This window comes from Muricoccus harenae, from assembly GCF_009848505.1.
Lineage (GTDB): Bacteria > Pseudomonadota > Alphaproteobacteria > Acetobacterales > Acetobacteraceae > Roseomonas > Roseomonas harenae.
This window is the reverse complement of the sequence record NZ_WWDL01000004.1, coordinates 1-113902: the sequence shown is the minus strand read 5'-3', so window position 1 is coordinate 113902 and position 113902 is coordinate 1. Positions and strand designations below refer to the sequence as shown.

Here is a 113902-nt window from a genome sequence, read left to right as displayed (position 1 = left end):
TGGCAACAAGAGCCAGGGCCAGCGCGAGCGGGCGCTGGATGCCTTCAAGCGCGGCAGCGCGCCGATCCTGGTGGCGACCGACATCGCTGCCCGCGGCATCGACGTGGATGGCGTGACGCATGTCATCCAGTACGACCTGCCGGAGGTGCCGGAGACCTATGTGCACCGAATCGGCCGCACGGCCCGTGCCGGCGCCTCGGGCGAGGCGGTGGCCCTGGTGGCCCCTGACGAGATCGCGCTGCTCCGCGCCGTGGAGAAGCTGACCCGCCAGCAGGTTCCGGCCGAGGGTGACATCCCGACCGGCCCGGTGCCCCGCGCGCCGAACCGCCAGCAGAATCGTGGTCCGCGCCGCGATGGCGGCGGCCAGCAGCGCGGTGGCCCGCAACGCGAGGGGCAGCGCCATGTCCAGGGCCGCCCTGGTGGCGGCCAGGGCCAGGGGCGTCCCGGCGGGCATGGCCAGCGCCGGCCTGAAACGGTTGGCGGCGAGCGCAAGGACCGCAGCTGGCGCGAAGGCGACTTCCGCGACAGCGGCCGCTGAAAACGGCCGGCGAAACGGTGAAGGGCGCCCCTCGGGGCGCCCTTTGCATTTGTGGGCCGGGAGCGTCGCTCCTTCGCCCTGGGCGCCTCGGCCCATTGCCGAAGGAGTGGCATTCCCGCCCGCGGCTGATTCCAGCCTTCGCGATCCGTGGGCCCGGGGTGCCCCTACCCGCCGAAAACCTCCGCCCAGGCCGCCATCAGAGCGGAATCCGCCTCCTCCATTGTCGCGGGGATCCCCAGCGCGTGCAGGCTGGTCACGCCATGGCCCGAGATGCCGCAGGGCACGATTCCGCCGAAATGCGACAGGTCCGGCTCCACGTTCAGCGCAATGCCGTGCCAGGTTACCCAGCGGGACACGCGGACACCGATGGCGCCGATCTTCGACTCGGTGCCATTCACCCGGTCCGCCACCCAGATGCCGACACGGCCCTCGCGGCGTTCGCCCCGGATGTTGAAGCGGTCCAGCGCCCGGATCACCCATTCCTCAAGCCCGTGGACAAAGGCGCGCACGTCACGGGCCGGGATGCTGCCATGCGCCCGGGTGAGGTCCAGCATCACATAGGCCGTGCGCTGCCCGGGCCCGTGATAGGTCCATTGCCCGCCGCGGCCTGCTGAATACGTAGGAAAGCGAGCATCCAGCAGCCCTTCGGGCCTGGAAGATGTGCCGGCGGTGTAGCTGGGCGGGTGCTCGACCAGCCAGACCGCCTCCCCCGCCGTGGCGGCCCGGATTCCGGCCACGCGGGCCTCCATGGCAGCCAGCGCATCGGGCACCGGGATGCGATCATCGGAAATCAGCCATTCAGGCGTGGCTTGCCCCGTTGCTGCCGCCGCACTCATCGGTTATACGCCGCCGCCTGCCTGCGGTCATGGCGGAATGGTAGACGCGCCAGCTTGAGGTGCTGGTGGGGGCAACCCCGTGGAAGTTCGAATCTTCTTGACCGCACCATCTTCTCTCTGGGTGCCCCTCGGGGCACCTCTCTCGGTTCCTGCCGGCGCGATGTAGCGCGCTCGGCGGCTGAGTCCCAGATCCGCCGGGGTCAGGGCAGCCCAGCAGTTTCAGCCCTGGATCAACTCCCCGGCTTCAGCCCAATGGTTCCGGCGCCTCGCGCTTCGGGTCCCGGGTCACCACGCCCGTGCCGTTGCAGGCCAGGCAGGGCTTTCCCATCAGCTCCCCTTTTCCCTGGCATTCCGGGCAGAGCACTTCCGCCGTACCCGGCGTGCCGGGCGGCGCCTTGTCCCCGGGCCGCGACTCGCCGCCCGGATCGTCCGCCAGATCGCCCGATGGTCCCGCCAACACCGCCTCCGTCGCTTCCTGTCATGCGGCGAACGCCGCGCGAAGGACCCGGTTCCCCGCTGGCGCCGCCGCGCCGGCAGGGCCATAACGGCGGCATGGACGAGGATTTCCGCAAGGCTGCTCTGGACTACCACCGGCTTCCGAGGCCGGGGAAGCTCAGCATCGAGCCGACCAAGCGCATGGCGACGCAGCGCGACCTGGGGCTGGCCTATTCCCCCGGCGTCGCCGCGGCCTGCATGGAGATCGCGGCCGATCCCCGCACCGCCTATGACTACACGGCGCGCGGCAACATGGTCGCGGTCATCACCAATGGCACGGCCGTGCTCGGCCTCGGCGCCATCGGGGCGCTCGCCTCCAAGCCGGTGATGGAGGGCAAGGCGGTCCTCTTCAAGAAGTTCGCCAATATCGACTCCATCGACATCGAGGTGGAGGAGCGCGACCCGGAGAAGTTCGTCGAGGCGGTGGCGGTGCTGGAGCCGAGCTTTGGCGCCATCAATCTCGAGGACATCAAGGCGCCGGAATGCTTCGAGATCGAGCGTGCCCTGCGCGCCCGCATGAAGATCCCGGTCTTCCATGACGACCAGCACGGCACGGCGATCATCGTGGCGGCCGCCGTGCGCAACGGGCTGCTGCTGCAGGGCAAGCCGATCAGCCAGGCGAAGATCGTCACCTCCGGCGCGGGCGCCGCGGCGTTGGCCTGCCTCGACCTGCTGGTCGCGATGGGCGCGCAGCGCGAGAACATCACCGTCTGCGACATCGAGGGCGTGGTCTTTGAGGGGCGGGAGGTCCTGATGGACCCGTACAAGTCCCGCTACGCCCGCGCGACCAACGCCCGCACGCTGGAGCAGGCGCTGCCGGATGCGGATGTGTTCCTGGGACTTTCCGCGCCGCGCGTGCTGAAGGCGGAATGGCTGCCCTCCATGGCGCCGAGCCCGTTGATCCTGGCGCTGGCGAATCCGGAGCCGGAGATCCTGCCCGAGGCGGTGCGCGCCGCGCGCCCGGATGCGATCGTGGCGACCGGGCGCTCGGACTATCCGAACCAGGTCAACAACGTCCTTTGCTTCCCCTTCATCTTCCGCGGCGCGCTGGATGCCGGCGCGACCACGATCAACGAGGAGATGAAGGTCGCCGCGGTGGAGGCCATCGCGCGGCTGGCGCGGGCCGAGGCCAGCGAGGTGGTGGTCGCGGCCTATGGCGGCCATGCGCCGATCTTCGGGGCCGAGTACATCATCCCCAAGCCCTTCGATCCGCGGCTGATTCTGGAGATCGCGCCCGCCGTCGCGCGCGCCGCGATGGACTCCGGCGTGGCCTCGCGCCCGATCGAGGATTTCGATGCCTACCGGCGCGAGCTGGAGCGCTTCGTCTTCCGCTCGGGCGACCTGATGCGCCCGGTCTTCGCCGCTGCCCGCGGGGCCGGACGCCGCATCGCCTATTCCGAGGGCGAGGACGAGCGGACACTGCGCGCGGTGCAGACCGTGCTGGACGAGGGCATCGCCGAGCCGGTGCTCATCGGCCGCCGCGAGGCGATCGCGGAAAAGGTGCGCAGCATGGGCCTGCGCATGGACCTCGAGGGCAGCGTCACGGTGCTGGATCCGACGGAGGATACCGAGCTCTTTGCGCCGCTTCTCTCCCTCTACCAGGGCAAGGTCGGGCGCCGCGGCATCCCGCCCGACGCCGCCGCCCGTGCGCTGCGCACGCGCCCGACCGTGGCCGCCACGCTGCTGCTCGAGACGGGCCGGGTGGATGCCGCCATCGTCGGGGGCACGGGCGAATGGATGACGCATTGGCACCAGGCCTTCGACATCGTGGGCAAGCGCCCCGACGCCGGACGTGTCTATGCGATGACGGGCGTGATCCTGCCGGCGGGCACGCTGTTCTTCGTCGACACCCACCTGCTGGTGGACCCGACGGTGGAGCAGGTGGCGGAGATGACCTGCCTGGCGGCTGAGCAGGTGCGCGCCTTCGGCGTCACGCCGCGCGTGGCCCTGCTGTCCCATTCCTCATTCGGGGCGTCGGATGCCCCTTCGGCGCGCAAAATGCGGCGTGCGCTGTCGCTGATCCGCGAAAGCGATCCGTCGCTGGAGGTGGATGGCGAGATGCATGGCGATGCCGCGCTGGAGCCCGCCATCCGCGACCGCGCGGTGCATGACGGCAAGCTGACCGGCTCAGCCAACCTGCTGGTCTTCCCGAATCTCGATTCGGCCAATATCGCCTATAACCTGCTGAAGGCGGCCGCCGACGGGCTGCAGCTGGGCCCGATGCTGCTCGGCATGAACAAGCCGGTCCATGTCATGGTGCCCTCCACCACCGCCCGAGGCATCGTGAATCTCTCCGCCATCGCCGCCTCCCAGCCGAGCTGAGCCGGCTTCAGCGCGGCGGCCTGGCCGTGGCGGTGATGTTCAGCTCCCGCACGGTCCGATCCGCCGGCATCCCGGCCATGGCGGCGAAGCCGAGCACCGGCACAGGCGCGGGTGGGCGCATGGCGATCTCGATGGTCCCCAGTTCCCGCGCGAAGGAGGCCAGCGCCTCGCGAATCTGCCGTATGGCCGGCGGTTCGTTGCCCAGCTTCACGCCAGGAACGGGGGTGCGGAGCACCATTTGGGCGTAGCGGTCACGCAGCTGCCGTTCCGGCACCCGTTCCTGCACCGCCTGCCGCGCCAGCAGCGCCCGCAGCAAGCCCTCATCCGTGTAGCGGATGGTGAAGCCCGCGACCGACCATTTGCCCACCAGGGCGAATGGATCGTCCTTGGCGACGGCGGGTTGTCCGGGCGGGGGCACCTCGACGCCGCGCATGTCCATGGCGAAACCGAGCGTGCCCATGCCCGCAGCCTCAATGGTGAAGGGATCGGCGACGAGCCGGCCGCCCTCCGTCGTCATCCGCGTCCCGATGTCCATCCGGGCGAGGATGCGTTTGAAGCCCATGCCGTCGAGCCAGTTGCCGCCGTAATCAGCCGGCAGGTCCACCGCCAGCCCATCCATCGAGACGCTTCCGAGCTGCGTGCCCGGCGTGGAGAGATCCCAGCTGTTGCGGGCGCGGATGCTGCCGATGCGGAGCAGCGGCGCGCCTTCCATCGTGATGGAGAGGCCTTCCAGCGTCCCATCCTGGTCCTGGCCCGGGCTTGCCAGCGGCGGGTTGATGTCATTGGCATAGGCATAGGCCATGTCGCGCCCCGCAACGCCGGAAAGGGCGAGGCGGCCGAGCTCGACAGCGAAGCCGCCGGTCTTCGGCGTGGCGCCCGTCACCCCCGCGCCTTCGAGGGCAAGGCTGGTGAGCCGCCCCTCTCCCCAGCCATCGACCTGCAGGCGGCCGAGGCGGATGGTCGCGTCCTGCCGCTCGACCGACAGCTCCAGCCCTTCCAGCAGCGCGGCGTCGGCGGCCAGTGCCCAGGGATCGAAGCGCTGGCCCGGGCGCGGCAGGACGGCCCCGGCCAAGCGGGCGCGGCCGAGCTGGATGCGCGTCTCGCCATCGCTGCGGTCGTTGAAGCGCAGGCCTTCCAGCACGGCCTCCCGCACCGCGCCGGGCGCATAGCCCGCGAGCGTCACGCGCCCGATCTCCGCCTCGCCACGTCCCGTCACCTCCGCGCGGAAGCCTTCGGCCACCGCCTGCTCCACGGAGGCGGCGGACCAGTCCACGGCGCTGCCCTGGCCGGGCGGCAGGAGCAGCGCGTTCAGCGTGACCTGCCCGGCGGTCAGCACCGTAGGGCCGGGCTTGCCCGGGCCGGGCGTTCCCTCCATCCGAAGGCCGGCGAAGCGGGCGCGGCCGATGCGGCCCTCCCGCAGCTCCGCCAGCTCAGCCTCCTCGATCGTCAGGCGGTCCGCACCGCGGCGGATGGTCACGCCTTCCAGCCTGGCAGCGCCGGTCACCGGATCGATTCGGCGGCTGCGCCATTCCACCGTGCCCTCCGGCCCCAGGCCGGCGCGCAGCCGGGCGATGGCCACGTCGAACTGCCGCTCCGCCGCCGCCTGGGCATAGGCGCCGAGTGCCACCGGAAGGGCGATGCAGCTGGCGAGAAGGAGGTGGCGGCGTCGCATGGTTCGGCGTCCCTGGTTTCGGCGGAGGCTAGGGCAGGCGCCGGGGCCGCGCCACTTCATCCGGCGCCATGCGTTCCCGCAGAAGCGAGGACACCCCATAATCCATCCATGGCACAGCCGCCGGTTCCCGCCCCGCCCCGCAACGCCGTCGCCGCCTTCCTGCAGAAGGCCGCTTCGGTGCCGGCGCTGCGCGTGGCGCCCTCCCCCGCCCGGCTGATCTTCGCCGTGGATGCGACGGCGAGCCGGCAGCCGACCTGGGACCGCGCCTGCCATGTGCAGGCGGAGATGTTCGCCGCCACGCCCGGGCGGCTGGCGGTGAGCCTCGCCTTCTACCGCGGCCATGGGGAGTTCATGGCCACGCCCTTCGTCACCGATGCTTCCGCACTGGCTGCGCGCATGAGCGGCGTGGAGTGCCGGGGCGGGCATACGCAGATCCTGCGCCTGCTGCGCCATACCGAGGCGGAGGCGGCGCGGGAGAGGCTGCACGCCCTCGTCTTCGTCGGGGATGCGGTGGAGGAGGAGCGGGACCCGATCTGGCGTGCCGCCGCCCGGCTCGGCGCGCGCGGCGTGCCGGCCTTCGTGTTCCAGGAGGGAGACGACCCGGGTGCGTCCGAAGTGCTGCGCGGGATCGCCCGCCATTCGGGCGGCGCCTGGGCGCCCTTCGACCATCGCAGCCCCCGCGCGCTGGCGGACCTGCTGCGGGGCGCCGCCGCCTATGCCACCGGCGGGCGCGAGGCCCTGGCGCGGCTGCCGGGCGCGGCCGCGCTGCTGGCGCAGCTTCAGGGGCCGGGGCGATGATCTGGCTCGCCGCGGGGGCGGTGCTGCTGGCGCTGATGGTGGGCGGGCTGCGCGCCTTCGGCTCGGCCGGCGTCGCGCAGGTGAAATGGGCGCTGGCGGTGATCGCGGCGGCCCTCGGGATCGTCCTGCTCGCCGTACTGCTGCTCTCGGGCCGGGCCGGGCAGCTTTTCTGGGTCCTGGCGCTGTTCGGGCCACTGGTCTGGCGCTGGTGGAAGGCGCGGCAGCCGCCCGGCACCTTCGGCGGCGCGCCGGCCGACATGGTGGAGACGGCGATGCTCTCCATGCGACTCGATCCCGGCACCGGCACGCTGTCGGGCCGGGTGCTGCGGGGGCGCTGGGCCGGGCGGGACCTGTCGGAACTCGGGCCCGACGAGCTGCGGGCCCTGCTCGCGGAGGCAGCGGCCGATGATCCGGAGAGCGTTCCGCTGGTCGAGGCCTGGCTGGACCGCATGCATGCCGGATGGCGGAACATGGGCTCCGCCAGGGCATCGGCCTCGCCGGACCGGGCGGAAGCGCTGTCGATCCTGGGGCTGGCGGAGGGGGCGAGCGAGGCGGAGGTCCGCGCTGCCCATGCGCGGCTGATGCGGACGGCCCATCCGGATGCGGGCGGGTCCGACTGGCTCGCCGCGCGGCTGAATGCGGCGCGGGACGTGCTGCTCGGCTAGGCTCCGGCGCCGCCCTACGTCCCGCCGGCCTGGCCCGGCTGGGCGGTGGGAACGCCGCCACGAGCGGAATGCTGCAGGGAACGCCGAGGGATATTGACGCCAAATTGAGCCGGTAATGGGCCTTTTGGCCCCGCGCGCCGGCATTCCCAACCCTGGCTCGGCATGGCACATCTTGCAGCCACCAAACCCCATGGGGAATACCCGCCCGTGCCGAAGCCGTTGAAGAAGGCCGTCCTGCCCGTCGCCGGGCTCGGGACACGCTTCCTGCCCGCCACAAAGGCGCTGGCCAAGGAAATGCTGCCTATCGTGGACAAGCCTCTCATCCAGTATGCGGTGGAGGAAGCGCGCGACGCCGGCATCGAACAGTTCTGCTTCATCACCGGCCGCGGCAAGACCGCCATCGTCGAGCATTTCGACGTTGCCTATGAATTGGAGCGCACGCTGCGCGAGCGCGGCAAGGATGCCATCCTGGCGGAGATGCATGCCGGCGCGGTGGAGCCGGGCAGCATCACCACCGTGCGCCAGCAGGTGCCGATGGGGCTGGGCCACGCCATCTGGTGCGCCCGCACCTTCATCGGCGACGACCCCTTCGCCATCCTGCTGCCGGACGACCTGATGCAATGCGAGGTGTCCTGCACGAAGCAACTCGCGGACGCCTATATGGAGACAGGCGGCAACGTCGTCGCCATCGAGGAAGTGCCGATGGAGCGCGTCAACAAATATGGCGTGCTCGACGTGCTGGAGGACAAGGGCAGGCTGGTCTCCGTGAAGGGGCTGGTCGAGAAGCCGCCGATCGAGGAGGCGCCCTCCAACCTCACCATCATCGGGCGCTACGTGCTGATGCCGGAGGTGGTCCACTACCTGGCCGCCATGGAGAAGGGCGCAGGCGGCGAGGTGCAGCTGACTGACGGCATGGCGAAGCTGATCGGCCAGCAGCCCTTCCATGGCCTGCGCTACGAGGGGCGGCGTTTCGATTGCGGCGACAAGGCCGGCTTCCTGGAGGCGCAGATCGCCTTCGCACTGAAACGGCCCGACTTGGCTCAGGCGGTGCGGGCCTTCCTTCCGAAATACATGGGCTGAAGCCAGGCTTCAGTCATGATGCCTCCAGGTCGGGCCTTGCGCCCGGCAGGAGGCGCATTGTGTCTCGCCCCGCGGGGGCGTTTGAGGAGTTACCATGCGCGTCGCGATAATTGGGGCGGGCTATGTGGGTCTCGTCTCCGGGGCCTGCTTTGCAGAATTTGGCGTGGATGTTCGCGTGGTGGACACGGAGGTCTCCAAGGTCGAGGCGCTCCGGGAAGGGCGCATTCCGATCTACGAGCCGGGGCTGGACAAGCTGGTCGCCGACAATGTGCGGGACGGGCGCCTGTCCTTCACCACGGACCTTGCCGAGGCGATGGAGGGGGCGGATGCCGTCTTCCTGGCCGTCGGCACGCCCTCGCGCCGCGGCGACGGCCATGCGGACCTGTCCTATGTCTTTGCCGCCGCCGAGCAGGTGGCGCGGGCGGCCAAGAAGCCGCTGGTGCTGGTGACCAAGTCCACCGTGCCGGTGGGCACGGGGCGCAAGATCAAGACGCTGCTGCAGGAGACGCGGCCGGATATCGAGATTGACGTCGCCTCCAACCCTGAGTTCCTGCGCGAGGGGAATGCGATCGGCGACTTCATGCGGCCCGACCGCGTCGTGATCGGTGCTGAATCCGAGCGCGCCTTTGAGACGCTGCGCCGCCTGTACCGCCCGCTCTACCTCATCGAGACGCCGATCGTGCAGACCGGGCTCGAGACGGCCGAGCTGATCAAGTACTCGGCCAATGCCTTCCTCGCCGTGAAGATCACCTTCATCAACCAGATGGCCGATCTTTGCGAAAAGGCAGGCGCCGACGTGCATGACGTGGCGCGCGGCATGGGGCTGGACGGGCGCATCGGGCGCAAGTTCCTCCATGCCGGGCCGGGCTATGGCGGCTCCTGCTTCCCGAAGGACACGCTGGCTCTGGCGCGCACCGCGCAGGAGCTGGGCGCACCCGCGACCATCGTGGAGCAGACCATCGTCGCCAACGAGGCGCGCAAGGAGGCCATGGCCGACCGTGTGATCACGGCGCTGGGCGGCTCGGTTGCCGGCCGGACGATCGCGGTGCTCGGGCTCACCTTCAAGCCTGAGACGGATGACATGCGTGACGCGCCCTCCCTTGTGGTGGTGCCGAAGCTGGCAGCGGCCGGGGCCACCATTCGCGCCTACGACCCCCAGCCCTCCCATGCGCGGCAGTTGATGCCGGCCGCGACGCACTTCGCCGGCTCCGCCATGGATGCCGTGGAGGAGGCGGATGCGGTGGTCCTGCTGACAGAGTGGAACGAGTTCCGCGCGCTGTCGCCTGATCGCCTCAAGGCCGCCATGAAGGGCGACATCATCCTGGACCTCAGGAATGCCTGGGATCCCGCCGCCTTCCGCGAAGCTGGCTTCCAGTACCAGTCCATCGGACGACCGTGAGAGGCAACGCGCGCAGATGACCAGCTTCAACCACCGCTTCGACCCGACCAGCCTCCGCGAATACGACATTCGCGGCGTGGTGGGGAAAACCCTGTCGGGCGAGGACGCCTTCGCCATCGGCCGGGTCTTCGGCTCCATCGTGAAGCGCGCCGGCGGGACGAAGGTGGCGGTGGGCTATGACGGCCGCCTCTCCTCCCCAATGCTCGAGGAGCGGCTGGTCGCGGGGCTGGTCGCCTGCGGGATGGAAGTGATCCGCATCGGCTGCGGGCCCACCCCGATGCTCTATTTCGCCTCCTATCACTTCGCCGCGGATGGCGCCGTGATGGTGACGGGAAGCCACAACCCGCCGGACTACAACGGCTTCAAGTCGATGATCGGCAAGAAGCCCTTTTTCGGGGCGGATATCCAGAAGCTCGGCCAGATGGCTGCGGCCGGCGACGTGGTGGAGGAGGCGCAGGGCTCCTCGCGCTCTGTCGACATCTCGGAGGAGTATGTCGCCCGGGTGCTGAAGGATTACGACGGTGGCGACCGCAAGCTGAAGGTGGTCTGGGATCCGGGCAATGGCTCGGGCGCCGAGATCACCAAGATGCTCGCCGCCCGCCTGCCGGGAACGCATGTCGTCATCAACGGCGAGATCGACGGGAACTTCCCCGCCCATCACCCGGACCCGACGGTCGCGAAGAACCTTGAGCAGATCATCGCCGAGGTGGCCCGCCAGGGCGCCGACCTGGGCATCGCCTTCGACGGGGACGCCGACCGCATCGGCGTGGTGGACAACGAGGGCCATATCCTGTTCGGCGACCAGCTTCTGGTCGTGCTGGCGCGGGACGTACTGAAGTCCAGGCCCGGCGGGACGATCATCGCCGATGTGAAGGCCTCCCAGGTGCTGTTCGACGAGGTGGCGAAGGCCGGTGGCCAGCCGCTGATGTGGAAGACCGGCCACTCCCTCATCAAGTCGAAGATGGCCGAGACCGGCGCGCCACTGGCGGGCGAGATGTCCGGCCACATCTTCTTCGCCGACAAGTGGTACGGCTTCGACGACGCCCCCTATTCCGCCGTGCGCCTGCTCGGCATCGTGGCGCGCATGAGCGAGACGCTCTCGCAGGTGCGCGATGCCATGCCGAAGGTGATCAACACGCCAGAGCTGCGCTTCGACTGCGCCGAGGACCGCAAGTTCGTCGTCGTCCAGGAGGTGAAGGACCGTCTGGCCGCCGATGGCGCCAAGGTGCAGGACGTGGACGGCGTGCGCGTGCTGACCGATGACGGCTGGTGGCTGCTGCGTGCCTCCAACACCCAGGCAGTGCTGGTCGCCCGCGCCGAGGCGAAGAGCGCAGAGGGGCTGGAGCGGCTGAAGGCCGGCATTGCGAAGCAGCTGGAGGCCAGCGGCCTCGCGGCACCGGACTTCTCGGGGGAGAATGCGGGGCACTGAGCACGCCCCTCTTCCTATACGGAACGCTGCTGGACCCGCGCGTGCTGGCGCGCGAGTCCGGCGATTCCCGACTGCCCCGCGCAATGGTGCCGGCCGTGCTGCCTGGCTTCGCGCGGGTCCGCTTCCGCGGCACTCTCTATCCCACGCTGATCCCGCGCCGCGGCCGATGGGTGCCAGGGGCCCTGATCCGGCCAAACCCTGCTGCGATGGCAGCGCTGCGCCGCTACGAAGGCCCCTGCTACCGCCTGATGCCGCTGCGCGTTCTGTCCCCACGTGGGCCAGTTGCCGCACGGGCCTGGGTAACGCCTCGCCAGATGGCATTGGCCGAGCCGTGGAAGCCCAGCCATGCAAGCCACGCCTGAAGGGCGTGTGATCGCCTGGATCCTGCTGATCCTTATGGGGCTGGTGAATGCTGCAGGCTATGCCTTCGGCCTCTACCAGACCTATTGGTGGTTCGATCGGGCCCTGCATGGCTACACGATCCTTGCAATCACGCTTTGGCTGGCACTTTTTCTCTGCGCTCCGGTGCTGGACCGGCGAGCCGGGCGCGACGTGTTGATCGTTCTGCTTGTTGCCAGCATGGGGATTGCCATTGGCGCGCTGTGGGAAGTGGCCGAATGGGGCTTCGACCGCATCGCCTCCGGCAACGCCATCAAGGGCAAGCACGACACGATCCTGGATATCGTGATGGATACCGCCGGCGCGGTGCTGGCGGCTTTCCTGACCCTGCGACTGACCCGGGTTCCTGTGCGCGCCGGCATCGACGCGCGTTGAGGCAGCGGCGAGCGCCGGTGGCGAGCAGGCGTGTCCGCCCAAGCCTTTCGGGCGAGGACCTTCCATCCGCTGACTTGACCCGGCCTCTGCCGCAAGCGCCCCGCGCACGATAGGCTGCCGGCACAGAACGGAGCCTCGACCAGAATGCTGCAAGCCCCTCCCGCCGAACCCGGAATGCGGGAGGAGGAGGTGGATACCCCCGCCCTCCTCCTCGATCTCGACGCATTCGAGGCCAATCTGGACGCAATGGCCGCCCGGCTGGCTGGCACCGGCGCGAAGCTGCGCGCCCATGCGAAGACGCATAAGTCCGCGTCGGTGGCGCATCAGCAGATGCGGCGCGGGGCGGTCGGGCAATGCGTGCAGAAGGTCGCGGAGGCCGAGGCGCTGGCCTGGGGCGGCGTGCCGGACATCCTCGTCTCCAACCAGGTGGTGGATTCACGCAAGCTGCGGCGCCTGGCGGCCCTCTCCAACCTGGCCAAGGTGGCGGTCTGCGCCGACGACCCGACGGGAATCGACACCATCGCGGCGGTGGCCGAGGCGGCCGGGCGGCGGATGGAGGTGCTGGTCGAAATCGACGTCGGCGCCGGCCGCTGCGGCGTGGCGCCCGGGCCGGTGGCGGTGGCGCTGGCCGAGCGAATTGCCGCCTCGCCGCACCTGATCTTCGGCGGATTGCAAGCCTATCACGGCAATGCCCAGCATAGGCGGAGCATCGAGGAGCGACGCGCCGCCATCACCGGCGCGGCGGAGGGCGTGCGGCGCACGGTGGAGCAGTTGCGGCAACGCGGCCTCCCCTGCCCGATCATCGGCGGCGCCGGCACCGGCACCTTCGAACTGGAGCTGGAAACCGGGCTTTGGACCGAGATCCAGGCCGGCTCCTACGCCTTCATGGATGCGGATTACGCCGCCAATGGCAACCCGCCGGCCTTCCGCCAAAGCCTCTTCGTCCTGGCCCAGGTGATGTCGGCGCCGCGCGACGGGGTGGCGGTGCTGGATGCCGGCCACAAGGCGGTGGCGGTGGATTCCGGCCTGCCGCTGGTCTGGGAACGGCCGGGGGTCCGCTACACCGGCGCCTCGGACGAGCACGGCACGCTGGCGGTGGAGGGCGGCGCCCAGCCGAAGCTAGGGGAGCGGCTGCGGCTGGTGCCGGGCCATTGCGACCCGACAGTCGACCGCTACGACTGGTATGTCGGCGTGCGTCGTGGCCGTGTGGAGTGCCTCTGGCCCGTCTCGGCCCGCGGCGGCATGGCCTGACCCAAGAAAAAAGGGGCCGGCAAGCCGGCCCCTTTTCGACATACTTTCGGGTGGGATGCCTCAGCGGCGCGAGGCGGTCCGGACCGGCTTCGCGCGCGCCGCCGGGCGGCGGGGCGGCGTCGAGACGCGGACGAGGCGGCCGCCATCCCCCTGCTCAATCACCTGCCGCGTGCGGGCGGCGCGTGCAGAGCTGCGGGTGCCGGCGCGGATAACGGGCTTTGCGGCCTGCCGCGCAGGGCGGGCTTCGGACGCGGCAGCCGGGCGCACGGCGGCGACGGCGCGCCGACCCCGGGCCTGAGCAGTCTGGCGCGGCGCCGGGCGGACCGTGCGCAGCGTGACCTGGCGGATGTTGGACCGCGGCGTGGCGGCCTCGACCGTCGCGGCACGGGCGCGGCCCGCGAAGGACGGGACGCGAGCCATGGCCATCGCCGCCTCTGGCGCGCGGGACGGGCCGACACCGAGACGGGCGAAGCCGTCATCCAGCAGCATGGCCGCGTGCCGGTCCCGCTCCACCCAGGAGGAGCCGCCGAAGACCGAGACGAAGACGCGCTGGCCACCGCGCTGGGCGGAGACGACGTTGTTGAAGCCGGAGGCGTTGATGTAGCCGGTCTTCACCCCGTCCACGCCCTCATACTCGCCGATCATGCGGTTGTGGCTGCGGAAGGCATAGTTGCCGGTGCGGATGGTGGAATTGCCAAAGAAATGCCAGCGCTCCGGGAAATCCAGAAAGAGGCGGCGGCCGAGGATGGCCATGTCCCGCGCCGTGGTGGTCTGGTTGTAATCCGGCAGGCCGGAGGCGTTGCGGAAAGTGGTGCTCGTCATGCCCAGCTGGCGCGCCCGCTGGGTCATCATCTGGGCGAAGCGCTCCTCGGTCCCGCCGAGGGCTTCGCCGACCGCCGTCGCCACATCATTGGCCGACTTCATGGTCAGCGCGTAGATCGCGACCTCGACCGGAATGGTCATGCCCGGCGGGACGCCGAGCTTGGAGGGCATGCGGCTGTTCGCTTCCTCGCTGATGTAGATGCGGCTGTTCATCGTCAGCCGCCCTTCGCGCATCGCGTCGAACAGCATGTAGAGGGTCATCATCTTGGTCAGCGAGGCTGGGTAGCGCGGCTCATCGGCATTGGCGCCCCCCAGGGGATTGCCGGTGCGGCCATCCATGACGAAGGAGGCGTAGCGGTCGCTGCCGATCTGGGCGGCGGCGGGCTGGGCCATCAGGGCCGGGAGCAGCGCGGCGAGGCCCAATGCCGCCAGCGAACGCGCCCGCTTGGCCAACGGCCGGACCGCCCGCAAATGGAGCGAACGAGGCCGCCAACCGCGCCAGGCGGCCAGACCGTGAACCATGAAGCATCCCCCTGTTTGCTCCCGCCCCCGCGGGATCAAATGCACCTGGGCCCCGGAGGGCACAGTGGCGCAGCCCCCCAGCCGCACCGTGTTGCAGACGATACGGGCGGCCTGGGCCACCTGTCCACTGGCAGTTGCAGCTTTTCCCGCTATCGGACGGAAATCGCAGCGCTTTTGTGGGGGACCGCAAGGTTGCGCGGCGATGATTGGATTTTATTGTGCGGTGCAAAATAATCTTTGACGGCAGTTCGTTTCACTTGGTAGAGAACTCATGTTGCAGCGCAGCAAAGCCCTGACGACGATCATGGCCTGCCGCAACGGACTCCAGGAGATGTCACATGGCTGACCAGCCCCCGAAGATCGCCCGCCTTGCGTCTGACGCCGTGAACGCCACCACGAACGCCACCGCCGAGGCCGCCCAGACCACCACCGCCAAGACCGCGTCCTTCGCCGGCGCCGGCGCGAGCCAGATGCGCAGCGTGATGGAGCGCAGCATGGAACAAGCCAGCAAGGCTGCCGAGGGCAGCATGAAGGCGGCGCAGGAGTTCGCCGAGTTCTCGCGCGGCAATGCCGAGACCTTCGCCCAGGTTGCGCAGACCTGGATGGCGGGCACGCAGGACATCAGCCGCCAGGCCTTCGCCTTCGCCCAGAGCCTGACGGACCACGCGCTCGAGGGGACCCGCGCCCTGTCCGGCGTGAAGAGCCTCAAGGAGGCCGCCGAGATCCAGACGACCTACGCCCGTGGGACGCTGGAGCGCGTGATGTCCGAGACGGTGAAGCTCCAGGAGGCCTCCTTCCGCCTCGCCGAGCAGGTTACCGCCCCGGTGGCCCAGCGCGTCACCCTGGCCGTCGAGCGCGCGAGCAAGCCGCTCGCCGCCTGAGCCGATACGCTGGCGGGGGCAACCCCGCCGGCCAGTGTGGATCGCGGGGCCCCGCCCGCCTGCCCCCCGGGGCAGGTGGCGGGGCCCTTCGCGTTCCGCTTCCCAGCCCCGCCCTTCAAGCGTGGCTTTCAAGCCCTGGCGCCAGCGTGACTGCCGTCCCATATCCCTTGCAAGCCGCAGGGCAAGGCGAGCGATGCGCGGAAGGCTTCACCCCGCGCGACGTGATCCGATATCCTGATCTCCAGATAATTTCAGCGCGGCGGATACGGCTTCCCCTTGGCAAGCCGGCGATCCGTGAGACCATGGCGGGGCGATGAGCAAGCAGGACAGGCGCCCGAGAGGCAATCCGGGCAAGACCCCTGAGGATCCCGGCAAGGCTGGCCCGGGGACGGGTGGCCCGGACAAGGGCGGTCCGGACAAGGGTGGCAACGAGCCGGCGCGGCCGAACGGGCCGCCGGGAGACGGTGGCGGCGCCGGGGATGGCGGGCCCGCGACCGGCGTGGTGGTCAAGGCGCGTCCCCGGACGCGCAAGCCCACCATGTACAAGGTGCTGATGCTCAACGACGACTACACGCCGATGGAGTTCGTCGTTCATGTGCTGGAACGCTTCTTCCAGAAGAACCGGGACGAGGCGACCCGGATCATGCTGCATGTCCACCGCCGGGGGGTCGGGGTGTGCGGGGTGTTCACCTACGAGGTCGCGGAGACAAAGGTGACGCAGGTGATGGACTTGGCACGCCAGAACCAGCACCCTCTGCAATGTACGATTGAGAAAGAATGACGCGCGTACTCAAGATGGCGCCGCTTGGCACTGATACATCGCGTAACCGACCGGTCCCCTCGGCGTTCGAGGGTAGGATCACAATATTGATGACTTGCGTACGGCCGCCCCAAGCTCGACGTCCAGGTGGACGTCCTGACGGGAGATCCCGGCGGCCGATGAGACAGGGGAGCGTCGACAATGCTGTCCCGTAACTTAGAACAGACGCTCCACCGCGCCCTGGGCCTGGCCAGCGAGCGCCGGCATGAATATGCCACGCTCGAACACCTGCTGCTCAGCCTCGCGGAAGACACGGATGCGACCACCGTTCTCCGCGCCTGCGGCGTGGATGTGGACAAGTTGAAGCGCGACCTGGCCGAGTTCCTGGACAAGGACCTGGCCGGGCTGGTGACCGACCGCGGGGGAGACCCGAAGCCGACCGCCGGCTTCCAGCGTGTGGTCCAGCGCGCGGCGATCCATGTCCAGTCCTCCGGACGCGACGAGGTGACCGGCGCCAATGTGCTGGTGGCCCTCTTCAGCGAGCGCGAGAGCCATGCCGTCTACTTCCTGCAGCTGCAGGACATGACGCGGCTGGACGCGGTGAACTTCATCTCCCACGGCATCGCCAAGGCGCCCGGCCGTAGCCAGACCCGCCCCGTTCAGGGCAATGCGGGCAAGGACGGCGAGGGCCAGGACGAGGGCCGGGGCGGCGAGGAGCGCCGCGAGGGCGGCCAGAAGCGGGGCGGCGACGCGCTGTCCAACTACTGCGTCAACCTCAACAAGAAGGCTGGCCAGGGCAAGATCGACCCGCTGATCGGGCGGGCCGACGAGATCGAGCGCACGATCCAGATCCTCTGCCGCCGGACCAAGAACAACCCGCTCTATGTGGGTGACCCGGGCGTGGGCAAGACCGCCATCGCCGAGGGCCTGGCCAAGCGGATCATCGAGGAGGACGTGCCCGAGGTCCTGCTCAAGTGCACCATCTTTGCGCTGGACATGGGTAGCCTGCTGGCCGGCACCCGGTATCGCGGCGATTTCGAGGAGCGGCTGAAGGCCGTGGTGAACGAGCTGGAACAGCAGCCCGGCGCCATCCTCTTCATCGACGAGATCCACACGGTGATCGGCGCCGGCGCGACCAGCGGCGGCGCGATGGACGCCTCCAACCTGCTGAAGCCGGCCCTGGCCCAGGGAACGCTGCGCTGCATCGGCTCCACCACCTACAAGGAGTACCGGCAGCACTTTGAGAAGGACCGCGCCCTGGTCCGCCGCTTCCAGAAGATCGACGTCAATGAGCCGTCGGTCGAGGATGCTGTGAAGATCCTGACCGGTCTCAAGACGAACTACGAGAAGCACCACAAGGTCCGCTACACGCCCGAGGCGATCCGTGCCGCGGTGGAGCTCTCGGCCAAGTACATCCATGACCGCAAGCTGCCCGACAAGGCGATCGACGTGATCGACGAGGTGGGCGCGAGCCGGATGCTGCTGCCCGAGAACAAGCGCCGCAAGACGGTTACGCTGAAGGACGTGGAGGATATCGTCGCGAAGATCGCGCGCATCCCACCCAAGTCCGTCTCCACCGACGACAAGGAGACGCTGCGGAACCTGGAGCGCGACCTGAAGGCGATGGTCTTCGGCCAGGACCAGGCGATCGACGCCCTGTCGGCGGCGATCAAGCTGTCCCGCGCCGGGCTGCGCGACCCGGAGAAGCCGATCGGCAATTACCTCTTCTCGGGGCCCACGGGCGTCGGCAAGACGGAGGTGGCCAAGCAGCTCTCCAAGACGCTCGGAATCGAGCTGATCCGCTTCGACATGTCCGAGTACATGGAGCGGCACAGCATCAGCCGGCTGATCGGCGCCCCCCCGGGCTATGTGGGCTTCGACCAGGGTGGCCTGCTGACCGACAGCATCGACCAGCACCCGCATGCCGTGCTCCTGCTCGACGAGATCGAGAAGGCGCACCAGGACCTCTACAACATCCTGTTGCAGGTGATGGACCACGGGAAGCTGACGGACCACAATGGCAAGACGGTCGATTTCCGCAATGTCATCCTCATCATGACCACCAATGCCGGTGCGTCCGACATGGCGAAGCCCGCCATCGGCTTCGGCCGGCCGGCCCGGGTGGGCGAGGATGAGGAGGCGGTGAAGCGGCTGTTCACCCCGGAGTTCCGCAACCGCCTGGATGCGATCGTGCCCTTCGCCGGGCTGACGCCGGAGATCGTGGGCAACGTCGTCGAGAAGTTCGTGATGCAGCTGGAAGCCCAGCTCGCGGATCGGAACGTGACGATCGAGCTGTCCTCGGCCGCCAAGGAGTGGCTGGCGGAGAAGGGCTACGACCCGCTCTACGGCGCCCGGCCGCTGGCCCGGGTGATCCAGGAGTACATCAAGAAGCCGCTGGCCGAGGAACTGCTCTTCGGCAAGCTGGTGAAGGGTGGCGCGGTGAAGGTGGGGCTGAAGGATGCGGCCCTGGCCTTCGACATCGCCGAGGCGCCGCCGCCGGCACTGCCCAAGCCCGAGGAGGGCCAGGGCGGGCAGGATGGCGACGGCGAGGCGGAGCGCGAGCCGGAGGCGGCTGGATGAGCCACCGCCCCGGCGGGCGGCTCTCGACATACAATCAACTGAGGTGCTGAGAGACTCCGATGGGAAGAATCGAAGTCATCCTCAGTTGGTTGGGTGTCCTCATCCTGGCGATGTTCCTGATCAAGACCGTGATGGGCATCTCCGGGAAACGGCTGCAGTCGGGTGGCCTGGCGCGCGGCATGGACCCCCTCGGCTTCGACGCTGAAACGGAGGATGGTGGCGACGCGGACCTGCGGCCCGGCATACTGCCGGGCTTCAGGGCCTTCCTGGACCACGTCGCGCTGCCCCGGCAGCGCGCGCATCCGGATTGGGAACGGCTGGACGGCGCCATGGGCGTCAAGGGTAAGACCATCGCCATGTTCGACCGGAATGGCGTGGCCTATGCGGTGAACGGGGAGACGAGCTTCGCCGCACTTAATGCCCTGGATACCTGGATGCGGGCTAACCCGGGCGAGGATCCCTTCGTCACCGTCCCTGGCCGGGGCGCTGCGGGCCGGTTGGCGGCGCGCCCGGAAGTCGGCTGGACCGACCGCAAGGAACTTCGGATAGAGACAGGCTGATTCGCGCCTGCCACATGAGGCGATGACAATATCGAAGGGCGCCCCGGCTGTGGGCGCCCTTCGGCTTTCTGGAGCGTGGCTTTCGGCGCTGCCACGCGCCGATCAGGGGCGATCGCGCAGCAGGCCACGCATGCGGGCAGCATCCGCCGAGGCAACGGCCGGCGCGGCATTGCCCCAGGCGTTGCGGATATAGGTGGTGACCGCCGCGGCCTGGTCGTCGTTCAGCCGCCAGCCGAAGGCGGGCATAGCAGGGGAGGTTGGGGCGTGCGGCGTATAGGCGGCGCGCACGCCCTGCAGCACCACGCGCAACACCGTCTCGCTGCCCTCCTGCTGCACCACCTGGCTGCCGGCGAGGCGCGGGAACATGTTCGGCACCCCTTCCCCGCTCCGCGTGTGGCAGGCCATGCAGCGGTCGAGATAGATGGCCTCGCCCATCTTCATCCGCGCATCCTCGGCGGCAAGCGGCGCGCGGCCCGGCGGCGCGGCCACCTGCGAGGCCGGTTCCCCCATCTCGGTGGCAATGGCGCGCAGGTCCGGCTCCGTCATCAGCGCCGTCGAGTATTCGACGACCTCCGCCATGGGGCCGGAGGCGGCGCTGCGGGCGTTGCGGCCAGTGCGGAGGTATTCGACGATTTCGTCTTTGCTCCAGGCGCCGAGGCCGGTGCGTTCGTCACTGGTCAGGCTGGCCGCGAATCAGCCCTGCAACGGGCCGCCGGCGAGGTGCTGGCTGTCGCGGTTGCCGCCATAGATCGGGTCGCCGAAGAAGCCTTCCATCGTGTTGCTGAAGATGAGGTCGAAGATCTTGTTGCCGTTGAACGCGGGCGAATTCACCTCGCGCTTCTCGATGTAGGTCAGCAGGCCGTCCAGTTCCTCGCCCGAGAGCTACGGGATGGAGCGGCCGCCGAAGCGCTGCGCCACATGGGCGGGAGGCCCTGCAGGCCTTTCCGATAGGGCTGGGCCGGGGTGAGCGGGGATTGGAAGCCCTGGGTCTGCAGCCGGTTCTCGGGATGCGGGCCCTGCATGTAGACGCCTTCCGCGCGGCCATAAGGACCGGCAAGCTGCCGGTCGATGAAGACGGCGCAACCGGCCTCCTTGCCGCCGGGGCCCAGCTCATCGGCAGGGATGAGGCGATCGACGATCGCGGCGGCTTCCTCCGGGATGAAGAAGAGCCAGGGGCCGGGGCGGATCTCCGATGGTGGATAGACCTCGTTCCCGGTCCAGGGCAGGCCGTGGATGGTGCGGGCGGAGCCTGTGCGGGCGAAACCGATCAGAACACTCGTGGCAAGGAGAAAGCGACATCGGGAGCTGCGCGCATGGGCATCAGAAATTCCTCGGCGTGGCCGTGGGCCGCACGCCAGTTCAGAACTTCGGTCAGGGGCGAAGTTGCTGTTCCGACGCCAACGCGTGCATTGGGTTACGTTAACTCCCGCCGGCAGCGCATCGTTCCCGCCTGAAAACCCCGATTTCCGGGCCTTTCAGGCGGATCCACGAATGCATTCCGATTATGCGAGCGCGTCGCGTGCGCGAAGAAGCGATGATCTGGCCGATGGATCGAGCGAGGGGAATTGCAGGTCGAGGGACTCCATCGCGCCAGCGACCGCCTCTGCCACCAATAGCCGGGCGAGCCATTTGCGGTCGGCCGGGACGACGAACCAGGGCGCGTGCGGGGCGGCCGTGGCGCGGATGGCCTCGTCATAGGCGGCCATATAGTCGGACCAGCGATCGCGGTCCGCGAGGTCGCCGGCCTGGAACTTCCAGTTCTTCGCCGGCTCGTCGATGCGCGCCACCAGGCGCTCGCGCTGCTCCTGCTCGCCGAGATGGAGGAAGAACTTCAGGATCAGCACGCCCTGCCGCGCAAGGTAGCGCTCATGCGCGGCGATGTCCTCCAAGCGCTCCGCCCAGATCTGCGGGCCGACCAGCGCCGGGGGCAATGGCGCGGCCCGCAGGATGGAGGGCTGCACCCGCGCTACCAGCACTTCCTCGTACCAGGAGCGATTGTGCACGCCGATATGGCCGCGCCGCGGCATGGCGATGGCGTGGCGCCAGAGGAAGTCATGCGCGCGCTCCCGCGTGCTGGGAGCGGAGAAGGGTTCGACCTGCACCCCCTGCGGGTTCACACCGGAAAACACGTGCTTGATGGCACCGTCCTTCCCAGCCGCATCCATCGCCTGGAAGATGCAGAGCACGGACCAGCGCGCATCGGCGTAAAGCCGTTCCTGCTGGTCCGAGATGCGGGAAACCGCATCCTTCAGCGCCTCGCCTCCCGCCTGCTTGTCCATGCCCAGCCCGCCGTCGTCATCGGTGCGGTGACCTGCGAGGGAGAAGGCGGTGCCGTCCGTCACGCGACAGGCGGCGACGAACTGACGAAGGGGCTTCGGTTGGGTCATGGCGCATTCTCGTCCGGGGCTTCAGCTCCCGAACGCAGCAGGGACCTAAGGGATGTCCAGCATGACGCTGATGGGGCAGTGGTCGGACAGGCGGTTGCGCCATTCCGGCTGGCGCTCGGCATAGACGAGCACGCGCAGGCTGTCCGGCACCATCCAGTCGCGGGCGCGGCCGCCGAGCAGGATATGGTCGATGAAGGGCCGCCCGCCCCAGCACGGGTTGGAACGGCCGGCCGTGGCGCGGGTGAGCGGGGCGGCGCGCTCCAGGGCCGGCAGGATGGCGGGGTCGCGATCGAAGCGGCGGTTGAAGTCGCCAGCGATGGCAAAGGCCTCTCCCGCCTCGCGCCGAGCCTCGATCCATCCGGCGATGATCTCCGCCTGCCGGCCAATGCTCTCGCATTCCCGGCCGCGATCATCGGGTTCGCGGCAGCCGGCATTCAGATGAAGGGAGAGGAGGCGGAGAGCGGATGGCCCCTCCCCCACCGTCACGTCCACGCCGCGCCGAAGGGAGAATCGGGCGCCCGCTCGCAGGTCCAGCGCCGCGAGGTCCGGGTTCTGCCGCGCCGGGAGGCTACGACGCACGGCGATGCCGCTGCGCTGCACGTCCTGCTCGTCGGGGAAGAAGAAGCGCCATTGGGCGGGGTCGAGGATGAGGGCGGCGGCCTCGGGCCCGTCCACCTCCTGCAGGGCGATGACATCGGCGGCGAGGCGGGTGGCGTAGCCGCGCAGGCGATCGAGGTCGTCGCTGCTGCGGGTCCGCAGGTCGCGCGGCAGGTCCCGGTCACCGGCTGGGCGGGTGGTGAGCCAGGCCAGGTTCCAGGTAGCGAGCTTCAGCTCGGCCGCGGCCGCCGGCGTGGCGAGGAGGAGGAGGGCGAGGAGCAGGCGGGTCATGGCCCCGCTTCTACAGCAGCGCCGGCGCGGGGTCTGCCGCAGGGACCGCCGCCAGCGGGCGGGCCCCGCAGGCGAGGAGATGGGCAGCCACCGCGTCCAGCTCGGCGGCATCGCGTGTTGGGTCGTGCCAGGAACCGTCGGTGGCCGGGCTGCCGGGCGGAACCCAGATCACCGTCTCGTAGCGGGCGCGGGTCAGCAGCACGCGATAGGTGTTGAGGATGAAGGCGCGCTCGGTCTCATCGCGGATCGTGTTCCAACGGGCACCGGAGAGTGCTCGCATGCGCCAGCCCCCAGCACCGCGCAGCATGTCGCCGCCCCAGGCCAGGCCGACCTGGTCCAGCTCCAGTCCTTGGCAGTCATATTCGGTGGCATAGGTCTCGAGCGCATCCGAGGCGCGGATGTCGGGCCAGCGATCGAGGAACCAATGCGGGATGTCGGCGGCTTGCACGCCCAGCCCCTCGGCGCGCAGCCGACGGGCGCCGGAGGAGGCGACCAGCCCAGCCCGGCGCAGGCCACGTGAAAGCTGACGCAAGGCGGCGCGCATCGCTTCCAGGTCGCGGGTGACGAAATACGGGACACCGGATTCGCGGGCGATGCGGGCTGCGGCATCGGTGTCGCCGCTCAGCACGGCATCGACCCAAGGGGCGCCCTGTGGATCCCGGACGGACCGCATCGGCACGGTGAGGTCCAACTCGGGGTCCAGGGTCAGCCAGGGCTGGGGCCCGTCCGCGAGGCGCTGCGCGGCAAAGGGCGCCGAAAGGGCGCGAGGCGGCGCGAGGGCCCGCCATCCGTCGGCAGCGGCGATGACGCGGCCCCATTCGGCCAGCCCCGCCTCCCCCGTGTTGATCTCCTGGCCATTGCCGATGAGTGCAACGACGACGGACCAATCATTGTGCCGCGCCATGATTTCCAGCGCATGCGCGGGCTCGCTGTCGGTCAGCTTGCTGGCGCCGCGGCGCTGGGAGGGCTTGGTGGCCTGGGCACGGTCCCAGGCGCGCTGCGCTTCGTCGAAGACGATCACCCGCGCCTCCGGCACTTCCATGGGGCGCTCGACATAATGCTCCAGGAAGCGATGGACGTTCTGCAGCGCCGTGACGGCCTGTCCACGTGCCTGCCCGCGGCGCCGCCCGCCATCGGGCGCGGCCTGTCGGACCAGGCTTTCGCGCAGCACCTCGACCAGGGGCGAGTTGCCGGTGAGGAAGGCGGCTCCATCGTCCCGCAAGGCACCGAAGACGATGTTGAGGCCGCAAAGGGTTTTCCCCGCGCCGGGAATGCCGGTGACGAAAACCGCCAGATGCTCGCCTGCCTCGCGCGCCGCCGCGATGGCGCGCCGCACCGCCTCGGTCGTGCGCGTCAGATTGGCGGCGTCCGCGCGGGCGGAGACCATCTCGGCGCTGCGGTGCCGGTCGAAGAGCATGGTGGCCGCTTCCAGCACGTTCGGCACTGGGCGGTAGGGCGCGGTAAGCCAAGCCGCGTGGTCGAGCGGAGACGCGGGCGCGCCGATGGCGGCATGGATGGAGAGCAGGATTCCGCGCAGTGATCCCGCCGTCGCTGTGAAGGGCTGCGGCACACCGTGCCAGATCAGCGGCGGGTTGAAGGCCGACTCCGGAGCGCGGGTGGCCACCAGCACGGGCACGACCGGGATGGCGCGGCAACCCGCGTGGAAGTCGCGCAGGTCCAACGCGTAATCCTCCGCCTGGCGAAGATCGGCCAGGCTGTGCGCCGACGCCCCGTCCTTGATCTCCAGCACGAGCACGGCGCGATCGGTGAGGATCACGCAATCCGCGCGCTTCTCAAGGCGCAGGAGGTCGTATTCGAGCATCACCGACCAACCCGCGGCCTCCGAACTGGCGAGGGCGGATTGCAGCAGGCGCGCCGTGGAAACCCAGGCAGCGCGCTGGGTCAGCTCCAGCGTCGCGTGGCGCGCCGCCTGGGCATAGGCGAGGCGTGCGGCGACATCCTCGGGCTGAAGCTGCAGCAGCTCAGGGACGGTCAGCGTCAGCCAGGGTCTCAGGCGCGGTTCCTCGGCGGCCAGGTCGCCAGCATCATGCTGCCGAAGAGCAACGCAAAGCCTAACGCATGGGTCGCGGTCGGCGCCTCGCCAAGGAAGAGGATGGCCGTGACGGCCGCGGTGGCGGGCAGGAAGGCGGAGAAGATGCCGGCTACACCCGCCGGCGCGCGGCGCAGCCCACCATACCAGAGCAGCAGCGAGAGAACGCTTGCGGTCAGCGCGTGGAAGACGAGCAGGGTCAGCAGCCAGGGATCGGCAAGGCGCACCGCGGCACCAGCCTCCGGCAGCCAGGCGGGCAGCAGCAACGCGGCGGAGAAGGCTTGCATCCAGAGGCTGGCGGTCAGCAGCGGCAGCGCGCCCGAAGCCCGCTTGGCGAAAAGCACATAGGCCGCCTCCCCGCAGACGCCGAGCAGGACGAGTCCGTTGCCCAGAAGGCTGCCGCCCTCCCCCTCCCCACCACGCGCGAGCACGATTGCCGCCATGCCCACTGCCGCCAGCACAACCGCCGCCCAGCCGCGTGGCGCGATGTGTTCGCGCAGGAACCAAGCGCTTCCGAGCGCGACGACGGCCGGCATGGTAGCGAGGACCAGCCCCGCCTCGATCGCCGAGGTGAAGCGTAGCCCTCCAAGGAGTGCCACGTTGTACAGGACCGTGCCCGCCGCGGCCTGCAGAAGCAGGTTCCACAGCAACTTACGGCCTGGTCGCACTGCGCGGTCCCGCCACAGGGCCAGGGGCAGCAGCACGGCGCAGGCGATGAGGCAGCGCAGGCCGAGGATCATGGGAATGGGCAGCGCGCCCGCCAGTGTCTTCGCCACCGCGACATTCATGCCGGTGAGGATCATGGAGCCGGCGAGCTGGGCGTAGGCGCTCAGCATGGAGCGCCGCGCATCCTGGCCCGGCTCACCCCTCCTCGCCGTCGCGGCGATACGGGGACATGGCGTCCAGCTCCACCATTTCCGCCTCAATCGCCGCGCGTTCATGCACCAGTGAATCGGCGACCGCGCGGCGCAGTCCGGAATGGGCGATGAGATGCGCGGAATAGGTCGGCACCGGGCGGTAGCCGCGCTGGATCTTGTGCTCGCCCTGAGCACCCGCCTCCACGCGCTTCAGCCCATGGGCGATCGCAAAATCGAGTGCCTGGTAATAGCAGAGCTCGAAATGCAGGAAGGGCGCCTCCACTAGGCTGCCCCAGTTGCGGCCATAAAGGGCGTCATGCCCCATCAGGTTCAGCGCGCCGGCCACGGGCGTGCCGTCCCGCTCCGCCACCATGAGCACCACGCGGTCACCCATGCGCTCGCCCATCAGGGGCCAGAAGCGGGCGGAGAGATAGGCGCTGCCCCATTTCCGGTCCGTGGTGCTGCGGTAGAACTTGTGGAACAGGCGCCAGATCTCCGGCGTGATCTCGGCGCCGCGGAGAGTGCGGATGGTGAGCCCGGCGGATTGCGCGTCCCGCCTTTCACGGCGGATCGCCTTGCGCTTGCGGGAGGATAAGGCGGCGAGGAAGTCGTCGAAGCTGGAATAGCCCTCATTTGTCCAGTGGAACTGCGTCCCCAGGCGCTGCAGCCAGCCGGCCTCGCCCAGCGCATCCCATTCCTCGCGCGTGCAGAAGGTGACGTGACAGGAGGAAAGCTTCAGCGCCTCCGTCGCCTGCGCCAGCCCCTGTGCCAGCGCGCCATGGGGCACGCCGGTTCCGGGGCGGACCATCAGGCGAGGGCCGGGCACGGGGCTGAAGGGCACGGCCACCTGGAACTTGGGATAATACTCGCCGCCGGCATTCTCGAAGGCACGCGCCCATGCGTGGTCGAAAACATACTCGCCGTAGGAATGGCCCTTGGCATAGGCGGGCGCCACCGCGACCAGCGCGCCGGCCTCGTCGCGCAGCGCCAGGTGCTGTGGCAGCCAACCGGTACGTGGACCGGTGCAGCCAGATTCCTCCAGCGACAGGAGGAAGGCATGGGAGGTGAAGGGATTTCCGGTGTCATTGCAGGCATCCCATTCCTCGGCCGGGATGTCGGCGATTCGGGGATGCAGCGAGAGGGTCAGCTCAGAGGGCATGGAAGCGCATGTGCGGCGCGCGGCGCCCGGTGCAAGCGGGGATCAGCCCCGCGTGCCCGGCACAGCGTCACCGCCTTTCGTTCCCGGCGCAGCAGTGCCGGAGGCGTGCAGCGGGGCGAAGGCGGCGAAATCGGCCACCGCCTCCACGCCAACAATCGTCCCGTCGCCCAGTGTCCAGACATGCAGGAAGGGAATGCGGCCCGTGCGGCCGGCCGAGTCCCGCGCGTCATAGGCGCCGATGGCAAGCAGCCGGCCATCCGCGAGGGGCGTGAAGCTGTCCACGGCGATTCGCCATTGCGGGAAGTGGCAGCGCAGGGCGGGGAAGAAGGCGCCTTCCACCTCGGCGCGGCCGCGCCATTCCGTGCGCGGCACGGGATAACCGGGGGAAACGCGCCAGGCGATGTCCTCGGCGAGGAGAGAGTGGTCGCCGCTTTCCATCCACCGGCGAATCAGGGCCTCGCCCCGTTCCGCGGCGGTGGTCACGCGATCTCGAACACGGCCTCCACCTCCACCGCGGCGTCGCCGGGCAGGGAGGAGACGCCGATGGTGGTGCGGGCGTGGCGTCCGGCCTCGTCGAAGACGGCGACGGCCATGTCGGAGGCGCCGTTCATCACCTGGGCATGCTGGGTGAAGTCCGGCACGGCGGCGATGAACCCGCCCAGCCGCACCACCCGCACCACCCGGTCCAGGCTGCCGAGCGCCGCATGGGCCTGGGCCAGCACGTTTATGAAGCAAAGCTGCGCCGCCTGCTGGCCGCCATCGACCCCCACCCCGTCACCGAGCTTGCCGGTATAGGCAATCTTGCCGCTCCGCATCGGCACCTGGCCGGAAACGAAGAGCAGGCCGCCGGAGATGACGGCGGGGACGTAATTGGCGATGGGCAGCGCCGGCTGCGGCAGGGTCACGCCCAGTTCGGCAAGCCGGGCCTCGATACGCCCGCGATCAGCCTGCGCCATGCCTCAGCCCACCAGCCGAAGGGCTCGGCGGCGCGTGGCCGGCGCGGGGGTGGAGGGAAGGTCGGGCAGGAGCGGAAGCTGCTGCGCAGCGGTGCCGAGATGATCCGCGCCGCATTCCTCCTCGGTCGGGTCAGGCAGGAAACGGCCCTCGAGATGGTCCAGCGCCAGGCGGCGGAAGGCCCAGTCGAGCACGGAGGAGGCGCGATGGATAGCCGGATCGCCCTCCACCACGCCGGCGGGGCCGAAGCGGGTATAGGCGAAGGTCTGGACGTATTCGTCGAGTCGCACCCCGGCGTTCAGCCCGACCGTCACGGAATGGCAGAGCGCATCGACCATGGCGCGGAAGGCGGCGCCATCCTTGGCGAGGGTGAGGGAAATCTCCTCCAGCCCCTTGCTGCCTTCCATGGTGCGCAGGGTCACGCGATGGCCGCCGATCGACACCTTCCACACAGCACCGCGGCCATGGGCGGGCTGCCCATGGGCCGGCTGGGCACGGGGCTTCGGCGCCGGGCGCGGTGCCTGTGCCGACACCGGGGCGCCGGGGGCCGCGACATGCAGCCAGGGCCGCAGCGCCGCTTCCATCGCGGCACGCGCCTCGGGGCCGCGTGGGGCGAGAAGGCGCGCGGCATCCTCGCCGGCGAGCAGGGCAGCCCGGGTGGGAACTTCGGCCACGGCGCCATCGGGGGTGGAGACAAGCCGGGTGGCGGCGGCGGCGGGGGCGAGGCCGCCCGTCTCGGCGCCAAGCAGCGCCTCCACCGCATCCGGCGGCGAGAGGGCGAAGATCGCGGCGTGGCGCAGGCCGGGGGCGGCCGCGGCGGCGTCCAGCGCGGCGCGGGCAGCCTCGGCGAGGCCTGGCACAGGAAGCGACTCGGGCGGCGCCGGGCAGAGCAGGGAGACCGGTTCGCGAGCGCCGAAGGTTTCGGCCAGGTCGCCGGAAACGGCTTCGGCGGTGCCGCGGGTCAGGGCGGCGATGGCGATGGCGACCGCCCGGGCCTCGGGCGACTCGTAGTCCAGGCGCAGCGCCGCAAGCAGGCCGGCAAGATCGGCGAAGCCGAGGCGCAGGCGCGTCGCGCGGCCATTGCCCAGGATTTCCAGCACGGTCACGCCAAGGCGCGTGGCGGCGACATAACCGGCAGAGTCGAAGCCGCCCTCGGCATCAAGGAAAGCGGGCAGGTTCAGCACGAATCGGGGATCGGCCTTCACGTCATTCGCCCAGACCCCCGCGCCGGGAGCGCCCCGGCGGCCGAGGACGAGGCTCCGCAGCCCGGCCGCGAAGCCCTCGGCCGCTTCGGCGCTGCCCAGGATACCGAGCTTGCGGCCGCGCGCGGCGACGCGCCTGATCCAGCCCTCGGCGAGGCGAGGCAGGGCAACCGGCCCGTCTCCGGGAGCCAGAGCGGCCAGGGCCTCCGCCGCGCCGTCGTCCCAGGCGGCGGGCAGCGCGACAAGGCGCGGATCGGCATCAGGATCGGCGCAGGCACGGGCGCGGCGCATCGCCACCCCTTCCCAAACGGTGTCCCGGATCGTGCCGTCTCTACGCGTCATGAGGCGACCATAGGCCCGCCGCGAGCGGTGGTGAAGCCGCCATGTCGTGGCTGGGGCGCGACTCGGACACAAGATCAGGTGTGCGCCCGCCCTGCCTTTTCCCTCGGGCCTCGCCGTGCCATATGCAGCGCCGTCCTTCACCCGCCCGCATCGGCAGGAGACCTTCCATGTCCGCCATGCAGCGCTGGCTCTCTGGTCTTACCGGCCGCAGGATCGGCGCCGATTCCGTCGGCAATGTCTATTTCGAGAGCCGCCGCGACTACATGAACTACGGCCGCAAGCGCCGCTGGGTTGTCTATGCCGGCGCCCCTGAGGCGACGACCGTGCCGCCCGAGTGGCATGGCTGGCTGCACCACACCGTGAACTCGCCCATGGACACCGCCCGGCGGCTGCCCTGGATGAAGCCGCACAAGCCGAACGTGACGGGTACACCCGATGCCTACCGGCCCAGCGGGCATGACTATGCCGGCGGCAAGCGCAACCCCACGGCGGGGGATTACGAGGCCTGGACGCCCGGATCCTGATGCGCGGGATGCCGATGAGAACGCCAGGGCAGGCGGCGTGAAAGGTCGCGGAGTCGCGGAGATCGCGGCCGGCGCGGTGGTGTTGCTCGCCGCCGTGCTGTTTCTTGTATTCGCCGTGACCAATTCGGGCCGCTCCAGCGCGGGCGGGGGGCTGATCCTCACTGCACGCTTCGACCGGATCGACGGCCTCGCGCCAGGCGCCGATGTGCGGATCGCAGGGGTGAAGGTGGGCAGCGTGACGGCCCAGCGAATCGACCCGGCGACCTATCTGGCCGTGCTGACCCTGAACGTCGATTCGGCCATCAAGGTGCCGGAAGACAGCTCCGCCGAGATCACCTCGGAAGGGCTGCTGGGCGGGAAATACGTGGCGCTGGTGCCAGGGGGCAGCGAGCGGGGCCTTGCCTCAGGGGGCGAGGTGAAGATCACGCAATCCTCGGTGAGCCTCGAAAGCTTGTTGGGCCGCTTCATCTTCTCCGTGACCCAGATGAATACGAACCAGCAGGGGGAAGGCGCGCAGAACACGCCGACCCCGGCCCCTGCCGGGGGCAGTGCGCGGTGACGGCCGATCCCCTCGCCCCGCCCGAACGCTGGCCGGGTGCCGACGGACAGCCCATCTCCTGCCGGGAGAAGCTGAAGATGCTGACCGAGAACCACGCCGAGGCGGCGCAGGTGTTGCGGGACACCTTCGAGGATGCGGTGCTGATGGGGGTGGACGAGGCGGCGATGCGGCAGGTGCTGACCGATCTCGTCGCCGCGCTGCCCAGCCCAAAGCGCCAGGCATGAGGGGCGTATTCGTTCTTCTCGCCGCGCTTGCCTTCGCGGCCCCGGTGGCCGGCCAAGCTCAGCCCGCGGGCACGGTGCCGAACTCGGCCCAGAATTCCGACCAGGGTCCGCCGGCAGAGGCGGGATGGGTGCAGAGGCGCACCGCCGAACTCCAGGCGCTGGACAAGGTGACGGCGCGGATCACGGTGCTGAAGGCCTCGGTGGGCCAGCCCACGCGCTTCGGCTCGCTGACCATCACCGTGCGCGCCTGCAATGCCAGGCCGCCGGACGAGGTGCCGGACGCCGCCGCCTTCATTGAGGTGCGGGACGACCTGCTCGGCGCTAACGCGCCGCTCGCCTTCCGTGGTTGGATGCTGGCCAATGCGCCGGCGGCGCATATGCTGGAGCATCCGGTCTACGATCTCCGGATCCTCGACTGCCGGTGATGGACCGATTTCCCGCCGAGCGCGCCGCCGGCCTTGGATGAGAGGCGCGATGAACGAGTCCTCCAATCCTGGTCCCGCGCTGGCTGGGCCCGCAATGCCGGGCCCCGACACAGCCCTCTTCCTCGACATGGACGGCACGCTGCTGGAGATCGCTGCCCGGCCCGATGCCGTGGTGGTGCCGAAGGAGTTGCCTGATCTGCTCTCCCGCCTGCAGGTGGCGCTGGGCGGCGCGGTCGCGGTGGTGACCGGGCGCGGGCTGGCGGTGGCCCGCGGCTATACGGGCGTTCCCAGCCTGCCGATCGGCGCGGAGCACGGGGCGGTGCTCGACCCGGCCCTGCCCGGCGCCCCTCCCCTGCCCGTGCCGCTGCCCGAATGGCGGCGCGCGGCCGATGAATTCGCCGCCGCCCATCCCGGCACGCTGGCCGAGCACAAGACGCACGGCCTGGTCCTGCATTTCCGCCAAAGGCCCGAGGCGGAGGCGGAGGCGCTCGCCCTCCTACATGGGTTGTTGCGCGACGATTCCCGGGGCTTCCATGTGGTGCCATCCCATGCGGCGGCCGATCTGCGGCCTGTGGGAGCGGACAAGGGGGGCGCGGTACGCAGGCTGATGGCGATCGCGCCTTTCCGTGGGCGCCGCCCGATTTTCATCGGCGATGACATCACCGATGAAGATGGCATGGCCGCCTGCGCGGAATATGGTGGCTACGGGCTCCGCGTGCCCGATGACTTCGCGGGCCGGCCGGCCCTGGTGCGGGCATGGCTCTCCCGGCTCGCCGCTTCGGTGACGGCCGGCACGTCGTTGGATTGATGGAGGATTGAGGTTGGCGACCCGCCGGATGGGGAAACCCCCCCTGACCTGGGCGGTTTTTCCAAATGTGGCGGAACAGGGGAGGGTGAGGCGATGTGCGGGCGTTCCGCTCGCCGGAGTTGCACGGAGGGTTCTTCCGCCGTGTGGCATGGCGTGAGGGGTAACGTTCCGCGTCCGGGGCCCCATCTGAAATCAGAATTGCCGGTAGGGGCGCCGCTCGCGGTGTCCCAGGTCGGCAGATAGGAGGGATCGTGGGACGCCTCGTCATCGTCTCGAATCGCGTAGCCGTACCGAAGCGTGGGGACGCGCCCGCGGCCGGCGGTCTGGCCGTCGCGCTCAAGGATGCGTTCAGCAACCGCGGCGGGCTGTGGTTCGGGTGGAGCGGAACGGCATTGGCCGACCCGCCGGACGTGGTGAAGCACGCGCGGCGCGGCGGCGTGGACTACGCCGTGATCGACCTGCCCCAGGAAGCCTATGACGGCTTCTACGCCGGCTACGCGAACTCCGCGCTCTGGCCGATGTTCCATTTCCGCCTGGGGCTGCTGAGCTACGACCGCGACCAGGCGGAGTGCTACCGCCGCGTGAACCGGCGCTATGCCAAGAAGCTGCTCACCCTGCTGCGGCCCGACGACACGATCTGGGTGCATGACTATCAGCTGATTCCGCTCGGGGCGGAGCTGCGCGCCTTGGGATCGCGGCATCGCATCGGCTACTTCCATCACATCCCATTCCCGCCCTGGGCGGTCTTCTCGGCCATGCCAGGGGGCGAGGACCTGATCCGCGACCTGCTGGCCTATGACCTGGTAGGGGTACAGACGCATCGAGATCTGACGGGGCTGATGGACTGCATGTCCCAGGGCACCGGGATGAAGATGCGTGCGGGGGGCGAGGTGCGCTTCCGCGGCCGCCGCACCCGATTCCGCGCCTTCCCGATCGCCATTGCGACCGACGAGTTCGCCGAGCTTTCGGCGCATAGCATCACGCAGCCGGACGCCCGGCGATTCGAGGCGAGCCTGGTTGGCCGGTCCCTCATCATCGGAGCGGAGCGGCTGGACTACACCAAGGGCTTGCCCGAGCGGCTGCGGGCCTTCGGCGCGCTGCTCGAGCGCTTCCCAGAGCACCGGGGCCGCGTGACCTACCTCCAGGTCGCCGCGCGCTCACGCGAGGATGTGGAGACCTACAAGGATCTCAAGCGTGAGATCGAGCATCTCGCCGGCCGTATCAACGGCGACTACTCGGACGCGGACTGGACGCCGGTCCGTTATGTCGGGCGGGCCGTGCAGCGGGACACGCTGGCGGGCTACTACCGCATGGCGCAGGTCGGGCTGGTGACGCCGCTGCGGGACGGGATGAACCTCGTGGCCAAGGAATATGTGGCGGCGCAGGACCCGGAGAATCCCGGCGTCCTGGTGCTGTCGCGCTTCGCCGGCGCGGCGGAGGGGATGCCGGAGGCACTGCTGGTGAACCCGCTGGATGCTGTGGGCGTCGCCGAGGCCATGAATGCCGCACTGACCATGCCGCTGGACGAGAGGCGGGAACGTCACGCCGCCATGTTCCGCCGGCTGCAGGCGCATAGCGTGACCGGCTGGGCCAAGTCCTTCCTGGACGCGCTGGAGCGGCCGGACACGACCGAGACCACGCATTCCCGCGCGGCCGCGCTGTCGGTGTTTCAGCCGAGGGTGCTGGCGCGCAGCGCGTCCACTTCCTCGGACAGCTCTTCGGAGGACAGCTTCGTCAGCCAAGTGGCGGACCTGTCCACGGCGAGGGCCAAGCGGCTCCTGTAATCGGCCTGGGGGATTTCCATCGCCCCGAAGCGGGCGAGGTGCTCGTTCAGGAACTGGGTGTCGAGCAGGGTGAAGCCGCCGCGCCGGAGGCGGGCGACGAGATGCACCAGCGCGACCTTCGAGGCATCGCTGACACGGGAGAACATGCTCTCCCCGAAGAAGGCGGCGCCGAGCCGGATGCCATAGAGGCCGCCGACCAGTTCCCCCTCCTGCCGCACCTCGATCGAATGAGCGTTGCCCATGCGGTGCAGCGCGTTGAACAGGTCTTCGATCTCGGTATTGATCCAGCTGTCCTCCCGCCCCGGGGCGGGGGCGGCGCAGCCGGCGAGAATGGCGGGGAAGTCGGTATCCGCCGTCACCTCGAAGCGCCCGGACAGCACCGTGCGGCGCAGCCGGCGCGGCAGGTGGAAGCCGTCCAGCGGCAGGATGCCGCGCATCTTCGGGTCGAGCCAGTAGAGGCGGCCGGAGCGGCGGCTCTCGGCCATGGGAAACAGGCCGGCGCGATAGGCGCGGAGAACGAGTTCAGGCGTGATCGGAAGCGCGCGCCGGCTCATCCGGTGGTCCGGGTGGCGGACGGGCTTCGATCCTGGCGATGCCGCATGGACAGAAGATAGGCGCATCCCCGGCGCGGCGCCAACGGGCCCACGCCGGAAGATACATCCGAAAACGCGTTCAGCCGCCCGGCGTATGGCGCGCCACGAAGCGCTCCAGCCAGTGGATGGTGTAGTCGCCATCCTGGAACTCCGGATCATCCATGATGATCTGGTGTAGCGGGATGGTGGTGCGGATGCCGTCCACCACCATCTCGGTCAGGGCACGCCGGGCACGGGCGATGGCCTCGGCGCGGGTGGCGCCGCGGACGATCAGCTTGGCGACCAGGCTGTCGTAATGCGGCGGTACGGAATAGCCCGCATAGAGCGCGCTATCGACGCGCACGCCCAGCCCGCCCGGGGCGTGATAGGCGGTGACGCGGCCGGGGCTCGGGGCAAAGGTGACCGGGTCCTCGGCGGTGATGCGGCATTCGATGGCATGGCCGCTGAAGCGGATGTCCTTCTGCTCGTAGCCGAGGGGCTCCCCGGCGGCGACGCGGATCTGCTCGCGCACCAGGTCCACGTCGCAGACCATTTCCGTCACCGGATGCTCCACCTGCAGGCGGGTGTTCATCTCGATGAAGGCGAATTGCTCGTCCTGATAGAGGAATTCGAGCGTGCCCGCGCCACGGTAGCCAAGCTGCTTCAGCGCATTGGTCACCGTCACGCCCAGCGCGTCGCGGGTCGCAGCGGTAAGGACGGGGCTGCCGGCCTCCTCCACCAGCTTCTGGTGGCGGCGCTGCAGGGAGCAGTCGCGCTCGCCGAAATGCACCACATTGCCGTGGGTGTCGGCCAGGATCTGCATCTCGATATGCCGCGGGCGGTCGAGATACTTCTCCATATAGACGCTGTCATCGCCGAAGGCGGCCTTGGACTCGGTCCGGGCAATGCGCCAGGCATCCTCCAGCTCATCGGCCGTATGCGCGACCTTCATGCCGCGCCCGCCTCCGCCGGCGGCTGCCTTGATCAGCACCGGGTACTTGATCTGCTCGGCGACCTCCCGCGCCTCCTCCAGCGAGGCGAGGGCGCCGGGCGAGCCAGGGACGAGCGGCACGCCCAGGCGGCGCATCGCGTCCTTGGCGGCAATCTTGTCGCCCATGATGCGGATATGTTCGGCCGTCGGCCCGATGAAGGCGAGGCCATGGGCCTCCACCATCTCGGCGAAGCGCGCGTTTTCCGAGAGGAAGCCGTAGCCGGGATGGATCGCCTCCGCGCCGGTGATGGTGGCGGCGGAGAGAATTGCGGCGGCGTTCAGATAGCTGTCGCGCGCCGAGGGCGGGCCGATGCAGACGCTTTCATCGGCCAGGCGCACATGCATGGCCGTATCGTCGGCGGTGGAATGCACCGCCACCGTGCGGATGCCCATTTCCTGGCAGGCGCGGTGGATGCGGAGCGCGATCTCGCCCCGGTTGGCGATCAGGATCTTGTTGAAGGCGGGCACGCGATTACTCGATGACCAGGAGGGGCTCGCCGAACTCGACCGGCATGCCGCTCTCGATGAGGATGCGGGTCACCGTGCCAGCCTTGGGGGCCTTGATCTGGTTGAAGGTCTTCATCGCCTCGATCAGCAGCACCGTCTGGCCCTGCGCGACCTTGCCGCCGACAGTGATGAAGGGCGCGGCGCCAGGCTCGGGCGAGAGATAGGCGACGCCCACCATGGGCGAGGTGACGGCGCCTGGGGTGGCTGCGGTGACCTCGTCGCTGGCGGCGGCCGGCGCGGCCGCAGCGGGCATGGCGGCGGGCGCCATGGCGGCCGGCGCGGGCGCGGCGACGGCTTGTACCACCTGCTGGGCGGGCAGGTTGCGCGCCACGCGGACGCGACTCTCGTTCTCAACCAGCTCGATCTCGGTGAGATCTGTTTCACGAAGGATTTTGGCCAGGGCGCGGATCGCGTCCGGGTCAAAGGAGAGGCCGCTCATGGCGTGTCGTCCTGACCGATGATGCCGGCGATTGCGCGGAGCGCGAGGGCATAGCCCCCGACCCCCAGCCCGCAGATCACGCCCACCGCCGCGCGGGAGACGTAGGAGAGATGCCGGAAGGCCTCCCGCCGGTGAATGTTGGTGATATGGACCTCGACCACCGGCAGGTCCACCGCCAGCAACGCATCCATCAGCGCGATGGATGTGTGGGAATAGCCTGCCGGGTTGATGATGATGCCGGCGGCATTGCCGCGGCATTCCTGGATCCAGGAGATCAGCTCGCCTTCCAGGTTGGTCTGGCGGAAGTCGATCGCCAGACCAAGCTCCTCCGCCGCCTCGGCGCAAAGCGCCTCGACGTCGTCGAGCGTCGCAGTGCCGTATTTCTCCGGCTCCCGCATGCCCAGGAGGTTGAGGTTCGGGCCGTTGAAGACGGCGATCAGCGGGGGTTCCACGGTCTTGGTTCCGGTCCGCCCGGGGTTTCGCCCGGGTCTATGCGCGGCCGGGCTAGCATGCGCGCGCGGCCGCACGCAAACGGCGCGCCCCCTTCAACCCGGCGCCCGGCCGTGCCACATCCGCCAGGCCATGCCCGGATCCGCTCCCCTGGCGGCGCCAAGCGCGCTGCATATCACCGTGAACGGCGAGGCCCGCGCCCTCCCCGCCCCCCTCCCCCTCTCCGCTTTCCTGGCCGAGGCGGGGCTGGACCTGCGGAAGGTGGCTGTGGAGCGGAACGAGGAAATCGTTCCGCGCTCCGCCTATGGGACGACCCTGCTCGAGGCCGGGGACCAGCTCGAGATCGTGCATTTCATCGGGGGAGGCTGAGGCCATGGACGGGATGACGACCCAGGACGACGCCTGGGAGGTGGCCGGCCGCCGCTTCCGCTCCCGCCTCGTGGTCGGGACCGGGCGGTACAAGAGCCTGGAGGAGACCGCTGCCGCCATCGAGGCCTCGGGGGCCGAGATGGTGACGGTGGCGGTGCGGCGGGTGAACCTTTCGGACCCCGGCGCGCCCATGCTGCAGGACTTCGTGCCGCCGGACCGCTACACCTACCTGCCCAACACCGCCGGCTGCCACACGGCGAAGGATGCGGTGCGGACGCTGCGCCTGGCGCGGGAGGCCGGGGGCTGGAACCTGGTGAAGCTGGAGGTCCTCGGCCCTCCGCCCTTCCTCTACCCCGACATGCCCGCGACCTTCGAGGCGGCGGAGGCCCTCATCAAGGATGGCTTCCAGGTGATGGTCTATTGCGCCGACGACCCGCTGGCGGCGAAGCGTCTGGAGGAGATGGGCTGCGTGGCGGTGATGCCGCTGGGTGCCCCGATCGGCTCCGGCCTCGGCCTGTCCAACCCGTTCATGCTGCGCTCGATCATCGAGAACGCAAAAGTGCCGGTGCTGGTGGATGCCGGGATCGGCACGGCCAGCGAGGCGGCCCAGGCGATGGAGATGGGCTGCGACGCCGTGCTGCTGAATTCCGCCATCGCCCATGCCCGGGATCCGGTGCGGATGGCACGGGCGATGAAGGCGGGGGTGGAGGCCGGGCGGCACGCCTTCCTGGCCGGGCGGATGCCGCGGAATTATGCGGCGGATGCTTCCAGCCCGATGAGCGGGCTGATCCGCTAGGAGCGGATCACCCAGGGCACGCCTTCGCCTGCCCCGCCCGGATCAGGGGGCTCGGTTCGGCGTCCCAGGGGGTGTTTCCGGTGATGCAGCCGGACCGGCCCCAGGTGCCGTCCCGCCCGCGACGTTCATGAGCAACATGCCAGCCGCGAGCCGGGTAAGGCAGCGGGCCGCACGGAGACGCACGGCCGCCTGGCCTTCAACGCCTTCGGGCAATGTACAACCCGCGAGCGTGATGGCCGTGCCAAGAATCCGGGCCTCCAGTGCTTCGATGATGGTCTCGCACTGCGCGTCCCTCCCGAATTCCTGATCGATGGCCTCCCCTGCCCTGTCGATCTCGGCCTCGACCCTTTGGCCATCGGCGACGATCCCGAGAATTTCAGCGGGAGGATCGGGCTCCTCATCCGCAAGCATCGCCATGAGTCCCATGGCGGCCGTCAGGGTATGGATCGGCCCGCCATCGCCACCGCGGGAGGCGAAGGCGCCGTAGGCCACCGCCAGCGCGGCTTCGCCCAGTACCTCTTGTGTTTCCGGGTTGAGCGCTTCTATGGCCGGGGATGGATCGGCATTCGGCTCGGCTGGACTCCCGTCGAGGCTCGGCACCCCGCCATCGGCGAAGGCCCGGGTGATCGTGGCGAGCGCCTCGAAGAGACGATGCTCGGATACGGAAGCCACGGCGTCATCTCCATTTCCAAGGACAACGAGTCTGAGCAAAGGTCGTTGAAGCCCACCGCAGCATGTTTTCTCCGGCCAAGTTGCCGGCGGGACCGATCCAGCTTTTGAGCGACACGGCCTGGGGCCGGCACCGAGGGCGTTCATCCCCGCATGAAGGGCGATGCCCTTCTCCCGGAGGAATGCCTCCGGCGCTCGGGGCGGATCAGTCCCAGTAGGGCGGGATGCCGCGCAGTTTCTCGTCGCTCCGCGTGCTGAGGCGCGTGGCGCAGAGGATGTCGAGCAGCGTCACGCCCACCACCGCGGCAACCGCCAGCTTCACATTCGCCCGCTCGCGGGGGCCGAAGACCGGGGTGCCGCCCAGGACCGCGAGGTCCAGCGCATCGCCCCCGACCCGGGCCCAAAGCAAGGGAGCGCAGGTCGGGTTGGCCAGGATGGCCATGCCATTCGCCATCTCCCGCACGCCGAAGGCGCGGATCAGCCGCGTGTGGCGCCGCATACCAAGCTTCCGCGCGAGGGTTCGCCCACCGAGCATCTCCATCAGCCCCAGGCCGATGCTGAACCATCCCAGGAAACGGGCCAGACGGACGACTTGCATGGGGCGCTCTCCTCACTCCGACCGTGGCGGAACTCCATGCGACAACGCCCGAGGAGCGAAATGGCTGTTGCGCCATAAGGATCGCTCGGCGCGGCGGGCGGGGCAGCCAGCCCGGGTCAGCGGTTCCGGGCCGGCCAGGCCGCCATGGCGGCGCGCGCCACGCCTTCGAGTTGCCCGGAGGTGGCGCCGTCCCGGGCCTGGACCGACATCCCCTGCTGCACGCCGAGGAAGAATCGCGCCAGGGCCGGCACATCGGTAGCGGCGGGCAACTCTCCCGTGTCGGCGGCCTGCGCGAGCCGCGCCTCGACGCGTGCAAGGCCCTCCGCACGGGACTGGAGGATGCGCTTCCCCAAGGCCTCGCAGCCCTCCTGCCCCGCGGAGGCAAGGGTGACCATGCAGCCGCCCGGCTTGCCGGATTCCGGGAGAACGGCAGCAGAGGCGAGGAGGAATCCTTCGATCGCGGCGCGCGCAGGACCAGGCTGGGCGAGTGACGACCAGATCCGCGGCTCATAGCCCTCCGCATAGCGGTCGAGCGCCTCGGCATAGAGCGCCTCCTTGCTGCCGAAGGCGGCGTAGAGGCTGGGCGAGGCAATCCCCATGGCCCGGCAGAGATCGGCGATGGAGGTGGCGGTGAAGCCCTTGCGCCAGAACAAGGTGGTCGCTGCATCGAGGGCGGCGTCACGGTCGAAGCTGCGGGGGCGTCCGCGAACAGTCATGGGCAAGCCTTTTTTATCGATCAACATATAAATGGTTGACGGCCGGCGGCAAGGCACGCATGAATTCTGTATTGAACCACACAAAAAGGTATGCACATGGCTGACAGCACCGACAGGCGCGCCCTGGTCACCGGTGGGAGCCGGGGAATCGGGGCCGCGATCGCGCTGGCTCTCGCCCAGGACGGCGTCGATGTCGCGATCACCTATGAGCGCTCGGCCGATCGCGCCGCGGAGGTGGTGCGCGGGATTGAGGCGCTGGGCCGCCGCGGCCTTGCCATCGCAGCGGACAGTGCGGACCCGGTCGCCATTCGGGCCTCGGTGGAACAGGCCGTGCGCGGGCTCGGCGGGCTCGACATCCTCGTCAATAATGCGGGCATCGCACGGGGCGGGCCGCTGGAGACGATGAGCCTCGAGGATATTGATGCGGTGCTCGACGTGAACATCCGCTCCGTCGTCCTCGCCTCCCAGGCGGCGATCCCGCATCTCGGCAAGGGCGGGCGCATCGTGAACATGGGAAGCTGCCTGGCCGACCGGGTGACGCAGCCTGGGCTAAGCGTCTATTCGATGAGCAAGTCGGCCCTGATCGCCTTCACCAAGGGGCTTGCGCGAGACCTGGGGCCGCGCGGCATCACTGTGAACATCGTCCATCCCGGCCCCACCGACACGGATATGAACCCCGCCGACGGTCCCCAGGCGGCCGCGCAGCGCCAGCTGATCGCGCTCGGCCACTACGGGAGCGCCGATGATATTGCGCGCATGGTGGCCTTCCTGGCCGGGCCGGGTGGCCGGCACATTACCGGGGCGGGCTTCACGGTTGATGGTGGGCTGAACGCCTGAGAGGGCGCGGGGCTGGCTGGGCCTAGGCCCGCCTCAGTGCGCCCCGCCGCCTGCCCCGGCCTTCGGTGGCTTGACGAAGAACACCAGCGGCACCGCCAAGGCAAAAAGCGTGGCGATCACCACCAGCACGTCATTATAGGCAAGGACCAGCGCCTCCCGCGCGACCATGGCGGAGACGCGGGCCAGCGCCGCATGGTCCGCCGCCTCGCCCAACCGGCTTGAGAGGGCGGAGGCGATGCCCTCCACCGACTGCGAAACGCCCGGCCGCGCCCAGTTCACCGATTCCATGAGGTGGAGGCGGTGCGCGGCGGAGCGTTCGATCACCAGCGTGTTGATCATCGCCAGCCCAACGGCGCCGCCGAGATTGCGCATCAGATTGTAGAGGCCCGAGGCGTTCTTGATCATGGCAGGCGCCAGCGTGCCCAGCGCCACCTGGTTCACCGGCACCATCGCGAACATCGTGCCTATGCCGCGCAGCGAGAGCGGCAGCCACAGCTCCACGAAGCCGGATTGCGCCGTCAGCCGGGAGGTGAGCCACATGGACAGGGCGGTGGTGGCCATGCCGAAGGCGAGGAGGAAGCGCAGGTCCATGACCCGCGACAGGCGCCCGACCACCGGGGCCGCCAGGAACATGGCGAGGCCGGTGACGAACATCGTCTCGCCGATCTGCAGCGAATTGAAGCCGCGGATGCGCCCGAGGAAGAGCGGGATCAGGTAGACCGCGCCATAGAGGCCGATGCCGACGAGGAAAGCGAAGACGCTGCCGAAGGCGAAGTTCGCATCGGCATAGGCGCGCAGCTCCACGATCGGGTCCTTCCGCGTGAAGGCGCGCCAGAAGAAGATGAAGCCGGAGACGACACAGGCGAAGGCGAAGGCGGCGATGGTGGGATCGTCCAGCCAATCCCAGCGCGGGCCCTCCTCCATCACATATTCCAGGCTGCCCAGGAACACGGCCATGGCGCCGAGGCCCAGCCAGTCGAATCGGCCGAGCAGGCGGGTGTCGCCGCGGTCGATATCCATCGTGCTCCAGACCACGACGGCGATGAACACGCCCACCGGCACGTTGATCAGGAAGAGCCAGTGCCAGGAGAAGCTCTCGGTCAGCAGCCCACCGAGCGTGGGACCGATGGTGGGGGCGAGGGTGGCGGTAAGGCCGATCAGCACACTGACCGAGGCGCGCTTCGGGCCGCGGAAAAGGAGGAAGGCGGTGGCGAAGACCGTCGGGATCATCGCGCCGCCGAGGAAGCCCTGCATGGCGCGGGCGGCGATCATCACCGGCAGCGAGCTGGCGGTGGCGCAGGCGAGGGAGAACACGGTGAAGCCCGCGGCGGAGATGGTGAAGAGCACGCGGGTGGAGAGCAGGCGCGAGAGGAATCCCGAGAGCGGGATCATGACGATCTCCGCGATCAGGTAGGAGGTCTGCACCCAGGAGGCCTCGTCCGGGCTGGCGGCCAGGCCGGCCTGGATCTCGCCGATGCTGGCCGAGACGATCTGGATGTCCAGGATCGCCATGAACATGCCCAGCACCATCGTCATGAAGCCGATGAAGTGCCGGGTGGAGACGCCCGCGATCCCGTTTGCAGGCGCGGCCGGGATGGCAGAGCTGGCGGTGGCAGACATGGCGGGAGGTCTCAGCGGCCGCCGAGCATCGCGGCGGCAGTACCGAAGAGGGAACGCGGCGCCTCGGGGTCTTCGCGCGTGTCGACCTCGGCCTCTACCGACAGGCCAGGGCGGAGATTGGCGACCTGCTGGCCCGGATCGATGGCGATGCGGACCGGCACGCGCTGCACGATCTTGGTGAAGTTGCCCGTCGCATTCTCCGGCGGCAGCAGGGAGAACTGCGCCCCGGTGGCCGGGGCGAGGCTTTCCACCCTGCCATGCAAGGTGCCGCCGGCATCGACGGCAAGCTCCACTGGCTGGCCCTCATGCAGGCGACGGAGCTGCGTCTCCTTGAAATTCGCCGTGACGTAGAGGCGGTCCGGCGCCGGGGAGACGGCGATCAGGTTCTGGCCGGCGCGGACATGCTGGCCGAGCTGCGCCGCGCGGTTGCCGGCGACGCCGGCGAAGGGCGCGCGGATGATGGTGTAGTCGAGATTTGACTCAGCCAGGGCGAGCGCCGCGCGGGCGGAGTCCCGGCGGGCAACGGCGGAGAGCGCCTGGGCGTCGAGCACCGGAATGGCGCCGCGGGCGGATTCGAGCCCGGCCTGGGCCGCGGTCAGCGCCGCCTCGGCCTTGCGGCGGGTGGCCACGGTGCGGTCCACGGCCTCGCGCGTGCCATAGCCGCCGGAGGCCAGGGTGCCGGCGCGCCCAGCATCGGCAACAGCGCGCACTCGCTCAGCCTCGGCTTCGGCGATCTGGGCCTCGGCGGAGGCCACCTGGGCCTCGGCCTGGGCGCGCTGGGCGGTCAGGGTGCCGATATTGGCTTCGGCTTCGGCCAGGGCGGCGGTGGCCTGGTCGCGCCGGGCCAGCCAGTCGCGCCGGTCCAGCTCGATCAGCGGCTGTCCGGCTTCCACCGGCTGGTTGTCGCCCACCAGGATGCGGGCGATGTCGCCCTCGATGCGGGAGGAGAGGACGGCGATATCCCCGCCTACATAGGCGTTGTCGGTGGACTGCAGGAAACGGCCAACCTGCCAGTACCAGCTGCTGCCGAGCAGGCCGCCGGCGAGGACCAGCAGGGCGATCACGGGCAATGCGCGGCGGAAGCGGGAACGGCGCGGCTTCGGCGCTGCGGCCGGCGCCGTGGAGCGCGTGTCGAGATCAGGAATGGGCGTCGTCCGGGCGTTCATCTCAACTGAACCGTTCAGTTCAGTCGATAGATGGTCCCGGCCTTGCGTCCTGTCCATGGAAAACTGAACGGTTCAGTATCAAATATGACGACAGCCAGACCGGAGTTCCCCCGCCTTTGTCCGCCGCCCTGCACCCTGCCGAGACTTCCCCCAAGCGGGCGGCCATCCTGTCCGCCGCTGCCCGGCTCTTCATGGCCGCAGGCTATGCGAATGTGTCGATGGATGCGCTGGCGAAGGAGGCGGGCGTCTCCAAGGCCACGCTCTACGCGCATTTCACCGGCAAGGAGGCGCTGTTCAGCGCGATCGTACAGGACCGTTGCAACGCCATCGCCGCCCAGGGCGAGGAGATGGCCTCCCACGCGCCATCGGCCGATGGCGCGCTGCGGGAGATCGGGCGGCTTTGGATGAGCTTCCTGCTGCATCCGGACAGCATGGCCATCCATCGGATCGTGATTGCCGAATCGGCGCGCTTCCCGGATCTGGCCCGTGCCTTCTATGCCGCCGGCCCCGCCACCGGCCGCGCCTGGCTGTCGCGCCGCATGGCGGAGGAGCAGCGCCGGGGGCGCCTGCGGGCCGATGCCGACCCCGCGGTGGCCGCGGATCACCTGATGGGGATGCTCCGGGGGGAATTGTACCTGCGCACGGTGCTGGGCGGCCCACCGCCCGAGGCTTCGGCCATCCAGGCCACCGTGGACCAGGCGGTGGAGGTTTTCCGGCGTGCTTACGGGGTGCCGGAGACGATGTCCGCGCCGTAATCCGGCCGGTCGGGACCTGCTTCGGCCCCGAATTCGCCGGGCCGGACAGGGTTTCGTCCGGGAGCTTTCCGGCTCTTTGTACGTGTCACAAAAAAAATCGGGCCTCGCCACGAGATAGGCCTTGCACCCCCGGGTCGCGGGGGCTATCTGCCGCCTCAGACGCAGTACGCACGTGCCTCTGGCCCGCAAGGTTACGCAACGACGTCAAGCGTTCTGGCAACCCCCGGAGGCGAAAGCCGACGGGCTCTCACTTTGGTCGCTGGTTCGTTCGACCGTTCGTCAACCTGAGCAGGGCCGTTCCGCCGATGGCGGACGCCTGCCGCCTTGCATGGGGAGGGTGGTGCGATGACCCCGAAGATCGCGCAGTTTCTGGCCAATGTTCAGCCGGCCACGCCGTGCCTGGTTCTCGACGTGGATCGCGTCGAGTCCAACTACCGGCGCCTGCAGGCGGCCCTGCCGCATGCCCGCATCTATTATGCCGTGAAGGCCAACCCGGCGCACCAGATTCTGGAGCGGCTGGTGAACCTCGGCTCCTGCTTCGACGCGGCCTCCTGGGAGGAGGTTTCGGCGGCGCTGGATGCCGGCGCGGAGGCGGGCTCCATCTCCTACGGCAACACCGTGAAGAAGGAGAGCGCCATCAAGGCCGCCTATGCGCGCGGGGTGCGCATGTTCGCCTTCGACTCCGAGGGTGAGCTGGAGAAGCTGGCGCGCTCCGCGCCGGGCTCCCGCGTTTATTGCCGCATCCTGGTGGGCAATGATGGTGCCGAGTGGCCGCTGTCGCGCAAGTTCGGCTGCGAGGTCGAGATGGCGCGCGAGCTGATGGTGAAGGCGGGCGAGATGGGGCTGGACCCCTTCGGCCTCTCCTTCCATGTCGGCAGCCAACAGACCAACACGGCAGCCTATGAGGCGGCGATCGCTAAGGTCGCCATGCTCTTCACCGACCTCAAGGAGGCCGGGGTGAAGGTACGCATGGTGAACCTGGGCGGCGGCTACCCCGTGCGCTACCGCTCGGAGGTGCCGGAGATCGACGCCTTCGGCGACGCGATCATGGGCGCCATGGCGAAGCATTTCGGCAATGCCCTGCCGGACATCGTGGTGGAGCCCGGGCGCTTCATCGCGGCGGATGCGGCGGTGGTGTCGGCCGAGGTGGTGCTGGTCTCCCGCAAGGCGAAGGACGATCCGGTCCGCTGGGTCTACCTGGACATCGGGCGCTTCGGCGGCCTGGCGGAGACGGAGGGCGAGGCGATCAAGTATGCCTTCCGCACTCCGCATGACGGCTCGGAGGAAGGGCCGGTGACGATCGCGGGCCCGACCTGCGACAGCACCGACACTCTCTACGAGAAGTCGAACTACCGGCTGCCGGCGAAGCTCCAGCCCGGCGACCGGATCGAGATCCTGGCGACGGGGGCTTATGTGACCACCTATGCCAGCCAGGGCTTCAACGGCTTCGCGCCGCTGGCCGAACACTACATCTGAGCCTGGAAGGGCTGCCACCCGGCGCCTGTTCCATGCTACCGAACCGAAGGGGCGCCGCGAGGCGCCCCTTTGCTTTTTTGCGTTCCTGGCGATCCGCACAAAAGAATCGGTCTCGTATTGTGCGACGCGGTGATGATTCTGCTTCCGTGCGCATGACGTGTCGGTAAGATACGGCAAAAGACCGGGGGCTGGCGTGGCGGAGTTATGGGCTGATTGGGGCGCGGCTGCCTATCTGCTGGCCGCCCTCTGGGCGTTCTTCGAAGGTGAGACCTTTGTCCTGGCCGCAGCGGCCATCGGAGCGATGACGGGCGTGGTCGACCCATGGCTCCTCATGGGGTCGGTCTGGCTGGGTTCCTTCCTGGGGGACCAGACCTGGTTCACCCTGGGCCGGCGCTATGGCCCGCGCCTCGTGAAGCGCTATCCCAAAGCCGAGGCGAAGATGGCGAGCGCAACCGCCATGCTGCTGCAATACGGCACGCTGTTCGTGCTCACCTTCCGGTTCCTCTACGGCATCCGCAATGTCGCCGCCGCCGCCTGCGGGCTGGCAGGGATGGGGCGGCTGCGCTTCGCCCTGCTGAACTTCATCGCAGCCGGGGTCTGGGCGAGCAGCTTCGTCGCGGCGGGCTGGTATCTGGGCGCGCTCATCGGGCCGGAGCGGCTGTTCCACTTCATCGCCGGCGCCGCGCTCGTGATCCTGGGCGTGTTCCTGTTCCGCCGCTTCTACCGCAAACGTCGGCTGGCCCGGACGGCCATGGTTCTCTGAGGCAGTCCGGGCCCCGCGGGCCGCATGGCCCGCTCATCGGGGTCGCCGGGAGCCACCCCAGCGACCCCTCTCCCCGGAATGGTTGCATCCCGGTGATTTCCCAAGAGCCCTTCAGGCCCTACTCTGCATCCCATGGACGAGATTGATCGCAATATCCTGATCGCTGTGCAGCAGGACGGCGCCGCAGGGCTGGCGGAGCTGTCCAAAGTGGCCGGCCTATCCGTATCGGCGACGGCCGAGCGCGTGAAGCGGCTGGAGGAACGCGGCACCATTCGCGGCTGGCACGCCGCGCTGGACCCTTCGGCCGTGGGCTGCGCCCTTTTGGCCTTCGTGATGGTCGGAATGAAGCCGGGCCGGGACGAGGGCACCTTCCGCAAGGCAATGCGCCGGGCCGAGGTGGTGCTGGAGTGCCACGCGGTCAGCGGTCCCTGGGACTACATGCTGAAGCTGCGCCTGCCGGACCTGGCGGCGCTGGAGCGGTTTGTCGCCGATGAGGTGCGGAGCCAGTCCGGCGTGGAGAGGACGGATATCGTCGTGGCGCTGTCCTCCACGAAGGAGACAATGATCCTTCCGGTGGCCGAGGCGGACGAGGAATAAGGCAGACCGAAAAACGAGGCTCGCCGTCCTGCTTTCAATCGTCTTGTGAACGATGGGTGGCGCCCCGGGCGGAAGGCCCGGGGCGCCGGCCCGTTCAGGCCGCCGGGCTGGCGGCCATGGCGATGGTGCGCTCGTCGGCGCGGGCCTCGTAGTTCAGGTCGCGCTTTAGGGCCCAGACATTCACCAGCTGGTGGAGCGGGATGAAGGCCAGGTCGTCCATGGCCATCTTCACAGCCTGCTGGAGGAGCTTCTCACGCTCGCTGTCGTCCAGCGTGGAGACCGCGCGGGCGGTCAAAGCGTCCAGTTCCGGGTTGCTGTAGCGGGCGTTGTTGCTGGCACCCATGCGCTTCGCCGCATCGTAGGTACCGACGATGTTGACCAGCGTGTAGGAGGCCTCGCCGGTCGTGCTGCCCCAGCCGAGCAGGCGGATTGCGTATTCCTGCCTGCTGTTGCGGACAGAGAAGCTGGCCCAGGGCAGCGCCTCCACCTGGGTCTGGATGCCGATCCGCTGCCACATCTGCGCGACAGCCTGGATGGTGCGGGAATCATTCGGGTAGCGGTCGTTCGGGCCGTGCAGGGTGAGCTTGAAGCCATTCGGGTAACCGGCCTCGGCCAGCAGGGCCTTGGCGCGCTCGGCATTGAACGGCGTCGGCTTCACCTCCGGATTATAGCCGAAGGCGCCCGGAGGCAGCCACTGGCCGGTCGGGGCGGCAGTGCCTTCCATGATCTGGCGGCAGATCGCCTCGCGGTTGATCGCCATGGACAGTGCCTGACGGACCCGGATGTCCTTGAACGGGTTCGTCGGCAGGGGCTTGCCGTCGTTATCCGTGACGAAGGGCAGATTGCCGTCGCGCGAGTAGTCCGGGAACAGGTAGATCACGCGAACGCCCTGCACCTCGGCCAGCTTGACGCGGTTGTCGCGGCGCAGCTTCGCGATGTCGCTGGTCGGCACTTGGTCGATCATGTCCACGTCGCCGGCGAGCAAGGCGGCCGTGCGGCCGCTGTCATTGCCGATGAAGCGGTAGGAAACGGCGGGCCAGGGCTGCTTCGGGCCGAACCAGGCGTCGTTGCGAACCAGTTCCGTGCGATCGCCGGCGGAGTAGGAGGCCAGCTTGTAGGGACCGGTGCCGATGGCAGCCTTGCCGGAGTTGTAGTCCTCCGGGTTCGCGCCCGTGCCCGCATGGCGGGAAATCACGGCGACGCCCGCCAGCTCGTTCGGGAGCAGCGGATGCGGCGCTGCGGTATGGAAGCGGATCGTCAGCGGATCGACCACCTCGACCCGCTGGATGGCGCGGATGAAGCCGCCGAAGCCGCCGGGGGAGCCGAGGACGTTCGGCACGCGCTCGATGGTGAAGGCCACGTCGTCGGCGGTGAAGTCCTTGCCGTCGTGCCACTTCACGCCGGGGCGGAGCTTGAACTCCCAAACCGTGTTCGAAACCGGGGTCCAGCTGAGAGCAAGGCCGGGATACAGGCGGGCGGCCGCATCTCGCTCCACAAGGCGATCAAAGAGATGCATTGCAAGGCCGTTGTTCGGGGCCGCATTGTAGAAGTGCGGGTCGAGAGAGGTGACGGCGCCGCCGATCCCGATGACGAGCGGGCGGTTCGCCGAGGCCGGCGTGGCCTGGGCATCGGCCACGGCCGGGGCAAGGCCCCCCGTGATGGCCGCCATGGCGGCGGGGGCCGTCACGAAAAGGCGGCGGGTGATCGGAGCGGGCATGCTTAAGCTCTCCTGGTTTTAATCTTGGCTGACGCAAACTAGCGGCACGGCGGGCAGACTGCTAGAAGCGGCCAGGGAAGGCGCCATCGGGATACCCGGGGGGACTGAATGAAAAATTTTGTATCGGTGGCCATCGCGGCCGCCTTTTCGGCATTCGTGGTGCCTGGTTCTGTCGCTGGGGCGGCAGCGCAGACGCTGAATCTCGCGGTCGGCGCGCCCGTCACCTCGCTCGATCCACATTACCATGCGCTGTCGCCGAACTATGCGGTGGCAGACATGCTGTTCGACAGCCTGACCGCCTTTGACGCGCAGGCCCGCGTGCAGGCCCGGCTGGCGGAAAGCTGGAAGCCGGTGGCGGAGAACGTGTGGGAGTTTAAGCTCCGCCCGAACGTCACCTTCCATAACGGCAACGCCTTCACGGCCGAGGACGTGGCCTTCACCATCGCCCGCGTGCCGACGGTGCCGAACAGCCCGTCCTCCTATGGCATCTACACCCGCGCCATCCAGCGCGTGGAGGTGGTGGACCCGCTGACGGTGCGCTTCCACACCAATGGCCCCTACCCGCTCCTGCCCGTCGATCTCGGGCAGATTCAGATGCTGGACAGCGAGACCCATGCCAATCCGCTGACCGAGGATTTCAACTCGGGCAAGCTCGCGATCGGCACCGGCCCCTTCCGCGTGCTGAGCCACCGCATCGGCAACCGGATCGAGTACGGCCGCAACGACGCCTATTTTGGCCCCCGCCCGCATTGGGAGCGGGTGAACTACCAGATGATCACCAATGATGCGGCGCGCACCGCCGCGCTGCTCTCCGGCGATGTGGACTTCATCGATCAAGTGCCCACCAGCGACATCGCCAAGCTGCGCGGCGACAACCGCGTGCAGCTGAGCGAGGCGAACGGGCTCCGGCTGATCTTCCTGGCGCTGGACCATTCCCGGGACACCGCCTCGCCCTTCACCTTCGACAATGACGGCAAGCCGCTGCCGCGCAACCCGCTGCGCGACGTGCGGGTACGCCGGGCGCTGTCCATGTCGATCGACCGCCAGGCAATCACGGATCGGGTGATGGAGGGGGCCTCCCTGCCCTCGACGCAGCTGCTTCCGCCCACCGCCTTCGGCGCCCTGCCCGACCGGACGGCCGGCCGTGCCGATGCGGATACCGCCAAGCGCCTGTTGGCCGAGGCCGGCTACCCGAACGGCTTCCGCATCACCCTGCACGGCCCGAACGACCGTTACATGAACGATTCGCGGATCATCCAGGCTGTCGGCCAAATGTGGACGCGGATTGGCATCCGCACGAGCATTGAGGCGCAGCCCTGGGCCACCTTCGTGGCGCGGGCCGGGCGGCAGGAGCTTTCGGCGATGCTGGTGGGCTGGGGCACCTCCTCCGGCGAGCCGACCAGCCCGCTGCGGTCGCTGCTGGCCACCTATAACGCCCAGCGCGGCTTCGGCGGCTCCAACCGCGGGCGCTACAGCAACCCCGCCATGGACGCGAAAATGGAAGAGGCGCTGCGGACGCTTGACGACACGAAGCGCGAGGCATTGCTGCGCGAAGCGACCACCCTGGCCATGGATGATGTCGGCATCATCCCCATCCATATCCAGAAGAACATCTGGGCCATGCGCCGCGGGCTGCGGCACGAGGCCCGCGCGGATGAGCTGACCCGCGCACAGGATATCCAACCCGCTCCGTGAGGGCCCGATAGGGCAGAATTCGAAGTCACCGCCATCATCGTCAACGTCACAGGAGAGTGCCTATGAGGAAGCTGCTATTGGCTGCCACCGTGGCCGTTTCTGCCCTGTCCGGGGCAGAGCTGCCCGGCCAGGCACTCTCCGGCGCCCAGGCGCAGACCTTGACCATGGCCGTGGGCGCGCCGGTGACCTCGCTGGACCCTCATTACCACCAGCTTTCGCCCAACAACGCCGTCGCGGACATGATCTTCGACAAGCTGGTGAACACCGATGCGCAGGCGCGCCGGGTGCCCGGGCTTGCGACGGAGTGGCGGGCCACCGGCCCGACCACCTGGGAGTTCAAGCTGCGGCCGGGCGTGAAGTTCCACAACGGCAATCCCTTCACGGCGGAGGATGTGGCCTTCACCCTGGGCCGTCTCCCCAATGTTCCGAACGCCCCTTCCTCCTTCGCGGTGTATGCGCGGCCGATCCAGCGGATCGAGATCGTCGATCCGCTGACCATCCGCTTTCACACCACGGCGCCGCATCCGCTGCTGCCGCTGGACATGACCAATGTGCGCATCCTGGATAAGGAGACGCATGAGGGCGCGGCGACGGAGGACTTCAACTCGGGCAAGACCGCGATCGGCACGGGCCCCTGGCGCGTGGTCTCGCACCGGAACGGCGAGCGGATCGAGTTCGCGCGGCACGACGCCTATTGGGGCGGCGCGCCTGCCTTCCAGCGCGTGAACTACCGCATGATCACCAATGACGCGGCCCGCACCGCCGCGCTGCTGGCCGGCGACGTGGACTTCATCGACCAGGTGCCGACCACGGATCTGGCGAAGCTGCGGCAGGACCAGCGGGTGACGCTGAGTGAGGTGGTGGGACTGCGGCTGATCTTCCTCGGCCTTGACCACCTGCGGGGGCCGAACGAGAACTCGCCCTTCATCACCGACAATGACGGCAAGCCGCTGGGACGGAACCCGTTGCGCGATGTTCGGGTGCGGCGGGCCCTGTCGATGGCGATCGACCGGCAGGCGATCGTGGAACGGGTGATGGAGGGGGCGGCGACGCCGGCAGGCCAGTTCCTGCCGCCCGGCGTGCCCGGCCACGTGCCGGATGTGCAGCCCACCCGCTACGACCCGGAGGGTGCGAAGCGCCTGCTGGCCGAGGCCGGCTATCCGAACGGCTTCCGCATGCAGCTCAACGGCCCGAACGACCGCTACATCAATGACGGCCGGATCATCCAGGCGATCGGGCAGATGTGGACCCGCGTCGGCGTCCGTGCCGCGGTGGAGGGGCAGACCTGGGCCGTCTTCGTCGGCCGCGCCGCCCGGTCCGAGTTCTCGGCCCATCTGATCGGCTGGGGCTCCAACCCGGACGGCTCCCACCCGCTGCGCAACATCCTTGCGACAGTGAGCGCGGAGAAGGGCTGGGGCGCCTCCAACCGCGGGCGCTATTCCAACCCCGAGGTGGACCGCCTGCTTGAGGCCTCGCTGACGGAGTTGGACGAGGAGAAGCGCGAGAAGCTGGTGCTCGATGCCCAGCGGATCGCGGCGGAGGATGTTGGGGTCATCCCCATCCACATCCAGACGAACATCTGGGCCATGCGGCGCGGCCTGATGCATGAGGCACGCGCCGACGAGGCGACCCGGGCGCAGGATGTGCGCCCGGCGCCGCAGTAACGGGACCGGCCATAACCCGGCCCGAAGGAACTGAATCATGAGTGTCTATTTGTTGCGCCGGCTGATCCAGGCGGCGCTGGTCATGCTGGCGATGTCGGTCATCGTCTTCATCGGCGTCTATGCCATCGGCGATCCCGTCGAGATCCTGATCTCGCCGGACGCGGATCAGGCGGAGCGCGTGCGTGCCATCGCGGCGCTCGGCCTCGATAAGCCGCTCTGGGAGCAGTACTTCTCCTTCCTGGGCAATGCGCTGCGGGGCGATCTCGGCCGGTCTTTCGTGTTCAACGAACCGGCGCTGCAGCTCATTGCGCAGCGGGCGCCGGCGACGCTGGAGCTGGCCTTCGGCGCCACCTTCCTCGCGGTGCTCGTCGGATTGCCCCTCGGCCTCTATGCCGGGCTGCGGCCGAACGGGGTCGGAGCGAAGACCATCATGGCCGGCTCGATCCTCGGCTTTTCCCTGCCCACCTTCTGGGTGGGGCTGATGCTCATCATGGTCTTCGCCGTGCAGCTCGGCTGGCTGCCCAGCACCGGGCGTGGCGAGACGGTGGAGATCCTGGGGATGCGCTGGTCCTTCCTCACCCGGGACGGGTTGGCACATATGGCCATGCCGGCGCTGAACCTCGCGCTGTTCAAGATCAGCCTGGTGATCCGCCTGACCCGCGCGGGCGTGCGCGAGACGATGCTGATGGACTTCGTGAAGTTCGCCCGGGCCAAGGGGCTTTCGCCCCGCCGGGTGATCGGTGTCCATGTCTTCAAGAACATCCTCATCCCGGTGGTGACCGTGGTGGGGCTGGAGCTGGGCTCCACCATTGCCTTCTCGGTGGTAACCGAGAGCGTCTTTGCCTGGCCCGGCATGGGCAAGCTGATCATCGACAGCATCAACGTGCTCGATCGCCCCGTGATCGTCGCCTATCTCATGAGCATCGTGCTCATGTTCATCATCATCAACCTGGTCGTGGACCTGCTCTATTCGGTGCTCGATCCGCGCGTGCGGCTGGAGAGCAAGGGATGAGCATCACCACTGCGGACACTACCTCCGCCCCCGCCAAGGCGCCGCGCGTCGAGACGCCGCTGCGCCGCTTCGTCTCGGAATTCGCCGAGAGCAAGATGGCCCTCGGCGCGCTGATCGTCTTCCTGGCGATCGTGCTGATCGCGATCTTCGCTCCGCTGATCGCGCCGCAGAATCCCTATGACCTCGCCCAGCTGGACATCATGGATGGCCGCCTGGAGCCTGGCTCGCAGAGCGCGGATGGCAGCATCACCTATTGGCTCGGCACGGATGACCAGGGGCGCGATATGCTCTCGGGCATCATGTACGGGCTGCGGATCAGCCTGATGGTGGGCGCCGGCTCGGCCATCGTGGCCGCGCTGGTCGGCGCCTCGCTCGGCATGCTCGCGGCTTATGCCGGTGGCCGGACCGATACCATCATCATGCGGCTGGTCGACCTCCAGCTCTCCTTCCCGACCATCCTGTCGGCGCTGATGATCCTGGCCTTCCTTGGCAAGGGGATCATGAACGTCGTCATCGCGCTGATCGTGGTGGAATGGGCCTATTACGCCCGGACCGTCCGCGGGACGGCGCTGGTGGAGCGCAGGCGGGAGTATGTGGAGGCGGCGCAATGCCTCGCGCTGCCGACGCGCCGGATTATCTTCCGGCACCTGCTGCCCAACTGCATGCCGCCGCTGATCGTCGTGGGGACCATCCAGATCGCCCGCGCCATCGCGCTGGAGGCGACGCTGTCCTTCCTCGGCCTCGGCGTGCCGATCACGGAGCCCTCGCTCGGGCTGCTGATCGCCAATGGCTACGAGTACATGCTCTCGGGCAAGTACTGGATATCCTTCTATCCCGGCATCGCGCTGCTGGTGACCATCGTCTCGATCAATCTGGTCGGCGACCATCTGCGCGACGTGCTCAATCCCCGGCTGAGGAAGTAACGTGCAGCCTAGCGTCCCTGCCTCCGCGGCGCCCCCGACCCTGCAGGTCCGGAACCTGCGGACGAGCTTTTTCACCCGCGCGGGTGTCGTGCCCGCGGTCAATGACGTGTCCTTCAACGTCGAGCGCGGGAAGGTGCTCGGACTGGTCGGCGAATCCGGCTCCGGCAAGACGGTGACGGGCTTTTCCATCATGCGCTTGGTGGACGATCCTGGCCGGATCATCGGAGGTGAGATCCTGTTTGGTGGACGGGATCTCGTGAAGACCTCCGAGGAGGATATGCGCGCGATCCGGGGCAACCGGATCGCCATGATCTTCCAGGATCCGATGATGACCCTGAATCCGGTCCTGCGCATCGACACGCAGATGATCGAAACGATGCAGGCGCATCGTAAGATCAGCAAGGAGGCTGCCCGCCAGCGCGCCCGCGACACGCTGGGCATGGTGGGCATCCCCTCCCCCGACGAGCGGCTGAAGGCTTATCCGCACCAGTTCTCGGGCGGCATGCGGCAGCGCGTGGCCATCGCCATCGCCCTGCTGCACGAACCCGAGCTGATCGTGGCGGACGAGCCGACCACGGCGCTCGACGTGACGATCCAGGGCCAGATCCTGGCCGAGGTGCAGAAGCTCGCGGCGACCACCGGCACCTCGATCATCTGGATCACGCATGACCTCTCGGTCGTGGCCGGGCTCGCGGATGATATCGCGGTCATGTATGCCGGCGAAGTTGCCGAATACGGCGCCGTGTCGGATGTGCTCGACCATCCGCTGCATCCCTATACCGTGGGGTTGCTCGGTTCCGTGCCGAACCGCAACAAGCGGGGCGAGCCGCTGCGGCAGATTCCGGGCATGACGCCCTCGCTGCTCAGCCTGCCGCCGGGTTGTCCGTTCCAGACGCGCTGCCCGCGCGCGGCCGATGTGTGCCGCCAGTCCCCGCCCATGGCCGAGATCCTGCCCGCGCATGAGGCGCGCTGCTTCCGGCCCCATCTCGAGGAAGCGGGAGTGGCCGCATGAGCGCGACGATCGAAGCCCCCATTCCGGCGTCCGGCACCAAGCCGGCGGACAAGATGATCGAAGTGGTCGGCGTTTCCCGCCGCTTCGCCAAGCGACTGGACTTCGCCGGGAGGATCGCGGCCAAGCTCGGCGCGCCGATCCGTGACGAGGTGGTGCATGCCGTGGACAAGGTGGACCTGACCATCCGCCGCGGCGAGGTGGTCGGGCTCGTCGGTGAATCCGGCTGCGGCAAGTCCACGCTGGGCCGCATGGTGGCCGGCATCCTGCCGCCATCCGACGGCACCATCCTCTGGAAGGGCAAGGACCGCACGCGGATGCACGGGAAGGAAGCCCGTGCCGCCATGCTGCAGGCGCAGATGATCTTCCAGGATCCCATGTCCTCGCTGAACCCACGGCTGAAGGTCGCGGAGATCATTGGCGAGGCGCCGCTGTTCCACGGGCTGACGACGCGCTCCGAATTCGGCGGCTATGTCGATGACCAGATGCGGCGCGCGGGGCTCGATCCGGCGTTTAAGGTCCGCTACCCGCACCAGTTCTCGGGCGGGCAGCGGCAGCGCATCGGCATCGCCCGGGCGCTGGCGGTGCAGCCGGAATTCCTGGTCTGCGACGAATCGGTCGCGGCGCTCGACGTCTCGATCCAGGCGCAGATCCTGAATCTGTTCATGAAGCTCCGGCGGGAGTTGAACCTCACCTACCTGTTCATCTCGCACGACCTCGGCGTGGTGGAGCATCTGAGCGACCGGGTGGTGATCATGTATCTTGGCCGGGTGGTCGAGGAGGCGCCGACCGAAACGGTCTTCGCCCGCGCCAACCATCCCTATACCCAGTCGCTGCTCGCCGCGGTGCCGCGGATCGAGGCACGGAAGAAGGCCTTCGTGACGGTGCAGGGAGAGATTCCCTCCCCGCTCAACCCACCCTCCGGCTGCCATTTCCACCCTCGCTGCCCGCATGCCTTCGACCGCTGCCGGGTGGAGATTCCGGCGCTGAAGGAGGTGGCACCGGGGCATCGCAGCCGTTGCCACCTGAACGACCTGCCGAATCACGGGGGGCAACCGGTGTGATGCGGCTCGCGCTGGTGCTCGTCGCGCTTCTGGGCCTTGCCGCCTGCGAAAGGCGGGAGGGCTCGCGCGGCGCCTATGTGGGTGGTAGTGGCGGAATCAACGTCCTTCGTTGAGGAAACCACCATGACCCGCTTCGCCTTCGACCATGTGCATCTCCGCAGCCCCGACCCGGATGCGACCGGCGCCTGGTTCGTCGATCACCTGGAGGCGAAGCAGAAGGGGCGGCAGGAAGGGCCGAACAGCCTTCGGGTGGTGCTCGACCTGGGCGGGCTGAACCTGTTCATCGACCGCGTGCCCGCCACCACCCCGGGCACGCCGCCGGCGCCCTTCCTCGGCATCGAGCATCTGGCCGTTGCCGTCACCGGCATCGACGAGATCATCAAGGAGATGCGCGACGAGGGCGTGCGCGTGGTGGTGGAGCCACATGATGTCCGCCCGGGCGTCCGGATCGCCTTCATCGAGGGCCCGGAGAATGTCCGGGTGGAACTGCTCGAGCGCAGCTGACGCCACTTCCATCGGGGAGCGGGTCCCGCTTCCCGATGAAGCCGGCCGTCCTGGCCTTTTCCATTGCAGCGCAAGCGGGCACGCTACGGCACCGGCCGAGATGCGTGGACGTAAGGCCGTACGGGGAACGAGACCAGGATGAGCAGAATCAGCGCCGAAGCGCTCCGTGACTTCGTGAAGGCCCTTTATGCGGCCGCCGGCCTGCCGGAGCAGGATGCCGCTCTGGTGGCCGACAGCCTGGTGCGGGCCGATCTGTGGGGCCATTCGTCGCATGGGGTGATGCGGGCACCCTGGTATATCGACCGGGTGCGCGCCGGCACCATGAAGCCGGTCACCGAGCCCGAGGTGGTGGTGGATGCCGGGGCCATCTCCGTCATCGATGGCCGGGACGGGGTGGGCCAGGTCATCGCGAAGCGCGCGATGCAGGATGCGATCCGCCGTGCCAAGGCGCATGGCGTCGGCATCGTTTCCGTGCGCGAGTCCAACCACCATGGCGCGCTGGGCTATTTCACCCGTATGGCGGCGGAGCAGGGCTGCATTGGGATGCTGACCACCAATGGCAGCCCGGCCATGGCACCCTGGGGTGGGCGGAAGAAGGCGATCGGCAACAACCCGTGGTCGATCGCTGCGCCGGCGGGGCGCCATGCGCCGATGATGCTGGATATCGCCAACACCGTGGTGGCGCGCGGCAAAATCTTTCTCGCCCGGCAGAAGGGCATCCCCATCCCGGAGAACTGGGCGATGGATGCGCAGGGGCGCCGCACCACGGATCCCGTCGCGGCGCTGGGCGGCGTTATCCTGCCGATGGCCGAGCACAAGGGCTACGCAATCTCGGTGATGATGGATGTGCTCTCCGGCGTGCTGTCCGGCAGCGGCATCATGGGGGAGGTGAGCGGCCCATATCAGGCGGAGAAGCGCAGCCGCTGCGGCCATCTGGTGCTGGCATTGAACATAGCGGCCTTCGGCCCCGTCGCGCGCTTCGAGCAGCGGATGGAGGAGATGGTCGCGGGGATCAAGGCGGTCCCCCTCGCCGAGGGTTTCGAGGAGGTCTTCTACCCCGGAGAGATCGAGGCCCGGAACGAGGAGAAGCATGGCCGCGAAGGCCTCGCCCTGCCGGAGCAGACGCGGCTGGACCTGACGAAAGTGGCCCAAGACTACGGCGTGGACCTACCCGCAGGCTGGTGACGCCCGGCGGCGGAGCCGCCTCAGAAGAACAAGCAACGAGGAAACACATCCATGGCTGACGACACGCGGTCCCGCCGGGATTCTTTGATGCCTGGCAGGACGGCACGGGGCGACGCCGGAAATGGGCTCGGCCGCCGTGCCGCGCTGGGCCTGCCGCTTGCCCTGGTGGCCCCTGCCCTTCCAAGGCCCGCGCTGGCGCAAGCCGGCGGACGGCCCATCACCCTGGTGGTGCCCTATGCCCCCGGCGGCGCCTCGGACCCGGTGGCTCGGGACTTCGCGGCGCTGTTCAGCCAGGAGCTGGGTGGGCAGACCATCGTGATCGAGAACCGCGGCGGTGCGGCGGGGCATGTGGGGGCCATGGCGGTGGCCCAGGCGCGCCCGGATGGGCAGACGCTGCTCTTCGCCGTCAACACCAACATTGTGGTGAACCCACATCTGCAACGCGGCGACCGTATCGATCTGGTCGCGGCGCTGACGCCTGTGGCGCAGCTTGCCACCTATCAATATGTGCTGGTCGTGCCGCCCGAACTGGGCGTGAGCACGCTGGCGGAGCTGGTGGCCCTGGCCAAGTCGCGCCCGCCCGGCAGCCTCACCTATGCCTCCAGCGGCGTGGGCAGCAACAACCACCTCGCCGCCGTACTCTTCGCGGAAGCCATCAAGGTGCCGATGGAACATGCCGCCTATCGCGGCACCGGCCCGAGCCTGCTGGACACCATCGCCGGACGGGTGGAGCTGAATGTCAGCTCGGTGACGCCGGCGCTGCCGCTGGTGCGCGAGGGACGGTTGCGGGCGCTGGCCGTAACCGGGGCGAAGCGCCTGCCCCAGCTGCCGGATGTGCCGACCTTCCGGGAAGCGGGCATGCCGGCCATCACCATCGATGCCTGGAACGGCATTTTCGCCCCCACCGGCACGCCGCCGGACGCGCTGGACCGCTACGAGGCCGCCGCCAAGCGCGCCATGGGCCAGCAACGCTTCGTCGAGCGCATGCGCCTGGAGGGCATGGAGGTGGTGGGCGAGAGGGCGCGTGCCAGCTTCGCCGCCGACATCCGGGAGGAGAGTGGCTTCTGGAGGCAGAAGATCCAGGAACTCGGCATCACCCTAGAATAAGGGCAGCAACCGGCTTCAGAGGCGCTTCCAGAAGATGACCGTGTCCACCAGCGCGCCATCGGCGCCGAGGGCATAGCCGGGGATGGTGCCGGCCTCCTGCCAGCCGAGGCCGCGGTACAGGCGTTCGCCGTCGCCCCCGGCCTCCGTGTCGAGCACGAGGAGCTTGCGGCCGATGCCGCGCGCGGTCTGCTCGGCGCGCAGCATCAGCGCGCGGCCGATGCCCCGACGGCGGAAGACCGGATCAACCAGCAGCTTCGAGACCTCGGCGCGATGGGCCCCATTGGGCTGGCCGGCGAGGTCGAGATGGACGGTTCCGGCCAGCTGGCCGTCGCACCAGGCGCCCAGCAGCACGCGGCGGCCCGTGGCCACATCCGCGGAAACGCCACGCCAGAAGGCGCGCGCCACCTCCCGCGAAAGCGGCGGCAGGTAGTTCACCGAAGCGCCGGCATCAACGCAGGCGATCATGATGTCGGCCAGGCGGCGCTCGGCGCTGGCGGCGGCGGCAGCATCCAGCACCTCCACCACCACGCCGGTCGCGGGTTTGGCGTAGCGGAACTCGAGCGACTTGGAGATGTCGTCGAGAATGCGAATGGAGCCGGCGCGGACATAACCGCGCTTCTCATAAAAGCGGTGCGCGGCCTCGAAGCGCGTGTCGGTCCAGAGGATCATCCGCTGCGCGCCATGCTCCACGGCGTGGCGCTCGGCACCGTCGAGCAGGGAATGGGCGAGGCCGGTTCCGCGGGCGGATTTGGCCACATACATGCGGCCGATTTCCCAGGCCTCGTCATCGTCGCGAAGCGGGCGGGTGGCGACCATGCCGACCAGCTCGCCATCCTGCTCGGCGGCCCAGAGAGCACCGCCGACTTTCTCGAAATGCGTGGCCAGGGCGCGCAACTCCGGCACCTCGGCATCCACGTCCAGCACGCAGTTCGGATATTCGGCCCAGGCGTCGCCGATCAGGCGGATGAAGCCCTCCGCATCGGCATCGGTGCCGGGGCGGATGGTGATGCTCATGAAAGGCCCCGGCAGAACTCCTGGATCCGGGTGCATGCCTCGCGGAGCGTCTCCGTGTCCGTGGCGTAGGAGAGGCGGATATAGGGGCTCATGCTGTAGGCGGTGCCCGAGACGGTCGCGACGTGCTGCTCCTCCAGAAGGGCCATGGCAACGTCCTCGTCCGTCTCCAGCCGCTTGCCGCCGGCGGTGGTCTTGCCGAGGCAGCCGGCGACGCTCGGATAGACGTAGAAGGCGCCTTCCGGCTTGTGGCACTTCAGCTCGGGGATGGCGTTCAGCATCTCCACCACCAGGTCGCGACGCTCGCGGTAGATGCGGGCACGCTCGGCCACGCCCTCCTGCGGGCCGTCCAGGGCGGCAATGGTGGCGGCCTGGGCGACGGTGGCGATGCCGTTCGTCGTCTGGCTCTGCATGTTGGTCATCGCCTTGATCAGCGCGCGCGGGCCGCCGCAGAAGCCGACGCGCCAGCCGGTCATCGCATAGGTCTTGGAGGCGCCGCTGACCGTCAGCGTGCGGTCCTTCAGCCCCGGTTCCACCGCCGCGATGGTGTGGAAGCCGATGCCGTCATGGATGATGTGCTCATACATGTCGTCTGACAGCACCCAGACATGCGGGTGGCGCATCAGCACCTCGGCGAGCGCTACTACCTCGTCCCGGGTGAGCGCGGCGCCGGAGGGGTTGCTGGGGAAGTTCAGCACCACCCACTTGGTTTTTGGGGTGATGGCCGCTTCCAGGTCCTCGGGGCGCAGCTTGAAGCCGTTGTTCTGCGGGCAGGGCACGAGCACGGGCGTGCCGCCGGCCAGCTTGCCGATATCGGCATAGGCGGACCAGAAGGGCGTGGGGATGATGATCTCGTCGCCCTTGTCCACGGTCGCCAGCATGGCGTCGAGGATCACCTGCTTGGCGCCATTGGCGACCATCACCTCGTCCAGCGCGTAGTCCAGCCCGTTCTCGCGGCGGAACTTGCGCTGCACGGCGGCCTTCAGCTCGGGCCAGCCGTCATTCGGCGGATACTTCGTCTTACCGTCGAGCGCCGCCTGGTGCGCGGCCTCGATGGCATGGGGCGGGGTGGCGAAATCCGGCTCGCCGACGGTCAGGCTGATGACCTTGTGGCCAGCCTCTCGCAGCTCCCGCGCGCGGATCGACATGCGGGTGGAGCCGGAGACGAAAATCTCCTGCAGCCTCTGGGCGAGGGCGGGCATCGGGCGAATTCCAGTGGTGGCAAAAGACAAGGGAGCGGAGGTTACGCGCCGGGATCGGGCGGCGCCAATCCCGGCCGCGGATCGGCCCCCGCCTCGCGGCAGGGGCCGGGTGGCTCAGTGCAGGCCCTGGCAGAAGCGCTGGATGCGCGTGCAGGCTTCCTTCAGCTGCTCGTCGGAGGCGGCGTAGGAAATGCGCATGTAGCCGGGGAAGAGGAAGGCCGAGCCATGGACGGTGGCGACACCCTCCTCATCCAGCAGGGCCAGCACGAAATCCTCGTCCGTGTTCAGCTTCTTGCCCGCGGCGGTGGTCTTGCCGAGGCAGCCGATGACGGAGGGGAAGACGTAGAAGGCGCCTTCCGGCGTGTTGCAATGGATGCCCGGCGCCTGGTTCAGCAGGGAGACGACCAGATCACGGCGGCGCTCGAAGGCTTGGCGCATTTCTTCCACCGTGTCCTGCGGGCCGTTCAGCGCCTCGACGGCGGCGGCCTGGGAGATGGAGGAGGTGTTGCTGGTGGACTGGCTCTGCAGCTTGTCCATCGCCTTGGTCAGGGCGACCGGGGCGCCGGCATAGCCGATGCGCCAACCCGTCATCGCGAAGGCCTTGGAGCAGCCGTTCATCGTGACGGTGCGGTCGCGGAGCTTCGGCTCCACCTCGACGACGGTCGCGAACTTGAAGTCGCCATAGACGAGCTTCTCGTAGATATCGTCCGTGAAGATCCAGATGTTCGGATGGCGCAGCAGCACATCGGTCAGCGCCTTCAGCTCAGCGGCGGTGTAGGCGGCACCCGTGGGGTTGCACGGGTTGTTGAGCATGAGCCACTTGGTCTTCGGCGTGATCGCGGCCTCGAGCTGCTCGGCCGTGATTTTGAAGCCCTGATTCGGGCCGGCCTCGACGATCACCGGCGTGCCATCGGCCAGCGCCACGATGTCGGGGTAGGAGACCCAGCAGGGGGCGGGGATGATCACCTCGTCGCCCTTGTCGAGCGTCGCGACCATCGCGTTGAAGATCACCTGCTTGCCACCGGTGGAGACGATGATCTCCTCCGGCTTGTAGTCCAGCTTGTTGTCCCGCTTGAACTTGTCGGCCGCCGCCTGGCGCAGCGCCTTGGTTCCGGCCACGTCCGTGTAGCGGGTCTCGCCCGCCTCGACGGCGCGGATGGCGGCGTCCTTCACGTTGCGGGGCGTTTCGAAATCCGGCTCGCCGGCCGAGAGGCTGATAATATCCCGCCCCGCCGCCTTCATCTCGCGCGCCTTGGTGGAGATGGCGATGGTCTGGGAGGGGGAGATCTTGTTCAGGCGCTCGGCGGTGAGGGACATCGGACTCTGACTTGGAGGTTGGCGACGGGGGCGGAACCTAGACCCCTTGGACGCCCGGCGGAACCGCCGGAATGCGCATTTCAGGCCCGTCGGCGCAACAACAGCCCCAGCAGGGCGAGGGCGAGGCCGGCAGCCAGCAGCAGCAGGGTGGCCAGGGCGTTCACCTCGGGCGTCATGCCGAGCCGCAGCATGGAGAAGAGTGCGACCGGCAGGGTGGTGCCCGCCGGGCCGGAGGTGAAAGAGGCGAGCACCACATCGTCCAGCGACAGGGTGAAGGCCAGCAGCCAGCCAGCGGCCAGGGCCGGAGCCATAAGCGGCAGGGTGATGGTGACGAAGGCGGTGGCAGGGCTTGCGCCGAGGTCCTGCGCCGCCTCCTCCAGATCCCGGTCACGGCTGGCGAGTCGGGACTGAATCACCACCGCTGCATAGGCGGTACCGAGGGTGGCGTGGGCGAGCAGGACCGTCAGGGCGCCGCGGCCGGCGGGCCAGCCCGTGGCCCCTTCCAGAGTCACAAAGAACAGGAGGAGGGAAAGGCCCGTCACCACCTCGGGCAGGACCAGCGGAGCACCGGCCAAGCCACCCAGGAGGGCGCGGCCGGCGAAGGGCCCGTGCCGCGCCAGCACCCAGCCGGTGGCGCCGCCCAGCAGCATCGCCAGCGTGGCCGAGCCGGCTGCGACGCGAAGGGAGAGCCAAGCGGCTTCCAGCAGCCTTTCATTCGCCGCCAGCGCGGCGAACCAGCGCAGGGAGAAGCCGCCCCAATGGAAGGGAACCGGATCCGCCGAAAAGGCGTAGCCCACCAGCAGGATGACCGGCAGCCAGAGGAAGCCGATGCCCGCCCACATCGCGGCCCTGATCCAGCGCGGCGTCACGCGGCGCGGCCCAGGCGCTGAAAGAGGATGATGGGCCCGATCAGCAGCGCCAGCAGCGCCACGGCCAGCGCGGAGGCGACGGGCCAGTCGCGGCTCTGGAAGAACTCCTGGAACAGCACGCGGCCGACCAGCGTGGCATCAGGCGGGCCGAGCAGTTCCGGGATCACGTATTCCCCCGCCGCCGGGATGAAGACGAGCAGGAAGGCGGCAGCCAGGGACGGGAGAAGCTGCGGCAGGGTGATGCTGAGGAAGGCTCGCCTCGGCGTGGCGCCGAGATCCTCCGCCGCCTGCTCCAGCAGCGGATCCAGCCGTGTGGCGGCGGCAAACACCGGAAGAACGGCGAAGGGCAGATAGGCGTGGACCATGCCGAGCAGCATCGCGCCATCCGTGTAGAGCAGCGGCAGGGGCTGGTCGGTCCAGCCGAGGGCACGGAGAAGGCTGTTGATCCACCCTTCGTCCCGCAACAGCCCGATCCAGGCGCCGATGCGGATGAGGAAGCCGGTCCAGAAGGGAAGCAGCACCGTCGCCAGCAGCACCTCCCTCCAGCGCCCGGCGCGGGCGATGGCGATACCCATGGGAACCGCCAGCAGGAGGCAGAGCGCCGCCGTCGCGCCCGCCACGGCCAGGGATTGGAGCAGCGCGTCACGGTAATACGGATCTTCGGCCAGGAGGCGGAGGTTGTCCGGGTTGATCCCCGCCCCCGCCCAGGGCGGCGCATAGGGCGGCACGCCCTCGGCCTGCCAGGACAGGGCCATGAGCCCGACCAGCGCCAGCGGCGCGGCCACCAGCAGCGCCAGCCAGAAACCGGGAATGAGGCGCAACGCGAATCTCATCCGAGCAGGGGCACCACGGCATCGGCATCCCAGCTCACGCGCACCGGGGTGCCGCGCTCCGGCGGCGCGCCGTCCTCCTCGGCATGGGAGACGCGCAGCAGGGCGCCGCCTGCCAGGCGGACGAGAAGGAGGCTGCTCTCGCCGCGAAAGGCGGCCTCCTCCACCGTGCCGGCGGCCGTGTTGTCGCCGATGGCAGGGCCCAGGCGGATGCGCTCTGGGCGCAATGCGATGGCGGTGGCGCCTTCGGGCAGGGGCGCGGCGGGACGCAGGATGCAGGCGGCGGCGGGGCATTCCAGCGCGCCACCCCCGGTGCTCCGGCCCTCCAGCACATTGGCGGCGCCCAGGAACTCGGCCACGAAGCGCGTGGCGGGGCGGTCATAGACCTCACGCGGGGCGCCCAGCTGCACCAGCCGGCCGCGATCCATCACGGCGACGCGGTCGGCCAGTGCCAGGGCCTCGGACTGGTCATGCGTGACCATGACGAAGGCGGCGCCGCTCTCGCGCTGTATGGCGCGAAGCTCAAAACCCGTTCGCTCGCGGAGATTGGCATCCAGCGCGCCGAGGGGTTCGTCCAGCAGCAGCAGGCGGGGACGCTTCACCAGGGCACGGGCCAGGGCCACGCGCTGGCGCTGGCCGCCGGAGAGCGCATCGGGGCGGCGGGATTCCATTCCCTCCAGCCGCAGCATTGCGATGGCCTGCGCGACGCGCTCCGCGATCTCCGCGCGCGGGCGGCCTTCGCGCTTCAGGCCGTAGGCGATGTTGGCCGTGACATTCATATGCGGGAACAGCGCGTAGGACTGGAACATCATGTTCACCGGGCGCCGGTGCGGCGGCACGCCCGCCAGATCGGCGCCATCCAGATGAACGCTGCCCGAATCCGCCGCCTCGAAGCCCGCTACCACGCGCAGCAGGGTGGACTTGCCCGAGCCCGATCCGCCGAGCAGCGCCAGGAACTCCCCCGCCGCCACGTCCAGTGAAACGCCGTCCAGCGCTGTCACCGTCCCGAAGTGGCGCGTGACCCCGCGCAGGGAGAGACGTGGGGTCAACGCCCGGCCTTGAAGCGCGACCAGGAGCGCGCACGTGCGCGTTCCACCGCCGGCCCCGGCGCGGAAACGGTGAAGCTGCGCGCGATCGCCTCGGGTGGTGGATAGACATTCGGATCCGCCGCCACTTCAGGGCGCAGATGCTGGCGGGAGGCAGGGACGGCATTGGGATAGCGCACCTGGTTCGTCACCCCCGCCATCACCTCGGGGCGCAGCATGTAGTCGATGAAGCGTTGCGCGGCCTCGGGGTTCGGGGCATCGGCCGGGATGGCCAGCATGTCGAACCAGAGCTGCGCGCCCTCCTTCGGCTGCACATAGGCGAGGTCCGTTTCGCGCCCGCCCTCCCGCGCCCGGATCTGCGCCTGCACCACATCGCCGGAATAGGAGATCACGGCGCAATACTCGCCCTGCGCCAGCGCATCGGTGATGGCGGCGGAGGAGATGATGGCGCGCACATGCGGGCGGATCGCCAGCAGCGCCTGCTCCGCCGTGCGCTGGTCGGCGGTGTCGCTGCTGTTGGGGTCGCGTCCCAGCCAGCGGAGCACGGAGGGGATGACGTCGATCCCGCTGTCCATGATGGCGATGCCGCAGCGCGCGATGCGGCGGGCGTTCTCGGGCTTCAGGATCAGGTCCAGGCTGTCCAGCGGCGCATCGGGGGCCAGGGCGCGGATGCGGTCCGGGCGCAGGCCCATCCCGATCGTGCCCCAGAGATAGATCGCGCCATGCCGGTTGCCCGGATCGCTGCCCGCCACCTGCGCCAGCAGCGCCGGATCCTGGTTGCCCCAACTGGGGATGCGCGCGCGGTCCAGCGGCAGCAGGGCCCCGGCACGCACCAGCCGGGCGAAGCTCGGCTCGCTGGTCGGCACCACGATGTCGTAGCCGGAGCGGCCCGCGGAGAGCTTGCCCTCCAGCGTCTCAAGGCTGTCGAACACGTCGTAGCGCACGCGGATGCCGGTCTCGCGCTGAAAACCCTCGATCGCCTGCGGATCGATGTAGTCCGTCCAGTTGTAGACGTTCAGGACAGGCTGCTGCGCGGCTGCGGGCAGGACCAGCAGCAGGGCGAGCAGCAGGGGGCGAAGGAATCTCATGCCGTCTCCGGAGGGCGCTGGAGGCGGGGAGGTTATGGTGAAGCACGCGCGACGCAAAATAGGTATATTTTCTAGAGATTACTAGGACTTTTTTCTTGCCATAAGGTACCCGGTCCTGTAATCCCCGCCTTGCCAACGGGACAACTGCGCCCGACCCCGAATCCCCTCCGCCCTGCCCGGTCCTCGCCGGCGCGGGGTTTTTTGCGTCCGCCCGCAGGAGCCACGCCCGCATGTCCTACATCGCCAGCAACCTCGTCCCGCTCGTCGCGGCGGACAGCTTCACCCTCTGGCTCTACAAGACCACGGACACGCGGGCGACCGTCCTCGCACCCGGCTATTTCACCGCCGGCGCCAGCCGCCTGCTGCCGGGCCATATGCTGGTGCTGCAGGCCGGTGACGCCAGCGCCATCCTGCCGGTGCGCGCCAATGCCGCTGTCGGCAACGGCCTCGTCGTGGATGCCTCCTCCCCGCCGCTTCGCCTCTCCGCCGTGGGCTCGCTGGACTTCGACACGGACCTGGCGGCCACGGCGGTCGCGCGCTGCCTCACCCTCGGCGCCATGCCCAGCGGCGTGAACCAGGGCGAAACCTTCATGGTGCAGGCCAGCGTCTCCGGTCCGGTCACCACGCTGAAGTTCAGCATTCTGAACGCGGCCGGCACCGTGGTGCTTGGCCCGATCAGCGCCACCGTCTCGGCAGGTAGCGCCAGCACAACCTTCACCGCCCCGAGCCCGGGCAACGGCTATCGGGTGAAGGTCGAAGACGCGGCGGATTCCCTCGTCGTGCAGCTCTCGCCCTCCTTCGTCGTGCTGTCGGCCTTCGCGCTGCTGATCGAGAACGGGATGAGCCTGCTGCTGGAAACCGGCGGCCGCCTGGTCCTGTAGCGCCCCCACCCGATGCCTCCCGCCCCTTTCAACGGAGCCGCCCGCCCCGATGCCCGACAGTAAGATCACGGATCTTCCACCTGCCGCCATGCTCCTCGACACCGACATCTCTCCCTTCGTGCAGGGTGTGGGTTCGTCGGCGGAGACGCGGCGCGCCACCTTCGGCCAGCTTCGCACCACCCTCCTGGCAGATCGGCCCCTGCATGTCCGCGACTACGGCGCAGTGGGCAACGGCACAACCGACGACACCGCCGCCATCCAGGCCGCGCTGAACGCCGCCGCCGCCACCGGCGGCGTGGTGCTCGTCGGCCCGCGCCGCTACCTGATTGACAGCGCGGACCTCATCATCCCGGCCAATGTCACGCTGCAAGGCGGCGGCGATCCGGGTGGGTGGCGCGTCAACAACGACTACACCGCCCTGCCCTACTGCTTCCTGCTGAACCCGGTCCGTACCATCCGGCTGCGCCGCAACGCCGCGCTGGAGCAGCTGGCCATCCTGCGCAAGGGCTTCACCTCTCCTGCCTCGGTGCGCGAGGCGCTCGACGCCGTGCAGGCCTTTGCCGGCACCGCGGTGAGCATCGGAGACGGAAGCACCGGCGCCAGCGCCACCAACGCCACCGACGCCTCCGTACGCAGCCTGCTGATCATTGGATTCAACTGGGCCATCTACAGCAATGGCGCCAGCCGCACGCGCATCCGCGACGTGCTCGGCGACTGCACCAACGGCCTGTATCTCGGCAAGTCCTACGACATCGCGCATAAGGAGCGCATCAACTGGCATCCGCTGGCGACGACCGGCCGCACCTGGTCTTCCGTTTCCTACACGGTCAGCGGCTGCGCCAACAACGGCTCGGGCCTCGTCCGCCTCACAACCAGCACGGCGCATGAGCTGAGGGCGGGCGACGTGGTGGTGGTGGGCGGCGTCGGCGGGGTGACGGGCGCGAATGGGCGCTTCACCGTCGCCACGGCGCCCACTTCCACCACGCTGGACCTCGCGTCCAGCGCCTTCTCCGGCAGCTACACCAGCGGCGGCTCGGTCAATCCCGCGCCCAACCACCGGCGCGGCAAGGGCTTCCACATCTATGATGCCGACATGCCGAACTTCGTCAGCTGCTTCGAGTTCGGCCATGACATCGGCTGGCACCTGGACGACCTGACGCATTCCGCCCAGATCGTGAATTGCGGGCTGGACGGCATCGTCGTCGATCCCGCCACCATTGGCGTGCAGATCTCTGGGCTGGCGAACCGCAACAAGTGGTATGGCGGCTTCTGGTCCAGCAAGGGCCGCGCGCTGGTCGTGAATGTGCAGGCGGCGGACCAGAACACCATCGCAGGCGTCATGCTGCCCGCCGGATCGGGCCGTTCGGTCGATCTGCTGGATGGCGGGCTCGTGCTGATGGGCTGCGACATCTATGGCGGCGTCCATGTCCATGACGCGGCGGACAGCCTGCAGATCCTCGGCTGCGACCTGAAGACGACGAGCTTCACGGGGCAGAGTGCCGCGGCGCTGCAGAAGATGCAGATTTCGGGCAGCCGGCTGCCCTCCTCCGTCGGCATCGCGCGCAGCATCGGCGGGCAATCCGAGCTGGCCGCGATCTCCTCCTCCGGCGTCATCGAGACGCGCCTCTCGGCGCGCTCCGACGGGATCGTGGCGGTGCACCGACGCAGCGGCAGCGCCGGCGCGATGCTGCGCCTGCACGGCAGTGCCGACACCGCGGCGGCATCCCTCAGCGTGGCGGGGAACGATGTGTTCATGGCCGGCGATGCCGTGCTGAACCCGAACGCCGCCTTCGCCTTCGGCGGCACGGGCATGACGCAGCCGCTGACCCTGCGGCTGCGTCGGCTTTCCACCACGCCCGCCGTGAATGACCGCATCTTCTCGCTGGAAGGAAACGGCAACAACAGCGCGGCGGCCGAGGTGACCTATGGCCGGATCGCGACCCTGGCCGAAGGCGTGGCGGCCGGGGCGGAATCCGGCGCGGTGGTGATCGAGAAGCGATCGGCCGGCATGCTGGCCGAGCGGATGCGCATCGCCTCCTCCGGTGCCGTGACGCTGACAGGGCCGCTGACCCTACCCGCCGATCCCGCGACCGCCATGCAGGCGGCGACGCGCAACTACGTGGACAACAGCTTCGTCCAGCGCCCCGTCGCCATGGTGGTGACGGCGGCGGCCACGCCGCTGACCTTCGCCACCCATAACGCGCGAATGATCCCGGCCAATGCCGGCACCACCCTGTCCATGGACTGGGCCGCCACCGGCAACGGCTTCTCCTGCCTGGTGGTGAACCGCTCCGGCACGGATCTGGCCGTGTCGCTCGCCGGCTTCTCCTCCGCAATCCTCAACCCGGATGGCTATGCCAAGGTGAGGGCCGGCGGCGTCGCCAGCCTGCTGGTCTTCTCGCCGGATGGCGGCACGACGAAACTCTGCCAGCTCACCGGCGCGGGTGCGGCCTGATGATCGGCACCACCCTGGCCATCCATGCGCTCGGCGGCGGTCCGCTCCGGTTGATCTCCCGGGGCGGACTCCTGCCGTCGCTCGGCTTTGCCCGCGCCTCTGCCGCGCTGGTCCTGGGCGCCACCGGCACCAGCTGGCAGCAGGCCGGCGCGGATGCACCCCGCTTCGGCGGCACGGCCCGGCGCCTTATCGTCGAGGGCGCGCGCACGAACCAGTTCACCAACCCGCGCAGCGAGGGCGCGGTTCCCGGCCTTGTGGGCGCCGGCGGCCAGCTGCCGACCGGTGGAAGCGTCGCCGGGGATGCCGGGCTCTCCACAGAGGTGGTCGGCACGGGCGCGGAGGATGGACTCCCCTATGTTGAACTTCGAATCTTCGGAACGCCGACCGCAAGCATCTATCAGCTCAACCATGGCGGCGGCACGACCCCCATCGCGGAAGGCCAGATCTGGACCTACAGCCTGTTCATCAGGGTGACGGGCGGCAGCACCAACGGCGTCAACCACTTCGCCCCGGCATTCGTGACCAACATGAATGTCGGCATTCCCACCGGCACGGCGCTCCGGAATTGCCGGGTTTCGGCGTCATGGTCCATCGCATCCACCGGGAATTCAACCGGGCGCCTCCGGATCAGCCTGGCGACCGGCCAGCCGGTGGACATGACCTTCCGCCTGGCCGTACCGCAGCTTGAGCTCGGCGCCTTCGCCTCCAGCCCTATCCTGCCGCCCGCCGGCACGATGGCCGTCAGCACGCGCGCGGCGGATGTGCCGGCCTATGCCCTGCCCGCCGCCGCCCAGCCGCGCGGAACCCTCATCGGCACCTTCATACTGCCGCAGGCAGCCGCATCGGGAACGGAGCAGGGCCTCCTGCAGCTCGACGATGGCGGTGACGGCAACCGCGTCATCCTGCGCAACGCGGCCGGCGGCGCGGCGGTGGAGGCGGCGCTCGTCTCCGGCGGCGTCACGGCTGCGGTGCTGGCGGGCGGCACCATGAGCCCGGGCACACCCTTCCGCGCGGCTCTGGCCTGGGATCCGAGCGGCGTCGCGCTCTGCATGGCGGGTGGCGCGGTCCAGTCGGCCGCGGCCCCGCCGGCAGGGCTGGCGCGCCTGCTGGTCGGCCATGCGGCGGCCGGGCTCGGGCGCGCAGCCTTTGGCGAGATCGGCCCGCTCGACCTCCACCCCACACGCCTGCCGGGCACCGCCCTGCAGGCGCTCACCACCCTCAGCTAGACGGGAGCCTTCTCATGTCCGACCTGACCGACTACGCCCGCAACCTGCTGGCCTGCGCCGTCTGCGCCCGGGCCCCGAGCCTTCCCACCACCGTCTATGCGGCGCTCGGCACCGGCGGAACCGCGGCGGCGGGCCTCACCGGGGAGCCGGCCGGCAACGGCTATGCCCGCCAGCGCGTGACCTTCACCGGCACCGGTCCGCAGCGCAACGCCGAGGCGCTGCGCTTCGTCTTCGCGGCATCGGCCGGCACGCTGACGCATGTGGGGCTGTATGACGCGGCCTCGGGTGGCAACCCGCTGCTCGTCTCGCCGCTCAACGGCGCCGTCGCGATGACGGGCGCGGGCACGGTGACGGTGGCCGCGGAAAGCCTGGTGGTGAACCCCAGCTGATCGGGCGGTGGCCAGGACCTTCCAAGCCCTGGCCACTTCTTGATTTTTTTGTGACAGCATCCGCGGCCCGGCTGCGGCGCGGCGGCGTCTCCCGCATGATGGGAGCCCGCCGCGGACCCGTCCGGCCGCCGCGGCAGCGTCGTGCAACAGGGCCGGAAGACTGCATTGGACCTCATCGCCTCCCTCCTCGGCGGGCTCGGGCTCTTCCTCGCCGGGGTGCGTGGCCTGGGCGCGCAGCTTCAGCAGCTGGCCGGGCGGCGCCTCCGCCTGGCCGTGGCCCGTGCCACGCGGGGCGGGATCAGCGCGGCGCTGACGGGCATGGCGCTCGGCGCCCTGACGCAATCCTCCAATGCCGTCACCTTCGTCGCGGCCTCCATGGTGCAGGCGGGGGTGATGCCGCTGCAACGCGCCCTGCCCGTCGTGGCCTGGTGCAATCTCGGCACGGTGGTGCTGGTGCTGGCGGCGGCGCTGGACCTGCAGCTGGTGGCGCTGTGGCTGCTCGGTTGCACCGGTTGCGCGCTGGCCTTTGGGCGGGATGGCGGCGGGCGCTGGAAGCCGATGCTGGGGCCCCTCTTCCAGCTCGGCCTGCTCTTTCTCGGGCTGGCCATCCTGAAATCCGGCGCCGCGCCGCTGCGTGACGCCTCAGTCGTGCAGGATGTGATGGCCTTGGCCGACCACGCCTTGCTGCCGCCCTTTGCGGTGGGCATCGGCTTGAGCCTGATCGCGCAATCTTCCACCACCGTGACCATCCTCGCCATCGCGCTCTCGGATGTCGGGGTGCTCGATGGCGGGCAGGCCGGGATGGCGGTGTGCGGGGCGTCACTCGGCTCGGGCCTGTCCGTGATGCTGCTCGCGGGCGGGCTGCACGGCGCGGCACGACGGCTGGCCACCTTCCAGGCCCTGTTCAAGGCGCTGGGCGCAGTGCTCCTGGCTGTGCCCCTGGTCGTCTGGCGGCTCGTGCCGGCCATGCCCGATCCCTTCGCGGCACCCGGCCCTCTCGTGGCAATCGACCTGCCGCACCAACTCGGTCTGCTCTTCGTGGCGCTGCAGCTCCTGCCGGCGCTGCTGCTGCTGCCCGCCTATCCCTGGCTGCCGCGGCTGCTGGAGCGTCTTTCGCCCGCAACGCGGGAGGAGGCACTCGCCCGCCCGAAATACCTCTATGACCAGGCGCTGGAGAATGCGCCGACGGCTCTGGACCTCGTCGGGCGCGAGCAGGCGCGGCTGCTGGGCCGGCTGCCCGGCCTGCTTGATCCGGTGCGGGAGGAAGGCCGCCCGCCGGAACTGTCCCGCGCCGCCCTTGCATCCACCAGCGCGGCGGTGGAGCGGGCGGTGGCGGCCTTCCTGCAAGAGGTGCTGGCCCGCGGCTGCCCGCGCGAGGAGCTGGAGCGCGCCGTGGCGCTCGAAAACCTCAACGGCCTTCTCACCGCGCTGAGGGAAACGGCTTCGGAGTTGGCGGCAGGGCTGGAAGCCGCCCTGTGCCGGGAGGCGGAGGACCCGGTCCGCGCCCTTGCCCCGCCTCTGGCGGAGGCGCTGCACCTGCTGTTGAGCGAGCTTGCGGAGGCCGCACTGTCCGGCGACCCTGCCGATGCCACCATGCTGGCGGAACTGGCGGCAGACCGTTCGGACATGATGGACGGGCTGCGTCGCCGCATCTCCCGCGCCAGCGCGGGGATGCCGCCGGATGGGTTGAACCTGCTCTTCCGCGTCACCGCCCAGTTCGAGCGCGCGGTCTGGCTGATCCGGCGCAGTGCGCTGCTCCTGTCCTCGGCGAAGGACGAAAGCCAGGCCCGCGCGCCCGCTCCGCTGCGGGCGGAAGAAGGGGCGGCGCCCGTCCACCTGCCCGGCTAGTGCCAGTCACGGCTACCGGGGATGCGCACTGCGCGGGGATCGGGCCGATGGTCCGTGCCGCGCGCGATCTCGTCCGCGCGCGCCAGCGGCAGGCGCATCCCGCCCAGCAGGTGCAGCCCATCCAGCAGGTCTGAACGATCCTCCAGGCGCTGGCCGACGAGATGCACGATCGGCACCGCCCCCTCCTCATGGCGCTCCACCCGCCCCTCCGCCAGCAACAGCCGCGCGGCCACCACGGGCGAACGGTTCGCCGCGACGGCCTGGGCATGCAGCACCAGGTTCACCGTGCCGAACTCATCCTCCAGCGTGAAGAAGACCACCCCCTTGGCGGTGCCCGGCCGCTGCCGCACCAGCACCAGCCCGGCCGTGCGGATGCGCTGCCCCTGGCGTGCCGCGGTCACGGCACGGCTGTCACGCAGGCCGAGCCCCGCCAGCTGGTCCCGCAGCAAGGCCAGCGGATGCGCGCGCAGCGTCAGGCCGGTGGCACCGTAATCCAGCACCGTCTCCTCGCCCCGCGTCTCGGCGGGAAGACGCGGCGCTGCTTCGGCCGCGACGAAGAGCGGCAAGGGCGGCAGGACGGCGCGCTCTACCGCCGCAGCCTCCCATAGGGCATGGCGGCGATCCAAGCCGAGGCCGCGGAAGGCATCGGCCCGCGCCAGAACATCCAGCGCCTGGCGGCTGAGCCCGGCTTTCGCCAGGGCTGCAGGCGAGACATGCGGCCGCAACGCCACGATCCTCTCGCCATCCTCCCACGATAGACCCGAGACGAGGCGCAGCCCCAGGCGCAGCGCCCACCCCTCTCCCTCCTTCTCCAGCGTGCAATCCCAGTCGCTCGCCGTCACATCGGCCGCGCGCACCGCCACGCCATGCTCGCGCGCGTCGCGCACGATCTGCGCAGGGGCATAGAAGCCCATGGGCTGGCTGTTCAGCAGCGCTGCCGCGAAAACCGCGGGATGGTGGCACTTGATCCGGGCAGAGATGTAGACAAGCTGCGCGAAGGAGGCCGCGTGGCTTTCAGGAAAACCATAGCCGCCGAAGCCTTCGATCTGCTTGAAGCAGCGCTTCGCGAAATCGGGCTCATAGCCGCGCGCGATCATGCCGCCGACGAATTCCGCCTCGAACAGGTGCAGCTTGCCGTCATGCTTGAAGGAGGCCATGGAGCGGCGCAGCTCGTCCGCACGGGCCGGTGTGAAGCCGGCCGCGACAATGGCCATTTCCATCGCCTGCTCCTGGAAGAGCGGCACGCCGAGCGTCTTCTCCAGCACCTCCTTCAGCTCCGGCTTGGCGTATTCCACCGGCTCCCGGTTCGTCCGCCGCCGCAGATAGGGATTGACCATATCGCCCTGAATCGGCCCTGGCCGGACGATCGCCACCTGGATCACCAGATCGTAGTATTCACGTGGCCGCATCCGCGGCAGCATGTTCATCTGCGCCCGGCTTTCCACCTGGAACACGCCGAGCGAATCCCCGCGCGCGAGCATGGCATAAGTCTCGGCTTCATCCTGCGGCACCGATTGCAGGCTGTGATCCACGCCCTCATACCGCCGCAGCAGATCGAAGGCGCGCCGGATGCAGGAGAGCATCCCCAGCCCCAGCACATCCACCTTCAGCATCTGAAGAACGCCGATGTCGTCCTTGTCCCACTCGACGGTGTGGCGGTTCTTCATTGCGGCCTTGGTCACGATGGCCAGCTCCGTCAGCTTGCCACGCGTGATGACGAAGCCGCCGACATGGGTGGCGAGGTGCCGCGGGAAACCATGAAGCTCCTCCGCCAGATCCAAGGCCATGCCCAGGCGCGGATCGGCCTCAGGGTTCAGCCCCTCGCTGCGGGCGACATCCCGCAACCCGTCCATGCCATCATGCCAGGAAGCCTTTGCGAGGCTGCCGGTGATGTCCTCCGACAATCCCATCGCCTTGCCCACCTCCCGCACCGCGCTGCGCGTGCGATAGCGGATCAGCGTCGCCGTCAGGGCGGCACGGTCACGGCCATAGCGCTGGTAGATGTGCTGGATCACCTCCTCGCGCCGCTCATGCTCGAAATCGATGTCGATGTCCGGCGGCTCGCCGCGCGCATCGCTCAGGAATCGCGCGAAGAGCAGGCGGTGCTTGGATGGATCGACGGAGGTGATGCCCAGCACGTAGCAGACCGCCGAATTCGCCGCCGACCCGCGCCCCTGGCAGAGGATATCCTTCGATCGCGCGAAGCGGACGATCTCATGCACCGTCAGGAAATAGGCGGCGTAATCCTTCCGCGCGATCAGCTCCATCTCTTCGGCGATCTGGCGCGCGACCTTCTCCGGCGTCCCACCCGGCCATTTCTCCCGCACCGCCTCGGCCACGCGCCGCTCCAGCGTCTGCTGCGCGCTCAGCCCTTCATCCAGGATCTCCTCCGGATATTCATAGGACAGGTTGCGCAGGCTGAAGCAGCAGGCCTCCACCACGCACGACGTCGCCTCCACCGCCTCCTCATGCCCGGCGAAGAGGCGCCGCATCTCGGCTCCGGACTTCAGATGCGCCTCGGCATTGGTGGATGCGTGGAAGCCTAGCGCATCCACCGTCACGCCCAGCCGGATCGCCGCCACCACATCCGCCAGCCGCCGGCGGGACGCGGCATGCATCCGCACTCCCCCCGCCGCCAGCAGCCCCGCCCGCGCCGAACCGGCCATGGCGGACAGAACCCGCAGCCGTTGCCGGTCATCCCCGGCGAAGCGGTGATGCGCGGCCAGGAAGATCGGCAGCGCCAGGGTGCGGCGCATCGCCTCGGCGTCACGGTGCAGGCGCTGCGCGAAATCCTCCGCCGGCGCATCGGGCGGCAGCATCGCCATCACCTGCCCCTCGGCGGCGGCGACCAGCGCATCGCGGGGGATGCGGCATTCATCCTTCTCGCCGGCCATCCGTGCCGCGGAGAGCATCCGCGCCAGCCGCGCATAGGCGGCGCGATCCGTGGGCCAGACGAGATATTCCTGCCCATCCTCCAGCGCCACGCGGCAGCCGGGATGAAGCGGATGCCCGCCTCCTCGCTCGCCGCCATGCCGCGCACCAGCCCGGCGAAGGAGTTGCGGTCGGCAATGCCGATCGCCGCATGGCCCAGCGCCTTCGCCGCCACCACCAGCTCCCAGGGATGCGACGCGCCTTCCAGGAAGGTGAAGTTGGACATCGCCCCCAATTCGGCGAATCCGGGCTCGCTCACGGCAGGATTCCGTGCAGGAACCAGCGCGCCGATCCCGGCCCGCCGGAGCGGCAGACCCAGAGGCGGCGCCCATCCGGCATCTCCACCCGGTAGTAGTCGCGCACCGGGCGGCCCGGGTTGTCGCGCCACCATTCCGGCTCCAGCCGCTCCGGCCCCTCCGCCGCGCGCAGTTGCACCCAGTTGCCGCGCCAGCGGATGCGGAAGGGCGGCGCATCGGGCAGCACCGCCATGGCCTCCAGCTGCTCCGGCCGGCGCAGCAGGCGCAGCGGGCGCGGACGCGCCGCCCAGCCCTCCGGCAGATGAACGGGCGCCAGGGGATCGGCGCGCTCCACCGCACGCTCAGGCCAATGGCTCGCACGCGGACGCAGGCGCCAGGCCGGCAGGCGCTGCGCCACGCGGTCCAACAAGGCCGCCAGGGCAAGCCGCTCATCCTCCGCCTCGCCCAGGCCGGATTGCGCGGCACCCAGCGGCTCCACCCGCTCGGCCAGCAGCATGATGCGGTCGAAGCCGAAGCCGGGCGCCAGCATCTCCAGCTTCGGGGCCAGGAGGCGTGCCAGGTGGCGCGGATCGCGGCTGGCGAGGCCAAGCCCGATCGCGACCTCCTGCGTCTTGCCATCCACCCCATGCGCGCGCAGGCCGAGGCGCCGCAGCCCCTGCCCTTCCTCCGCCAGTCGCGCGCAGAGCCGCGCCAGCAACCGCTCCACCACCATGTCGATGGCGGTGCGGGTGATCAGGGGTTCCTCGAAATCCAGCGCGATGCTGCGCTCAGGTGCGGGGCGGATGCTGCGAAAGGGTTCCGACACGGCGCCGGTGGCGCGATCCAGTACGAGAGCCAGCCCGGCCCCGAAGCGCCGGACCAATGGAGCGCGCGGCTGGGCCAGCACGTCGCCGATCCCGTGCAGGCCGATCCGTCGCAGCCCGGCCGTCACCTCCGTCTCCAGGCGCAGGAGATTGATGGGCAGCGCAGCCAGCGCCGCCGCCTCGCCGCCCGCCGGAACGCAACGGGAAGTGCCGTAGCGGGCCAGCGCCATGGCGGCGCCAGCAGTGCCCGCCACCGCGGCCGAGGCGGCATGTCCCAGCCGAGCCAACGCCGCCACGGCCCGCCGCATCATGGCCGCCTCGCCGCCCGACAGATGCGCGGTGCCGGCGATGTTCACCAGCAGCCCGTCCGGCGGATCGGGCGCGACCAGCGGGGCGATGCGCAGGGCCCAGAGAGCCAGCTCCGCCAGCCGCGATGCCGCCAGATCCGGTGCGTCGGGATGGACGGCCACCTGCGGCGCCAGCGCCTGCGCATCGGCCAGGGCCTGGCCGGGCCGCACCCCCAACGCCATGGCCGCCGCATCCGCCGCGGCCACCAGACGCCGGTTCCCCGCCATGTGCCAAGTGAGGACAGGCCCGGGGACGCGCAGGATCTCCGTCGCCAGGCCGGGCAGGTACAGGGCAAGGATGCGAGCCTCCCGGGATGCCGGGGTTTCCTCCGGCTGCCGCCCCTGCTCCGGCTGGATGGATGGGCCCCCCAATTGTATCCGGGGTGGGCGACAGAAGCGGCGCCTCATCTGCCGCGCCCTGCGGGGCAGGAGCAGGCCGAAGGCTGCGCGGGGGAGGCCGAATCGGGGGGCATGTTCCCTAAATGTTCTTTCCGGCACGCCGAATGGCAAGCGTTCTCTCGGGCTGACCCGGAGGTGGCCTATCCCCTTACGGGTGTCGTCGCCGGCGGTCCGAAGGCGGCCAGGGCCGCGGAGAAGCGAGCCCGGATCCGAATGGCATCCATGGATGGGCCGTTGATGGGCGCCTCCGCCAGGCAGCGCTCAAGCTCCATGCGGAGCGAACGCAGGGCATCGGCCCTCAACTCGGCTGGCATGCGGGACAGGATGCGATCCAGCGCCTCCGTCACCGCAAACTCGAGTTCATCCTCGGCGTTTACTGACTGGATGGGTTCCAAAGCGTCGCTCCTCGGCCGCCCTGCCACGCCACCCGGACCGGGCGACTAAGTGTTGCTAGCACGGAACGGTCATGATGGGCAGAGGATCGCTCGTTGCGGGAACCTCGCGACCGGATAGCTACGAGGTGTTGTTTTCTCTCCCCTTCCGCACCATGGGCGGTTAAGCTGAACCTGGATCGGGCTTCGATTGGTATCTGCCACGCGCCGCCCGATCACCCTCAATGGAAGCTGACATGACCGAGAGGAGTCACTCCGTCCCCGGACAGCCGCTTATCCCACACGGGACGAAGCAGCCGCATGAGGATGTGATTGCTGCCATCAGCGAACTGGCCGACCATGTCCGAGCCTATGGCCTGCATCAGGCCGACGACATGCTGACGGAACTTCTGGCCATCCTCTACGCGGAGCACGAGGACGACTGACCCCGCCCAGGCCATTCCCGGTCGCGTTCCACTGATCCCGTGTCGGCCCCTGGCGTAGCACTCCCGCTGCGCCGAAGCGGCGGCGGATTTGCCGGAACGCACACGGCACCCTACAGCATCAAGGCGGCCTTTCGCCGTGGGGAAGACATGTGCTGATCGAGCCGGCGCTCACCTGGATTGCTGAGCACCGGACCGGGATGATTATCCTGGTCGTGGTGATGCTGATCACCATTTGGGCCCGGCGGCGATAACGCCGCCTACCAGCCCGCAACCAATGCCCTCGCCTCACGCCTCCTGAAGCGGGCGGCCGGCCCAATGGCGGCCCGCGACGTTGCCGCTCAGTCCGCGCGCGCGCCGGAGGCGCGGACCAGCGGGCCCCAATCCTTAACCTCCTGGGCCACATAAGCGGCGAAGCGATCCGGCGTCCAACCACGCATGATCGGCGTTCCCATCTCGTCCATGCGCTTCGAGACGGAGGGATCGGCCACCGCATATTCCAGTGCCGCCGCAATCCGGTCCACCACCGGCCGCGGCGTGGCGGAGGGGCCGAAGAGGCCGAACCAGGAATAGGCCTTGTAGCTAGGGATCCCGGCCTCGGCCATGGTCGGCACCTCGGGCATCAGGGGCGAACGCTCATCGCCGGTGACGAACAGGCATTTCACCGTTCCGGCCTGATGATGCGGCAGCAGCAGCCCGTAGACATCCTGCGTGAACTGCACCTCCCCACCAACGAGCGCGTTGATGGTCTGCGCCCCGCCGCGATAGGGCACATGCTCCACCCGCGCGCCGATGCGGGTGACGAAATTGGCATTCGCCAGATGCCCCGTCGCCCCCACGCCGTTGGAGCCGTACTGGTACTTGCCCGGATTGGCGCGCAGCGTGTCGATCAGCTGCTGCGGCGTGCGCACGTCCCAGCCCTTCGTGGTGACGGCCATCGCCAAGGGCACGAAGACCGTGGGCGCGATCGCCGCCAGGTCCTTCACCGGATCATAGGGCAGGTTCGGATACAGGGCCGCCGCCACGCCGGTGGAGGCCAGCGTGGCATGCAGGAAGGTATGGCCATCGGTCGCCTTGGTGACGAAATCCGTGCCCACCGTGCTACCGGCGCCGACGCGGTTCTCGATGACGATGGGCCGCCCGAGGAACTCGCTCATCCGCGGCGCCATGATACGGATCACGAGGTCCGTGCTGCCCCCCGCCCCATAAGGCACGACCATGCGGATCGGCTGGGACGGCCACGGCCCCTGGGCGCGCAGGACGGAGGGAGCCGCCAGCCCCGCGGCGGACAGGGCGAGCAGCCCGCGCCTGCGAAGGACAGGAGCTGGGGCTGGGGCTCGGTGATCGTGACGCATACGCTCGTCGCCTTTCCTGTGGTCTTGCTAGCCGCGCTGACGTCTTCTTGGGCCTTGCGGCCTTGGTCGTGTCGTTCCCGCCGGTCAGCCCTGGCGCCGGTCCGCCCAGTCCCGCAGCTGGTAGTAAGTGCCTACGACGGGAACGAACCACGGCACACCATGGTAGAGAGGATGTGTCGGCGCACCGCCCGTGTCGAAGGCATTCACCGGCTCCGCCCTCCGCTCGAGAATCTTGCGGGCAATGCCATGGCCCAGCCAGTTCATCATCACCACGCCGCTGCCGTTGCAGCCCATCGCGTAGTGGATGCCGTCCTGCTCGCCGATATGCGGGAGGTAGTCGAAGGAAACGGCGACACGGCCGCCCCAGCTGTTGGTGATGCGCACCCCCGCCAGATCCGGGAAGCGCTCCACCATCAACCGGTGCAGAATGGCGGCCGTCACCCGCTCCTCCGCCGGGAAGAAGCGAGCGCGACCGCCGAACAGCAGGCGCGTGCCATCTGGCGAGAGGCGGTAGTGGTTCACCACGCGCCGTGTTTCGGAAACGGCGCGGTCGCGCGGCATGATCCGGCGGGCCAGCCCCTCCGGCAGCGCTTCCGTCGCGATCATATGCGTCGTCACGGGCAAGGCGCGGCGGCGCAGCGCCGGGACGAGCCCACCGGTATAGCCATTGGTCGCGATCACCACCTGCTCCGCGCGCACCGTGCCGCGCGGCGTGCGCGCCTGCCAGCCGCCCGCCACGCGTTCGATCGCCTCCACGGGCGTCATGCCATGGGCGCGGGCCCCGGCACGCCGCGCCGCCTCCAGCAGCCCGCCATAGAGCTGCGCGGGCTGCAGATGTCCGCCGCGCCTCAGCAGCACGCCACCCGCATAGAAATCGGAGCCAACCTCATCCGCCATCGCCTCGCGCGGGATCATCCGCGCCTCAGCCTCGGCATAGCGGTTGAGGTCATCGAGCCGGGATTCCCAGCTCTTGCGATGCGCCGCCGTCCACAGCGCAGTAAGGCGCCCAGAAAGGCGCCAGCCGCAACGGATCTGATGGCGCTCGATCGTCGCCTCGAGATGCCGCATGGCCGCCGCCGCATCACGCAGCAGTGCCTGGCGTCGCGCCGCGGCGCCGCTGCGCGCCACCGTGTTGCCGCCACCCGGCGTCTTGCCAACATTGGCCCCGCCCGTGACCTGCCCGCCGGAGCGGCTGCTGGCGCCCCAGCCGAGGCGCTGCGCATCCAGCACCAGCACGTCACGCCCATGCTCCGCCAGGGTCAGCGCGCAATGGATGCCGGCATAGCCCGCCCCGACCACCAGCACGTCAACGGAACGCGGCAACTCGGCCGGCGGATCCTCGGGTGGGGTGAAGCCTTCCCACCACCAGGGGGTGGTGCGGAAGTCCTCGGCGTAGATACCGGAATCCGCCACGGCGCTCATTCTGCGGCCATGCGCCGCTCGGGGCGAAGGGCGCGGAGCTGCGGCAGCGTCTCGGTCAACCGCGCCCAGGCCGCACGCACCGCCGCGCCGCCACCACCCTCGCCCTTCACCGTCTCCATCAGCCGCCGCTTGACGAAGAAGCGCCAATGGATCGGCAGGTCCGCGAGGATCCCAGTCATCGCATCATAAGCATCGCGGTCCCAGACGCGCTCAAAGGCCTCGCGCTCGGCCCCGAAGCGGAAATGTCCAACCGGCGCATTGCCGCGGCGGCTCGCGCGCAACGCCTCGGTCGCCGCCTCGTCCACCGCGCCATCCCGGATCACGACGCCATAATCGGCCTCGGCGGATTCCGGGGAAACATAGCTGCAGACCACGTCGCGCAGCACCCGCGCGGGCTCGCGCTCCAGCGGATCGCCGCGCCCGCCACCGCCCGGCGAGGTGATGGAGATCACATCGCCCGGATTGGCGCTGAAGGTATCCACATTGTTCAGCACCCGCTCATCCGGCCGCCCCGGGTTGAGCACCATGCGCGAGGGCTCGCCCGGCCCACCACCCAGGATGCCCCAGGCCCGGAAGCGGCAGCGGTCCCGGTTGCGGGCCGTGATGCGGGTGTTTGGGGTGAAGGCCTCGAACTCCATCTTCGTCGCCAGCCCGCCCCGCCAGCGCCCCGGCCCGCCGGAGCCGGAGGCAAGGCCGTAATGGCGAAAGCGGATCGGCACCTCCGCCTCGGTGATCTCGATCGGCGTGTTCTTGAGATAGGCGGCATCGGCACCCGAGCCGTCCGTGCCGTCCCCATGCGGCATGCCGCCACCACCACCCACCACCGGGTTGATAGCCGCGATCATTGCATCCCCCGTGCGGTCGTCATGGGTCATGACATTGACGATGGAGGAGGAACCCGCGGGCGCCGCCGGCATCCGCTCCGGCATGGCCAGGCCAAACACGCCGAAGACCAGGCTGCGCAGCCGCGCACAGGTCAGCGAGCGCATCCCCACCGCCGCCGGCGGCGAGGGGTTCACCACCGTGCCTTCCGGCAGGATGCAGGTGAAGGGCCGCGTCAGCCCGAAGTTCAGCACGAGATTCGGGTTCAGCGTGAACAGCACATAGTACACGCCCACCATCATCAGCGTGTGGCGCGGGTTGCCGCCCGTCGGCACGTTGAGCGAGGAGGTGAGCTGCGGGTCGCTGCCGGTGAAGTCCAGGATGGCGGAATCGCCCCGGATGCGCATCGTCACCGCCAGCCGCGCGGGATATCCGTCCGGCCCGTCCTCATCGGCATAGTCGGAGAAGAAATACTCGCCATCGGGGATGGAGCGCAGGATTTCCCGCGCCTGGTGTTCGGCATAATCCTGCAGATCGGACAGGCCTTCCATCAGCGTGTCCGCGCCGAAGCGCGCGATCATCTCGCGCACCTTGCGCTCGCCGGTGTTGAGCGCGCCGATGAAGGCCTTCAGGTCACCCAGATTCTGCTCCGGCTTGCGCACGTTCAGCAGCATCACATCCAGCAGCTGCTGGTTCAGCACGCCGTCGCGGTAGAGCAGGGAGGGTTGGAACCGAATCCCCTCCTGATGCACCTCCGTCAACGCGCGGGAGAGGCTGGCCGGCACGGCGCCGCCCATGTCGGTGTTGTGGATGTGCCCCGCCACGAAGCAGACGAGCTTCCCCTCATGGAAGACCGGCTTCCACATATGCAGGTCCGGCACATGGGTGGAGAGGAAGCCCGAATAGGGATCGTTGGTGAAGGCGATGTCGCCCGGCCGGTATTCCGGGATCAGCGCCATGGCCCGGCCGTAATCCAGGCCTGGATACCAGGTGGCGCCAAGGTCCATCGGCACGCCCACCGTGTGGCCCTCGGCATCCAGCACCTGGATGGTGAAGTCCTCGGTCTCCTTCACGAAGGTGGAATGCGCCGTGCGGTATAGCGTGTAGGCCATGTTCTCCGCCGTCGCGCGGCAGTGATTGGCCAGGATCTGGAGAGTAACCTTGTCGATTGCCACGGCGCGCTACTCCGCAAGGTCCAGGATGATGTTGCCCATCTCGTCCACGGTCGCATCGAAGCCGGGCGGAATGCAGGCAGTGCTGTCGTCCTGCGCCACCACGCAGGGGCCGGCGAAGCGCTGGCCGACGGCAAGCGCCGCACGGCGATAGAGCGGCACATCGTGCCAGCCGCCGTCGAAAAAGACGTGCAGCATCTGCTCCGGCACGAGATTCCCCTCCGCGCGTGGCGGGGGCAGCATGGCCGGGCGCGGCGGACTGCCGGCCATCACCAGCCGCAGATTGACGATCTGCGCCAGGGAATCGCAGTCGCAGAAGTCGTAGATAGCTTCATGCGCGGCATGGAAGGCCTCGGCGATGGCGGTGGTGTCGCCCTTGCGCACCGCGTCATCAGGCAGCGGCACCTCGATCTCGAAGGACTGGCCGTGATAGCGCATGTCGGCGTACCAGCTGGATTTCGCCTCGCCGTCGAAGCGCTGCTCCTCGCGCAGCCAGGCCAGCCCCTGCTTCTCCAGCGCCGCCGCCTCGCGCGCGATGAGCGGGCCATCCGCGGGCTCGGCGGTCGCGAACAGCGTGCGGATGAAGTCGTTGCGGATATCGGCGACCAGCCCGCCAAGCGCGCTGACCACCCCCGGCCGCGCCGGTACCATCACTCGCCTCACCCCCAGCTCCCGCGCCAGGAAGCAGCCCAGCATCGGGCCTGCGCCGCCGAAGGTCAGCAGGGTGAAGTCGCGCGGATCGACGCCGGAACGCGCGACGAGCTTGTTCACCTCGACGAACATGCCCGAGATGGCGATGCGGATGATCGCCTCCGCCGCCGCCTCGGTCGAAAGCCCCATGGGCTTCGCCACGCTGTCGATGGCCGCCTTCGCCAATGCCGGATCGGGGCGCAGCGCGCCATAGGCGAGCTCATGCTGCCCGAGGAAGCCGCAGGCGGTGAAGGCATCGGTGATGGTCGGCCGCGTGCCGCCGCGCCCGTAGCAGGCGGGACCAGGATCGGAACCCGCGCTCTCGGGCCCCACCTTCAGCACGCCGAAATCATCCACCCAGGCGATGGAGCCGCCGCCATCGCCGATGGAGGTGACCGAGACCGTGGGGATATAGAGCGGCAGGTCGCCGATCTTCTCGCCCAGGCCGAATTGCGGCTGCCCATCCACGATCAGCGCCACATCCGCGCTGGTACCGCCGATATCGAGGGTGATGACTCGATCCTGATGCGCCTGCCGCGCCAGGAAGGCCGCGCCGATCACGCCGGATGCGGTGCCGGACAGTACCATGCTCACGCAGTTCCGCTTGCCCAGAGCCGCCGACATGACGCCACCATTGGACTTGGTGATCAGCGGCTCCGCCGGCACGCCGCGAGCCTTCAGCCCGCCGATGAGGTTGTCCAGGTAGTCGCGCACCTTCGGGTGCACATAGCCGTTGATGAGGGCCGTCGTTGTCCGCTCGTACTCGCGGATGACGGGCCAGACCTCGGTGGAGCGGAAGACGAAAAGCTCCGGCGCCTCGCGCCGCAGGATCTCCACCGCCCGCGCCTCATGCTCGGGATTGCGATAGGAGTTCAGCAGCGAGACGACGATGCCCTCCACGCCCTTGGCGCGTGCGGCCCCCGCGGCGCGGACCACGGACGCCTCGTCCAGCGGCGCCTCGACGGATCCATCCGAAAGGATGCGCCCGATAACGCCGAAGACGCAGTCACGCGAGACCAGCGGTGCGCCGCGGCGGGAGAACAGGCTGTAGGCCTCCGGCATCCGCAGCCGCGCCAGCTCCACCACATCCTCGAAGCCGCTTGTCGCCAGCATGGCCAGCCGCGCGCCCTTGCGCTGGATGACCGTGTTGATCCCGACGGTGGTCCCATGGACGAAGCTGGTGATCTGTGCCGGCGCCGCCCCGTGCCGCTCCTCCAGGATCTCAAGGCCCCGCAGCAACTCCGCGCCCGGGGTGGCTGGCGTGGTCAGCACCTTCAGGCTGTGCAGCTCCGCCGTGTCCTCGTTCCAGAGACAGAAGTCGATGAAGGTACCGCCGATATCCACGCCGACGCGAAAGCCCATGCCGCCTAGCATCCCATCCGGTGCCGCCCCCAGGGGCGTTACCTGCCGGATTATGGGCGCACCGGCCTCGCGATCCACACCAAACTTGTGGCAAGGTCATATCCACCGGTTATAGCAAGGCGAGGATGAACGCCCGTCAGCTCGAGATCTTCCACGCCGTCATGCGGATGCGCAGCGTCACCGGCGCCGCGGGATTCCTCGGCATTTCCCAGCCGGCCGTGAGCAAGGCGCTCCGGCTGGCGGAGCGGCAGGTCGGCTTCCGCCTGTTCCGCACCGTCAAGGGCCGGCTGCTTCCGACCTCGGAGGCGGAGCGGCTGTTGCCGGATGCCGAGCGGATCGTGGGCGACATCGCCGCCTTCGCGCGGCTGACGGGCGAGGTGCGCACGGGCGGCGCCGGCCTGGTGCGCGTGGCCGCGTCCTCCTCCCTCTCCAACGGCCTGCTCCCGCGCGCCGTGGCGCGGTTCCAGCGCAGCCACCCGCTGGTCCGCGTCTCCTCCCACCTGCTGCCGGCACGGGAGACGGCGGAGGCCGTGCTATCGGGGCATGTCGATCTCGGCCTATGCCTCTCCCCGGTGCCCATCCCAGGACTGGCGGTGCGGAGCCTGCCCGGGCCGCGCATGATCGTCATCGCACCGGAAGGCCATGCGCTGCTGCGCCGCCGCGTCGTGACCCCCGCCGATCTCGCCCCCTACCCGCTCGTCTCCTTTGGCCCGGAGACCTATTTCGGCCAGGTCCTCGACCAGGCCTTCGCCGCGGCCGGCCTGAAGCGCGAGGTGGCCCTGCAGGTGACGATGAGCATCTCGGCCGCCTGCCATGTGCGTGCCGGAGCGGGCGTCGCGATCCTGGACGGGCTCACCACGCAGCTTGGCCTGCCCGGCCTCGGCTGGCGTCCCCTCGCACCCGCCATCATGCTGCCGGTGAGCCTGATGACGCAGGAGACGAGAACGGTGCCCCAGCTCGTCAACGCCTTCGCTCAGGCGCTGACGACCGACCTTGAGGAACTGGTGGGCTGACACGGCCGCAGCCGGCACGCCGCGCCGGCGGCTCTGCGAGCCCCTGGCCTAGGAGAAGGCGGTGAAGGCCGCATCCACGATGCGGTCGATGAAGGCATCCGTCACCGGCTCGCCCGACACGACCTTGCGGTAATAAAGCGGACCATAGATCGCATCGAGGAAGATGTCCGGATCGGTGCCCTCCGCGATCTCGCCCGCCTGAATCGCCTGCTGGAGCATCATCCGGGTCTGCGCGCGCCTTGGGCGCGCGATCTGGTCCGAATAGGCCTGGGCCAGCAGCGGGTCGGTCTGCTTCGCGCCGATCAGTGCGGTGATGGCATGGCCCTGGGGGCTGTTCAGCAGCCGGATAGTGGCCTTGAGCTGCCGCTTGAAGCGTTCCTGGTAGCTGCCGGTGCGGGTTTCGTCGGCGATCGGCGTCATCCGCGCCGAGACGCAGGCCAGGGCCAGGGCCGCCCGGTTGGGCCACCAGCGGTAGAGGGTCGTCTTCGCCACGCCAGCCCGTGCGGCCACGGCCTCCATCGTGACGCTCTGGAAACCGCCTTCCGCGAGCAGCTCCGCCGTGGCGGCCAGGATCTTCTCCCGCGCCTCCTCGCTGCGCGGGCGGCCGCGGCGAAGCGTGGCGGCCGGTGCCCCATCCTCTATCGTCATCACGTTGCTCCCGGCATCCAGTTCTTTCTTGCGGAACGGGCGCCGGGAATCAAGGCAGCCCTCGTGGAGCAGCGCCGGCTATTCCAACCGCGCGCCCGAAACCCGCACCAGCTCCCGCCAGACCCCCTCCTGCTCCGCGATATAGGAGGTGAAGGCGGCGGGTGAGGCGTCGGTGATCGGCATGAATCCGAGCGGCTGCAGCCGCTCCCTGTAATCCGGCTGTTCTGCCGCTTTCACGGTCGCAGCATGCAGCTTGCCGGCGATCTCCGGGCTGAGCCCGGCAGGGCCATCAATCGAATACCAGAACTCCATGTCCATGTCCGAACCGGGAAGCAGCTCGGCCATGCCGGGCACCGCCTCCAGCCCCGGCACGTAATCCACCCGCTTCGCGCTGCCGACCGCGAGCGCGCGCAGCCTGCCCTCACGCACATGCGGGATAAGGGCGGGAATGCCGTCGAACATCATGTTCACCGTGCCCGCCAGAAGGTCGTTCAGCCCCGGCGTCAGGCCGCGATACGGCACATGCGTGATCTGCACCCCGGCCGCCTGCATGAGCTTGGCGAGGGACAGATGGCTGATGGTGCCCTGGCCGGAGGAGGCCATCACGATGCCGCCCGGCTTCTCCTTCGCCGCGGAGATCAGTTCGGCGAAGTTCCGCCATGGCTCGTTGGCGTTCACGACCAGCACGGTGGTGCCGATCGACACGCGGCTGAGATGGGTGAAGTCCTTGATCGGGTCGAAGGCCAGCCGCCCACCATAGAGATACTTGTTGGCCCCGAAGATCGTCGCGCCGCCGAGGAACAGCGTGTAGCCATCCGGCGCCGAGCGGGCGACCAGCTCCCCCGCAATGTTGCCGCCGGCGCCGGGCCGGTTGTCGATCACCACTGGCTGCCCGAGGATCGTCCCCATGCGCTCGCCCACGAGCCGCGCCGTGATGTCGGCCGCCCCGCCGGGCGTGAAGGGCACGACCAGGCGGATCGGCCGCGACGGGAAGGCCTGACCCCAGGCTGAGCCGATCAACGCCGGCGTCGCCAGCGCACCAAGCAGCAGGCCACGACGCTGGATCCCGCCACGGCCCCGCCGGGATGGGTTGAAGGCTTCGCTGGTCATCCGTTGCTCTCCCTTGCTTCTTGTTTCTTCATGGGCCCCGGCGGTGGCGGGGCATGGCCCCGCCGGATCGTCAGGAAGCGTGCTCGAGGTGAGCATCCTCCGGCTTGCGGGCACCGGCCGGGGCGCCTTGCGCCAGCGCCATCAGCTCCGCCGCCCGAGGCAGCGATTCCACGCGCGCGATCTGCTCCAGCAGCCGGTCGACGGAGGCGGCGCCGATCACCGGATCGGCCAGAAGATGCGTCTTCGCGGCGGCCTCGGCGGGTGTCATCGGATTGGCGATGGAACCCCTGGGATGATCCACCTGCGAGGTGAAGATCGCGCCGTCCTCCGCCTCCACCGTCATGTGGCAGGACACGCCGCGTGGCAGGCTGTCATCCGGCACCACGGTGACCATTTCGGACAGCCGCAGGATTCCCGGCTCGTGTACCTTCTCGTCGGTGTATTGCGGCAGCAGGGCGGCGCCCTCGCGCAGCGCCACGGCCACCGAGTAGTTCAGGCTGACCTGCGCCTCGTGATGCGTCGCGGGGCGCGGGATCTGGTGGTAATGCGCCCAGGCCGGGTGGCGGCGGATGGTAATGCGGCGGATGCCATCCACGCGCGCGGCGCCCATTTGCCGACGGATGTCGATCGCGCAGTCGATGCCGTTATGAATCGGCCGCGCGCAGGCATAGGCCTTGTACTCGATGAAGATCGGGAATTCCGTGCCCAGCCCGCGGGTGAGCGCCGCCGGGTCGAACTGGTCGCTGAAGGCCCGGCAGAAGCCGCGCTGCCCATCGAGGATCGTCGCCGCCCCGGTGAAGCCGAGCTGCGCCATCACCGCGGAGGTGACGCCATTGCGCGCCGCCGGCCCCGGATTGAAACGCTTCTGCATGGACGGCCCATACATTTCCATGAGCCCCGAGGCCTGCGCCCCCGCTAGGCCCAGCGCGGAGGTCATCGCCTCCTCATCCAGGCGGAACAGCAGCCCGGCCGCCACCGCCGCGCCGAAGACGCCCACCGCGGGGGTGGTGTGGTAGCCGCGGTCGCGCAGCGACGGGTTGGTGGCATCGCTCAGCCGCGCCATGGCCTCGCAGCCCGCCACCACCGCCGTCAGCAGCTCCGCGCCGCTGGAGCCCGCGCGCTCGGCCGCTGCAAGCGCGGCCGCCACCACGGGCGGGCTGAAGTGGAACAGCGCGAGGATGTCCACGTCGTCAAGCTCGACGCTGTGCGACGCGATGGCATTGGCGAAAGCCGCATGCACGGCCGGAACGCGGGCACCACCGCCATTCACCAGGCTCGCCTCCTCCCGCCCGCCGGTCTCCACCGCGAAACGTCGCGCGATGGCGCCGCTTCCAGCCCGCGAGCCCGCAAGCGCCACGCCGAACCAGTCCGCGATCAGCGCCCTCGCATCCGCCAGGTGCTTCGCGGGAATGCGGTCGATGGTGAGGGACGAGAAATGCCTGGCAAGCGTGACGGCGGCGGGTTCGGTCATGATGTTTCCTCCAGGATGCAGTTCGGTTCAGGCGTTCGGCTCGGCATCGAGCCGGACGGCGATGCCTTCCAGTTCCGACGAGACGGCGGGATAGCGGCGCATCACCTCCGGGTCGTGGCCCGGCACGATGTGCTTCGGCGAAGGCGCGAGCTTCCGCAGCGCCTCGAAGCCCTCCAGCATCTCCCCGACATGGAAGGCCGTCGGGAAGGGCCGCCCCTTCTCCATGTTCTCGTAGAAATGCGTGACGTCGGAGGCGAGCACCACCGGCCCGCGCCGGGTGTTCACCCGCACGCATTGCAACCCGGCCGAATGCCCGCCCATGCGGTGCAGCGAGACACCGGGGGCGATCATCGCGTCACCGTCATGGAAGTCCACGCGACCGGCATAGTTCAGCCGCACCATGCCGCAGACATCCTCCACCTCGAAGGAATGCGACAGGCGCGGGAAGCGCATGTAACGGCCCGTGGCGTAGTGCATCTCCGGCTCCTGGAGATGGAAGCGCGCCGCCGGGAAACGGTGGAAGTTGCCAACATGGTCGTAATGCAGATGGGTGAGCACCACCTCCTGCACCGTCGCCGCATCGACACCGACCAGCGAAAGGCTCTCCACAGGGCAGCGCAGGAAGGTCCGCCCGCGCTTGGCCGAGGTCTCGGCGGTGAAGCCCGTGTCGATGACGAAGCTGCGCCCCGCCCCCACCGCTGCCCAGACGAAGTAGTCCATCGGCATGGGCGCGTCATGCGGATCGCCGCCGATGAAGTGGTCCCGCCGCTTCGCATCGCGCATCGCATAGCGGATGGCGAAAAGCTCGTAGACGTCATCCCTCTCCATGGGCATCACGGCACCGCCAGATCGGGCGCCGCGGCGCGCGCATGGGCCCTGGGATGCCGCTCAACCGCGAGCGCCGTCATCCAGGCATCGCGGATGCCATCGAGGAAGTCGCTCGGCCGGTTGCAGTCGCCCACAAGCACGTAGTCGACGCCGGCTTCCCCCAGCACGGGCACCACGTCCCGGTTCGGCACAGGGCCGACGGCATGGACGATCAGGTCGCCCGGCGCCATCGTCCAGCGCCGCTCACCATTCCGCAGCACCAGCAGCCCATCCTCGAAGCCTTCCACGAGCGTGCCGGTCATGCTCCGCATCCCGGCGCGTTCCAGCCGCTCCAGCAGGTCGAAGCGGTTGTTGCGCGCCATGCCGGTGGCCAGGGTCGGCAGCCCCTCGATCACGGTCACGCGGCAGCCGCGCTTCTCCACCAGCAGATCCGCCGTCTCCAGCCCGACCAGCCCGCCACCGATGACCGTGACCGCGGCGCCCTCCGCGACGCGCGAAGGATCGAGAATTGCGTCCCAGGCATGCAGCGTCGGGCATGGCGCCGAATCCAGCATCGGCAGGCGCCGCGCCCGCGATCCGGTGGCGATGATCGCCAGATCCGGCGCGAAGTCCCGGATGCGGGCCACCGTCGCCTCCATCCCGAAGCGTACGGGAACGCCCAGCGCCGCCACCTGCGGCCAGCGATAGCTCCAGATGCCGCCGACATCCGCCTTGTCCGGCCCGGCCGTCGCCAGGGGCATCTGGCCGCCCGGTTGGTCCGCCTTTTCCCAGATCTCCACCGCATGGCCGCGCGCGGCGGCGACCCGCGCGGCTTCGACGCCTGCGACGCCGGCGCCGAGCACCAGCACGCGACGGCGCTTGTCCACCGCCACCGGATCGGCGAGTTGCGGCTCCGCCAAGTCCAGCCGCTCGAATTCCGTGCCGACCAGCGGATTGGCGACGCAGGCGACATCCTGCTCCAGCGTCAGCCGCTCGTAGCAGACATTGCAGGAGATGCACTTCTTGATCGGCGTCGCGATCTCGCCGAAGGCCTTGCGCGTCCAGTACGGGTCCGCGACCAGCGCGCGGCACACCGCCACATATTGCGCGCTGCCCGCCTGCAGCACGCCCTCCGCATCCTCTGGGTCGATGATGCGGCCGGCCATGATGACCGGAATGCCCAATGCCTCGGTAATGGGCCGCGCATAGGGCTCCAGGAAGCGCCGGGGGAAAGATGGAGGCTGGATGCAGTAGCGCGACAGGGCCGGGCTCTCATTCGAGCCACCGGAGAGATCGATGGCGATCACCCCCGCCTTCTCCAGCGCCAGCGCGAGCGTGACGGCCTCCGCCTCGCTGTAGCCGCCCTCGACATATTCGGTCGCGCTAATGCGGACCATGAGCGGAATCGATGGAATCTCCGAGCGGATGAGCTGCACCGTCTCGAGCAGCAGGCGCATGCGGTTCTCGATGGAACCGCCATAGGCATCGGTGCGGCGGTTGATGCGCGCGGTGAAGAACTGCTGGAACAGGTAGCCATTTGCCGCATGCAGCTCGACGGCGTCATAGCCCGCCTTCCAGGCCCGGCGCGCGGAGGTGAGGAATTCCTCCTGGATCGCGCGGATCTCGCCCACGGACAGGCCGCGCACCGGCTCGCCGGTCGCCGGATTGATGCCGTCGGACGGTCCCACCGGCTCCATGCCGAGCACCGAGCGGCGCAGCAGCCCGCCGCGATGGTTCAGCTGTGCGACCGCCAGGGCGCCGCCGTCGTGAATGGCACCCACCACCGCCGCCAGGCCGGGGATGAATCGGTCATGATGGATGCAGAGCGAATTGCGGTGGTTCCGCGCGTTCGGCGAGACAACCATCGCCTCGGTGATGATCATCGCCGCGCCACCCAGCGCACGCTCGGCGTAGTAGAGCTTGTCGCGCTCGGTGGAGAAACCGTCGCCGGTCCCGTAATTGGTGCCCATCGGGCCCATGATGATCCGGTTGCGAAGGGCCAGCGGCCCCATCATGCCCGGCTGCGCGATGAGCATCGGCCCGCCTCCCGCCACGCCGCTCATTCCGCCGCCTGCGCCAGCTCGCCGCGCTCGGGCGTGAAGACATAGCCTTCCATGATCCGCCTAGCGGTGCGCCCAAGGGTCGCGCGCTGCACGCGAAACTCCGGCCCATTGCCACCGGCCACCATGACTTCCGTGACGATGACGCCGGCGGGATGGCCGATGCGGCATTCGATCTGCTCGAAAGGCACGGGCCGCGCGGCCTCATGCACCAGCGTGCCGGGAATGCGGCTCGCGACGCCCGTGCAGACGGTGCTCGTGCCCGCATAGGTCTTGTGGGTGCGCTGCATGAACATCAGCCGCGCCAGCACGTCCATCTCACCGGCGGGCACTTCGGTGCCATGCAGGAAGTCGCGATAAGCGGCCGGCGCCGCGACCATGCCGAGGATCGGCACCGCCGGCGTCTCCGCGCGCGCGGCCACGGGCGAGGACGCAAGTCCGAGGCGGTGCGCCGCCGCACCACGGATGCGTTCCAGCCGGTCAAGCAGATCGGCCCGCCCGTCGATCTCCGCAGGCATCTCCGTGCCCGTCAGGCCGATATCGGCCGCGCGGATGAAGACATGCGGATTGCCGATATCGACCAGGCTCGCCTCGATGCTGCCGACGCCCTCCACCTCCAGCCGGTCCACGACTTGGCCGGTGGGAAGCAGCGCGCCGGTCGCGCCGCCGGCCGTATCGGCGAAATCCACCAGGATCCGCGCGCCGGTGCCGGGCACGCCGGGAACGGCGAAGTCCCCCTCCTCGACAGGCTGTCCGTTCTCGACCGGCACCTCGATCCGCAGCACCCGCCGCAGATTGGTGTTCCAGGCCAGCACGGTCGTGACGGGCGAGCGCGGCTCCACCATGCCCTCGCGCACCGCGAAGGCGCCGACGGCCGAGCTGATATTGCCGCAGAGGCTCAGATAGTCGATCGCCGGCTCGTCGATCTCCACCTGACCGAAGGTGTAGGTGAGATGGGTTCCCGCCGCCTCGGGGATCTCGGCGCGCGGCGGGCCGATGACGGCCAGCTTGCTCGTCAATGGATCAGCGCCGCCCAGCCCGTCGATCTGCCGCTTATCGGGCGAGCCGAAGATGCCGAGAATGAGGGCGTCGCGTGCGGCCGGATCGGCCGGCAGGTCGGCTTCCTTCAGGAAGACGGCCTTGCTGGTGCCGCCACGCATCATCACGCATCGCGTTTGCCGGGCCATGCCGTTCCTCCCGCAGCCATGCCGGGTTCACCCCGGCTCTGCGGGCATTATTCATACGCTACGTAGCGTTTCAAGGGGAATCTGCAGAAGGCCTGTTAGCCGCAATTTCCCCGAAGATGCAGGAAATGCCACGCGCCCTGCTGTGCCGAACCCCGCGGCCTGCCTGTACGGCATGCGCGGCCACACGCTTCACGACCGCGTGGCCGGGCGCGGATGAAGGCTCTCAGATGATGTGCTTGGGGTGACGAAAGTTCATGGCCGCGGAAGATCCAGCTCCGGTCAACACGTCACGCAAGTGCAGGTATCAGGACTGGCAGCGGCCCGGCATCGTCAGACCGCCCGTTATCCTAACATGTTGAGTAGGCGAGCCTCAGCCGCGCCCGTGTTCGGCTCGGAGCCATTGCCGGCCGACATGGCACGCAGCGTCGCGGCGGCAGTACCGCCCGCGCCAATCCGCGCGGCTGAAGCGGCCAGCTAGCCGCCGGCGACGCCCTTGATGACAATGCCGGTGCCGCCGCAAGTCGGGCAGTCGCTGGTTCCCAGCCGTCCCTTGCCCTGGCACTGCGGGCAGACATCCTCCCCGGTACCCGGCGTTCCCGGCGCCGCATCATCCCCGGGGTTGAGGCGCCCCGTACCCGAGGTGGCGCCACTGGATCCGTTGTCGGTCTTTCCGCCGGACATGACAGCCTCCCTATACGGCCCAACCCGGACAACGCTCTCCCGCCCCGCCCCGTTGCAGCACCCAGCCCGGGATGGGCCCGCGCCTCAGACGATGCGCTTCGGCGAAATGGGATCGCTGGCGGGGAAGGTCTCCTCCACCGCCTCGTCGAGAAGCTGGTCCTGCCGGCGCGCCAGGTCCTCGCCGGGCTGGTAGGGGCCGGGCGCGGATTCCGCCGCCTTGTCGGCATTCTGTTGGCCGCCGCTCACCGCCGGCGGCGCATCGGCCGGCGCGACGGCGCCGCCCGACTGGGCCCAATCCTTGAAGCCACCGAGATTGCGCACATCGGTGAAGCCCAGCTCCTGCAACGTCTTCCCGCCCAGGGCCGACCGCCCGCCGGAGGCGCAGTACACGATCACGGTACGCCCGGGCTCGAAGGCCGGATCATGCGACGGGGAGGCCGGGTCCGCGCGGAACTCCAGCAGCCCCCTCGGCACCTCGAGCGCCCCCTTCACCTTGCCCGATTCCTGCACCTCGGCGGCCTCGCGCAGGTCGACCACCAGCGCCTTCCCATCCCGGATGAGGTCCGCGGCCTCCGATGGCGTGATCCGCGGCACCGCGGCGCCGGCCTTGGCAAGCATGTCCTTCACTGAGGTCGGCATGTGTCTCCATCCCTTCGGATATGGCCTGGATGTCTAACGCATCGCGCCCCACGCGGCTCATCTTTCGTCGGTGGCGCGCCTAGCTCCGGCAGGCGGGCTTGCGGGGCGGGGGGAGCCGCAGCGGGCCGGGCGGGGGGGCGAGCCCTCCCGCGGCCACCGTCGCCGCACACCCATCCGCCGCCTGGGCCCGCGCACGGGCCGGCCGCTTCCCGGGCTGGCGCGCCGGAGCGGCTGGGCGGGCGTTGGCCGCCCGCTGCCTCGACAGGCTGGCCTGCTGGCGAAGCTGTGGTCCCGTCACCCGCTCATGCGGCAGGGCGAGGGCGGGGCGGATCGGCGTCGCGGATCTCGGCACGGCATTCTGGGGCTCGGCCGGCTGCGGCACCCGTGCCGTCCGGATCATGGGCGTGGCGGAAGCCGGGCCGGCCGGCGCGGCCCCCTGGCGGAAATGCGGCTGCACCTCCTCGGCCAGGTATTTCACCACGTTGGGGGTGCGGATCACCTCCCGATAGGTGTCGATCGGCACATTCAGGAAATCCTCCGCTCCTCCGCCGCGGCGGTTCATGCGGAGCGTCCCCGCACCGGGCGGCTGCCCGCACCAGCGGGCGGAGGAGAAGGCGGAGGAGGTGAGCGTCGAGGTGCTGCAGATCTCCGCGGCACCGGCGGCCGGGGCGGAAGCAGCAAGAAGGACGAGGGAGACCCTCAGGAGACGAGGAAGGCCCATGGCTCGCTGCTCCAGCTAAGAAGCTCTGCCATATCGCCAATCCTCCGCGTCGGGAAGCCGGGGGCGGGCCCGCCAGGGCATATCACGCCGCTTCTCCGATGAGGTGTAGCACCAGCTCCCGCCGGTGCGGCGCGGTCCGGTGCTCATAGAGATAGATCGCCTGCCAGGTGCCGAGGACCGGCGCGCCATGCTCCACGGGTATGGAAAGCTGCGTCTGGGTGAGCGCCGAGCGGATATGCGCCGGCATATCGTCCGGCCCCTCCTCGTCATGGCTGTAGCCCCCGGCCGCGCCATCCGGCACCAGGCGCCGCAGGAAGGCCTCCAGATCCACCCGCACCTCCGGCGAGGCGTTCTCCTGCACCAACAGGGAGGCCGAGGTGTGCCGGCACCAGATCGTCAGCAGCCCGGTCTCGATGCCTTGGCGCCCGACCCATTCGCGGACCGGCGCCGTTATGTCGACCAGACCGCGCTGCCGCGTCGCGACGATGAGATGGTGGATGTCCTGCCTCACGCCCAAACCTTCCTGTCCCGACCACTCGGCGGCCCGCCATCCGTGGCGCGAATGCCCCGTGCCCCGGGCGAACCAGGGGCTCCGCCGCATGAACCTGCCCGCCGCGCTGAACAACCGGCAACTTTGCGTCCGGATGCATCCGGAGCGCCCCGACGTCCATGCACAGGTACGCCACTCGCCCCCGCAACGGGGCAGGCCGGTCCATTGCGCGCCCGGAGTTGGCATGGCCGCCCGGCTGGTCTTCGATAGGGCGGCGCGGCGTCCTCAGGGACGGGGTAGCCCGCTGGCTGGATGACCGAATGACCCATCACCATGCGCATTCCCCTGGGGGAAACGCGGCGCCCCGATCCGCCGCGCCATCGTGGCGGCACACGTGACGGCACCCCTCCTGCGGCCCGGCGATCCCGTCCTGGTCACCGGCGGATCGGGCTTCCTCGGTTCCGCCGTGACGCGCGCGCTGCTGGCGCGCGGCCTTCACGTCCGGGCGCTGGTCCGCCCGACCAGCCAGCGCGGCAATCTCGAAGGCCTGGATTGCGAGACGGTCCATGGCGACCTCACCGATCCCGCCTCCCTCCGCGCCGCGCTGCAGGGCACCCGCTATCTGTTCCATGTCGCCGCGGATTACCGGCTCTGGGCGCCCGATCCCGCGGTGATCCTGCGGGTGAATGTCGAGGGCACGCGCGCCCTGATGCGGGAGGCGATGGCCGCCGGGGTGGAGCGCATCGTCTACACCAGCAGCGTCGCGGCCCTGAAGGTTGCGGGCGCCACCGCCCCGGTGGACGAAACCGCGCCGCTCGATCCGGCGGAGGCCATCGGCACCTACAAGCGCAGCAAGACCCTGGCCGAGCGTGTCGTGGAGAAGATGGTGGCGCAGGACGGCCTGCCCGCCGTCATCGTGAGCCCCTCCACCCCGATCGGCCCCCGCGACATCCGCCCTACGCCCACCGGCCGCATCATCCTGGATGCCGCGCGCGGCAAGATCCCGGCCTTCGTCGACACCGGCCTGAACTTCGCGCATGTGGACGACATCGCCGAAGGCCATCTCCTCGCCTTCGAGCGCGGGCAAATCGGCGAACGCTACATCCTCGGCGGCGAGAACCTGTCGCTCGAGGCCTTCCTCGCCGAAGTCGCCCGCCAGACCGGCCGCCGCGCGCCGCGCATCAAGCTGCCGCGCGCGCCCCTCTTCCCGCTCGCCTGGGGCGCCGAGGCCGTGGCGCGCGTCACGGGCAAGGAGCCGCTGCTGACCGCCGATGCGCTGCGCATGTCCCGCTACATGATGTTTTTCACCTCGGCCAAGGCGGAACGGGAACTGTCCTACAACGCCCGCCCGTGGCAGGAGGGCGTATCCGACGCGCTCGCCTGGTTCCGGAAGGCGGGCTTCCTGTGATCGCCCTGCTCCTCGGCCTCGTGGCGCTGGCGATCTGGTTAACGCTGCTGCTGGCACGCGGCGGCTTCTGGCTCGCCCGCCAACGCGACGACCGCGACGCGCCGCCTTCCCCCGCCCAATGGCCCCGCGTGGTTGCCGTGGTGCCCGCGCGCAACGAGGCCGACGTGATCGCGCGATCCATCGGCAGCCTGCTGCGGCAGGACTATCGTGGCGCCTTCCATGTCGTCCTCGTGGATGACGGCAGCACCGACGGCACCGCCGAGGCTGCCCGCCAGGCCGCCGCATCGGCCGGCGCGGAGGCGCGGCTGGAGATCCTCCCTGGCGCTCCGCTTCCGGCGGGATGGACGGGCAAGCTCTGGGCGCTGCAGCAGGGCGTGCGCCATGCCAGCGCCGCCACGCCGCCGGACTACATCCTGCTGACCGATGCCGATATCGGCCACACCCCGGACAACCTGCGAGCGCTGGTCTCGCGTGCCGAATCAGGCCGATACGCGCTCGTCTCGTTGATGGCCGAGCTGTCCTGCGCCACCCTGGCGGAACGCTTCCTGATTCCGGCCTTCGTCTTCTTCTTTCAGATGCTCTACCCCTTCGCCTGGGTCTCGCGCGCGGATGGGCGCACGGCCGCTGGTGCGGGCGGCTGCATGCTCACCCGGCGCGACGCGCTGGAGGCGGCGGGCGGCATCGCCTCCATCCGCACCGCCATCATCGACGACTGCGCCCTGGCCCGCCGGCTGAAGGCCCAGGGCCCGATCTGGCTCGGCCTCACCCGCCGCGCGCGCAGCCTGCGCCCCTATGGCAGCATCGGGGAGATCGGCCGCATGGTCTCGCGCTCCGCCTATGCCCAGCTCGGCTACTCCCCACTGCTGCTCGCCGGAACCCTGGCGGGCATGGCACTGACCTATCTGGTCCCGCCTGCCCTGGCGCTGTTCGGCAGCGGCGCGGCACCGTTGGCCGGGCTGGCCGCCTGGCTGCTGATGGCCCTCGCCTTCCAGCCCATGCTCCGCTTCTATCGCGTCTCGCCCCTTTGGGGCCTCGCTCTGCCGGCCATCGGTGCGGCCTATTCCCTGTTCACCCTGCAATCCGCCCTGCAGGTTTGGCGAGGCCGCGGCGGCATGTGGAAGGGTAGGGCCCAGGCCATGGCGGGCGGCGCCTGACCCCCGGCGATGCCTGCCAGCTTCGCCGCGGGCCGATTTGGGTTTAGGAGCCGCGCGGCACCGAGGACGGGGATGGATGACGATCGAGCCTCAGACTGAGTCAAAGCCAGCCGGGTCAAAGCCAGCCGGGTCAAAGCCAACCGAGGCAAAGTCGGCCGAGTCAAAGCCGGCCCTTGCCGATCCGGCCCCTTCTGATCCTGGCATTCCCGACCCGGCGACACTCCAGGCGCAGATCGCAGCAAGCTCCTTCTACGCGGCCATGCGCCTCATGCCGAAGGCCGAGCGCGCGGCCATGTTCGCCATCTACGCCTTCTGCCGGCTGGTGGACGACATCGCCGATGACGGCACTCGCCCGCGCGACGCCCGCGCGGTGGAGCTGGAGCGCTGGCGCACCGACCTTGCCGCGCTCCATGCCGGGCAGCCCGCCGGCCGCGCCGCCTTCCTCGCCGAGGCCGTGCAGCGTTTCGGCCTGCGCAAGGCCGATTTCCTCGCGGTCATCGACGGCATGGAGATGGACGTGGCGGCGGATATCCGCGCGCCGGACCTCGCCACGCTGGACCTCTATTGCGACCGGGTGGCGAGCGCCGTCGGCCGCCTCTCCACCTGCGTCTTCGGGATGGACGACGCCCCCGGCCTGGAACTCGCCCATCACCTCGGCCGCGCCCTGCAGCTCAGCAACATCCTGCGCGACCTGGACGAGGATGCCGCCATCGGCCGCCTCTACCTCCCGCGGGAGCTTCTGGTGGCGGAGGGAATCACCACCACCGATCCGTCGGAAGCCATCGCTGATCCCCGCATCGACTCCACCTGCCGCGCCCTGGCCGAGCGCGCGCAAGAGCATTACGCTGCGGCGGAACGCGTGCTGCGCGCCCGCCCCCGCGGGCGCCTGCTCGCCCCCCGCCTGATGGGCGCGGTCTACCGGGAAATCCTGGAGAAGACGCAGGCTCTCGGCTGGGCCCCGCCCCGCCAGCGCGTGCGCATTGGCAAGCCGCGCCTGCTGTGGATCGTCGCCCGCCACGGCCTGTTCGGATGACGGTCCATGTCGTCGGCGCCGGGCTCGCCGGGCTCTCGGCGGCGGTTTCGCTCGCGGCCAGCGGTGTCCCCGTGGTGCTGTCTGATGCGGCGCGCCAGGCCGGCGGCCGCTGCCGCTCCTACCACGATGCCCAGCTCGACATGGTGATCGACAACGGAAATCACCTCGTCCTCTCCGGCAATCCCGCGGTCGCCCGCTATCTGCGCGCCATCGGGGCCGAGGACCGGTTGGCCGGGCCGGAGCGCGCCGAATTCGCCTTCCTTGACCTGCGCGACGGCGCGCGCTGGACCCTGCGCCCGAATGACGGGCCGATTCCCTGGTGGGTCCTGCTTCCAGGCCACCGGGTGCCCGGCACCCGCCCGCGCGACTACCTCGCCCTGGCGCGGCTGCTGCGCCGCCATCCCGGCCGCCGGATCGACGAGGTGATCGCGACCAGTGGCCCACTCTGGGAACGGCTGCTGCGCCCCATGCTCGTCTCCATCCTCAACACCCCGCCGGAGGAAGGTTCCGCCGACCTGGCAGGAGCCGTGATGCGCGAAAGCCTGGCGAAGGGCGGCGCCGCCAGCCGCCCGCGCGTCGCCACCCCCACCCTGGCCGCCGCCTTCGTCGACCCCGCCCTGGACCATCTGCGCCGGGCAGGGGCGGAAATCCGCCTCGGCTGCCGCCTACGCGGCCTGGGTCTGCAGGACGGCCGCGTGAGCGAGCTGCGCTTCGCCGATGAGACAGTGGAGCTCGAACCCGAGGACCGCGTGGTCCTCGCCCTGCCGCCATGGGTGTCGCAGGAGCTGCTGCCCGGCCTGATCGTGCCGGACGAGCACCGCCCCATCGTCAACGGGCATTTCCGCCTGGCCCCGCCTCCCAAGGCACCGGCGATGATGGGCCTGATCGGCGGCACGGCCGAATGGGTCTTCGCCTTCCCCGACCGCATCTCCGTGACCGTCAGTGCCGCCGATCACCTGCTGGATCTGGAAGCGGACAGCCTGGCGGAACGCCTCTGGCGGGACGTCGCAGCCGCCCACGACCTCTCCGGCCCGCCACCGCCTTGCCGGATCGTGAAGGAGAAGCGCGCCACCTTCGCCGCCACCCCGGCGCAGGAGGCTCGCCGCCCCCCTGCCCGCACGCGCTGGGCCAACTTGTTCCTCGCTGGCGACTGGACCGCGACCGGGCTGCCCGCCACGATCGAGGGTGCATTGCGCTCGGGGGAAACCGCTGCGGCACTCGCCCTCTCCACAAATGGGCCCGTTCCTGAGAAACTACGTGCATGAACGATGTGCCGAGCAACCTCCTCGCCACAGCCGACGACCTCCGGATGGAGGGCCTGGAGGCCGATCTTCGCCGGGCCGCCGAAGCTCTCCGGGACGAACAGCGGGAAGACGGGCACTGGGTCTTCGAACTGGAGGCGGACGCCACCATCCCCGCCGAATACATCCTGCTCCGCCAGCATCTTGGTGAGCCGGACGACCCGGAGCTGGAACGCCGAATCGGCAACTACCTGCGCCGCATCCAGGGCGAGCATGGCGGCTGGCCGCTCTTTCATGGCGGCGCCTTCGACATCAGCGCCTCGGTGAAGGCCTATTTCTGCCTGAAGATGATCGGCGACGATCCCAACGCGCCGCATATGGCACGCGCACGGGCGGCGATCCTGGCCCATGGCGGCGCGGCCCGCGCGAATGTCTTCACGCGCATCCTGCTCGCCATGTTCGGCGAACTCTCCTGGCGCCGCGTGCCGACCATTCCGGTGGAGATGGTGCTGCTGCCGCGCTGGTTCCCGGTGCACATCTCGAAGATGTCCTACTGGGCGCGCACCGTGCTCGTGCCGCTGCTCGTGCTCCAGGCACTGCGCGTGCGGGCGCGCAATCCGCGCGGCGTGCGCATCCAGGAACTCTTCACGGCGAAGCGCCCGCGCGCGCGTCCGTCACGCACGCATCAGAAGCGCGCCTGGGCGCTGCTCTTCAACGGCATCGACGGCGGGCTGAAGGTTGCCGAGCCGCTCTGGCCGCGCCCGCTGCGCCAGCGCGCGATCGAGCGCTGCGTGAGCTTCGTGACGGAGCGCCTGAACGGTGAGGACGGGCTCGGCGCCATCTACCCCGCCATGGCCAATGCCGTGATGATGTATGATGCGCTCGGCTATGCGCCGGACCATCCGGACCGCGCCATCGCCCGTCGCTCCATCGAGAAGCTGCTGGTGATCCGCGAGGACGAGGCCTATTGCCAGCCCTGCGTCTCCCCGGTCTGGGACACCGCCCTCGTGGCCCATGCGCTGATGGAGGTGGGCGGCGAGGAAGCCTCCGTCACCCGCGGCCTCGACTGGCTGAAGCCGCTGCAGGAACTGGAGGTGAAGGGCGACTGGGCGGAGCTTCGCCCGCATGTCCGCCCCGGCGGCTGGGCCTTCCAATACCGCAACCCGCATTACCCCGACCTGGACGACACCGCCGTCGTCGTCATGGCCATGGACCGCGCGCGCCACGAGATGGGCCTGGGCGAGCAGTATGACGAGGCCATCGCGCGCGGCGCCGAATGGACCACCGGGCTGCAGAGCGGCAATGGCGGCTGGGGCGCCTTCGACGCCGACAACATCCACCACTACCTCAACAACATCCCCTTTGCCGATCACGGCGCCCTGCTCGATCCGCCCACCGCCGATGTCAGCGCGCGCTGCGTCAGCATGCTCGCCCAACTTGGCGAGACGCCGGAGAACCCGCGCATGCGCGCGGCCATCGACTACCTCGAGCGTGAGCAGGAAGCCGATGGCAGCTGGTTCGGCCGCTGGGGGGTGAACTACATCTACGGTACCTGGTCCGCCCTATGCGCGCTGAACGCCGCCGGCTTCGACGCCACGCGCCCCAGCATCCGCCAGGCGGCCGACTGGCTGATTGGCATTCAGAACCCCGATGGGGGCTGGGGCGAGGATTGCGAGAGCTACAAGCTCGACTATCGCGGTTATGAGCCCGCGCCCTCCACCGCCTCCCAGACCGCCTGGGCGCTGCTGGGGTTGATGGCGGCGGGCGAGGTGGACCATCCCGCCGTCGCGCGCGGTATCGAATACCTGCGCCGCACCCAGGACGAGACCGGGTTGTGGCAGCAGGACGCCTATACCGGTGGCGGCTTCCCGCGCGTTTTCTACCTGCGCTACCACGGCTATCCGAAGTTTTTCCCGGTCTGGGCCATGGCGCGCTACCGCAACCTGCGGCGGGGCAACGCCACGCGCACGGTCCACGGCATGTGACGATCCTCGCGGCCACCGGGCTGCAACGCGAGGCGCGCATCCTGGCGGGCGCTGGCATCGACGTGATCGCGGGCGGTGGCGATCACGCCCGGCTGGAAGCGGCGCTCGATCAGCTTGCGCCGCACGCGCATGGCATCATCAGCATCGGCATCGCCGGCGCACTCGCGCCGCATTTTCGTCCCGGGCATTGGGTGGTCGCCGAGACCGTGCTCGACGGCACGGATCGGTTTCCCACGGCCCCTGGCTGGGCCCGCCGCCTCCGGGCCGCCCTTCCCGAAGCCGCGGGAGGCACCCTGCTCGGCACGGATTCCATGGTGGCGGATGCCGCGGCAAAGGCCGCCCTGCACCGCCGCAGCGGCGCCATCGCCGTGGACATGGAATCGCATGTGGCGGCCCGGGTGGCCCGCCGCCACGCCCTGCCCTTCGCCGTTGCCCGCGTCATCTCGGATGCGGCGGATCGCACGCTGCCGCCCGCAGCCCGGGTCGGGATGCGCCCGGACGGGGGCATGGACCTGCCGGCGGTGCTGCGCTCACTTCTGGCCAACCCGCTCCAGCTTCCCGCCCTGATTCGGACAGGGCTGGAGGCGGAGCAGGCCTTCCGCGCGCTACTCCGCGGCCACCGTCGGCTGGGCGCCGCCATGCTTGCTGCCGTGGTTGATCTCGATCCGGCGTGACGCCTTCGGATTGGCCGTTCGGATCTCGGCCAGCTTCTTCTCCACATGGCCGGAGAAGACGTATTGGGCCGGGCGCTGGTTATCGAGCGGGATGTCCTGCGCCATCGGCCCCGTGGTCCGCACGCCTTGCAGCGTCACGGCCAGCGCCTTCACCGGATTGGTCACCATGTGCTTCACGGCCGAGGCCTCGAAGCCCGAATGCACCATGCAGTCGGCGCATTTCTCGTAATTGCCGACGCCGTACTTTTCCCACTCGGTGTCGTCCATCAGCTCCTTGAAGGTCTTCGCATAGCCTTCGCCGAGCAGGTAGCAGGGCTTCTGCCAACCGAACACCGTGCGCGTCGGGTTGCCCCAGGGCGTGCAGTGATAGGCCTCGTTCCCGGCCAGGAAGTTGAGGAACATGCGGGACTGGGTGAAGGGCCAGGCCTTGCCGCCCTTTCCGCGTGAGAGAATACCGCGGAACAGCTCCTTCGTCTTGGTGCGGTTCAGGAAGTGCTGCTGGTCCGGCGCGCGCTCATAGGCATAGCCCGGGGAGACCGTGATTCCGTCCAGCCCAAGCGCCGTCATCTCGTCGAAGAAGCGTGCCGTCTGCTCGGGGTCGGCATCGTTGAACAGCGTGCAGTTGATCGAAACCTGGAAGCCCTTGGACTTCGCCAGCTTGATCGCCTCCACCGCCTTCTCGTAGACGCCGTCCTGGCAGACGGACTTGTCGTGCATGGCCTGGTTGCCATCCAGGTGGATGGACCAGGTGAAGGCGGAATCCGGCTTGTAGTCGTCGATCTTCTTCGTCAGCAGCAGCGCGTTGGTGCACAGGATCACGAACTTCTTGCGGGCCAGGTAGCCGTGCACGATCTCCGGCATGTCCTTGTGCAGCAGCGGCTCGCCGCCCGCGATCGAGACGACCGGCGCGCCGCACTCGTCGACCGCCTCCATGCATTGCTCGACCGAGAGGCGCTGGTTCAGGATCTCGTTCGGATAGTCGATCTTGCCGCAACCGGCGCAAGCCAGATTGCAGCGGAACAGCGGCTCCAGCATCAGGACGAGCGGATAGCGCTTCCGGCCGCTCAGATGCTGCTTGACGAGATAGGTCCCGATCCGGGCGGCCTGCAGCAGGGGAATACCCAAGGCTGCGCTCCTTTACTGCACTGACTGGACGGCCGCCGGGGCGGAGGGCGTCCTGAGTTCATGGGGCAGGCGGAACTCGATGTCCTCCTGAATTCCGCCCATCTGGGCAAGCTCGACATTGCCATGCCGGCGCAAGGCCTCAATGACGTCGAGAATCAGTTCCTCAGGAGCCGAGGCGCCGGCAGTGAGCCCCACGGTCCGCACGCCCGCGAGCCAGGCGGGATCCAGTTCGCTGCCATCCGCGATGAGATGGCTGCGGATCCCCTGCTCGCGCCCGATCTCGCGCAGCCGGTTCGAATTGGAGCTCTTGGTGCTCCCGACCACGAGCAGCAGGTCCACGACCTCGCAAAGCTCCCGAACCGCAGATTGCCGATGCTGCGTCGCATAGCAGATATCCGAGACGTCCGGCCCCTCCAGATCCTGGAACCGGGCATGCAGCGCCGCGATGATGCCGCGCGTGTCGTCCACGCTCAGTGTGGTCTGGGTCACATAGGCGACGGGCAGGTCCGCCGGCAGGTCGAGCACCGCGACATCCTCCACGGAGGAGACCAGATGCACCGGCGCCCCCACCTGCCCGATCGTGCCCTCCACCTCCGGATGCCCGGCATGGCCCACCAGGATCAGGGTCCGCCCGCGCGCGACATAGCGCTTGCCCTGGGTGTGCACCTTCGAGACCAGCGGGCAGGTGGCATCCAGCACCGGCAGCCCGCGGGAAGCTGCGTCATCGATGACCGACTGGGCCACCCCATGCGCGCTGAAGATTGTCACCGCCCCATCCGGAATCTCGTCCAGTTGCTCGACGAAAACGGCCCCCTTGGCCTTCAGCTTCTCGACCACATGGCGGTTGTGCACGATCTCGTGACGGACATAGACGGGGGCACCAAACTTCTGAAGGGACCGCTCGACGATCTCGATCGCCCGCACGACCCCCGCGCAGAAGCCCCGGGGCTGAGCCAGAAGAACCCGCATGCGGGCCAATCCTCCGAGATGAGGCCCCTTAACGAAGGGCCCGGCATGGCTGAAGGTCAGATGGCCAAATGGTCATCTTCCGGACCGCAGGCAGGACGGATATGCACTGGACACCCGGGCACGGGGCGGCGCGCCGTTCCTGGAATGGCCTCCGAGCCGGCCCGTCCGTCGAGTCGCCGCATCCGCATGACCCTCCTCCCCCTGGGGAGCGTAAACGCGGATGCGATCATTTGACATGCCTTTCGCTTGCGCAAGGGCTGCGCCGCTCGCCTGTGCAGGAGCGGTGCAAGCCCTGCGCCATCCGGCGGCCCGTCACGCCCCCGCCGGGTTGCGCTTTCCACCCGCAGGTCCTTAATCCGTCCGTCAGGCCGTTCATCGAGGTTCCCGCATGTCCTCCCGCACTGCCGAGGCCGTTCCGCTCGACAGTCCAACGGTGGCCGCTGCCGATCATTCGGCCCGGCATTGGGTCTTCGACCAGCCCGGCAGGGTACGCATCGGCAGCCCCGAGCATATGGCCATGTTCGCGCGCATGCTGCTGGAGACGCACAACCCCTATAAGCCACGGGTGCTGGACTGGCCGAAGCTGGACCCGGAGGCCCATACCCGGCTGACCAGCCTGCCCATCTGGGACATCGCCGTGCAGACCGAAGGCCGTGCCTCCCTGCGGGTGCTGGACTATGCCGCCACCATCCGGGACCCGCTGCTGAATGAAGCCATGGTCATGGATGGCAATGAGGAAGCCCGGCACAAGAAAGTGCTCTCCAACCTCGTCGAAGCCTATGGCGTCGTGCTGGAGCCGGAGCCCGAATATACTGGCTTCCGCGACACGGAATGGGGCTGGATGCGCACGGGCTACAGCGAGTGCATCGACAGCTTCTTCGCCTTCGGCCTCTTCGAGGCCGCGCGCCGCTCCGGCTACTTCCCGCCCGATCTCGTGGATACCTTCGAGCCGGTGATCCAGGAGGAGGCGCGCCATATCCTGTTCTTCGCGAATTGGGCGGCCTGGGCGCGCAAGCGGCAGCCCTGGTGGCGCAAGCCGTATTTCCTCGCCAAGACCGCCGCCGTCTGGGCCGTTCTGATCTGGGACCGCCTCGTGCTCGCGCGCGATCTCGGCGGCTCCTCCAAACAAACCAACTTCACTGCCTCCTCGGATTCGATCGGCGTGAGCATGAGCGCCGCCGAGCTGATCGACGTCTGCCTCGCCGAGAACGACCGGCGTCTCGCGGGCTACGACCCCCGACTGCTGCGCCCGACGACCGTCCCCTTCTTCATCCGCCTCGCCCGGCGCTTCATGTCAACGCCGAAGCCCGCGGGAGCCTGACGTGAGCGCCAATACCGTCATCCACCGCATCGTCCGCCCGGCTGTACGGGCCATTGCGCCCAGCGGCATCACCCCGAATCAGATCACCACCCTCCGCCTCGCCACCGGCATCGCCGCCGCCGTCGCCTTCGCGCTGGATGCCGGCCCCTGGCAGGCCACCGGCGCCGCCATCTTCCTACTGTCCATGCTGCTGGACCGCGCGGATGGCGAACTCGCCCGGCAGACGGGCCAGTCCAGCCCAGCCGGCCATCGCTACGACCTGCTGAGCGACTGCTTCAGCAACATCATCGCCTTCCTCGGAATCGGCCTCGGCCAGATGATCCATCTCGGCCTGCTCGGCCCGGGCCTCGGCGCCGTGGCCGGGGGCGCGGTCGGAATTCTGTTCTGGCAGCTGCACATTCTGCGAATCGGCAACTTGCGCGGCTACGAGATGGCCCGCGGCATCCTGATCGATCCGGACGACCTGCTGGTCTTCGTCCCCTTACTGATCTGGGTCGGCGCAGCGGTCCCGATGCTCTGGGCGGCCGCCGTGATCACCCCGCTTGCGGCGCTGTGGCTCGCCCTAAGCGGGACGCGGCGGGCGCAGGCCGGGCAGCAGCCCTAATCAGGCCGCCACCTCCATGGTCCTGAGCGCCTCCGCCACCGCCTCCAGCAGCCGCTCGAAGTCCCGCCGGTCCAGCGCGCCGATGCAGCCGATGCGGAAGCTCTCCGCCTGGGTCAGCTTGCCCGGGTAGATGAGGAAGCCCCGGGCCGCCAGCGCGTCGTAGAAGCGCCGAAACTCCAACCGGCCATCCGCGGGCATGCGGAAGGTGGCGATGATCGGCGCCTGTACCGCCTCATCCAGGAACAGCGCGAAGCCCAGCCGGCGCATGCCGGCCCAAAGCGTGTCGAAATTCTCCTGGTAGCGGCGCAGCCGCCCGGCGGGCCCGCCCTCCGCCTCCAGCCGTCGCAACGCCTCGACCAGGGCGGCCACCACCTGCACGGGCGGGGTGAAGCGCCACTGCCCATCCGTCTCGAAACCGCGCCACTGGGCGTGCAGGTCGAAGCTGAGGGATGGGCTGTTCCCCACCGCCCGCTCCAGCGCCGCGGGCTGGACCAGCGCAAAGCCCAGGCCCGGCACCCCCTCCAGACATTTGTTGGAGGAGGCCAGCAACGCCGTTACCGGCACGGATGAGAGATCAATCCCGATTGCCCCGAAACTGCTCATCGCATCCAGCAGGAAGCCGCGCCCCGCCGCCGCGACCACGGCGGCGATCTCGGCCAGAGGGTTCAGGATGCCCGTGGTGGTCTCGCAATGCACCAGCGCGACATGGGTGATCGACGGATCGGCGCGCAGCGCCTCCGCCACCTTCCCCGGCTCCACCACCCGGTCCTCCGCCCAGCGTAGCGCCTCGACCGCACGGCCCATCCGGCGCGCGATGGTCACCATCCGCTCGCCATAGGCCCCGTTGATCAGCACCAGCAGCTTGTCCGCCGGCCCGACCAGCGTGGCGATCGCGGCCTCGACGATGAAGGTGCCGGAACCCTGCAGCGGCACCGCCACATGGCTTCCCTCCCCGCTTGCCACCTGCAGCAGCCGGCTGCGCAGCTCGGCGGTAAGCGCGATGAAGGCGGGATCGCGCGAGCCCCAGTCGCGCAGCATGGCGCGGCGGGTCTCGATGGCCGTGGTCAGCGGCCCCGGCGTCAGCAGGATGGGGCTTTCGCTCATGGCAGGCTCCTCGCCGCAGGCCTGGCAGCGGCGCGTCGTTCGGCGACGCTCCAGCGCCAGGAGATGATGCCGGGAACACCCAGGATGATGTCCCGCAGGCGCCGGACCAGCACCAGCGCGATGGCCTGCTCCGGTGGGATGCCGAACAGGGCGCAGATCAGCACATAACCACCTTCCTGCACCCCCAGCGCGCCGGGAATGAAGAAGCCCGCGCTGCGTGCCGCCTGCCCCAGGCTTTCGATCACCAGCGCCTCGGCCAGCCCCGCCTCGATGCCCAGCGCATGCAGCGCCGCCCAGGTCTCAAGCACGCCGATCAGCCAGGAGGCGAAGTGCCAGACGCCGCTGCGCCACAGCCTCGCGGGCTCGCGGTAAAGCTGCACCACCGTATCATGCAGCCCCGACAATTCCCCGAGCGAGGTCCAGCCCACCCGCGCCGCCAGCTTCGGGAGCATCCTCTCCACCAGCCGGAACAATCCCCAGCGCTGCGCCGCGATGAACACCCCGGTAAGCCCCGCGCCCAGGGCCGTGCCAACCACCGCAAGGGTCACGGCGGACCCGCCGGTGGCATGCGGGATCATCAGCAGCGCCGCGAGGCCAAGCAGCGAGAAGACGATCTGCGACGCCATCTCCGTGCCAAGGTCGATGGCGAGGCTCGCGATCACCCGCAGCTTGTTCACGCCGCGCCGGAGCAGAAGCTGCGCCCGGATCAGCTCGCCCATCGCCTGCACGATCGGCAGCAGCGCATTGGCCGAGACGCGCACCCAGCGCAGCCAGGCGAGGCCGAACACGCCGGGCCGGCGCGGGTCGTCGATCAGCGGCCCCCAGCCGAGGCCGGATGCGAAGATCTGCGCGACGTTCAGCGCCAGCACCGCAAGCATCCACCACCCCGTCTCCAGCAGGAGGCGGAGGATCTCGCCCGGATCATTCGCGACGATCAGGGCGATGGCGATGGACAGCCCGACGAGCAGGCTGATCGCGGTGGACCAGATCACGCGGGCATGGGCTCCGTTACCGGCACCGCCAGGAAATCCCGGAAGCGCCGCGCCACATCCGCCGGCTTCACCGTGGGACGTCCAAGCTTCGCCATGGAGCCGGGCGCGATGCGCAGATGGATCATCGCCGGCCCACCCTGCTCAAGCGCCGCGCGGAAAGCCTGCTCGAACCCCTCCAGCGAGGCGCAGGAGGCCGCGTAGCGATAGCCGCAGGCCAGGGCGATGGCAGCGAAATCCACGGAGACGGAAACCGTCGCCTGCCCGCCCGTGGAGTCATGCACGCCATTGTCCAGCAACACATGCACGAGGTTGCGCGGCGCATAAGCGCCGATGGTCGCGAAGGTGCCGAGCTTCATCAGCGCCGCCCCATCGCCATCCAGCACCACCACCGGGCGTTTGCTGTTCAACGCGACGCCCAACCCCATGCCGCTGGCCCCGCCCATGGAGCCCACCTGATAGAGATGCTGCGGCCGGTCCGCGAGGGTGAACAGCTCCCGCCCACACTTGCCCGTGGTGGCGATCACCCCCGCTTCTTCCGGCACGATGGCCAGGAAGCGCTCCAGCACCGCCGCACGGCTGGGCCGGGGTCCCCCGTCCGGATAATCTGCGCGGCGGCCCGGCGTCGGCAGGGCACGCGGCGCCTGGTCCAGCGGCCTGTCCGCGACGTCGTCCTTCTTCACCACGAAGGCGTAGGGCAGCCCTGTCGCCTCCATGCGCTCCACCGCATGGGCCAGCGCCGGCCCCAGCGCCTGCCGCGCCGGTGGGAAGGGCGCCTGCTCCAGCCCGATCAGCGAGATCAGGTCCTGCGTGATGTGCCCCATCACCTCATGCTGCGGCTCGTCCGGAATGCCGGGCTCGCCGCGCCAGGTGGTGAGGAACAGCGTCGGAATTCGGAAGGGTGCGTTCAGCGAGGTCAGCGGGTTCACCGCATTGCCCAGGCCGGAGTTCTGGCACATCACCACAGTCCGCCGCCCCGCGAGCCAGGCGCCGGAGGCGATGGCCACCGCCTCCCCTTCGCTTGCCGCGCCGACATAGGCGAGCGACGGCGAGGAGAGAACACCGTTGATCAGCGGCGTGAGGAAGCTGCAGGGAACGCCCGTATAGAAGTCGAAGCCGGCATGGCCGGCCTCGGCAATGAAGTCATCCGCGGTGATCATGGCGTCCGCTCAGGTAAAGTTGCGCGCTTCGGCGAGATCGGTCAGCGTGTCCACATCCAGCCAATGCCCGGTGAAGTACTTCACCCGCACCGGATGCTTCGCGGCGAGCCGGGTGAGCAGCAGCGGCATGTCGCCATGCTCGAGCAAGCCTTCCGCCTCCATCGCCGCAATCTCCTCCTGCAGCCATTCGGCGCCCCGTGCACTGAAGCGGGCGAGCCCCATCCATTCCCCCGCGATCTCGCGCGGAGCGATGTCGCTGGCCATGCGCCGCAGATGCACCGGCTGGTCATCGAGATAGTCACCGGAGAAGCCGTGGTCCGCGGTGACGAGATCGCGCTTGCCAGGGTGCGGATGGGACACGCCCAGCGTGTCCACCGCCACCACGATATCCGCGCTGCTGGTGAGCAGGCTGTGCAGGATGTAGCGGCGGAACAGCACGTCGCCATAGGCCACGATGGTCTCGCCCCGGATCACCTCCCGCGCACAGGCCAGCGACCACGCCTCGCCCGTCTCGGCATGGCGGTCATTGTCGAGCATGCGGATGCCCTGCAGCGACACCGCCTCCTTGCGGTAGCCGCGCACGACGGTGACATCGCGCACGCCGCTCTCCCGCAGCGTGCCGACGAGCCGCTGCAGCAGGGACTGGCCGCGGATGTCCACCATGCATTTCGGCTGGTCCAGCGTAAGCCCACCCAACTCCCCGCCGGAGGCCGCCAGCACCACGGCGCCCGCCGCCGGCCGCGCCGGAAGGTAGCGGCGCTCCGCATCCTCCAGCTCGGCATTGCCGACCAGGCGGAAGATGTCCTTCACCGTCGCCACGCTGCCTTCCACGCGGACGAGCGACTCATCCTCATGGATGCGCGCCGCCGTCTCCCGCATCGCGGCCATGGACGAGCGCAGCAGGTGGTTCGCCCAGATGATGGTCGAGATACCGGCCTGACGGAACAGATCCGTCGGCGTCGCGTAATACATGGTCGGCACGATCACCAGCGGCGCGCGGTTCCCCCAGCGCTCCGCGAAGGTGAAGATCTCGTCAGCATCGGACTTCTTGGAATGGATCAGGATCGCATCCGCCCCAGCCCGGTGATAGGCCTCGGCCCGGTGCAGCGCCTCCTCCATCCCGCGGCCGGAGATCAATGCCTCCACACGTGCCACGAGAACGAAGTCATCATCCGTCTGGCTGTCCTTGCCGGCCTTGATGCGGCCGCAGAACTCATCGATATCGGCCAGCGGCTGCGCATCCCCGATGAAGGAGTTCGTCTTCGGGAAGAGCTTGTCCTCGATGCAGACTCCGGCGATGCCGCGCTGGCACAGCTTGCGCACGAAGCGGCGGACATTGTTGAAGTTGCCATGCCCCGTGTCACCGTCCACAAGGATTGGCAGGGTGGTGGCATCGGCCATGTATTCCAGCACGTCCAGCACCTGCGTCCAGGACGCCTCGTTGCTGTCGCGCAGGCCGAGCGCGGCAGAAGTCGTCAGGCCCGAAGCCCAGATTCCCCGAAACCCGGCTTCCTCGACGATCTTGGCGGAAAGGCCATCATGCGCCTCCATCAGAAAGGACAGCGAAGGCGACGTGATCTCGCGCCTCAGAGCGGTGAAGCGCGTTTCGGGCGGTCCAGAGCGGGAAGTTCCGGCCCGCGTGGCGGATGATCCGGCATTGCTCAAGGCGACTCGCTCCTCATGGAACCCGCACCCCCATTTCGGTCGGCCAACCTGAACTTGCCAGACCCGGGCAGTCATCATACCGTCACGTCACCTGGAGCCCAATATCAGGATGCTCGATTTGATCGCTGCGATGCGTCCAGCTTCGGCCATCATTCTGGCTGCCGGGGTAGGTCGGCGTCTGGGCGAGTTGGACGCCCGCCCAAAGATCCTTCTGGAGTTCGGCGGCCGGTCCCTCCTCGCAAGGCACCTCGGCTCCCTCGGCCTGCACGGCGTGAATGAGGTCAGCATCACCGTAGGCTATCGGCGGGAGCTGATCGAGGCCGAGGTCGCGCGGCTGGGTTGGTCGGACCGGGTACGCTTCATCGGAAACCCCGACTATCACGAAGGCAGCCTCGTCTCCCTCTCGGTGCAGGAAGCAGCCCTGCGCGCGGGTCGGCCCGTGCTGCTGATGGATGGTGACGTGCTCTACGACCATCGGATTCTCGCAGCCCTTATCGACGCGCCCGGCGAGAACATCCTGCTCATGGACCGCGAGATCGAGCCCGGCGACGAGCCCGTCAAAATCTGCTTCCGTGGCGAGCAGATCGTCGACTTCCGCAAGAAGCCTGAACATGCGCATGACAGGCACGGCGAGTCGGTCGGCTTCTTCCGCTTCTCCGCCGGCACAGCCGGCGAACTGGCAGATCGTTGCCTGTCCTATGTGAGTGCCGGGCAGAAAAACGTGGAGTACGAGGAAGCGATCCGCGATTTGATCCTGGCGGAACCCGCGCGCTTCTCCGCCGTGGACATCACGTCCCTCCCCTGGGTCGAAATCGACTTCCCGGCCGATGTCGCTCGTGCCCGGAGCGACATCCTCCCACAGCTGAGCGCCGGTTGATCCCGCGATGAGCCCCGATGACCTGACGCTGACGATGCGCGAGGCCGCCTCGGAGTTGGACGAGGCGTTGGATGCGTTGTTGCCGGCGGAGGAGGGGGAGGAGCGGTCTCTTTTTGCGGCGATGCGTTATGCGGCGATGGGTTCGGGCAAGAAGTTGCGTGGGTTTTTGGTGTTGGAGGGGGCGCGTCAGTTCGGGGTGTCGCGGCAGTCGGCCTTGCGGGTAGGGGCGGCGGTGGAGATGCTGCACGGCTATTCGCTGGTGCATGACGACCTGCCGGCGATGGATGATGACGACCTGCGGCGCGGCAAGCCGACGGTGCACCGGGCCTGGGACGAGGCGACGGCGATCCTGGTGGGCGATGCCTTGCAGGCCCAGGCCTTTGCGGTGCTGGCCGCGCCCGAGACCCATCCTGATCCGGCGGTGCGGGCCGAGTTGTGTCTCGCGCTGGCCCAGGCGGCGGGCGCCCGGGGCATGGTGGGCG

The 113902-nt window shown here is 69.3% G+C and carries 107 protein-coding genes, 1 tRNA gene and 1 pseudogene (1 of these 109 cut by a window edge); 54 read left to right on the top strand and 55 right to left on the bottom strand.

Features of this window, described 5'->3' with window-relative positions; genetic code table 11:
• Nucleotides 1-538, top strand: partial view of a DEAD/DEAH box helicase gene (locus tag GSE44_RS05020; RefSeq protein WP_201305934.1) — the end only. The gene continues 827 nt to the left of window position 1, outside the view; only the last 538 of its 1365 coding nucleotides appear in the window; the start codon falls outside the window, past its left edge; its stop codon occupies nt 536-538.
• Between the two features lie 164 nt (nt 539-702).
• Here the strand turns inward: GSE44_RS05020 and lipB are convergent, their stop codons facing one another.
• Nucleotides 703-1374, bottom strand: coding sequence for a lipoyl(octanoyl) transferase LipB (gene lipB, locus GSE44_RS05015; RefSeq protein WP_159347696.1), 672 nt, complete (start codon nt 1372-1374; stop codon nt 703-705).
• A gap of 23 nt (nt 1375-1397) precedes the next feature.
• Here lipB and GSE44_RS05010 point away from each other — a divergent pair.
• Nucleotides 1398-1483: transfer RNA gene (locus GSE44_RS05010), tRNA-Leu, on the top strand.
• 135 nt (nt 1484-1618) lie between these two features.
• Here the strand turns inward: GSE44_RS05010 and GSE44_RS05005 are convergent.
• Nucleotides 1619-1831 carry a hypothetical protein gene (locus tag GSE44_RS05005; protein ID WP_201305941.1) on the bottom strand — a complete coding sequence of 71 codons (213 nt, stop codon included), beginning with the start codon at nt 1829-1831 and terminating at the stop codon, nt 1619-1621.
• A gap of 95 nt (nt 1832-1926) precedes the next feature.
• On the opposite strand from GSE44_RS05005, the gene GSE44_RS05000 reads away from it, so the two are divergent.
• Nucleotides 1927-4191: an NADP-dependent malic enzyme gene (locus GSE44_RS05000; protein WP_159347695.1), complete on the top strand. Its 2265-nt coding sequence runs from the start codon at nt 1927-1929 to the stop codon at nt 4189-4191.
• Nucleotides 4192-4198: 7 nt separating this feature from the next.
• Here GSE44_RS05000 and GSE44_RS04995 read toward each other — a convergent pair whose 3' ends face one another.
• A complete protein-coding gene (locus GSE44_RS04995; RefSeq protein ID WP_159347694.1) occupies nt 4199-5863 on the bottom strand; it encodes a hypothetical protein in 1665 nt (554 codons plus the stop codon).
• Between the two features lie 108 nt (nt 5864-5971).
• Between GSE44_RS04995 and GSE44_RS04990 the strand changes: the two genes are divergently transcribed.
• The 8 genes from GSE44_RS04990 to GSE44_RS04955 all read left to right on the top strand — a co-directional run bounded on the left by GSE44_RS04990 (nt 5972) and on the right by GSE44_RS04955 (nt 13259).
• Entirely contained in the window at nt 5972-6661 is a 690-nt protein-coding gene (locus GSE44_RS04990) for a vWA domain-containing protein (protein WP_159347693.1), read from the top strand.
• Nucleotides 6658-7326 carry a J domain-containing protein gene (locus GSE44_RS04985; protein WP_159347692.1) on the top strand — a complete coding sequence of 223 codons (669 nt, stop codon included), beginning with the start codon at nt 6658-6660 and terminating at the stop codon, nt 7324-7326. The genes GSE44_RS04990 and GSE44_RS04985 overlap by 4 nt, the downstream gene beginning before the upstream one ends.
• 207 nt (nt 7327-7533) lie before the next feature.
• Nucleotides 7534-8406, top strand: coding sequence for a UTP--glucose-1-phosphate uridylyltransferase GalU (gene galU / locus GSE44_RS04980; protein WP_159347691.1), 873 nt, complete (start codon nt 7534-7536; stop codon nt 8404-8406).
• A gap of 94 nt (nt 8407-8500) precedes the next feature.
• Nucleotides 8501-9805 (top strand): UDP-glucose dehydrogenase family protein, encoded by a 1305-nt coding sequence (locus GSE44_RS04975; protein ID WP_159347690.1) that lies wholly within the window; start codon nt 8501-8503, stop codon nt 9803-9805.
• A gap of 16 nt (nt 9806-9821) precedes the next feature.
• A complete protein-coding gene (gene pgmG / locus GSE44_RS04970; protein ID WP_159347689.1) occupies nt 9822-11234 on the top strand; it encodes a phosphoglucomutase/phosphomannomutase PgmG in 1413 nt (470 codons plus the stop codon).
• Nucleotides 11231-11596 carry a gamma-glutamylcyclotransferase family protein gene (locus tag GSE44_RS04965; protein ID WP_268893625.1) on the top strand — a complete coding sequence of 122 codons (366 nt, stop codon included), beginning with the start codon at nt 11231-11233 and terminating at the stop codon, nt 11594-11596. The genes pgmG and GSE44_RS04965 overlap by 4 nt, the downstream gene beginning before the upstream one ends.
• Nucleotides 11580-12008 carry a hypothetical protein gene (locus tag GSE44_RS04960; RefSeq protein WP_159347687.1) on the top strand — a complete coding sequence of 143 codons (429 nt, stop codon included), beginning with the start codon at nt 11580-11582 and terminating at the stop codon, nt 12006-12008. The genes GSE44_RS04965 and GSE44_RS04960 overlap by 17 nt, the downstream gene beginning before the upstream one ends.
• Before the next feature lie 144 nt (nt 12009-12152).
• Nucleotides 12153-13259, top strand: a complete 1107-nt coding sequence (locus GSE44_RS04955; RefSeq protein ID WP_159347686.1) for a DSD1 family PLP-dependent enzyme — start codon at nt 12153-12155, stop codon at nt 13257-13259.
• A 60-nt stretch (nt 13260-13319) separates the two neighbouring features.
• On the opposite strand, the gene GSE44_RS26165 is transcribed toward GSE44_RS04955, so the two are convergent.
• The gene (locus GSE44_RS26165) at nt 13320-14534 is read right to left on the bottom strand and encodes a D-alanyl-D-alanine carboxypeptidase family protein (RefSeq protein ID WP_268893623.1); all 1215 of its coding nucleotides are present in this window, start codon (nt 14532-14534) and stop codon (nt 13320-13322) included.
• Between the two features lie 407 nt (nt 14535-14941).
• On the opposite strand from GSE44_RS26165, the gene GSE44_RS04945 reads away from it, so the two are divergent.
• The 4 genes from GSE44_RS04945 (at nt 14942) to GSE44_RS04930 (ending at nt 19384) form a co-directional block, all read left to right on the top strand.
• Nucleotides 14942-15484 carry a phasin family protein gene (locus GSE44_RS04945; RefSeq protein ID WP_159347684.1) on the top strand — a complete coding sequence of 181 codons (543 nt, stop codon included), beginning with the start codon at nt 14942-14944 and terminating at the stop codon, nt 15482-15484.
• A gap of 313 nt (nt 15485-15797) precedes the next feature.
• Nucleotides 15798-16265, top strand: a complete 468-nt coding sequence (gene clpS, locus GSE44_RS25535) for an ATP-dependent Clp protease adapter ClpS (protein WP_235924563.1) — start codon at nt 15798-15800, stop codon at nt 16263-16265.
• 180 nt (nt 16266-16445) lie between these two features.
• Complete coding sequence (gene clpA, locus GSE44_RS04935; protein ID WP_159347683.1) at nt 16446-18824, top strand: ATP-dependent Clp protease ATP-binding subunit ClpA; 2379 nt, start codon at nt 16446-16448, stop codon at nt 18822-18824.
• A 59-nt stretch (nt 18825-18883) separates the two neighbouring features.
• Nucleotides 18884-19384: a hypothetical protein gene (locus GSE44_RS04930; protein ID WP_159347682.1), complete on the top strand. Its 501-nt coding sequence runs from the start codon at nt 18884-18886 to the stop codon at nt 19382-19384.
• A gap of 102 nt (nt 19385-19486) precedes the next feature.
• Here GSE44_RS04930 and GSE44_RS04925 read toward each other — a convergent pair whose 3' ends face one another.
• The 11 genes and pseudogenes from GSE44_RS04925 to GSE44_RS04875 form a co-directional block, all read right to left on the bottom strand.
• Nucleotides 19487-19963, bottom strand: coding sequence for a c-type cytochrome (locus tag GSE44_RS04925; RefSeq protein ID WP_159347681.1), 477 nt, complete (start codon nt 19961-19963; stop codon nt 19487-19489).
• Nucleotides 19964-20077: 114 nt separating this feature from the next.
• A pseudogene (locus GSE44_RS26160) lies at nt 20078-20254 on the bottom strand (hypothetical protein); the annotation flags it as partial.
• Nucleotides 20236-20493, bottom strand: coding sequence for a hypothetical protein (locus GSE44_RS26445; RefSeq protein ID WP_408015090.1), 258 nt, complete (start codon nt 20491-20493; stop codon nt 20236-20238). The pseudogene GSE44_RS26160 and the gene GSE44_RS26445, both read right to left, overlap by 19 nt.
• Nucleotides 20494-20886: 393 nt before the next feature.
• Complete coding sequence (locus tag GSE44_RS04910) at nt 20887-21771, bottom strand: PPK2 family polyphosphate kinase (protein ID WP_159347680.1); 885 nt, start codon at nt 21769-21771, stop codon at nt 20887-20889.
• A 45-nt stretch (nt 21772-21816) separates the two neighbouring features.
• Nucleotides 21817-22659 (bottom strand): endonuclease/exonuclease/phosphatase family protein, encoded by an 843-nt coding sequence (locus tag GSE44_RS04905; RefSeq protein ID WP_159347679.1) that lies wholly within the window; start codon nt 22657-22659, stop codon nt 21817-21819.
• A gap of 10 nt (nt 22660-22669) precedes the next feature.
• Nucleotides 22670-24481, bottom strand: coding sequence for a DNA/RNA helicase domain-containing protein (locus GSE44_RS04900; RefSeq protein ID WP_235924561.1), 1812 nt, complete (start codon nt 24479-24481; stop codon nt 22670-22672).
• Between the two features lie 188 nt (nt 24482-24669).
• Nucleotides 24670-25545: a DMT family transporter gene (locus tag GSE44_RS04895; protein ID WP_159347678.1), complete on the bottom strand. Its 876-nt coding sequence runs from the start codon at nt 25543-25545 to the stop codon at nt 24670-24672.
• A 25-nt stretch (nt 25546-25570) separates the two neighbouring features.
• Complete coding sequence (locus GSE44_RS04890) at nt 25571-26725, bottom strand: GNAT family N-acetyltransferase (RefSeq protein WP_159347677.1); 1155 nt, start codon at nt 26723-26725, stop codon at nt 25571-25573.
• Nucleotides 26726-26767: 42 nt separating this feature from the next.
• The gene (locus GSE44_RS04885; protein ID WP_159347676.1) at nt 26768-27208 is read right to left on the bottom strand and encodes a nuclear transport factor 2 family protein; all 441 of its coding nucleotides are present in this window, start codon (nt 27206-27208) and stop codon (nt 26768-26770) included.
• Nucleotides 27205-27681 carry a RidA family protein gene (locus GSE44_RS04880; protein ID WP_159347675.1) on the bottom strand — a complete coding sequence of 159 codons (477 nt, stop codon included), beginning with the start codon at nt 27679-27681 and terminating at the stop codon, nt 27205-27207. Before GSE44_RS04880 ends, GSE44_RS04885 begins: the two co-directional genes overlap by 4 nt.
• 3 nt (nt 27682-27684) lie before the next feature.
• Nucleotides 27685-29223, bottom strand: a complete 1539-nt coding sequence (locus tag GSE44_RS04875; protein WP_159347674.1) for a TSCPD domain-containing protein — start codon at nt 29221-29223, stop codon at nt 27685-27687.
• Nucleotides 29224-29390: 167 nt separating this feature from the next.
• Here GSE44_RS04875 and GSE44_RS04870 point away from each other — a divergent pair, with 167 nt between their 5' ends.
• The 6 genes from GSE44_RS04870 to GSE44_RS04845 all read left to right on the top strand — a co-directional run bounded on the left by GSE44_RS04870 (nt 29391) and on the right by GSE44_RS04845 (nt 33547).
• Nucleotides 29391-29747: an NADH:ubiquinone oxidoreductase subunit NDUFA12 gene (locus GSE44_RS04870; RefSeq protein WP_159347673.1), complete on the top strand. Its 357-nt coding sequence runs from the start codon at nt 29391-29393 to the stop codon at nt 29745-29747.
• Nucleotides 29748-29784: 37 nt separating this feature from the next.
• Nucleotides 29785-30306: an outer membrane lipid asymmetry maintenance protein MlaD gene (gene mlaD / locus GSE44_RS04865; RefSeq protein ID WP_159347672.1), complete on the top strand. Its 522-nt coding sequence runs from the start codon at nt 29785-29787 to the stop codon at nt 30304-30306.
• The gene (locus GSE44_RS04860) at nt 30303-30530 is read left to right on the top strand and encodes a hypothetical protein (protein ID WP_159347671.1); all 228 of its coding nucleotides are present in this window, start codon (nt 30303-30305) and stop codon (nt 30528-30530) included. The genes mlaD and GSE44_RS04860 overlap by 4 nt, the downstream gene beginning before the upstream one ends.
• Nucleotides 30527-30955 carry a DUF2155 domain-containing protein gene (locus tag GSE44_RS04855; protein WP_159347670.1) on the top strand — a complete coding sequence of 143 codons (429 nt, stop codon included), beginning with the start codon at nt 30527-30529 and terminating at the stop codon, nt 30953-30955. The genes GSE44_RS04860 and GSE44_RS04855 overlap by 4 nt, the downstream gene beginning before the upstream one ends.
• A gap of 49 nt (nt 30956-31004) precedes the next feature.
• Nucleotides 31005-31763 carry a trehalose-phosphatase gene (otsB, locus tag GSE44_RS04850; RefSeq protein WP_159347669.1) on the top strand — a complete coding sequence of 253 codons (759 nt, stop codon included), beginning with the start codon at nt 31005-31007 and terminating at the stop codon, nt 31761-31763.
• A 251-nt stretch (nt 31764-32014) separates the two neighbouring features.
• Nucleotides 32015-33547: an alpha,alpha-trehalose-phosphate synthase (UDP-forming) gene (locus GSE44_RS04845; RefSeq protein WP_159347668.1), complete on the top strand. Its 1533-nt coding sequence runs from the start codon at nt 32015-32017 to the stop codon at nt 33545-33547.
• On the opposite strand, the gene aat is transcribed toward GSE44_RS04845, so the two are convergent.
• From aat to aroQ, 4 genes are all read right to left on the bottom strand, one after another.
• A complete protein-coding gene (aat, locus tag GSE44_RS04840; RefSeq protein WP_159347667.1) occupies nt 33433-34101 on the bottom strand; it encodes a leucyl/phenylalanyl-tRNA--protein transferase in 669 nt (222 codons plus the stop codon). The two genes, GSE44_RS04845 and aat, sit on opposite strands and share 115 nt — an antisense overlap.
• 118 nt (nt 34102-34219) lie before the next feature.
• Nucleotides 34220-35578, bottom strand: a complete 1359-nt coding sequence (gene accC, locus GSE44_RS04835; RefSeq protein ID WP_159347666.1) for an acetyl-CoA carboxylase biotin carboxylase subunit — start codon at nt 35576-35578, stop codon at nt 34220-34222.
• A gap of 4 nt (nt 35579-35582) precedes the next feature.
• A complete protein-coding gene (accB, locus tag GSE44_RS04830; protein WP_159347665.1) occupies nt 35583-36056 on the bottom strand; it encodes an acetyl-CoA carboxylase biotin carboxyl carrier protein in 474 nt (157 codons plus the stop codon).
• On the bottom strand, nt 36053-36508 hold the full coding sequence (gene aroQ, locus GSE44_RS04825) for a type II 3-dehydroquinate dehydratase (protein ID WP_159347664.1): 456 nt from the start codon (nt 36506-36508) through the stop codon (nt 36053-36055). The genes accB and aroQ overlap by 4 nt, the downstream gene beginning before the upstream one ends.
• A gap of 130 nt (nt 36509-36638) precedes the next feature.
• Here aroQ and thiS point away from each other — a divergent pair, with 130 nt between their 5' ends.
• Nucleotides 36639-36875: a sulfur carrier protein ThiS gene (thiS, locus tag GSE44_RS04820; protein ID WP_159347663.1), complete on the top strand. Its 237-nt coding sequence runs from the start codon at nt 36639-36641 to the stop codon at nt 36873-36875.
• Nucleotides 36876-36879: 4 nt separating this feature from the next.
• Nucleotides 36880-37671 (top strand): thiazole synthase, encoded by a 792-nt coding sequence (locus GSE44_RS04815; RefSeq protein ID WP_159347662.1) that lies wholly within the window; start codon nt 36880-36882, stop codon nt 37669-37671.
• Nucleotides 37672-37713: 42 nt separating this feature from the next.
• On the opposite strand, the gene GSE44_RS04810 is transcribed toward GSE44_RS04815, so the two are convergent.
• The 3 genes from GSE44_RS04810 to GSE44_RS04800 form a co-directional block, all read right to left on the bottom strand.
• Nucleotides 37714-38343 carry a hypothetical protein gene (locus GSE44_RS04810; protein ID WP_159347661.1) on the bottom strand — a complete coding sequence of 210 codons (630 nt, stop codon included), beginning with the start codon at nt 38341-38343 and terminating at the stop codon, nt 37714-37716.
• 202 nt (nt 38344-38545) lie between these two features.
• Nucleotides 38546-38938: a hypothetical protein gene (locus GSE44_RS04805; RefSeq protein WP_159347660.1), complete on the bottom strand. Its 393-nt coding sequence runs from the start codon at nt 38936-38938 to the stop codon at nt 38546-38548.
• 116 nt (nt 38939-39054) lie between these two features.
• The gene (locus tag GSE44_RS04800) at nt 39055-39654 is read right to left on the bottom strand and encodes a TetR/AcrR family transcriptional regulator (RefSeq protein ID WP_159347659.1); all 600 of its coding nucleotides are present in this window, start codon (nt 39652-39654) and stop codon (nt 39055-39057) included.
• A 96-nt stretch (nt 39655-39750) separates the two neighbouring features.
• On the opposite strand from GSE44_RS04800, the gene GSE44_RS04795 reads away from it, so the two are divergent.
• Nucleotides 39751-40491 carry an SDR family oxidoreductase gene (locus GSE44_RS04795; protein WP_159347658.1) on the top strand — a complete coding sequence of 247 codons (741 nt, stop codon included), beginning with the start codon at nt 39751-39753 and terminating at the stop codon, nt 40489-40491.
• Nucleotides 40492-40524: 33 nt separating this feature from the next.
• Here GSE44_RS04795 and GSE44_RS04790 read toward each other — a convergent pair whose 3' ends face one another.
• Both GSE44_RS04790 and GSE44_RS04785 read right to left on the bottom strand, forming a co-directional pair.
• Nucleotides 40525-42111: a DHA2 family efflux MFS transporter permease subunit gene (locus tag GSE44_RS04790; RefSeq protein ID WP_159347657.1), complete on the bottom strand. Its 1587-nt coding sequence runs from the start codon at nt 42109-42111 to the stop codon at nt 40525-40527.
• Nucleotides 42112-42122: 11 nt separating this feature from the next.
• The gene (locus GSE44_RS04785) at nt 42123-43277 is read right to left on the bottom strand and encodes an HlyD family secretion protein (RefSeq protein ID WP_159347656.1); all 1155 of its coding nucleotides are present in this window, start codon (nt 43275-43277) and stop codon (nt 42123-42125) included.
• A gap of 116 nt (nt 43278-43393) precedes the next feature.
• Between GSE44_RS04785 and GSE44_RS04780 the strand changes: the two genes are divergently transcribed.
• From GSE44_RS04780 to GSE44_RS04765, 4 genes are all read left to right on the top strand, one after another.
• Nucleotides 43394-44032, top strand: coding sequence for a TetR/AcrR family transcriptional regulator (locus GSE44_RS04780; protein WP_159347655.1), 639 nt, complete (start codon nt 43394-43396; stop codon nt 44030-44032).
• A gap of 345 nt (nt 44033-44377) precedes the next feature.
• Nucleotides 44378-45508 carry a type III PLP-dependent enzyme gene (locus GSE44_RS04775; RefSeq protein ID WP_159347654.1) on the top strand — a complete coding sequence of 377 codons (1131 nt, stop codon included), beginning with the start codon at nt 44378-44380 and terminating at the stop codon, nt 45506-45508.
• Between the two features lie 193 nt (nt 45509-45701).
• On the top strand, nt 45702-46271 hold the full coding sequence (locus tag GSE44_RS04770) for a DedA family protein (protein WP_159347653.1): 570 nt from the start codon (nt 45702-45704) through the stop codon (nt 46269-46271).
• A gap of 132 nt (nt 46272-46403) precedes the next feature.
• On the top strand, nt 46404-46868 hold the full coding sequence (locus GSE44_RS04765; protein ID WP_159347652.1) for an Lrp/AsnC family transcriptional regulator: 465 nt from the start codon (nt 46404-46406) through the stop codon (nt 46866-46868).
• 94 nt (nt 46869-46962) lie between these two features.
• Here the strand turns inward: GSE44_RS04765 and GSE44_RS04760 are convergent, their stop codons facing one another.
• On the bottom strand, nt 46963-48585 hold the full coding sequence (locus GSE44_RS04760) for an ABC transporter substrate-binding protein (RefSeq protein ID WP_235924560.1): 1623 nt from the start codon (nt 48583-48585) through the stop codon (nt 46963-46965).
• Nucleotides 48586-48693: 108 nt separating this feature from the next.
• Here GSE44_RS04760 and GSE44_RS04755 point away from each other — a divergent pair, with 108 nt between their 5' ends.
• From GSE44_RS04755 to GSE44_RS04715, 9 genes are all read left to right on the top strand, one after another.
• Nucleotides 48694-50280: an ABC transporter substrate-binding protein gene (locus GSE44_RS04755; RefSeq protein WP_159347651.1), complete on the top strand. Its 1587-nt coding sequence runs from the start codon at nt 48694-48696 to the stop codon at nt 50278-50280.
• A 62-nt stretch (nt 50281-50342) separates the two neighbouring features.
• Nucleotides 50343-51944, top strand: coding sequence for an ABC transporter substrate-binding protein (locus GSE44_RS04750; protein ID WP_159347650.1), 1602 nt, complete (start codon nt 50343-50345; stop codon nt 51942-51944).
• 37 nt (nt 51945-51981) lie between these two features.
• The gene (locus GSE44_RS04745; RefSeq protein WP_159347649.1) at nt 51982-52956 is read left to right on the top strand and encodes an ABC transporter permease; all 975 of its coding nucleotides are present in this window, start codon (nt 51982-51984) and stop codon (nt 52954-52956) included.
• Nucleotides 52953-53879 (top strand): ABC transporter permease, encoded by a 927-nt coding sequence (locus GSE44_RS04740; protein ID WP_159347648.1) that lies wholly within the window; start codon nt 52953-52955, stop codon nt 53877-53879. Before GSE44_RS04745 ends, GSE44_RS04740 begins: the two co-directional genes overlap by 4 nt.
• Nucleotide 53880: 1 nt before the next feature.
• Entirely contained in the window at nt 53881-54891 is a 1011-nt protein-coding gene (locus tag GSE44_RS04735; protein WP_159347647.1) for an ABC transporter ATP-binding protein, read from the top strand.
• Nucleotides 54888-55952 (top strand): ABC transporter ATP-binding protein, encoded by a 1065-nt coding sequence (locus GSE44_RS04730; RefSeq protein WP_159347646.1) that lies wholly within the window; start codon nt 54888-54890, stop codon nt 55950-55952. The genes GSE44_RS04735 and GSE44_RS04730 overlap by 4 nt, the downstream gene beginning before the upstream one ends.
• A 123-nt stretch (nt 55953-56075) precedes the next feature.
• Nucleotides 56076-56456 (top strand): VOC family protein, encoded by a 381-nt coding sequence (locus tag GSE44_RS04725; RefSeq protein WP_159347645.1) that lies wholly within the window; start codon nt 56076-56078, stop codon nt 56454-56456.
• 138 nt (nt 56457-56594) lie between these two features.
• Entirely contained in the window at nt 56595-57641 is a 1047-nt protein-coding gene (locus GSE44_RS04720) for an Ldh family oxidoreductase (protein WP_159347644.1), read from the top strand.
• A gap of 51 nt (nt 57642-57692) precedes the next feature.
• The gene (locus GSE44_RS04715) at nt 57693-58748 is read left to right on the top strand and encodes a Bug family tripartite tricarboxylate transporter substrate binding protein (RefSeq protein ID WP_235924559.1); all 1056 of its coding nucleotides are present in this window, start codon (nt 57693-57695) and stop codon (nt 58746-58748) included.
• A 15-nt stretch (nt 58749-58763) separates the two neighbouring features.
• On the opposite strand, the gene GSE44_RS04710 is transcribed toward GSE44_RS04715, so the two are convergent.
• The 7 genes from GSE44_RS04710 to GSE44_RS04680 form a co-directional block, all read right to left on the bottom strand.
• On the bottom strand, nt 58764-59762 hold the full coding sequence (locus GSE44_RS04710) for a GNAT family N-acetyltransferase (RefSeq protein ID WP_159347642.1): 999 nt from the start codon (nt 59760-59762) through the stop codon (nt 58764-58766).
• Complete coding sequence (locus GSE44_RS04705; protein ID WP_159347641.1) at nt 59759-60961, bottom strand: pyridoxal phosphate-dependent aminotransferase; 1203 nt, start codon at nt 60959-60961, stop codon at nt 59759-59761. Before GSE44_RS04705 ends, GSE44_RS04710 begins: the two co-directional genes overlap by 4 nt.
• A 114-nt stretch (nt 60962-61075) precedes the next feature.
• Nucleotides 61076-62278, bottom strand: a complete 1203-nt coding sequence (locus tag GSE44_RS04700) for a pyridoxal phosphate-dependent aminotransferase (protein WP_159347640.1) — start codon at nt 62276-62278, stop codon at nt 61076-61078.
• Between the two features lie 80 nt (nt 62279-62358).
• Entirely contained in the window at nt 62359-63120 is a 762-nt protein-coding gene (locus GSE44_RS04695; RefSeq protein ID WP_159347639.1) for an ABC transporter permease, read from the bottom strand.
• A 23-nt stretch (nt 63121-63143) separates the two neighbouring features.
• A complete protein-coding gene (locus tag GSE44_RS04690) occupies nt 63144-63968 on the bottom strand; it encodes an ABC transporter permease (protein ID WP_235924558.1) in 825 nt (274 codons plus the stop codon).
• Nucleotides 63969-63976: 8 nt separating this feature from the next.
• A complete protein-coding gene (locus GSE44_RS04685; RefSeq protein WP_201305933.1) occupies nt 63977-65026 on the bottom strand; it encodes an ABC transporter ATP-binding protein in 1050 nt (349 codons plus the stop codon).
• On the bottom strand, nt 65023-66111 hold the full coding sequence (locus GSE44_RS04680; protein WP_159347637.1) for a polyamine ABC transporter substrate-binding protein: 1089 nt from the start codon (nt 66109-66111) through the stop codon (nt 65023-65025). The genes GSE44_RS04685 and GSE44_RS04680 overlap by 4 nt, the downstream gene beginning before the upstream one ends.
• Before the next feature lie 230 nt (nt 66112-66341).
• Here GSE44_RS04680 and GSE44_RS04675 point away from each other — a divergent pair, with 230 nt between their 5' ends.
• The 5 genes from GSE44_RS04675 to GSE44_RS04655 all read left to right on the top strand — a co-directional run bounded on the left by GSE44_RS04675 (nt 66342) and on the right by GSE44_RS04655 (nt 72910).
• Nucleotides 66342-66992, top strand: coding sequence for a hypothetical protein (locus GSE44_RS04675; RefSeq protein ID WP_159347636.1), 651 nt, complete (start codon nt 66342-66344; stop codon nt 66990-66992).
• 49 nt (nt 66993-67041) lie between these two features.
• Complete coding sequence (locus GSE44_RS04670) at nt 67042-69447, top strand: glycosyl hydrolase family 28-related protein (protein WP_159347635.1); 2406 nt, start codon at nt 67042-67044, stop codon at nt 69445-69447.
• A complete protein-coding gene (locus GSE44_RS04665) occupies nt 69447-70673 on the top strand; it encodes a phage head spike fiber domain-containing protein (RefSeq protein WP_159347634.1) in 1227 nt (408 codons plus the stop codon). The genes GSE44_RS04670 and GSE44_RS04665 overlap by 1 nt, the downstream gene beginning before the upstream one ends.
• 14 nt (nt 70674-70687) lie before the next feature.
• Entirely contained in the window at nt 70688-71062 is a 375-nt protein-coding gene (locus GSE44_RS04660) for a phage tail fiber protein (RefSeq protein ID WP_159347633.1), read from the top strand.
• 165 nt (nt 71063-71227) lie between these two features.
• Nucleotides 71228-72910 carry a Na/Pi symporter gene (locus GSE44_RS04655; RefSeq protein WP_159347632.1) on the top strand — a complete coding sequence of 561 codons (1683 nt, stop codon included), beginning with the start codon at nt 71228-71230 and terminating at the stop codon, nt 72908-72910.
• Here GSE44_RS04655 and GSE44_RS04650 read toward each other — a convergent pair.
• The 3 genes from GSE44_RS04650 to GSE44_RS04640 form a co-directional block, all read right to left on the bottom strand.
• Entirely contained in the window at nt 72907-75894 is a 2988-nt protein-coding gene (locus GSE44_RS04650; protein WP_328799053.1) for an error-prone DNA polymerase, read from the bottom strand. The two genes, GSE44_RS04655 and GSE44_RS04650, sit on opposite strands and share 4 nt — an antisense overlap.
• Nucleotides 75895-76096: 202 nt before the next feature.
• The gene (locus GSE44_RS04645; RefSeq protein WP_159347631.1) at nt 76097-77620 is read right to left on the bottom strand and encodes a Y-family DNA polymerase; all 1524 of its coding nucleotides are present in this window, start codon (nt 77618-77620) and stop codon (nt 76097-76099) included.
• Between the two features lie 167 nt (nt 77621-77787).
• Entirely contained in the window at nt 77788-78042 is a 255-nt protein-coding gene (locus GSE44_RS04640; RefSeq protein WP_159347630.1) for a hypothetical protein, read from the bottom strand.
• A gap of 233 nt (nt 78043-78275) precedes the next feature.
• On the opposite strand from GSE44_RS04640, the gene GSE44_RS04635 reads away from it, so the two are divergent.
• Complete coding sequence (locus GSE44_RS04635) at nt 78276-78464, top strand: hypothetical protein (RefSeq protein ID WP_159347629.1); 189 nt, start codon at nt 78276-78278, stop codon at nt 78462-78464.
• A 338-nt stretch (nt 78465-78802) separates the two neighbouring features.
• Here GSE44_RS04635 and GSE44_RS04630 read toward each other — a convergent pair whose 3' ends face one another.
• The 4 genes from GSE44_RS04630 to GSE44_RS04615 form a co-directional block, all read right to left on the bottom strand.
• Nucleotides 78803-79816 (bottom strand): Bug family tripartite tricarboxylate transporter substrate binding protein, encoded by a 1014-nt coding sequence (locus GSE44_RS04630; RefSeq protein ID WP_159347628.1) that lies wholly within the window; start codon nt 79814-79816, stop codon nt 78803-78805.
• Between the two features lie 84 nt (nt 79817-79900).
• Complete coding sequence (locus GSE44_RS04625) at nt 79901-81238, bottom strand: NAD(P)/FAD-dependent oxidoreductase (RefSeq protein ID WP_159347627.1); 1338 nt, start codon at nt 81236-81238, stop codon at nt 79901-79903.
• Nucleotides 81235-83235 (bottom strand): hydantoinase B/oxoprolinase family protein, encoded by a 2001-nt coding sequence (locus tag GSE44_RS04620; protein WP_159347626.1) that lies wholly within the window; start codon nt 83233-83235, stop codon nt 81235-81237. Before GSE44_RS04620 ends, GSE44_RS04625 begins: the two co-directional genes overlap by 4 nt.
• A gap of 6 nt (nt 83236-83241) precedes the next feature.
• Nucleotides 83242-85284, bottom strand: a complete 2043-nt coding sequence (locus GSE44_RS04615) for a hydantoinase/oxoprolinase family protein (protein ID WP_159347625.1) — start codon at nt 85282-85284, stop codon at nt 83242-83244.
• Between the two features lie 125 nt (nt 85285-85409).
• Between GSE44_RS04615 and GSE44_RS04610 the strand changes: the two genes are divergently transcribed.
• Nucleotides 85410-86297: a LysR family transcriptional regulator gene (locus GSE44_RS04610; RefSeq protein WP_159347624.1), complete on the top strand. Its 888-nt coding sequence runs from the start codon at nt 85410-85412 to the stop codon at nt 86295-86297.
• 48 nt (nt 86298-86345) lie between these two features.
• On the opposite strand, the gene GSE44_RS04605 is transcribed toward GSE44_RS04610, so the two are convergent.
• From GSE44_RS04605 to GSE44_RS04560, 10 genes are all read right to left on the bottom strand, one after another.
• Entirely contained in the window at nt 86346-86945 is a 600-nt protein-coding gene (locus GSE44_RS04605; RefSeq protein ID WP_159347623.1) for a TetR/AcrR family transcriptional regulator, read from the bottom strand.
• Nucleotides 86946-87023: 78 nt separating this feature from the next.
• Nucleotides 87024-88055, bottom strand: a complete 1032-nt coding sequence (locus GSE44_RS04600) for a Bug family tripartite tricarboxylate transporter substrate binding protein (RefSeq protein ID WP_159347622.1) — start codon at nt 88053-88055, stop codon at nt 87024-87026.
• 70 nt (nt 88056-88125) lie between these two features.
• Nucleotides 88126-89526: an MmgE/PrpD family protein gene (locus GSE44_RS04595; protein ID WP_159347621.1), complete on the bottom strand. Its 1401-nt coding sequence runs from the start codon at nt 89524-89526 to the stop codon at nt 88126-88128.
• A gap of 27 nt (nt 89527-89553) precedes the next feature.
• On the bottom strand, nt 89554-90360 hold the full coding sequence (locus GSE44_RS04590; RefSeq protein ID WP_235924557.1) for an N-acyl homoserine lactonase family protein: 807 nt from the start codon (nt 90358-90360) through the stop codon (nt 89554-89556).
• Entirely contained in the window at nt 90360-92369 is a 2010-nt protein-coding gene (locus GSE44_RS04585) for an oxidoreductase (protein WP_159347620.1), read from the bottom strand. Before GSE44_RS04585 ends, GSE44_RS04590 begins: the two co-directional genes overlap by 1 nt.
• 23 nt (nt 92370-92392) lie before the next feature.
• Nucleotides 92393-93580 carry a 2-methylaconitate cis-trans isomerase PrpF family protein gene (locus GSE44_RS04580; RefSeq protein WP_159347619.1) on the bottom strand — a complete coding sequence of 396 codons (1188 nt, stop codon included), beginning with the start codon at nt 93578-93580 and terminating at the stop codon, nt 92393-92395.
• A gap of 474 nt (nt 93581-94054) precedes the next feature.
• Nucleotides 94055-94261: a hypothetical protein gene (locus GSE44_RS04575; protein ID WP_159347618.1), complete on the bottom strand. Its 207-nt coding sequence runs from the start codon at nt 94259-94261 to the stop codon at nt 94055-94057.
• Nucleotides 94262-94345: 84 nt separating this feature from the next.
• A complete protein-coding gene (locus tag GSE44_RS04570) occupies nt 94346-94900 on the bottom strand; it encodes a rhodanese-like domain-containing protein (protein WP_159347617.1) in 555 nt (184 codons plus the stop codon).
• Nucleotides 94901-94979: 79 nt separating this feature from the next.
• Complete coding sequence (locus GSE44_RS04565) at nt 94980-95621, bottom strand: hypothetical protein (RefSeq protein WP_159347616.1); 642 nt, start codon at nt 95619-95621, stop codon at nt 94980-94982.
• Between the two features lie 82 nt (nt 95622-95703).
• The gene (locus GSE44_RS04560; RefSeq protein ID WP_159347615.1) at nt 95704-96132 is read right to left on the bottom strand and encodes a secondary thiamine-phosphate synthase enzyme YjbQ; all 429 of its coding nucleotides are present in this window, start codon (nt 96130-96132) and stop codon (nt 95704-95706) included.
• A 373-nt stretch (nt 96133-96505) separates the two neighbouring features.
• Between GSE44_RS04560 and hpnA the strand changes: the two genes are divergently transcribed.
• From hpnA to GSE44_RS04530, 6 genes are all read left to right on the top strand, one after another.
• Nucleotides 96506-97519 carry a hopanoid-associated sugar epimerase gene (gene hpnA / locus GSE44_RS04555; RefSeq protein WP_235924556.1) on the top strand — a complete coding sequence of 338 codons (1014 nt, stop codon included), beginning with the start codon at nt 96506-96508 and terminating at the stop codon, nt 97517-97519.
• A complete protein-coding gene (locus GSE44_RS04550) occupies nt 97516-98673 on the top strand; it encodes a glycosyltransferase (RefSeq protein ID WP_159347614.1) in 1158 nt (385 codons plus the stop codon). The genes hpnA and GSE44_RS04550 overlap by 4 nt, the downstream gene beginning before the upstream one ends.
• 76 nt (nt 98674-98749) lie before the next feature.
• Nucleotides 98750-99706, top strand: coding sequence for a presqualene diphosphate synthase HpnD (gene hpnD, locus GSE44_RS04545; RefSeq protein ID WP_159347613.1), 957 nt, complete (start codon nt 98750-98752; stop codon nt 99704-99706).
• Nucleotides 99703-100971 carry a hydroxysqualene dehydroxylase HpnE gene (hpnE, locus tag GSE44_RS04540; RefSeq protein WP_159347612.1) on the top strand — a complete coding sequence of 423 codons (1269 nt, stop codon included), beginning with the start codon at nt 99703-99705 and terminating at the stop codon, nt 100969-100971. The genes hpnD and hpnE overlap by 4 nt, the downstream gene beginning before the upstream one ends.
• Nucleotides 100968-102932: a squalene--hopene cyclase gene (gene shc / locus GSE44_RS04535; RefSeq protein WP_201305932.1), complete on the top strand. Its 1965-nt coding sequence runs from the start codon at nt 100968-100970 to the stop codon at nt 102930-102932. Before hpnE ends, shc begins: the two co-directional genes overlap by 4 nt.
• Entirely contained in the window at nt 102929-103606 is a 678-nt protein-coding gene (locus GSE44_RS04530) for a phosphorylase family protein (protein ID WP_159347611.1), read from the top strand. The genes shc and GSE44_RS04530 overlap by 4 nt, the downstream gene beginning before the upstream one ends.
• On the opposite strand, the gene hpnH is transcribed toward GSE44_RS04530, so the two are convergent.
• On the bottom strand, nt 103538-104731 hold the full coding sequence (gene hpnH / locus GSE44_RS04525; protein WP_159347610.1) for an adenosyl-hopene transferase HpnH: 1194 nt from the start codon (nt 104729-104731) through the stop codon (nt 103538-103540). The genes GSE44_RS04530 and hpnH overlap by 69 nt on opposite strands.
• A 12-nt stretch (nt 104732-104743) precedes the next feature.
• Nucleotides 104744-105700, bottom strand: a complete 957-nt coding sequence (gene ispH / locus GSE44_RS04520; RefSeq protein WP_159347609.1) for a 4-hydroxy-3-methylbut-2-enyl diphosphate reductase — start codon at nt 105698-105700, stop codon at nt 104744-104746.
• A 388-nt stretch (nt 105701-106088) separates the two neighbouring features.
• On the opposite strand from ispH, the gene GSE44_RS04515 reads away from it, so the two are divergent.
• Together GSE44_RS04515 and GSE44_RS04510 are read left to right on the top strand one after the other, a co-directional pair.
• Nucleotides 106089-107021, top strand: coding sequence for a ferritin-like domain-containing protein (locus GSE44_RS04515; RefSeq protein WP_159347608.1), 933 nt, complete (start codon nt 106089-106091; stop codon nt 107019-107021).
• A gap of 1 nt (nt 107022) precedes the next feature.
• Nucleotides 107023-107625, top strand: coding sequence for a CDP-alcohol phosphatidyltransferase family protein (locus GSE44_RS04510; protein WP_159347607.1), 603 nt, complete (start codon nt 107023-107025; stop codon nt 107623-107625).
• Here GSE44_RS04510 and GSE44_RS04505 read toward each other — a convergent pair whose 3' ends face one another.
• The 4 genes from GSE44_RS04505 to aepX are packed head-to-tail and all read right to left on the bottom strand — an operon-like array spanning nt 107626 to nt 112543.
• Entirely contained in the window at nt 107626-108729 is a 1104-nt protein-coding gene (locus GSE44_RS04505) for a 2-aminoethylphosphonate--pyruvate transaminase (RefSeq protein ID WP_159347606.1), read from the bottom strand.
• Nucleotides 108726-109721 (bottom strand): lysylphosphatidylglycerol synthase domain-containing protein, encoded by a 996-nt coding sequence (locus GSE44_RS04500; protein ID WP_159347605.1) that lies wholly within the window; start codon nt 109719-109721, stop codon nt 108726-108728. The genes GSE44_RS04505 and GSE44_RS04500 overlap by 4 nt, the downstream gene beginning before the upstream one ends.
• Complete coding sequence (gene aepY, locus GSE44_RS04495; protein ID WP_159347604.1) at nt 109718-110878, bottom strand: phosphonopyruvate decarboxylase; 1161 nt, start codon at nt 110876-110878, stop codon at nt 109718-109720. The genes GSE44_RS04500 and aepY overlap by 4 nt, the downstream gene beginning before the upstream one ends.
• 9 nt (nt 110879-110887) lie before the next feature.
• The gene (gene aepX / locus GSE44_RS04490; protein ID WP_235924555.1) at nt 110888-112543 is read right to left on the bottom strand and encodes a phosphoenolpyruvate mutase; all 1656 of its coding nucleotides are present in this window, start codon (nt 112541-112543) and stop codon (nt 110888-110890) included.
• A 109-nt stretch (nt 112544-112652) separates the two neighbouring features.
• On the opposite strand from aepX, the gene GSE44_RS04485 reads away from it, so the two are divergent.
• Together GSE44_RS04485 and GSE44_RS04480 are read left to right on the top strand one after the other, a co-directional pair.
• On the top strand, nt 112653-113420 hold the full coding sequence (locus GSE44_RS04485) for a phosphocholine cytidylyltransferase family protein (protein ID WP_159347603.1): 768 nt from the start codon (nt 112653-112655) through the stop codon (nt 113418-113420).
• Nucleotides 113421-113427: 7 nt separating this feature from the next.
• Nucleotides 113428-113902, top strand: a 475-nt coding sequence (locus tag GSE44_RS04480; RefSeq protein ID WP_201305931.1) for a polyprenyl synthetase family protein, incomplete at its 3' end; no start/stop codon positions are given.

Coding starts and splice junctions, on each gene's coding strand:
- GSE44_RS04790 (WP_159347657.1), bottom strand. CDS start 42,111: ATGTCTGCCACCGCCAGCTCTGCCATCCCGGCCGCGCCTGCAAACGGG.
- GSE44_RS04880 (WP_159347675.1), bottom strand. CDS start 27,681: ATGGCGCAGGCTGATCGCGGGCGTATCGAGGCCCGGCTTGCCGAACTG.
- GSE44_RS04730 (WP_159347646.1), top strand. CDS start 54,888: ATGAGCGCGACGATCGAAGCCCCCATTCCGGCGTCCGGCACCAAGCCG.
- GSE44_RS04910 (WP_159347680.1), bottom strand. CDS start 21,771: ATGACCCAACCGAAGCCCCTTCGTCAGTTCGTCGCCGCCTGTCGCGTG.
- GSE44_RS04990 (WP_159347693.1), top strand. CDS start 5,972: ATGGCACAGCCGCCGGTTCCCGCCCCGCCCCGCAACGCCGTCGCCGCC.
- GSE44_RS04485 (WP_159347603.1), top strand. CDS start 112,653: ATGCTCGATTTGATCGCTGCGATGCGTCCAGCTTCGGCCATCATTCTG.
- aepY (WP_159347604.1), bottom strand. CDS start 110,878: ATGATCACCGCGGATGACTTCATTGCCGAGGCCGGCCATGCCGGCTTC.
- lipB (WP_159347696.1), bottom strand. CDS start 1,374: ATGAGTGCGGCGGCAGCAACGGGGCAAGCCACGCCTGAATGGCTGATT.
- GSE44_RS04710 (WP_159347642.1), bottom strand. CDS start 59,762: ATGAGCATCACCATCCGCCCCGGCACCGATGCCGATGCGGAGGGCTTC.
- ispH (WP_159347609.1), bottom strand. CDS start 105,700: ATGCGGGTTCTTCTGGCTCAGCCCCGGGGCTTCTGCGCGGGGGTCGTG.
- GSE44_RS04575 (WP_159347618.1), bottom strand. CDS start 94,261: ATGTCCGGCGGAAAGACCGACAACGGATCCAGTGGCGCCACCTCGGGT.
- GSE44_RS04725 (WP_159347645.1), top strand. CDS start 56,076: ATGACCCGCTTCGCCTTCGACCATGTGCATCTCCGCAGCCCCGACCCG.
- GSE44_RS04660 (WP_159347633.1), top strand. CDS start 70,688: ATGTCCGACCTGACCGACTACGCCCGCAACCTGCTGGCCTGCGCCGTC.
- GSE44_RS04605 (WP_159347623.1), bottom strand. CDS start 86,945: ATGACGATAGAGGATGGGGCACCGGCCGCCACGCTTCGCCGCGGCCGC.
- GSE44_RS04960 (WP_159347687.1), top strand. CDS start 11,580: ATGCAAGCCACGCCTGAAGGGCGTGTGATCGCCTGGATCCTGCTGATC.
- clpS (WP_235924563.1), top strand. CDS start 15,798: ATGAGCAAGCAGGACAGGCGCCCGAGAGGCAATCCGGGCAAGACCCCT.
- GSE44_RS04715 (WP_235924559.1), top strand. CDS start 57,693: ATGGCTGACGACACGCGGTCCCGCCGGGATTCTTTGATGCCTGGCAGG.
- GSE44_RS04745 (WP_159347649.1), top strand. CDS start 51,982: ATGAGTGTCTATTTGTTGCGCCGGCTGATCCAGGCGGCGCTGGTCATG.
- GSE44_RS04630 (WP_159347628.1), bottom strand. CDS start 79,816: ATGCGTCACGATCACCGAGCCCCAGCCCCAGCTCCTGTCCTTCGCAGG.
- GSE44_RS04720 (WP_159347644.1), top strand. CDS start 56,595: ATGAGCAGAATCAGCGCCGAAGCGCTCCGTGACTTCGTGAAGGCCCTT.
- accB (WP_159347665.1), bottom strand. CDS start 36,056: ATGAGCGGCCTCTCCTTTGACCCGGACGCGATCCGCGCCCTGGCCAAA.
- GSE44_RS04930 (WP_159347682.1), top strand. CDS start 18,884: ATGGGAAGAATCGAAGTCATCCTCAGTTGGTTGGGTGTCCTCATCCTG.
- GSE44_RS04805 (WP_159347660.1), bottom strand. CDS start 38,938: ATGCAAGTCGTCCGTCTGGCCCGTTTCCTGGGATGGTTCAGCATCGGC.
- GSE44_RS04570 (WP_159347617.1), bottom strand. CDS start 94,900: ATGCCGACCTCAGTGAAGGACATGCTTGCCAAGGCCGGCGCCGCGGTG.
- GSE44_RS04665 (WP_159347634.1), top strand. CDS start 69,447: ATGATCGGCACCACCCTGGCCATCCATGCGCTCGGCGGCGGTCCGCTC.
- GSE44_RS04955 (WP_159347686.1), top strand. CDS start 12,153: ATGCTGCAAGCCCCTCCCGCCGAACCCGGAATGCGGGAGGAGGAGGTG.
- GSE44_RS04705 (WP_159347641.1), bottom strand. CDS start 60,961: ATGCCCGCCCTCGCCCAGAGGCTGCAGGAGATTTTCGTCTCCGGCTCC.
- pgmG (WP_159347689.1), top strand. CDS start 9,822: ATGACCAGCTTCAACCACCGCTTCGACCCGACCAGCCTCCGCGAATAC.
- GSE44_RS04775 (WP_159347654.1), top strand. CDS start 44,378: ATGACCCCGAAGATCGCGCAGTTTCTGGCCAATGTTCAGCCGGCCACG.
- GSE44_RS04585 (WP_159347620.1), bottom strand. CDS start 92,369: ATGCTCATCGCGCAGCCGGGCATGATGGGGCCGCTGGCCCTTCGCAAC.
- GSE44_RS04565 (WP_159347616.1), bottom strand. CDS start 95,621: ATGGGCCTTCCTCGTCTCCTGAGGGTCTCCCTCGTCCTTCTTGCTGCT.
- clpA (WP_159347683.1), top strand. CDS start 16,446: ATGCTGTCCCGTAACTTAGAACAGACGCTCCACCGCGCCCTGGGCCTG.
- GSE44_RS04800 (WP_159347659.1), bottom strand. CDS start 39,654: ATGACTGTTCGCGGACGCCCCCGCAGCTTCGACCGTGACGCCGCCCTC.
- GSE44_RS04815 (WP_159347662.1), top strand. CDS start 36,880: ATGGACGGGATGACGACCCAGGACGACGCCTGGGAGGTGGCCGGCCGC.
- shc (WP_201305932.1), top strand. CDS start 100,968: ATGAACGATGTGCCGAGCAACCTCCTCGCCACAGCCGACGACCTCCGG.
- GSE44_RS04610 (WP_159347624.1), top strand. CDS start 85,410: ATGAACGCCCGTCAGCTCGAGATCTTCCACGCCGTCATGCGGATGCGC.
- GSE44_RS04900 (WP_235924561.1), bottom strand. CDS start 24,481: ATGCTCGAATACGACCTCCTGCGCCTTGAGAAGCGCGCGGATTGCGTG.
- GSE44_RS04680 (WP_159347637.1), bottom strand. CDS start 66,111: ATGAGATTCCTTCGCCCCCTGCTGCTCGCCCTGCTGCTGGTCCTGCCC.
- GSE44_RS04515 (WP_159347608.1), top strand. CDS start 106,089: ATGTCCTCCCGCACTGCCGAGGCCGTTCCGCTCGACAGTCCAACGGTG.
- GSE44_RS04580 (WP_159347619.1), bottom strand. CDS start 93,580: ATGGCCCGGCAAACGCGATGCGTGATGATGCGTGGCGGCACCAGCAAG.
- GSE44_RS04750 (WP_159347650.1), top strand. CDS start 50,343: ATGAGGAAGCTGCTATTGGCTGCCACCGTGGCCGTTTCTGCCCTGTCC.
- GSE44_RS04675 (WP_159347636.1), top strand. CDS start 66,342: ATGTCCTACATCGCCAGCAACCTCGTCCCGCTCGTCGCGGCGGACAGC.
- otsB (WP_159347669.1), top strand. CDS start 31,005: ATGAACGAGTCCTCCAATCCTGGTCCCGCGCTGGCTGGGCCCGCAATG.
- GSE44_RS04670 (WP_159347635.1), top strand. CDS start 67,042: ATGCCCGACAGTAAGATCACGGATCTTCCACCTGCCGCCATGCTCCTC.
- GSE44_RS04590 (WP_235924557.1), bottom strand. CDS start 90,360: ATGCCCATGGAGAGGGATGACGTCTACGAGCTTTTCGCCATCCGCTAT.
- GSE44_RS04765 (WP_159347652.1), top strand. CDS start 46,404: ATGGACGAGATTGATCGCAATATCCTGATCGCTGTGCAGCAGGACGGC.
- GSE44_RS04785 (WP_159347656.1), bottom strand. CDS start 43,277: ATGAACGCCCGGACGACGCCCATTCCTGATCTCGACACGCGCTCCACG.
- GSE44_RS04975 (WP_159347690.1), top strand. CDS start 8,501: ATGCGCGTCGCGATAATTGGGGCGGGCTATGTGGGTCTCGTCTCCGGG.
- GSE44_RS05000 (WP_159347695.1), top strand. CDS start 1,927: ATGGACGAGGATTTCCGCAAGGCTGCTCTGGACTACCACCGGCTTCCG.
- GSE44_RS04695 (WP_159347639.1), bottom strand. CDS start 63,120: ATGTGGGCGGGCATCGGCTTCCTCTGGCTGCCGGTCATCCTGCTGGTG.
- GSE44_RS04505 (WP_159347606.1), bottom strand. CDS start 108,729: ATGAGCGAAAGCCCCATCCTGCTGACGCCGGGGCCGCTGACCACGGCC.
- GSE44_RS04700 (WP_159347640.1), bottom strand. CDS start 62,278: ATGTCCCTCACCGCCGAGCGCCTGAACAAGATCTCCCCCTCCCAGACC.
- GSE44_RS04905 (WP_159347679.1), bottom strand. CDS start 22,659: ATGACCCGCCTGCTCCTCGCCCTCCTCCTCCTCGCCACGCCGGCGGCC.
- GSE44_RS04615 (WP_159347625.1), bottom strand. CDS start 85,284: ATGGGCTTTCGCGTCGGCGTGGATATCGGCGGTACCTTCATCGACTTC.
- thiS (WP_159347663.1), top strand. CDS start 36,639: ATGCCCGGATCCGCTCCCCTGGCGGCGCCAAGCGCGCTGCATATCACC.
- hpnD (WP_159347613.1), top strand. CDS start 98,750: ATGACGATCGAGCCTCAGACTGAGTCAAAGCCAGCCGGGTCAAAGCCA.
- GSE44_RS04760 (WP_235924560.1), bottom strand. CDS start 48,585: ATGCCCGCTCCGATCACCCGCCGCCTTTTCGTGACGGCCCCCGCCGCC.
- GSE44_RS04635 (WP_159347629.1), top strand. CDS start 78,276: ATGACCGAGAGGAGTCACTCCGTCCCCGGACAGCCGCTTATCCCACAC.
- hpnE (WP_159347612.1), top strand. CDS start 99,703: ATGACGGTCCATGTCGTCGGCGCCGGGCTCGCCGGGCTCTCGGCGGCG.
- GSE44_RS04895 (WP_159347678.1), bottom strand. CDS start 25,545: ATGCTGAGCGCCTACGCCCAGCTCGCCGGCTCCATGATCCTCACCGGC.
- GSE44_RS04855 (WP_159347670.1), top strand. CDS start 30,527: ATGAGGGGCGTATTCGTTCTTCTCGCCGCGCTTGCCTTCGCGGCCCCG.
- GSE44_RS04870 (WP_159347673.1), top strand. CDS start 29,391: ATGTCCGCCATGCAGCGCTGGCTCTCTGGTCTTACCGGCCGCAGGATC.
- GSE44_RS04875 (WP_159347674.1), bottom strand. CDS start 29,223: ATGACGCGTAGAGACGGCACGATCCGGGACACCGTTTGGGAAGGGGTG.
- GSE44_RS04795 (WP_159347658.1), top strand. CDS start 39,751: ATGGCTGACAGCACCGACAGGCGCGCCCTGGTCACCGGTGGGAGCCGG.
- GSE44_RS04625 (WP_159347627.1), bottom strand. CDS start 81,238: ATGAGCGCCGTGGCGGATTCCGGTATCTACGCCGAGGACTTCCGCACC.
- GSE44_RS04600 (WP_159347622.1), bottom strand. CDS start 88,055: ATGACCAGCGAAGCCTTCAACCCATCCCGGCGGGGCCGTGGCGGGATC.
- GSE44_RS04995 (WP_159347694.1), bottom strand. CDS start 5,863: ATGCGACGCCGCCACCTCCTTCTCGCCAGCTGCATCGCCCTTCCGGTG.
- GSE44_RS04755 (WP_159347651.1), top strand. CDS start 48,694: ATGAAAAATTTTGTATCGGTGGCCATCGCGGCCGCCTTTTCGGCATTC.
- GSE44_RS04925 (WP_159347681.1), bottom strand. CDS start 19,963: ATGGCGGAGGTCGTCGAATACTCGACGGCGCTGATGACGGAGCCGGAC.
- GSE44_RS04740 (WP_159347648.1), top strand. CDS start 52,953: ATGAGCATCACCACTGCGGACACTACCTCCGCCCCCGCCAAGGCGCCG.
- GSE44_RS04985 (WP_159347692.1), top strand. CDS start 6,658: ATGATCTGGCTCGCCGCGGGGGCGGTGCTGCTGGCGCTGATGGTGGGC.
- GSE44_RS04595 (WP_159347621.1), bottom strand. CDS start 89,526: ATGACCGAACCCGCCGCCGTCACGCTTGCCAGGCATTTCTCGTCCCTC.
- aat (WP_159347667.1), bottom strand. CDS start 34,101: ATGAGCCGGCGCGCGCTTCCGATCACGCCTGAACTCGTTCTCCGCGCC.
- GSE44_RS04890 (WP_159347677.1), bottom strand. CDS start 26,725: ATGCCCTCTGAGCTGACCCTCTCGCTGCATCCCCGAATCGCCGACATC.
- GSE44_RS04945 (WP_159347684.1), top strand. CDS start 14,942: ATGGCTGACCAGCCCCCGAAGATCGCCCGCCTTGCGTCTGACGCCGTG.